Origin of the sequence: Flavobacterium eburneipallidum (assembly GCF_027111355.2) — a bacterium.
In the GTDB taxonomy this organism is placed as follows: Bacteria; Bacteroidota; Bacteroidia; order Flavobacteriales; family Flavobacteriaceae; genus Flavobacterium; species Flavobacterium eburneipallidum.
The window spans coordinates 922,743-1,038,085 of sequence record NZ_CP114291.2; the positions used below are offsets into that span (position 1 = coordinate 922,743).

The window sequence follows — 115,343 nt, forward strand, 5'->3', positions numbered from 1 at the left end:
CCTCCGACGCCAACAAAGATTTGAATGGCGATGGTTATACCAACTTGGAAAAATATTTCAATGGTATCGATCCAACCCAAAAAACGGATTGGACAAAAGCTGAAAACAATACCGATACGTTGGCGAAGTCCAAAGGATTATTGCAGTAAAAGAAAATAGAATAAAGAGAAAAGACGTTTGAGAAAAATCTAAAATCTAAATTCTGAAATCCAAAATTAAAATGAATTTTGTTCAACTAAAAAATAGAATCTCTTTCCAAAAAGGCAAACTGGTTTTGTCAAGTTTCGCTTTGTTTTTTATGGTGGCAAATGGAACGGCGCAAAACACATTTCCAGATATTGTAAAAACCAAAGAAGGAAAACTATCTCATACTGCGGATAATCAAGGAAATCAAATTCCTGATTTTTCGTATGCCAGCTATATGGCTTCCGAAAAAGCGATTCCGAATCTGGAAAACAAAATTTTTGTCTCCAGACAAGAAGAAGATGCGACTCAAAAAATACAAAATGCGATTGATTATGTGAGTAATCTAAAACCGGACAAATCAGGTTTTCGAGGTGCCGTTCTTTTAGACAAAGGAACTTTCAAAATCAGTGGAACTTTATACATCAGAAAATCGGGTGTCGTTTTAAGAGGAAGTGGCAACACTGAAAACGGAACCATTCTTTTGGGAACAGGACTTGAAAGAGAAGCCTTGATTCGGGTTTTAGGAGTTGACGATAGAAAATACGGAGAAACTTTCGAATTCAATACCGCTTACACGCCACTTGGAACCCAAAAAATTCAATTAAAAAATGCTTCCAAATTAAAAGTCTCGGACGAAATCAGCATTAGCAGACCATTGACGGACAATTTTATTAAGGAATTGAATATGCAGGATTTTGGAGGAGAAACTTCTTGGATTGGTTGGAAAAAAGACAGTTGGGACATTGTTTGGAACAGGGTCGTGACCAAAATCAATGGTAATGAAGTAACGCTAAATGCGCCAATAACAATGGCTTTGGATGATACTTATGGAACTTCAAAAGTGACAACTTATACTTGGGAAGGAAGAATTGAGCACATCGGAATCGAAAATATTTTGATGAAATCGACTTTTAACGCATCCAATTTAAAAGACGAAGAACATCGTTGGCAAGCCATCAGCATCGAAAACACCAGAAACGCTTGGGTGAAACAAGTGAATTTCAAGCATTTTGCGGGCGGAGCCATTACATTATTGAAAACTTCGCAACAAATCACCGTTGAAGATTGTATTGCAACCGAACCAGTTTCTGAAATTGCCGCTTTCAGAAGACATACTTTTTATACAGAAGGACAGCAAACACTTTTCCAACGTTGTTATTCAGAGTTTGGATACCACGATTTTGCCGTTGGCGGTTTTGGAACTGCGGGACCAAACGTGTTTTTACAATGTGAATCGCATTTGCCTTTTGAAAATAGCGGAGCCATCGGAAGTTGGGCAACCGGAGTTTTATTTGACATTGCCAATATTGACGGTCAGGCATTAAGCTACAACAACCGAGAACAAGACGGAAGAGGAGCAGGATGGACGGCTGCAAACAGCGTAATCTGGGAATCTTCGGCTTCCAAAATAGAAAATTACAGTCCGCCAACAGCTCAAAACTGGGCTTTTGGAGTTTGGGGACAATTTGCAGGAAACGGACATTGGAAAGACGTAAACGGTCACATCAGTCCAAGAAGTTTGTTTTATGCACAGTTGGAAAACCGTTTGGGGAAACTTCCCGTGAAATCCTTTATTTATGATTTAGGTTCAGAACCATCTTCAAGTCCAACGGTGGAAGTCGCTATGGAATTAACCAAAAACTCGGCTAAAACCGCAATGACTTTGCCGGAATGGATTGCCGAAGTTTCAAAACAAAATCCAATTTCGATTAACAATTCGGGATTAAAAAATGCCAACGATTTAAAAAATAACGACCAAGATAAGGTTGCCAAAAACAGTTCTAAAGTAAAAACTGAAAACGGATTATTGACTTTCGAAGGAAAATTAATTGCCGGAAAACAAACAAATGTAGCTTGGTGGCGTGGAAGTCTTTTAGACAAAGAAGTTCAAAAATCGACTCCGCACCTTACCCGATTTGCTCCCGGAAGAACTGGAATCGGATTGACCGATAAAGTTTCGGAAACCGTGGATTATTTAAGTGCCAATAATACTGTCGCTTTAGAACATAATTACGGCTTGTGGTACGACCGCAGAATGGACGATCACGAACGTGTCCGCCGAATTGATGCCGATGTTTGGCCTCCGTTTTACGAACAGCCTTTTGCGAGAAGCGGACAGGATTTGGCTTGGGATCATTTGAGTAAATATGATTTGACCAAATTCAATGATTGGTATTGGACTCGCTTGGCACAATTTGCAAATTTGGCGGAACCCAACGGACAATTGTTGGTCAATCAACAATATCTTCAACACAATATTATTGAGGCTGGCGCGCATTGGTCCAGTTCTCCTTGGCGTTCAGCGAATAATATTAACGAAACAGGATTTCCAGAACCGCCGCCGTATGCAGGAGACAAACGTATTTTTATGGCGGAACAGTTTTATGATATTACCAATCCAACAAGAAAAAAATTACACCAAGGATTCATTCGAAAATCATTGGAAAATTTCCAAGAAAACAGCAACGTAATCCAATTGACAAGTGCCGAATATACAGGTCCACTTCATTTTATGGAATTTTGGTTGGACGAAGCACAAAAATGGAAAACGGAAACCGGTAAAAAAGGAATCATTGGTTTAAGTGCCACCAAAGATGTACAAGATGCCATCTTGAATGATGCCAAAAGAGCCAAAACCGTTGACGCCATTGATATTCGGTATTGGTATTACAAAGAAGACGGTTCTGCTTATGCACCACAAGGAGGCGTAAATTTAGCGCCAAGACAACACGCCCGAAAATTAAAAACCGGAAAAGAAACCGATGACCAAGTGTATCGTGCCGTTCGAGAATATCGCGAGAAATATCCAGAGAAAGTAGTCTTGTATTCTACCGATGGTTCATCGAGATTTGGATGGTCAGTTTTGATGGCGGGAGGTTCTTTGCCTAATATTCCAAAAATAGAATTGCCCGCTTTTTATTCCGCTTTAAGCGAAATGAAATTTGTAAACGGAACCACGTTTTCAGATCCCGTTTGGAAGCTTGAAAATAAAGGGAAAGCTTATCTTTTTTACACAAAGAATTCCCAAGATATTGCAATTGACCTTGCTGCGGATAAAGGAGATTTTGAAGTTTATGCCATTAATGCAACTACAGGAAGCATATCAAAAAACACAAACATCAGCGGAGGAAAAAAGGTTGTAATTCCAGCTTCTGACGTGAAGGAAAAAGTACTATTCGTAATAAAAAAATAATTCAAATACATTCAATAATGAATCCGAAAATTAAATATTTCAACTTGTTTCTTATAAGCTTTTTGCTTTTAGCACAAAGCGGATTTTCTCAATCCAAAAACCTACCAAAACTTAAAGTTTCCAAAAACCAACACTATTTCGTAACCGAAGACGGGAAACCATTTTTCTGGTTGGGCGATACTGGCTGGCTGACCTTCGGGAAACTGGACAGAGAAGGGGTTGTTAAATATTTGGAAGACCGAAAAGCAAAAGGATTCAATGTCGTTCAGGTAATGGTCTTGCATAATGTGAATGCCGTAAATGTCTATGGCGATCAGGCATTAATGAATGAGAATGTGGCGCATCAAATTACTTCACCGGGCAACGATCCCAATAATGCTCCCGAATACGATTACTGGGATCACGTAGATTACACCTTGGATGTAGCTCAAAAAAACGGAATCTACTTGGCAATGGTGCCAGTTTGGGGAACCAATATTAGTAGTGATAAAAGCAAAGTAACGAAAGCGGATGTTGAAAAATACGCCAAATTTTTAGCCGATCGATATAAAAAAAGAACCAATATTATCTGGCTTAACGGAGGAGATACTTACGGAAATAAATTTCAGGACATCTGGAACGCACTTGGAAGTATTTTAAAAACCAGCAACCCAGATCAATTGGTGACTTTTCACCCATTCGGAAGAACCGATTCGTCAGAGAATTTCCACAATGCATCTTGGCTGGATTTCAATATGTTCCAATCCGGTCACAGAAGATACGATCAGGATACTTTGAAAAATTCCTTTAAAGAAGACAATTTCAAGTTTGTGCATAGAGATTGGGATTTAAAACCAACCAAACCAACCCTTGACGGAGAGCCATCTTACGAAGGAATTCCCCACGGATTGCACGATACTTTACAGCCATTATGGAAAGACAGCGATGTAAGACGTTATGGGTATTGGTCGGTTTTTGCTGGCGGGGCAGGTTACACTTACGGTCACAATGCCGTAATGCAAATGTTCAGAAAAGGTGACAAACCAGCTTATGGAAACAAAATTTTATGGGATGATGCCATCAATGCACCAGGAGCCGGACAAATGGTACACATTAAAAACCTGATGTTGGAATTTCCGTATTTAGAAAGAGTTCCAGACCAAACTTTAATCGCGAATCAAGGCAAAAAATACGACTATCAGGTTGCCACCAGAGGAAATGATTATGCCCTGATTTATACTTATACGGGAAGAAAAATTACCGTTAATATGGGCAAAATTTCAGGAGATAAAGTAACGGCAAGCTGGTACAATCCAAGAAATGGCGAAAGAACAAAGATTGGAACATTTGATAACAAAGGAACCAAAGAATTCCAGCCTTCCGGCAAAAATGAAGATGGAAACGACTGGGTTTTAATCCTAACATCGAACAAGTAATCCGCAAAATCTGCTTGCAAAAAAAGAACACTATGAAAATCAAAAACATCATAATAATACTTTGCTTAATAACCGGATTAAACACCGCTTTCGCAAATGACGGCTGGTTGAATATCTTGAACGAAGGCGGAAACAACAAAGGCATAAATTGCACCGAAGCCATTCAAGGTGCTATCGAAAAAGCATCAAAAAACGGTGGAGGAACTATTTTTTTTCCAGCCGGCGAATATTTAACAGGCGCTTTAAAACTAAAAAGCAACATCACTATCCATTTAGATTCAGGAGCACTTTTAAAATTTTCAGAGAATTTCGATGACTACCTTCCGTATGTAGAAATGCGTTACGAAGGAATCGTGATGCAGTCTTTCTCCCCATTATTTTACGCCAAAGACGTAGAAAATATCACCATCAAAGGAAGAGGCATAATCGACGGACAAGGAAAAGCGTGGTGGAACGAAGTGTACCGAATCGAAACCGCCAAAGGCCCGATCCCGGAAACCAAATACCAAAAAATGTGGACCGAGCAAAACAAAGGAATCGTTTACGAGCCGTATTACAAAAGAACAATTGACAAACACTTTTTCCGTCCTTCTTTTTTTCAGGCTTACAATTGTAAAAACATTTTGATTGAAGGTGTCACGTTTAAAAACTCGCCTTTCTGGACCATAAATCCTGAATTCTGTGACAACGTAACCGTAACCGGAATCTCCATTTTCAATCCGCATTCACCAAATACAGACGGAATCAACCCTTCGTCCTGCACCAACGTTCACATTTCAAATTGCCACATCAGCGTGGGCGACGACTGTATCACTATCAAATCGGGTCGCGATGCCGACGGCCGTAAATACGGAAAAGCAACCGAAAATGTAACCATCACCAACTGTACCATGTTAAGCGGTCACGGAGGTGTCGTTATCGGAAGCGAAATGTCGGGCGGAATCAAAAAAATCACGATATCCAACTGCGTTTTCGACGGAACTGATCGTGGAATCCGTATCAAAGCCGCTCGTGGTCGTGGCGGAGTGGTCGAGGACATTCGCGTCGACAATATCGTAATGAAAAACATCAAGGAAGAAGCCATTATTTTGGATCTTTTCTATGACAAAGACAATCCCGTAGAGCCTGTTAGCGAACGCACACCGATTTTCAGAAACATCCACATCAGCAATGTTACGGGCGGAAATGTCAACAAAGCCGGATTCGTTCGCGGAATTGTTGAAATGCCAATCCAGAACATCACGTTCTCCAACATCAATATGGACGGCAAGGAAGGTTTTACCATAAACACGGCGACCGATGTAGAATTTCACGATGTAAAAGTCAATGCAACAGTCGGTTCCTCTTTCAAAATCACCGATGCTAAAAACCTGATTTTGGATAATGTAGGATCTTCAACGCCAATAAAAGGAGTTCCGGTTATCAAAATCGACAACGCTTCGAACATTATGATCAACAACAATTTTCCGTTCAACGCCACCGATATTTTCATCGAAGCCAATGGAAAAGACACCAATAATATTTTCCTAAAAAACAATGTGTTCAACAATGTGACTACAGTTGTGAAAAAAGGAAAAGACCTGGATAAAAAAGCAATTACAGAATAACGTAATTATTTTCAGGAGCAGAAAAATTAGGCATTTTTAGGAAGCATTGTCCCGCTTTCCGTTACAATCTTTTGTGCCGAACACCGGCACAAAAGGATTTCCACTGCAATCGGGGCTAAAGAGAGAGATTTTGCTTTTTTGCCCCATTAAGAGGAAACGCCTAATCCTGCAAGGTCTTTTTTTGACCTTGTAGGTATTTCATTAGACAAAATCATACCTACAAAGTTTTGGACACTTTGCAGAAAAAAATAAAAAAATGGGAACAATAAAAATAGCTGAAATTAAGTCTAATAAAAATAGTGAGTACAAAGAGTTTTTAACGATTGGACTCATTAATGACGAAGAAAATTTTAGGATTACGCCAAATGACGATTTGAATTCAAAGTTTCCTACCAATGATAAAGAAGACAGTTTTACATTGGGTGCCTATGTCGAAAATGAATTGGGAGGAGTCGTAAGTTTTACAAGAGATGGAAATGACAGAGAAAAATTAAGACACAAAGGAATTTTATTCAGAATGTATGTTTCAAATGAGTTTCGTGGCAAAGGAATTGGAAAACAACTTATAGAAGAACTTATAACAAGAGTTAAGAAAAGCAACGACATTGAACAAATTAACTTAACCGTAATTTCAAATAATGCAAACGCCAAAAAATTATATGAAAAATTCGGTTTTGTAACGTTCAGTTCTGAAAAAAATGCTATTAAATGGAAAGGAAAATATTTTTCAGAAGACCAAATGGCATTACAACTTAAATAAAAAAATCTTCAGTTTTGACTTTCTCACTTTTGGAGAAAGTCGTGGAGAAGAAAAATATAACAATGAAAAAAATATTCATCATACTAACGCTTTCATTTTTCGCTGTCAGCTATTCCCAGAAAAAAAAGGAAATTTTCCTTTTCACCTCTTTCAGGGAACCCGCTACCGAAGGTTTGTATCTGGCGTACAGTGAAGACGGTTATAACTGGAAAGGCCTTGAAGGTTCGTTCCTAAAACCCGAAATCGGTGCCAGCAAAATAATGCGTGATCCCTCCATCACAAAAGGCGCAAACGGAACCTACCATATGGTCTGGACAACCGACTGGAAAGGCGGAAACGGATTCGGATACGCCAGTTCCAAAGATTTAATTCATTGGTCAAAACAGGAATACATTCCCGTGATGAAACACGAACCCGAAGTCGTAAACGTGTGGGCACCCGAAATTTTTTACGATGATGTCAAAAAAGAATACATTATCATCTGGGCATCCACAATCCCATTCCGATTCGAAAAAGGAGTAGAAGATGAAAAAAACAACCACCGAATGTATTACGTAACCACCAAAGATTTCAAAACCTTTTCGGATACCAAATTATATTACGATCCTGGTTTCAGCGTCATCGATTGTGTGATTGTAAAAAAAGGCAAAAAGGATTATGTATTGGTTCTTAAAGACAACACCAGACCGATGCGAAATATCGAAGTAGCTTTTGGAAAATCACCTTTAGGCTCATTCGAAAAAAGATCAAAACCCTTAACCGAATATTTATCAGAAGGTCCAACGGTTGTAAAAGTCGGTAAAAACTGGTTGCTGTATTATGACAATTACGGATCAAAAAATTACAAAGCCTTGAGCACTTCCGATTTTGTAAATTTCGAAGATGTCTCATCCAAAATAACCCTTCCCGAAGGACACAAACACGGAACAATTACAACAATTTCCGAAGAAGTTCTAAAAGGATTAATAGAAAAGAAATAAATTAATGCCACAGATTTCAAAGATTAAAAGGATTAAAAAATCTGCTAAATCTGCCAAATCTGCGAGAAAAAAATAGACAAGCAAATTCAATAAAAAATCTGTGAAATCTGTGGCAAAAAAATAAAAGCAATGATTGCATTTCAAAACATAAAAACCAATATCGTAACAGCAACAACTATTTTGTTGAGCTGTGTCGCAGTCAATTCGGCGCAGGCCCAACAAGACACGATACGATATACAGGCAAAACACTTTCCAATGTCGATTACCATCACGGACAATTGAGTCCGGCAGTTGGCGTTCACGCTACACAGATTATGCGTGCCAGCCGTGAACATTCTGAAAAAGCAGATGGTTTTGGCTGGACGTACAATCACCAGTCCATGATGGCGTATTGGAACAATACCTTTTACCTGCATTATTTAAGCGACCCGTCAGGTGAACACATTCCGCCAAGTCAGACTTTTATGATGACTTCCAAAGATGGGGTAAACTGGACAAAACCAGCCGTGCTTTTTCCAATTTACCACGTTCCTGACGGCTTCAAAAAAGAAGGAGTAGAAGACGTTGCCAAAAATATTGATGCGATAATGCACCAGCGAATGGGCTTTTATGTTTCATCAGACAACAGATTACTGGCAACCGGTTATTATGGAGTTGCCTTAGACAAAAAAGACGATCCGAATGACGGAAAAGGAATTGGTCGTGTCGTGCGAGAAATTTATAAAGACGGCACATATAGTCCAATTTATTTTATTCGATACAATAAAACCGGAAATCCTTTGCCAACGACTTTTCCATTTTACACCAAAAGCAAAGACAAAAAATTCATCAAAGCCTGCGATGAGCTGATGTCAAAACCTTTACTGATGCAACAATGGGTCGAAGAAGCCGATCGTGATGATGAATTAATTCCGCTTAAAAAACAATACAAAGCCTTCAATTATTACCATTTACCAAACGGAAACGTAGTTGGTTTATGGAAATTTGCTTTGACATCTTTAAGCAAAGACAATGGTAAAACTTGGGAATACACGCCATTAAGAGCGCCCGGATTTGTAAACAGCAACGCCAAAATCTGGGGTCAAAAAACCTCTGATAATCGTTATGCAACCGTTTACAATCCGTCAGAATACCGTTGGCCATTGGCAATATCCACCAGTGATGACGGACTGAATTACAAAGATTTATTATTAGTTCACGGTGAAGTAAGTCCGATGCGTTACGGTGGTAACTATAAATCTGCAGGACCGCAATACGTTCGCGGAATCCTCGAAGGCAACGGAACTCCGCCAGACGGAAAACTGTGGGTAAGTTACAGCGTCAACAAAGAAGACATTTGGGTCGCTTCGGTACCGGTTCCCGTAACAAGTGAAGTAAAAGAAAACGCCAATGATGTTTTCAACGATTTGCCAAACGGAGAAGAATTAAAATTATGGAACACCTACGATTTGTCCTGGGCATCCACCAAAATCGAAAAGAAAACAGACGGTAAAAAATGGCTGACTTTACGAGATCAGGATTTTTTTGACTATTCCCGTGCCGAGCGTGTAATTCCGTTTGCACAAAAAATGGAAGCGACTTTCACCGTAAAACCCGAACAAAATAACCACGGATTGTTGCAGGTAGAATTCCAAAACAAACAAGGACTGCCTGCGATTCGCATCGTTTTCGATTCGGATGGAGAAATAAAAGTGAAGCACGGAGCCCGTCACGGCGGAATTGGAAAATATGAAGCCGGAAAAGAATATACAATAACAGTCAAATTGGATGTGACTTCCAGGTCATATACGTTGAAAGTGAATGACGGCAAAGAAACCAACAAAATATTCTATGCGCCAGTTGACGGAATTTCACGTATTATGTTCCGCACAGGAGATCAAAGATATTCGCCAAATGCAGATACAGAACCGGACACACCAGATTTTACAGACTTACCGGATACAGGAAAATTAATTCCGGAAGCGGTATTTAATATTCAGTCATTGGTTACGAATAAATTGTAAAAAAAATATAACCGCAAATTCCACAAATTCCCGCAAATCTTTTAACTGAAAGAAAAAGAATAATTTGTGAAAATTTGTGCAATTTGTGGTAAAAAAATAAAGCGTGAAGAATTTAAAAAACATAGTATTCCTCTTTTGTCTTCTGATATCGTTTGTTTCGAACGGACAAATTGCTGTCCAACATTTACGATGCGAAATGACAGAAAATCCATTGGCAGTAAATACTAACCAGCCAAGATTAAGCTGGCAGTTGGTTTCGAAAGAATTTTATGCCTCACAAATAGGTTATCAAATTTTGGTTTCCTCTTCGGAAGAAAATCTAAAAAAGGATAACGGCGATATCTGGAACAGCGGAAGAATAAATTCAGAGAAAAATCTTCAAATTACTTACAGCGGAACTCTGCTAAAAAGCGAAACCAAATATTTTTGGAAAGTCAAAGTCTGGAATCAAAAAGGCAAGGCATCCAATTGGAGCAAAACAGCTTCATTCAGAATGTCGCCTTTAGCATCAGATTTAAATTCAACCTGGATTGGCGCGATTACAAAAGCCGAAAGTCATTTGCCGGAAGGTAGAAATTACCATACAGCGACTTTCAACAGACAGAAAAAAGACGCTTTGATCAATGCTTCGGATTCATTGTCGCGCAGAAGTATTATGTTGCGTAAGCCTTTCGAAGTAAAAAAAGAAATAAAGGAAGCTGTGGTTTACATTTCCGGTTTGGGACATTATGAATTAACGGTTAACGGAAAGAAAATCGGTAACAGCGAGTTTGCGCCTTTATGGACAGATTACGATAAAACGGTTAATTTTAATACGTATGAATTAACTGCGGAAGAACTAAAAAAAGGCGAAAACGTAATTGGTGTTTTGTTAGGAAACGGAATGTACAACACACTTGCTGAACGCTATTCGAAATTCTATGTAAGTTTTGGTCCGCCAACTTTATTTTTCAAAATGAAAGTGATTTATAAAGACGGTTCCGAGGGAATTATAAAATCAGATGCAAGCTGGAAATACAGCAAAAGCCCAATTACGTATAACAGTATTTTTGGAGGCGAAGATTACAATGCCAATCTGGAGCAAAAAGGCTGGAGCAATAAAGATTTTAATGATTCGACCTGGAAAAAAGTAGTTGTTCAGGAAGCGCCAAAAGGAATTTTACGACCACAGACTACAACACCGATTACAATTCAAAAACAATACGAAGTTAAAGAAGCAAAAGAGCTGAAACCTAATTTTTTTGTTTTCAATATGGGACAAAATCTTTCGGGATTTACGACCATAAAAGTCCAAGGAAAAAAAGGGCAGACTGTTCGTGTTTGGGTGGGCGAAAGTTTAAATGAAGACGGAACTGTCGGACAGGGGAAAACCGGAAAACCGTATTATTACGATTACACTTTAAAAGGTGAAGGTGTTGAAGAATGGCAACCGAAATTCAGTTATTACGGTTTTCAATATGTGCAGGTTGAGAACATCAATTACAAAGAAACCAAAGATGAAAATTTGCCAACACTGGTCGATTTAAAATCTAATTTCATTTACAATTCGGCAGGAGAAGCAGGAACTTTTGAATCTTCGAATGACATTTTCAACAAGACACACTTGCTGATTAACAACGCCATCAAAAGTAATTTTCAGAGCGTTTTTACCGATTGTCCGCAGCGTGAAAAATTGGGCTGGATAGAGGAAATTCACTTGAACAGTCCAGGCTTGATGTTCAATTACAATCTGGAAAGTTACATTCCTGCCACAATGCAAAACATTTCGGATTCACAACGCGATAACGGTTTGATCCCAACCATCGTTCCCGAATATGTGGTTTTCGGTGGCGACTTTACCGATTCTCCGGAATGGGGTGTGACTGGCGTAATCCTGCCATGGATGTATTACGAATATTACGGCGACGCTTCGTTAATCGAAAAATATTATCCCGTAATGAAAAAATATGTGGATTATTTAGGAACTAAAGCCACGAACCATATCGTTTCCCACGGATTGGGCGATTGGTATGATTACGGAACACACGCAGCAGGATATTCGAAAAACAGTCCGATTGCACTTTCGGCAACTTCGCATTATTTTTATGGAGCGAGTTTGGTTGCGAAGGCAGCAAAATTGTTGAATAAGTCAGAAGATATTAAGAAGTATGAAAAGCTGACTTCGGATATCAAAAATGCTTTCAACAAAGAATTTTTCAATCCCAAAACCAAGCAATACGGAACCAGCAGTCAGTTCAGTAATGCCGTTCCCGTTTTTATGGATATCGTAGAACCGCAATATAAACAAGCCGTAATGCAGAATTTATTGGCTGACATCAAAGCAAAAGGCGACCGACTGACAACAGGTGATGTTGGAAACCGTTATTTGTTTCAGGCCTTGGCTCGAAATGGCGAAAACGAAACGATGTACAAAATGAACAACCATTACGATGCGCCGGGTTATGGATTTCAGATTAAATTTGGCCTGACAACCTTGACCGAACAATGGGATCCGCGTAAAGGAAATTCGTGGAATCACTTTATGATGGGACAAATCGAAGAATGGTTCTATCAAAGTTTAGCCGGAATTGTACCTGATGAAAAAAATCCGGGATTCAAGCATTTCTTTATTCAGCCGGAAATTGTGGGCGATATGACTTTTGTAAAAGCAACTTATAAATCGATTTACGGAAATATCGCTTCAGCCTGGGAAAAGAAAGACGGAAAATTAATCCTGAAAGTAGAAATTCCTGCCAATACATCGGCGACAATAAAATTGCCGATCGCAAAGAATTCCGAAATAAAAGTCAATGGAAAACCGATTAAAAATTTAAAATTAGGTTCAGGAAAATATACAATTGAATGCAAATTATAAGATTTAAAAATGACTACAACCGCTCCGCAAAGTCTCCGACTTTGAGGATGTATTGTAAGGTCTCCGACCTTCGTTATTGGTATTGAGGTTGTTTCCAAAGGCGGTCGGAGACCGCTGCTCACTACCTCAAAGTCGGAGACTTTGCAGAGCTAAAAAATAATAATTGAAAAAATGAATAGGATGAACATAAAAAATATAGCTTTTACTTTACTCGTTTCAATCTTTACATTGACACTTGCAAACGCACAATGCACATCGGATACGAATTTCAGAAAACCCGTTTCAGAAACGATTCAAAAAATTGGAACCATTTTTAATGTTGCCATAAATGACGACCGTGGTTTATTGAAAGGCAAAGAACTCGATTATGCCGATTGGAGAATCGAACCCGGAAATCTTGCGGTTTCACTGACCAATATTCTGGTGCCTTTCGAATTGATGTATTTCAAACAGCCCGATGGAACCTACATCATCAGAAAATATGAAAACCATAAAGTTTCAGTCGATAAAGGAAAAGAGCGTTTTGATTATCTAACGACTTTATATTCCAATGTTGCCGATTGGGAAAAGCGTAAAAGCGAAATAAAAGCCTGTATGATCACGTCATTTGGTTTGGACAAAGCACCGCCAATGCCCAAATCAAAGCCAATCTTAACGCCAAAAAGAATTTATAAAGATTACAGCGTTGAGAATATCGCGTTAGAAATTCTGCCAGGTGTTTACACTACTGGTTCGATTTACAAACCGTATCCGTTAAACAAAAAATCGGCAATTATCTTGACGCCCGACGGACATTTCGGCGACGGAAGATACAGAAAAGACGAGCAGTATCGTTGTGCGATAATGGCCAAAATGGGCGCGATTGTAGTGAGTTACGATTTATTTGCCTGGGGAGAATCCTTATTGCAATTCCCGGAAGAAACACATCGAAACAGCATTGCATCAACCGTTCAGGTGTTGAGCGGAATCCGATTATTGGATTATCTAGCGACCATAAAAAATGCCGATGTTTCGCGAGTTGGCGTTACCGGCGGTTCCGGCGGAGGTTCGCACACGATGTTTTTGGCCGCTTTAGACAATCGAATCACGGTTTCGGCTCCCGTGGTGATGGTTTCTTCGCATTTTTCGGGCGGTTGTCCGTGTGAGAGCGGTCGCGGAATCCACCTTTGCGGAAACGGAACCAACAATGCCGAAATCTCTGCAATGATGGCGCCAAAACCACAGTTGATTGTTTCCGACGGAAAAGACTGGACGCTCGCAGTTCCCGAATTGGAATTTCCTTTTATCCAAAGAACTTACGAATTGTACGGCAAAAAAAACCTTGTAGAAAATGTCCATTTTGCCAAGGAAGGTCACGATTTTGGCGTTTCAAAACGTATGGCGCTGTACCCGTTTATAGCGAAATATTTAGGTCTGGATTTGAACAAAGTAAAGAACGAAAAAGGCGAAATCGACGAGTCAACCTGTGTGATTGAACCGTATGATAAATTATATGTTTTTGGCAACAAAGTCGAAAATTTACCTAAAAATGCCCTGAAAGACATCAACAAATTATATGAAATGTTCGGAGAAAAAAATCTGAAGATTTATGAGGTTAAGAAGTAAAAAAAGTTAGACACGAATTACACGGATTGATTTTTTTGCACAATATTGTCATTCCGTAGGAATCTCACATTAGTTGCTCACATTTCGAGAGATTCCTTCGGAATGACAAAAGAGGGCTATTGAGATTCGTGATATTTTCAAAACAAATGAATTCGTGTAAATTCGTGAAATTCGTGTCAAAAAAATAATTAGAGTCTTGGCTCAAAAAAATAAATAAATTATGAATTTAAGAAATAAAATTACAGTCCTCTGTTTCGGAATTGTTTCCTTCGCTACAACGGCGCAAACCAACACCGAACTAAAATTGTGGTACGACAAACCCGCAACCATCTGGAACGAAGCTTTGCCTTTGGGTAACGGCCGATTGGGAGCAATGGTTTTTGGAGATCCCGCAGTGGAGCGTTTGCAGTTAAACGAAGAAACCATTTGGGCAGGTTCGCCAAACAGTAATGTACATACGAAGTCTATTGAAGCATTACCAAAAGTAAGACAGCTCGTTTTCGAAGGAAAATTTGATGAAGCACAGGATTTGGCAACCCGTGATATTATGTCGCAAACCAACGATGGAATGCCGTATCAGACTTTCGGAAGCGCTTATATTTCGTTTCTGGGCCATCAAAAATACACCAATTATTACCGTGATTTGGATATCGAAAACGCTACGGCAAAAGTAAAATACACCGTAAATGGAGTAGAATTTACCAGAGAAATTTTGACATCTTTTTCAGATCAGGTGATTGTTGTAAAATTATCGGCAAGTCAGCCGGGACAGATTACGGCAAATGTTTTTATGAACAGCCCGATTGACAAAACCGTTCCTTCGACTGAAGGAAACCAAATTATCCTTTCGGGAATTGGAACTAATTTTGAAAATGTAAAAGGGAAAGTAAAATTCCAAGGACGAATCGAAGCCAAAAATAAAGGCGGAGAAGTTTCAGCAAGCAACGGAATCCTAATCATAAACAAAGCCGATGAGGTAACGCTTTACATTTCGATAGCGACCAATTTCAAAAACTATCAGGACATTACCGAAGATGAAGTAGCGAAAAGCAAATCGTATTTGGAGAAAGCTTTACCGAAAAGTTTCGATGAAATTAAAAAAGCACACGTTGCCTATTATCAAAAATTTTTCAACAGAGTTGCTTTGGATTTAGGTTCAAACGATGCCATCAAGAAACCAACAAACGAAAGAATCCGTGATTTCAAAAATCAATTCGATCCGAAATTAGCGAGTCTGTATTTCCAATTTGGACGTTATTTATTGATTTCGAGTTCACAGCCGGGAGGTCAGCCTGCCAATTTACAGGGAATCTGGAACGATATGGTGACTCCGCCCTGGGATTCTAAATACACAACTAACATCAATGCCGAAATGAATTACTGGCCGGCAGAAGTAACGAACCTTTCGGAAATGCACGAGCCTTTTATCCAAATGGCAAAAGAATTAAGCGTTACTGGAGCAGTAACTGCAAAAACGATGTACAATGCCAACGGCTGGGTCTTGCATCACAACACAGATATTTGGCGCGTAACCGCTCCGGTAGATTCGGCTGCGTCAGGAATGTGGATGACTGGCGGTGCCTGGGTTTCGCAGGATTTGTGGGAACGTTATTTGTACACAGGCGATCTCAATTATTTAAAAGAAATTTATCCGATAATTAAAGGATCAGCAGATTTCTTTTTGGATTTTATGATTACCGATCCAAACACAGGATATTTAGTGGTGGTACCGTCAAGTTCTCCTGAAAACACACACGCAGGCGGAACCGGAAAATCGACTATTGCTTCGGGAACTACGATGGATAATCAGTTGGTTTTTGATTTGTTTTCGAATGTCATTAAAGCATCAAAACTGGTTGCTCCGGATGAAAATTATACTAGAAAATTAAGTGATGCTTTGTCCAAAATGCCTCCAATGAAAATAGGAAAACACAGTCAGTTGCAGGAATGGCAGGACGATTGGGACAACCCGAAAGACAATCACCGACACGTTTCGCATTTGTACGGCTTGTTTCCGAGTAACCAGATTTCGCCAATTAAAACACCTGAATTATTTGAAGGAGCCAAACAATCCTTAATTTACAGAACAGATGAATCGACAGGCTGGTCAATGGGCTGGAAAGTGAATTTATGGGCCAGATTATTAGACGGAAATCACGCCTACAAACTGATTCAGGATCAATTGCATTTGGTAACCGCCGACCAAAGAAAAGGTGGTGGAACCTACCCGAATATGCTCGATGCGCACCAGCCGTTTCAAATTGACGGTAACTTTGGCTGTACTGCCGGAATCGCCGAAATGCTGATGCAGAGTCAGGAAGATGCGATTCATTTATTGCCTGCTTTGCCAACGGTCTGGAAAGACGGAAGCATTAAAGGTTTGGTAACCCGAGGCGGATTTGTAATTGATATGACCTGGAAAAATAATAAAGTTTCAACTTTAAAAGTGTACTCAAAATTAGGAGGAAACTGCCGATTGAAATTGGAAAACACCTTAAAAGCAGATAAAGGAATTGCACTTAAAAAAGCAAAAGGTAAAAACCCGAATCCGTTGTTTTATGATGTTGAAGTAAAAAAACCGATTATTTCAAAAGAAGCAAAATTGCCTAAAGTGCAATTACCGAAGTACAATGAATATGATGTGGAGATGAAAGCGGGGCAGACTTATAGTTTTTCGGCGAATTGATAGTTTAATTATTATACGATGATATTGAATGAACTGAATATTTAATAATTAAAAATGTGAATTAATGGATATATTAAGAGCTTGTTTTTATGCATATAATAGAAAAGTTAATCATTTTGCACAATGTGTTATTTTGATTAATAAAGATGTTTTTAATGTGTCTAAAATTTATAATATTTCAGTTACTCAAGACTATTTTATATGTTCTGAAATAAAGATTGATAAATTAATAGATAAATTATGTGAAAAAGAGACGGGTGATTTTTTAGATGCATATCATCTTGCTAAAAATCAAGGTTTTTCATTTTCAGCTTTTCCTGATGGAGGTAATTTAAATATGAGTTTAATTCAGATACCACGTTTTGGAGAAGTAGATTTTGAAAGAATTATTAATTCAATAGGAGGGAGTAAAATTCCTGAAACAGAAAAAAGAACTCCTGACTTTTACATTAATGATATACTTTTAGAATTGAAAGATTTACAAGAAGATAGCCTTGAAAATAAAGATAGACAAAAAAGTATTGCAAAACTTTTTAAAGATAGAGTTGACTATGCTATTAACATTGATCCTTTGCTTGATTTTGGAGATTTGACATTTGACATTTGATTACCATCGTCTTGTAAAAAACACAATTAAAAATCAATTCAAATCTGCTAGCGATCAAATCAAACAATATAAAAAATTGAATCCTAATTTTAAAAATGCTGGAATTATTATTCTTAACACAGGATTTGAAAGTCTTCCTAATGAATTATTAAAAAAAATGGTTGCTGATATTTTGAATAATGAAACTAAAACAATTGAGTTTGCTTTTCTTTTTTCACAAAAAATGCAAACAAATGGTTGGAATATGGATTCTGTGTTTTTGAGTGAATGGGTTGGGAATGTTCCAAATGAAATTCTAAAATTAAAAGATGAAATGGATGAACTTGTGGAGATAAAAATGATAGAAATGGTGCGTGAAAATAATAGCTCAAAAACAATAGAATCACAAAAACCAATTTCTTTTGAAATAGATAATAAAGTGTTTTTTTGGAATCCTGGGCAGATGAAATTTCCTTGGAAATAAAAATGAGTATTAATTAATTTATTGACTCTAGGTTTCAAAAACCTGTCAGGTCTTAAAACGAATATTGTTTCCGCGTGAGTGATGGCAGTGGAGCTCTTTTTTTGAGAGGCTTTTTTGCCGAACAAAAAAAAGCGGGAACGTACAGCACGACCCGAAGTTTTTCACGAAGGGTCACGCCCAAATAATTAAAATAATTTGAATATGTTACACCAATTTAAATACAAAATAATGGCGATTGTGATCCTGATTTCGGCTTTGAACAGCGGTTGTAAATCGGGTGCGGGGCATTCTAAAAAAGAAACTTCGGTTGTTTTGAAAGCGGATAATTTTAAGCATTATGTAGATTATTTCAACACGATGGAAGATGAGAATATCAAACAAGCCATACCCAATGACAGTGCGTGGGCGTGGATGGAAAAGAATATTCCGTTGTTTGAATGTCCACAGCAGAATTTTGAAGAGATTTATTATTATCGTTGGTGGACGGCTCGAAAACACATCAAGAAAACGCCACTAGGTTTCGGAATAACCGAGTTTTTAGTTGATCGTTCGTATGCCGACAAATACAATTTGATTGCTTGTGCGGTGGGGCATCATATCAATGAATTTCGCTGGGTACACGATCCGCAGTACATTGAACAAGATGTTAAAATATGGTACCGTGGTAATGAAGGAAAACCGATGAACAAATTGTATAAATTCAGCAGTTGGACGGCTGATGCGTTGTACAATCGTTATTTGGTGAATAAGGATGAAAAATTCTTATTGGATATGTACCCCGATATGGTTGCGGATTATGCTGTTTGGGAAAAAGACCGTCAGCGCAAAGATGGTTTGTTTTGGCAACACGATGTAAAGGACGGAATGGAAGAATCGTTGAGTGGCGGGCGAAAAGTACAAAATGCAAGACCAACGATTAACAGTTATATGTATGGAAATGCCGTGGCGATTTCGAAAATGGCATCGATGAAAGGCGACAAAGAAGTGGAAGCTAAATTTAAAGCCAAAGCGGATGTTTTGCAACAATTGGTCGAAACCCGATTATGGAATTCCAAAGACAATTTTTTTGAGACCTTTACCGAAAAAGATACGCTGGCACAGGTTAGAGAAGCAATTGGATTTATTCCGTGGTATTTTAATCTGCCAGAAAAAGACAAAGGTTTTGAAAAAGCCTGGGAGCAGATTAAGGATGAAAAAGGGTTTTCGGCTCCTTTTGGATTGACGACTGCCGAGCGCAGAAGTCCACGTTTTAGAACCCACGGAACCGGAACCTGCGAATGGGACGGAGCGATTTGGCCTTTCGCGAGTTCGCAGACTTTGACTGCTTTGGCCAATGTTCTGAATAATTACAATCAGAATTTCGTTGCGAAAACCGATTATTTCAGGCAAATGGATTTGTATGTGCAGTCGCAATATTACCGTGGAAAGCCATACATAGGGGAATATCTTGACGAAACAACCGGTTATTGGCTGATGGGCGACAAAGAAAGAAGCCGTTATTACAATCATTCGACTTTTAACGATTTGATGATTACGGGACTGGTGGGTTTACGTCCGAGAGCGGATGAAAAGATTGAAGTAAATCCGTTGATTCCACAGGAAAAATGGGATTGGTTTTGTTTGGATAATGTGTTGTATCACGGTAATATCATTACGATTCTTTGGGATAAAACAGGGGAGAAATACAAGAAAGGAAAAGGGTTTAGAATTTTTAAAAATGGTAAGGAAATTGCGGTTTCAGAAAAATTGGAGAAATTAGTGTCGGAATAGAATTATTTGCTTGTTGTCTAGTGTTTTAAGTCGAAAATAGAGAAAAATTATGATAGAACAAATTGTAAAAGATTATAAAAAAGACTTATTTAATTCTCCATCAGAAATAAGAAAAAAGTTAGATTTTTTTAGAGATTTAAGTAAAAAAGGATTGCATAATTTTACTGAAAAAGAAATAGAAGAAATAAAAACTAACTTTATAAAGTTTATAAATATTAATATGACTTTTTGGGTTGATACTTATCCAACAAAATTATTTAGAGTTACAAATAATAAATATTTATATGGAGGTGAAAAAGTAAAATTACAAATTATCGATGATTTGCTCGGACCTCCTTTAAATGAATCATATTACGGAAGATGTAACTTACCAAATGAAAGTGTCTTTTATTCTGCTTTAGATTTTAAAACTGCAATTTGGGAAACAAAGCCAGAAGTTGGAGACTTAATAACTGTAAGTGAATGGCAAATAAAAGATGGCGAGAAATTAAATACTCATAATATATTTAATCCTAATGTTTTCAATTTATCCAAAGAAAGTAAAGATGCATATAAAGCTTGGATTGATTCGAAAAATAAAAGAGACTCGACTTTAGGAGAAATTTTTGAAGATGTAATGCTTTTTTTTACCGAAGAGTTTATGAAAGTTGTTGATAGTGACAAGAAGGAAAATTATTTATTTTCAAGTATTTTATCTTCAAGATTTTTGCAAGCTAAAAATGATGAAAATGGATTTAAAATTGAAGCAATAGTATATCCAAGTGTCAAAATGCAATATGGTTTAACAAATTTAGCAATATCAAATGATTTAGTTTTGAAAAAGTTAAACTTAAATAGCATAACTATATATGAGATTATGGAAACAAACTATGATGAGAAAAATGTTCATAATGATGATTTAATAAAAGTTTCTCCATTAATAATTAAAACAACTGATTTTGATATTATAAACAACAAAATCAATTATGATGAAGATGCCGAATTCAGACAAATGATCGAATTACATCAAAAGTATAGAGAAGATATCAATTAATATACATACAGGAAAGATTGATATTTAAGCAGATTCGCATATTCTCAAATAGTTTAAATTCATTTTATTGATCTGTGATAATCATTCAAATCTGTGGCAAAAAAATAAACTTATGAAAAAATCATTTCTATATACATTAATCCTCATTGCATCGCTCTGTTTTTCTTTGGCGCAAGCCCAAAACAAAATCAGCATCACAAATCTGCAATGCGAAATGCTGAACAATCCGGAAGGAATTGATGTGGTTCAGCCCCGTTTGAGCTGGCAGATAAAGTCGGATGTCAATGATGTAAAACAGACTGCCTATCAAATTATTGTTGCTTCGACTTTGGAAAATCTAAATGCGAACAAAGCCGATTTATGGGATAGCGGAAAAGTAACAAGCAACGAATCTGTAAATATTATTTACAACGGAAAAAAGCTGGGAGACCGACAAAATGCGTTTTGGAAAGTAACTGTTTTTACGAATAAAGGAGAAATTAAATCTACTGAAAATGCCCATTTCAGCATCGGGATTTTAACCTATGCTGACTGGAAATCGACGCGCTGGATTGGCTATGAAAAATTATCAAAAGACGATAGTATTTCCCAGTTTTCCAGATTATCTGCACGCTATTTGCGAAAATGGATTGATTTGAAAAAGCCTGTCAAAAGCGCCAAAGTCTATATTATGGGAATGGGCTTGTATGAGCTGTACATCAACGGAAATAAAATTGGTGACCAAGTTTTGGCACCCGTTCCGACGGATTATACTAAAAATGTAAAATACAATGTTTTTGATGTGACTTTGCAATTGAAAGAAGGTAAAAATATGCTGGGAACGATTTTAGGAAACGGACGATTTTTTGCAATGCGTCAGGATTATAAACCCTATAAAATTAAGTCGTTTGGAATGCCAAAAATGGCTCTGCAGTTGTTTGTAGAATATACCGATGGAACCAAAGACATCATCCGAACTGATGACACCTGGAAATTAACCACTGACGGACCAATTTTGTCCAACAACGAATACGACGGCGAAGAATACGATGCCCGAAAAGAAATGAAAGGTTGGGCTACGACCAATTTTGATGATGCAACCTGGGTAAACGCCAGATACGTTCAGGAACCGGGCGGTTTTTATGAAGCGCAAATGACGCCGAATATGAAAATAATGGGCGAGGTAAAACCAATTTCCATAAAAGCGACTCCGAAAGGAACTTATATTTTGGATATGGGTCAGAATATGGTGGGCTGGTTGCAATTGAAAGTAAAAGGAAAAAGTGGTGACCAAATCACGATGAAATTTGCCGAGTCTTTGCAAAAAGATGGTTCGCTTTACATTGCCAATTTGCGTGATGCCAAAACCACCGATGTTTATACACTAAAAGGCGAAGGCGAAGAAATCTGGGAACCCCGTTTTATATTTCACGGTTTCCGATTTGTAGAAATTTCAGGTTTTCCGACCAAACCAACATTGGATAATTTCGTTGGGAAAGTAGTTTATGACGATATTAAAACCACCGGAACTTTCGAATCTTCGGATGCGACGATGAACCAGATTTTTAAAAATGCGTGGTGGGGAATCAGCGGAAATTACAAAGGAATGCCAATCGACTGTCCACAGCGAAACGAGCGCCAGCCTTGGCTGGGAGACAGAACGACTGGTGCTTATGGCGAAAGTTTTTTATTCGACAACCAGACTTTGTATGCCAAATGGCTGGACGATATCAAATATTCGCAAACACAGGACGGAGGATTACCAGATGTGGCACCAGCTTTTTGGCGTTATTATGGCGACAATGTGACCTGGCCGGGAACCTACATTACGGTGGGCGATATGTTATACCAACAATTTGGCGATGCAGAAGTCATCAAAAAACAATATCCGTCTATGAAAAAATGGATGGTGTATATGGAAGAAAATTATCTTCAAAATGATTTAATGGACAAGGACAAATACGGTGATTGGTGCGTTCCGCCGGAATCATTAGAGTTGATTCGTTCCAAAGATCCTGCCCGTTTAACAGATGGACAATTGTTGTCGAGTGCGTTTTATTATCAGCTTTTGAGCATAATGAAAAAGTTTGCCGTAATCGCAAAAGCCGATGCTGATATTGCTCATTATGATGATTTGACAACAAGAATCAAAAAAGCATTCAATGCCAAATTTTTAAATACCGAAAAAAACTTCTACGCCAATAATACTGTAACGGCAAACGTATTGCCTTTGGCTTTCGGGATGGTTCCTGAAAATCTAATAGACAAGGTTTTTCAAAATATGGTTCACGAAGTTGAGGTTACTAAAAATGGTCATATCAGCACAGGCGTAATCGGAACACAATTTTTGATGCGAACGCTTACGAACTTCGGAAGAGGGGATTTGGCTTTCAAACTGGCTTCCAACAAAACCTATCCAAGTTGGGGTTATATGGTGGAAAACGGAGCCACCACCATTTGGGAATTATGGAATGGAAACACCGCCGATCCCACAATGAATTCGCAAAATCACGTGATGCTTTTGGGCGATTTACTGATTTGGTACTACGAAAATATGGCGGGAATCAAGAGCAATCCCGAAACTCCGGGTTTCAAACAAATCATTATGAAACCTGATTTCAATGCGGGACTGACTTTTGTAAATGCCTCTTACGAATCGGTTTATGGTTTGATTAAAAGTGACTGGAAGAAAAACAAAACCAATTTAGTTTGGAAAATTACCATTCCTGCTAATTCATCTGCACTCGTTTATTTGCCAACAGCGAATGCTTCGGATGTAAAAGTAAACAAGGAAAAAGTATCGAAAAACCATAAAATTGAAAATAATAAATTGGTACTTGAATTGCCTTCAGGAACCTATGAATTGAATGTAAATAATATAAAATAACAATAATGAGAATTTTAAAGACAACTAGCCTTTTACTTTTAACCGTACTACTTTTGGGAAGCTGTAAATCGGCTTTGGAGAAAAAGACCTGGAAAGAAGGAATCTTGGTAGATCAATTTGTATATGATAAAGCACCTTATCCGTCTTGCCACTCCATAACAATTGTGGAAGCGACGAACGGAGATTTAGTTTCGGCCTGGTTTGGAGGATCACACGAAAGACATCCGGATGTTTGTATTTATTCGGCAATAAAACCAAAGGGAAGTGATAAATGGGGCGAAGCAACTAAAGTAGCAGATGGCGTGATGAAAGACGGAACAAGATTTCCGACCTGGAATCCAGTTTTATACCAAATTCCGGATGGCGATTTGATGTTGTTTTACAAAATAGGGCCAAAACCATCCGAGTGGTGGGGCGTTTACAGAACTTCTTCTGATGGAGGAAAAACCTGGTCTGACAAGATTGATATGCCGAGTAAAGATTTCTTGGGCCCCATCAAAAACAAACCAGTATTGTTGAGCAACGGAACATTGTTGCTTCCGTCAAGTACCGAAGGAAATGGCTGGCATTTGCGTATGGAATCCACTCCGGACTTTGGAAAAACCTGGGTTATGGGCGACACGATTTCAAGAGGAAAACAAAAAATCAATGCCATTCAGCCCAGTATTCTGTTCCACAAAGACGGACGTATTCAAGCCATTGGAAGAACGAGAAACAGGGCTATTTTCAGCACTTTTTCGAAAGACAACGGAAAAACCTGGTCGGATGTGGAACTAATTGGTTTGCCAAACAACAACTCCGGAACCGATGCGGTAACATTGAAAAACGGAAAACACTTATTGGTTTACAACCACGTTTTGCCTCCGGGAACAGAAGCCAAAGGACCAAGAACACCATTGAATGTTTCCATTTCCGACGATGGAATCAATTGGAATGCAGCATTAGTTTTGGAAGATTCAAAAATCAGTCAGTATTCGTATCCATCGATGATTCAAAGTAAGGACGGAATGGTGCACATCGTTTACACTTGGAGAAGAGAAAAACTGAAATATGTAAAAATCGATCCAAGAAAATTAGTGGCTCTTCCAATTAAAAACGGAATCTGGCCTGGACAAGAAAATGTTGAAGTGAAAGCCGTTAAAGCGGAAGAAGAGTAAATAGTTTAAACCATATAAGTCATATAAGTTTCATTTAAGCTTTTTCTAAATAAGCTAACTTATATGTTTCTTATATGTCTTATATGGTAAAAAAAATAATTATGAAGAATAATATAAGTTTCATTAAAGCTACTGTGGTAGTTCTGACAATTGTTTTGGCAGGAACATTCAATAGCGAAGTTTCAGCTCAATCATCAAAAAAGCAAAAATACAAAGTAGCCGTTTGCGACTGGATGATTTTAAAAAGACAAAAACTCGGTGCTTTTGGTTTGGCAAGCGAAATAAAAGCAGACGGAATCGAATTGGATATGGGCGGTTTGGGAAACAGACCGACATTCGACAGTAAATTAGGCGACCCGGTCGAAAGACAAAAGTTTCTGGATAAATCCAAAGAATTGAATGTAGGAATCAGTTCAATCGCAATGTCCGGATTTTATGCACAGTCTTTTGCCAAAAGAGAATCCATAGCATTGATGATTGAAGATTGCGTAAAGGCAATGAAAAATATGAAGGTCAAAGTGGCTTATCTTCCATTAGGTACAGAAAGCGATTTGACAAAAAATCCTGAACTGCGTCCAATCATTATTGAAAGATTAAAATGGGCAGGAAAACAAGTCGGTAAAATTGGTGGTGTCATTGCCATCGAAACTTCATTAAGTGCCATCGAAGAGAAAAAACTATTGGAAGAGATAGGATGTAAGCACATCAAAAGCTCTTTCAATTTTGCGAATGCCGTCGATAACGGAAGAGATATCGCAACCGAATTGAAGATTTTAGGCAAAAAACATTTGGCGCAAATTCACGCTTCCACAACAGATAGCGTTTGGTTGGAAAACGATAAAAATGTAGATATGCCAAAAATCAAAAAAACACTGGACGAAATGAAATGGAGCGGATGGCTGATCGTAGAACGTTCCCGTGATGTAACGCAGGTTCATAACGTAAAAGCCAATTACGGAGCCAACGTTGCTTATTTAAAACGCATTTTTCAGAATTAAAATCATTTTAGCCACAGATTAAATGGATTTTTTAAAATCTGTGAAAATCTTTTTAATCTGTGGCAAAAACCAAGATTATAATTTGTGCTAATTTGCGCAATTTGTGGTCAAAAAATAAAAAAACAATGAAATATTTAAGCTTACTTTTTTTAGGACTATACGTAACTTTTGCATCAGCGCAAAACATCACCATCGTTCGTGATGCCAATGCACCAAGGGCGAAATACGGAGCCGAAAAACTATCGGAAACCGCAACAACAAAAGGATTCAAAGTGGTTTTTGCAGACAAAGCCCCTAAAAAATCAAAAGACAAAGTAATCGTAATTGGCGAAAAAGGAACCGATTTTTGGACACAAAATGCCAAAACCGCCAAAATCGACGACAGCAAATTAACCAAGAAAGAAGGTTTCCAAATCCGCACACAAAAAAACTTTATTTATATTGAAGGAACCGATGCAACCGGAGCCTTGTATGGCGCCATGGAATTGGTTGACCGAATCAAAAATTCAGGCGAAATTCCGTCAGAAATCAATGTCGAGGACAGTCCCGAAATGGTCTTGAGGGGTTCTTGTATCGGGGTTCAAAAACCGGTATATCTTCCGGGCAGGGACGTTTACGAATACCCATACACGCCCGAATCTTTTCCCTGGTTTTACGACAAAAAGCTGTGGACTAAATACTTGGACATGATGGTTGATAACCGCATGAATTCCCTGTATTTGTGGAACGGACATCCGTTTGCTTCTTTGGTAAAACTGAAAGATTATCCGTTTGCATTGGAAGTAAGCGAAGAGGATTTCAAAAAGAACGAAGAAATTTATAATTATCTCACTGTTGAAGCCAATAAAAGAGGAATCTGGGTCATCCAAATGTTTTACAACATCATTGTTTCCAAGCCATTTGCGGAGCATTACAACATCAAAACACAGGATCGTTCTCGTCCGATAACGCCCGAAATTGCCGATTATACCAAAAAATCAATCACTGCTTTCATCGAAAAATATCCAAACGTGGGATTGTTGGTGTGTTTGGGAGAAGCCATCAATACCATCGATGACGATGTGGAATGGTTCAATAAAACCATTATTCCAGGTGTTCAACAAGGCATGAAAAATTTGAAGATTACCAATGAACCGCCAATTATTGTGCGTGCTCACGATACCGATGCGCCTTTGGTAATGGAAAAAGCGCTTCCGTTGTATAAAAATCTATACACGATGCACAAGTACAATGGCGAGTCCTTGACGACTTACACGCCACGCGGCCCTTGGGGAGAAATTCACAAAAAGTTGAGTTCCTTGAATTCGGTGCACATTTCAAACGTGCATATTTTGGCAAATTTGGAGCCTTTCCGTTACGGATCTCCTGATTTTATCCAAAAAACGGTTCAGGCTATGCACACTGCCCACGGTGCCAATGCACTTCATTTGTATCCACAGGCATCGTATTGGGACTGGCCTTACACGGCCGATAAAACCAAAACAGGCGAACGATTGCTTGAAATGGATCGCGACTGGATTTGGTACAAAGCTTGGGCAAGATATGCTTGGGACAGCAAAAGAGACCGAAATGAAGAAATTAAATATTGGGATAAAGATTTGGCCACTAAATACGGGACTGATTTAGAAGCAGCCAATAATATTCAAAAAGCTTACGACGAAGCCGGAGAAATTGCCCCAAAAACCTTGAGACGTTTCGGAATCACCGAAGGAAATCGTCAGACTTTATTATTAGGAATGTTCGAAAGTCAATTAGTCAATCCAGCCAAATGGAGAGTTTACCCGGGATTCCACGAATCTTGCGGGCCAGTGGGCGAGTTGCTTTTGGAGTACGCCAAAAAAGAATGGAACAAAGAACCACACGTTGGGGAATTGCCAACGCAAATCATTGCAGAGATCACGCAACACGGAAAATTAGCGGTTGAAGCCATCGACAAAGCCGAGTCAAAAGTGACCAAAGACAAAGAAGAATTCCTGCGTCTGAAAAACGATATGCACGCTTATAAAGCCTTCGCCGATTTCTTTTCGGAGAAAGTGAAAGCTGCAATTTTGGTATTGCGTTACAGCTATTCCAACGAAATTGCCGACTTGGATAAAGCCCTACCGCATCTGGAAGAGAGCATCAAACATTACGAATTATTGGTGAATCTAACCAAAGACCATTATTTGTATGCCAACAGTATGCAGACCGCACAACGCCGAATCCCGATTGGCGGAGACGACGGAAACAACAAAACCTGGGCAGAATTATTGCCCCATTACGAAAGAGAATTGGCTAATTTCAAGCGAAATCTGGATCTTTTAAAATCATCCAAAGATGGTAAAATCGTAACCAAAGAAGGCAAGCCGTGGAAAACTGCCGAGGTAACTTTGTTAAGTGAAAGCAAAGGAACTTACGCTGTCAAAAACGGAACAAAAGTGTACGGAACACCAATTTCAGAACTGGTAAAAGTAGCTCCTGAACTGCAAAACCTAAAAGGAATCACATTCGATGAAACCGCTCAAAACGAAAACGGGACACACCTGAAATTCAAAAATACCAAAGCCGTAAAATTGGTGGTAGGTTATTTCAATTCCGATCAGAAAAGATTTTTATTCCCACCAAGTCTGGAGACAGATGCAGCCGGAAATGCCCACGGTCAGGCCGAAGTAATCCTGGCAAGTGCAATGAATTTGAAGGAATTGCCAAGAATCAACATTCACACCTACACTTTCCAGCCGGGAGAAAATAAACTGGATTTAGGTAAAGGGAGAGTATTGATTTTAGGATTTATTGATGCGAACCAAACCGTTACGACTCGCGATGTCGGTTACATTGATGCCAATGAAAAAGGGGCGGTGGATTGGTTGTTTTATTAAAATAAAATTCGGTTTTCTCAACCCAGTCAGGGTCCAAAACCCTGACTGGGTTAAAATGTTAATATGAAAAAAATAATTTACATACTATTTTTTATAACTGCTTTTTCGTGGTCGCAAACCCAGGAAAAAGCAACATCCTTTCGTAAAGAAGTTTCGCTGAACTCCTCTTGGGAAACCATTGTTTTGGACAAACTTCCGGAACAGGAAGAAACCTTTGTGCAAAATCCAAAAGTAAATTCCCAGTGGCAAAAAGTAAATGTACCCCACAATTGGGATCAGTATTACGGATTCCGAAGAACGAAACACGGTAATTTACACGGAACTGCTTGGTATCACAAAACATTAAAAGTTGACAAAAAAGATATTTCAAAAAGACTTTTTCTCTTTTTCGAAGGTGTAAGTTCTTATGCTACGGTTTGGGTAAACGGCAAAAAAGTTGGCGAACACAAAGGCGGAAGAACCACTTTTACAGTCGATATTACAAAAGCAGTTTCTTTCGAAAAAGTAAACAATATAATTGTCAAAGCCTCGCATCCATCCTTCATTGCCGATTTGCCTTGGGTTTGTGGAGGCTGTTCCGGAGAATGGGGATTTTCAGAAGGCTCCCAACCAATGGGTATTTTCAGACCCGTAACTTTGGTCGTTACTGATGAAGTTCGGATAGAACCTTTCGGTGTTCACATTTGGAATGACAAATCAACTTCCAAAGAAAAAGCGATTCTGAACATTACTACCGAAATTAAAAACTACGGAACTTCAAATAGAAACGTTACTATCGAAAACACCCTTTTTGATACAAACGGGAAAAAAGTTGTTAGCGTAAAAACTGATGTCAAAAACACTTCAGGAGAAACTAAAGAAATTGCACAAACACTTCCCGAAATTGCAAACCCAAAATTGTGGTTACCTGCCAATCCGTATTTGTACCAATTGGTTACCACAATTTCTGAAAACGGGAAAAAAATAGACGAACTAAAAAGACCCTACGGAATCCGTTGGGTTAGCTGGCCAGTGAGCAGAGACGGAAAAGACAATCGTTTTTACATTAACGATGAGCCTTTGTTTGTCAATGGAACCTGCGAATATGAACATTTGATTGGGAACAGCCATTCGTTTTCTGATGAGCAAATTCATTCCAGAATTGAACAAATAAAAGCAGGCGGTTTCAATGCTTTCCGTGAAGCGCACCAGCCTCATAATTTAAAATATCAGGAAGAGTTGGATCAAAACGGAATCCTGTTTTGGAGTCAGTTTTCAGCTCATATTTGGTACGACACACCCGAATTCAAGGAAAATTTTAAAACCTTGTTACGAGAATGGATCAAGGAACGTCGAAACAATGCGTCAGTCGTAATGTGGGGATTGCAAAATGAAAGCACCATCCCGAAGGAATTTGCGGAAGAATGTACCCAAATCATCCGCGAAATGGATCCAATGTCGGCTTCACAACGCATCGTTACAACTTGTAACGGAGGCGAAGGAACCGATTGGAATGTCGTACAAAACTGGTCGGGAACCTACGGTGGCGATCCTTTCAACTACGATGTCGAAATGAGTACGCAATTGCTAAACGGAGAATACGGCGCCTGGCGTTCACACGACCTGCACACCGAAGGCGAATTTGACCAAAAAGGAATTTTGAGCGAAAACCGCTTCTCCCAATTAATGGAAATCAAAGTCCGAGAAGCCGAATCGGTAAAAGATAAAATCGCAGGACAATTCAATTGGCTTTTTGCTTCGCACGAAAATCCGGGACGCGTGCAAAATGGAGAAGGATTTAGGGATATAGACAAAGTCGGACCCGTAAATTACAAAGGACTTTTTAGCATCTGGGGAGAACCTCTGGATGCGTATTATATGTACCGCGCCAATTATGTTTCGAACAAAATCAATCCAATGGTGTACATCGTATCGCACACCTGGCCGAATCGTTGGGATGCTCCAGGAATTAAAAACGGAATCGATGTGTACTCCAATTGTGATGAGGTAGAATTGTTCAATGACATCAATAAAGCATCGCTCGGAAAACTAAAAAATCCAGGATTGGGACAGCATTTTCAATGGAATAATGTCAATATTCAATATAACGTTTTGTATGCCGTAGGATATGTAAACGGAAAAGCAGTTGCCAAAGATTATATTGTATTGAACAGTTTGCCAAAAGCGCCTAATTTCAATGCTTTAGAAACGAAAAAAGAAACGATTTTACAGCCTCAAAAAGGATATAATTATATTTACAGAGTCAATTGTGGTGGTGCAGCTATAACAGATTCTTTATGGAATACTTGGGAAGCAGATGTCCACAAAAGCGGAGAAAACACCTGGGGTTCATTATCGTGGACAGATAATTTCAAGCAATTGCCTGATTTTTATGCCAGTCAAAGAAGTACTTTTGACCCAATTTCAGGAACAAAAGACTGGAAATTGTTTCAAAGTTTCAGATACGGAATCGATAAATTACGTTACGAATTCCCAGCTCCGGACGGAGAATATCTGGTAGAATTGTATTTCACAGAGCCTTGGTACGGAACCGGTGGCGGACTGGATTGCAAAGGCTGGCGTTTGTTTGATGTAGCCATCAATGAGAATGTGGTTCTGAAAGATTTGGATATCTGGAGTGAAGTCGGACACGATTCGGCGCTAAAGAAAACCTTCTTCGTAAAAAGCAAAAACGGAAAAATTATTATCTCTTTCCCAAATGTAAAAGCAAGTCAGGCAATTATTTCGGCTATTGCAATTGCAACCAAAGATAAAATGGTAAAAGGAGCTTTGGCTTCGCCAAAAAATATTCAGAATGTTGAGAGTAATTCAGAAACTAAAATCGGTTCTTGGTTGGATATCAATTCCAAACAATATTCAGATTCTAAAGTTGTTTTTACGCAATTACCTGCTGAAGTTTATGGTGCAGATTATTTGCAGATTTCATCTAAAGCTAAATCTTCGGAAGCTTTCATAGTCAAAGAAGATTCGGAAATTTATCTACTTAACATGTCAAAAGATTCTGTTTCAGGGTATAAAAGAATGACAGAAATTGCCAGAAATTCAGATAAAGTTGAATTTTCGGTTTTCCATAAAAAAGTAAAAAAAGGAGAAAAAGTTGGTTTTGAAAATAGCACAATTGCTGTCGTTCCAACTTACGATATGGGAGAAAAAGACGATTCAAGACCCGTTGTTCTTTTGGAAGCAGAAACCGCCAAAACCACTGGAGCCGGAATCGAAAAAGGAAACTTCAAAAAAGCCGATTATATCGAATTTAAGGAGAAAACAAAAAACAGCATTCAGTTTGAAGTTAAACCGGGTGTTGCAGGAATTTACCTGATGCGTTTCCGATTTATGAACCGAAACGAAACACCTTTGAAAGTCAAATTTAAAATGGAAGACGCCTACGGAATCCTGATGCGAAATGACACGATTGAATTTCCTTCGGCAACAGAAAAATGGAAAATTTTGAATACAACTTCTGGAGGATACATTAACGCAGGAACCTATAAAATCACAATAGAATCAGACGATATAAAAGGATTGTTGTTGGATAATTTCGAGTTTCAATAAAAATTAAAACATATAAGTTCAGTTTGTCAAAGTTTCAGATAAAAACTTATATGACTTATATGGTTCAAAAAAAATAATTACAATGGTAAAAAAGATAGGAATTGTATTGGTATTACTGCTTTCGACGGCTTGTTTCGCCCAAGCCAAAAAAGCCAGAATTGTTGAAGATTTCAATAAAAACTGGAACTTCAAACTAGGAGATTATCCAAAGGCGATCAACGCGAATTTCAACACCGTCGATTGGAGAACTTTGCAGCTGCCTCACGATTGGAGTATTGAAGGAGTTTTCGATAAAGACAGTAAAACAAAACAGGCACAGGGATTTTTACCGGCTGGAAAAGGCTGGTATCGCAAAACATTTACCGTTCCTGCGAATTGGAAAAACAAAGTCGTTTCGGTTGAATTTGATGGCGTTTTCAAAAACAGCGAAGTATTCATCAACGGCCATTCTTTGGGAATGAGACCTAACGGATATATTTCTTTCGCTTATGAATTATCACAATATTTGAATTTCGGTAAACAGAACATCATCGCAGTAAAAGTTGATAACGATGCACAGCCCAATTCAAGATGGTACACTGGATCAGGAATTTACAGAAACGTGCGATTGGTGGCCAGCGAAAAACTGCATGTGGCGAAATGGGGAACTTATGTAACCACGCCTGAAGTTTCGAAAGACAAAGCAACCATTCATCTGGAAGTCGATATCGATAATGAGAATGCTTCCGAAAAAGAATTCAAACTTGTGACTTCTATCGTCAATGCTGAAAATGTTGAAGTTGCGAATAACACTTCCATAGAAAAAATCGCAGCCAAAACATCGGCAAAAAAGATTCACAATCTGGCTTTGAATCAGCCAAAATTATGGAATACCGAAAATCCGTATTTGTACAAAGTCATAACCAAAATTTATGAGAAATCGAAACTAATCGACAATTACGAAACTCCGCTTGGTTTCCGCTATTTTAATTTCGATTCTGAAAAAGGATTTTCGTTAAACGGTGTTCCAACGAAAATATTAGGAGTTTGCCTGCATCACGATAACGGTGCTTTGGGAGCGGTAGAAAACATTCACGCTCTTCGCAGAAAACTGACGTTACTCAAAGAAATGGGAACCAATGCTATCCGTATGGCGCACAATCCGCACTCATTGGAAATGATGAAGCTGTGTGACGAAATGGGTTTCATTGTTCAGGATGAGTTTACCGATGTGTGGAAAAAGAAAAAAGTGACCAACGATTACCACAAAGACTGGGATGCGTGGCACAAACAGGACTTGGAAGATTTTATCAAACGCGACCGCAACTATCCATCGGTGATGATGTGGAGCATCGGAAACGAAATACGTGAACAATTTGACAGCACCGGAATTGCGATTACCAGAGAACTGGCTCAAATTGTAAAATCGCTCGACAAGACCCGTCCCGTTACTTCGGCTTTAACCGAAAATGTAATCGAGAAAAATTTTATTTACCAGTCGGGTGCTTTGGATTTATTGGGATTCAATTACAAACACGAAGATTATAAAGATTTTCCAGTCAAATTTAAAGGGCAGAAAATAATAGCTTCCGAAAGTGTTTCGGCACTCGAAACCCGTGGTCATTATGATTTTCCTGACGGAATTAAAGCGTGGCCGACTAAACACGGCGCTCCGTTTGACGGCAATGCAGACTGGACGGTTTCGGCTTACGATCAGGTGAAATCCTATTGGGGTGCTACCCATGAAGAAAACTGGAAAACCATCAAAAAACAGGATTTCATGGCGGGAACTTTTATCTGGACAGGAGTCGATTATATTGGCGAACCCGATCCGTATCCGTATCCGGCGAGAAGTTCGTATTTCGGAATCATCGATTTAGCCGGACTTCCAAAAGATGTCTATTATATGTACCAAAGTGAATGGACGACTAACCCCGTGTTGCATCTTTTCCCGCACTGGAACTGGCAAAAAGATCAGGAAGTCGATGTTTGGGCATATTACAACAATGCCGATGAGGTTGAATTATTCCTCAACGGAAAATCATTGGGCAAAAAAGCCAAACAAAATGACGATCTGCACATTTCCTGGCGCGTAAAATTCGAACCGGGAACCTTGAAAGCAGTTTCAAGAAAGGACGGAAAAGTAGTTTTGGAAAAGGAAATTCACACCGCAGGAACTGCTTCTAAAATAGATTTAAAAAGCGATAAAACAACCATTAAAAATGATACTTACGATTTGGTTTACGTAACCGTTTCTATTGTTGATAAAGACGGAAATCTTCTGCCAAATGCTAATGACCTGATTAATTTTGAAGTTAGTGGAGGCGGAAAATTGGTCGGTGTTGACAATGGTTATCAGGCGAATCTTGATTCTTTTAAAGCGAATTCCTGTAAATTGTTTAATGGAAAATGTATTGCGATTATTCAATCCAATGGGAAGAAAGAAAATATTAAATTAACCGCTTCAACAGGAAACGGAATTGCTGCGGCAACGATGGACATAAAAGTAGAATAGATAAACAATATTTTAAAGATAGAATAATGGAAAGAGTTTTTGCAGAATATCTTATAGAAACCCCTTATGATGTAGAACAGGCTTCGGCGGTTTTGGCGGGGGAGCAGTCCTCGGGGACATTTGTGTCGGTGCCGGGCGAAACCGAAGAATTGAAAAAACGTTTTGCAGCACGTGTCGAGGATATTCAATTATTGGATTTGGCAGATGAACCATCCATTCCGGGAGGAAGTATTCCAGGAAAGAAATACCAGAAAGCAAGAGTAAAAGTAAGTTGGTCAATAGAAAACTTTGGTTATAATCTGCCAGTTTTAATCAGCACTTTACAGGGGAATTTATACGAAATCACGCAGTTTACGGGTTTGAAGTTAATGGATTTTGAACTTCCTGATTCTTTCGCAACTCATTTCAAGGGACCAAAATTCGGAATCAAAGGCTCCAAATTATCCTGTGGCGTGACCGATAGACCAATGATTGGAACGATTATCAAACCAAGTATTGGGATGAGTGTGGAGGAAACCAGTGTTTTGGTCAAAACGTTGATTGATGCCGGAATCGATTTTATCAAAGATGACGAATTGATGGGGTCTGCTGCTAATTCGCCCTTTGATGAAAGGGTAAAAGCGATTATGAAAGTGATTCGTGACAACGAACAAAAAACAGGTAAAAAGGTAATGTATGCGTTCAATATCAGTGATGAAATTGACGAAATGCAACGAAAATACGATTTGATTAAAAAGGAAAAAGGAAGCTGTGCGATGATCAGCATTAACAGTGTGGGACTTTCCGGAACAAAGAAAATCTGTGATCAGGGCGAACTCGTGATTCACGGACACAGAAACGGCTGGGGAATGCTGAACCGACATCCGTTGTTGGGAATTGAATTTCCGGCTTATCAAAAAATTCAACGTCTGGCAGGAGTCGATCAACTGCACGTTAACGGAATCCAGAATAAATTTTGGGAATCGGATGATTCGGTGGTAACCTCGATAAAATCCTGTTTGAAACCCTTTTTAGGCGGATACAAAATATTACCTGTAGTGTCTTCGGGGCAATGGGGCGGACAAGCCGTAGAAACCTACCGAAGAACCCAAACCACCGATTTGCTGTATATGGCAGGTGGCGGAATTTTGGCACATCCAATGGGCCCAAAAGCCGGAGTAAATGCATTACAGCAAGCCTGGACAGGAGCCGTTGACGGTTTGTCTGTGGAAGAAACGGCTTTGAAATATCCGGAATTTGCCGAGTCGGTAAAGAAATTTTCGAAATAATGAAGAACGATAAATTGCTATTGGCCTATTATGGCGACGACTTCACAGGCTCTACGGATGCCCTGGAATTCCTGACGCTGGCCGGAGTGAAAACCGTTCTCTTTCTTCGAAAACCGGAACAAAAAGACCTGGATCGCTTTCCGGGAATTCAGGCCATAGGTCTGGCCGGAAAAAGCCGATCGATGTCACCGTTGGAAATGGAAGTGGAACTTTTTCCCGCTTTCGAAAACCTGAAAAGTTTTGCCCCAAATCACTTTCATTATAAAGTCTGTTCCACTTTCGATTCGGCTCCACATGTAGGGAATATCGGAAAAGCAATCAAAATCGGGATTGAAGTTTTCAATCAAAAAACAGTATTGGTGTCGCCGTCAGCACCACATTTAGGAAGATTTTGCGTTTTCGGAAATCTGTTTGCCCGAATGGGAACGATCGGAAACGGTGAAATTTATCGGATCGATCGCCATCCATCCATGAGCAAACATCCTGTTACACCCGCTTTGGAAGGCGATTTGACTTTGCATCTGGCAAAACAAACGGAGAAATCCATCAATCTTGTCAATTTAACAACAATCGAAAAAGGCACATCAGCAGTTCTCGAAGCGGTAGAAAGCAACAATGCCGAAATTCTGTTTTTTGACGGTTTCAATTTGGAACATCTCAAAACCATCGGAAGTGTTTTTAACCAATTGGCAACTGACAAAACATTGTTTTCAGTAGGTTCATCCGGAATCGAAATGGCTTTGGGATTGAATTGGAAAAACGAAAAAATCATAGGAAACGAAATTGAATTTGAATCACCGGGAGAAGTTTCGCCCATACTCGTTTTATCGGGAAGCTGTTCTCCGGTAACTTCCGGTCAAATTGAATATGCCCTCGAAAATGGATTTCTGGAAATTCCATTAGAAAGCAAAGCTGTTGATATTCAAAATCAGGATGAAATTATAAAAAATACCGTTGTTCAGATTGTTCAAAATTTCAATCAGGGCAAAAGCACGATTCTGCATACGAGTACAGGTCCAAATGACCCGCGCATTGCCGAAACGGAATTGTTTTTTAAATCAAAAAGAATTACTGAAAACGAAATTCAAAAACAATGCAGTTCGATTTATGGAAGCGTTTTGGGACAAATAACGAATGAGGTGTTAAAAGCAGTTCCGTTAAAAAGAATCCTCTTTGCAGGCGGCGATACATCGAGTTATGCCGCTTCCGAGCTGGATATTCTGGCGTTGGAAATGATTGCACCTATTGCACCCGGAGCACCGCTTTGCAAAGCAGTTTCGGACAACGAATGGGTCAACGGAATAGAAATGAATTTTAAAGGCGGACAGGTAGGTACTGCCGATTATTTTATAAAAGTATTAAAAGGAGAAAAATTATGAGCACAAAAGTTTTAGGTTTCGTACATACATCGGCAACATTGGTTCCGTTGTTTCAACAGTTGACAAACGAGTTTTTAAGTGGAGTGGAAACCTTCAATATAGTTGATGACAGCTTGATAAAAGACGTCATTAAAAAAGGAAAATTAATGCCCAATACAGCGGCCAGAGTGGTGAGTCACGTTCAGGCTGCCGAAGCTGCGGGAGCTGATGTGATTTTGGTTACTTGTTCGTCCATTGGTGTAGCGATTGAAACTGCTGCGACTTTGAGTACTGTTCCTGTCATTCGAGTAGATCAAGCGATGGCGGATGAAGCGGTGCAAATCAGCAACAAAATTGGTGTTATTGCCACTTTGCCAACGACTTTGGAACCAACCAGCGATTTGGTGAGAAGAAGAGCGGAGTTGGCAGGCAAAAATGTAACGATTACTTCCAAATTATGCGAAGGCGCTTTCGAAGCTTTGATGAGCGGAGATGCAGCCAAACACGACGAAATGGTTGCCAAAGCCTTGAAAGAATTAATGAAAGAAGTAGATGTCATTGTTTTGGCGCAGGCTTCAATGGCAAGGGTAGTCGATGGCTTGAGTGCCGATGAAAAACTGGTGCCAATCTTGGCAAGTCCGGCCATTGCCATGAAAAAACTGGCGGAACTATATTTTTAAATTGATTTTATACTATTACTAACCAACCAAATTAACCAACCCTTTTTATGCGTAAATATTTTCTTTGGCTTGCTTTGGCCTTTTTCTTGATAACCAGTTTTGGACTTTTTCAACAAATGGATTCCCTTTGGAAAACAACACTCATTTTAGCTTTTGCTAGTTTGTCTGTTGGGATTGGACATCTAAAATTATTAAGCGGGTATCAATATACCTTTTGGATTATCACTGCGGTTTGCGCCGGATTGCTGTATCCGGAATTCTTCCTGCACGTGGGAAGTTTCGATATGCGGAATAAATGGCTTATTCTAATCATTATTCAAATGGTGATGTTCGGAATGGGAACCCAAATGAGTATCGAAGATTTTACGGGTATTCGAAAATCGGGTAGAGGAGTCCTTATTGGTTTGCTGGGACATTTTACAATTATGCCGATTATGGGTTTTTTGATTGCCAAAACTTTTGGTTTTGAACCTGAAATTGCCGCGGGAATTATCCTGATTGGTTCTTGCAGCAGCGGATTGGCGTCGAATGTGATGACGTATATTGCCAAAGGAAATTTGGTTTTGTCCGTTACCGTGACGGCTATGTCCACTTTAATGGCGCCAATTATGACTCCGTTTTTGATGAAAATATTTGCGGGCACAATGGTTGAGGTTCATTTTTTGAATATGATGATGGAAATCATTAAAATCGTTCTTGTGCCTTTAGCTGCGGCAATGGTTCACGATATTTTGAAAAACTATGGAACTTTGGCAAAAAAGAGAATTTATATTTTGACAATCCTTTCAGCAATTTGGCTCGCTGTTGTTGTTTTCTTCGGAGATTCATTTGCAGTTGCCGAAGACAGTGTAGCTTCGCCTATTTTAGAAATTATCAATTTCAGTTGTGGTGCTTTTATCGTGGGGACATTGTATCATTTGTTGTATAAAGTATATCCAAAAATAGATGCGATTATGCCTTATTTTTCGATGTTCGGAATTATTTATTTTACGTTGGTAACCACAGCTGCTGGAAGAGATAATTTAATTCAGATTGGGTTTTTGTTATTTTTGGCTTCGGTTTTGCACAATGGAGCAGGATACTTTTTTGGCTATTGGTTGAGTAGATTAAGCGGATTGGATAAAAAAAGCAGTCAGACCATCGCTTTTGAAGTGGGTCTTCAAAATGGTGGAATGGCATCTGGATTGGCAGGTTCTATGGGAAAACTCGCAACTTTAGGTTTAGCTTCGGCTGTATTTAGTCCGTGGATGAATGTTTCTGGTTCTTTATTGGCAAATTATTGGAGAAAGAAGGGTAATGAGGAAGAGGTTTCTTGATTTTATGTGATTATAAAAATTCAAACCCCGCTTAAATTGATTTAAGCGGGGTTTTGGTTTTTTGGTTAAATTGGTTTTTTGGTTAATTTTTAATAATCTTCTGGGTAAAGGAACCCTTATCGGTAGTTACTTTAACCAAATAACTTCCGTTGGATAAGTTGCTCACATCAATAGCTTCCGAAACATTAGAGATTGTTTTTACCAAAGCTCCTGTTAGGTTATAAATAGTAACTGTATTTATTTTTTGATCAGAAGAAGAAAAATACAATTGGTTGGTAGCCGGATTTGGATACAAAGTCAATTTTGGACTTTGGATGTTGTTTTCTATACCTAAAGTGGCATAAGCGGTTTTCATATAAAATAAATTATCCGCATTTTTCTTGGCAATTGTATGACTTCCAGCTGCAAGTGATAATGTAATTATACCATTCGTAGCTGTACGATCGATTCCATCAACTTTGGCAGAACCATCTAATTCAACAAAAACAAGTGTCAAAGTACTTGGTTGTGTTGTTGTGTAAGTGATGGTTGTGGCAGTTTCCATTTTCAAGCATTGTGTTAAGGTCAAGCCTTCGTAGTTTACTGTTCCTTTTGTGGTCGAAAGATTTCCTATAATAGTGTAGAATGTACTGTTTTTTCCATCACTGGTAAAGTTGTGAATTTGATCTCCAGCAGTAGCTGTTGAAATCGAAATTGTCCCTGAACCTGTGGCTGATGTTCCAGTTCCAACAGTTGTAATCGTGTAAGTTCCAGCAGCGGTTGGTGTACCTGTGATAGTAATTGTTTTTGCTCCAGAATCTTTAGTTGAAGTAATTCCAGCTGGTAATCCTGTGGCATTGGCATCTGTAGCATCACCTCCCCAAGTAAATACAATCGCTCCGATGGCAGTTCCAGTTGTTACCGTTTGGTTTTTGTTAGTAGGAGAAGAAAGGGTGTGTGTGCTTGCAGCTGTAACTGTTATTGTTCCCGTTCCAGAAGCTGGTGTTCCCGTTCCGCTAGTGGTTACAGTATAAGTTCCGTTAGCTGTTGGTGTACCTGTAATGGTAATGGTTTTATTTGTTGTGTTTTTAGTTGAACTTAATCCAGCTGGTAAGTCCGTTACATTGGCATCTGTAGCATCGCCTCCCCAAGTAAAAACTGTAGCAGCAATAGCATTACCAGCAGAAACGGTTTGGTTATTATTGTTAGGAATGGTTAATATTTGGTTGCTTACAGGCGCAGTTTCTCCTTGGATGGCTACTAATTTTGTCGTGTAAGAAGTAAGTGCAGACATCATAGCTGAATTTACAGCAGATGAGGTGTCGTCTGTAGCATTGTTGAAAGTAAATTTTAAATCGCCGCCTTGTATGCGTCCCGAATATAACATCACATTATCTTTGGCTACCGCTGGGCTATCAGGGGTATAAGCATACATTATTGCCGAATTGGTATCGAAATTATTATAGGTTTTTGCTCCTTGTTTTGACGTAATGCTAGCGCTGATAGTTTCGTTTCTCGTAGCAACTTCAATAGCATCAAATTCAATTGGATTGGTAGTAGCATTATAAGGAACATAACGCATTTGTCCGATCATAACATTATTGAATGCTTTGATGGTTCCTCCATCTTCTCCAGAAAAAGTACCTTCGGCTCCACCAAATACATCCGTTCCTTGCATAGAAGTAAGCATTGGGTATTTACAATTACGGAAGAAATTACTTTCCATAAATACCGATGAACCTTCTGTAGATCCTGCTCCGTATTTAGAATTTCCATCATAATAATTATTGTAAACGTGAGCCGAATAAAAACGTACACGTGGATGACGAGAATCCGAATGATCGTACCAGTTATGGTGATATGTGATATATAAACCAGTAGTAGTGTTTTCGCTTAATCCCAAAAGATTACATTTTCCAGAATCCCAAAAATGGTTATAAGAGAAGGTAATATAAGTCGATTTTTTGGCATCCATCGCTCCGTCACCTTTGGCTTGGTCGGCATCTCCACCTGCACTTCCGTAAAATAAATCGCAATTGTGAATCCAAGTATAGTCGTTGTCTTGTTGTAAACCAATGTTATCACCTTCACTGGCATTGGTTAACATTAACCCAAGATTACGAATTTCTACATTAGAAGAAGTTTTAAGACGAATTCCAAATCCATTGGCAACAGCATCATCGCCAATACCTTCTAATGTAATATAACTGGCGGCATTTTGATCGTTTTCAATAACAATATCTCCACCTTCTAGAACAGCTGGATCAGTAATATTTCCTATGAATCGAATAATAAACGGACGCAAATCTTTTCCTTTTTTGATACCGTATAATATATTTTGAAGTCCTACACACGGATTTGTAGTAGCCCCAGTGATAGTAGCCGAAATAGTATTTTTAGTATTTTGACTAATATAAAGAATTACAGCTCCCGTTTTAGGTGTTCCATCCGCTTTGTAAGCTCCAGGAACACGTCCGTTAGCAAAACCAAAACCCCAACGATCGTGTGCTAAAACAGTTAAGCTAGAGGTTGTACTTCCTGTGCCTTCCACATTTGCAGTTACTGGTTTTACAGTAAGTGTGTAAGAACCTGCTGCAAGACCAGGAACGTCAGCACGAAAATAAGTGCCATAGTTGCGAATTAACTGGGTGTCTATTTTCTTGTTGGTTTCTCCACCACCAGTATAATATACATTGTAACTATCAGCACCTGCAACTGGAGCCCATTGCACAAAAGCCGATTCTAGCCATCCTGATGTTTTGCTGTTGTCGATAACTTGTGACCATATATTTGCTGAAGCAAATAGTAGAGCCACGTAGAGTAAAATTTTTTTCATAATTGTGTTTTTTGGTTTGGTTAGCTTGGTGGTTTATTCTGCGTAATCGATTACGCTAATTTAGAATTATTTTGCTGTATTTAAGGTAAATTTATAAATAAATTACATGATGTGTTTTTTATTTATAAAAAAAAACGATAAAATGAAATTTTGTTTTTTCTATTTAAGATTTTGCAAAATCTAGCTAAGGATAGAGGATGTAAACGATTTTTTTATTTGAATCGGTAATATTCTGCAATAAGTGAGGTTCATATTGCCCTAAATTTATTTTGAGTTTAGTTTTTGAATTTTATATAATTAAAAATAAATTCTTACTTTTTTACAAAAATTTTCTGTTCGTTATTATAAATTAGAGATTACATTTATAACAGATAACAAAAACAAAGCCTTACTAATAGAAAATAGTTGCGTTAAAAAGTTATAGTTGCACATACAACCCTGTACTTAACATCATAGTATTAATACCAATATTTGGTTTTTTTAAACCAGCGTTAGAGATATGTCTTATTCCATATCTCAAATCAAAGGAGAAATTAGAACTAATTTTTTGTGTAATTCCAACAGTAGCATTGTCTGAAAAGGTAAGCCCTTTTGCTGCTCTATAAGGTATTAATTCAGAAATATAATGAGGTCCGATACTTAATAATAGATATGTTTTGGTACTTTTAGTTATTGCATAGTTGTAACTAACGCCAAAGTTGACTCCTTGTTCTTTTAGCTCTATCCAATCCCGATTGTCCTCAAAATCTTTGTATTTTGCATGATTGATTTGTGGTGCTACCATAAATTCCCAAGATGTTTTTTCTTTCTCTCTCCATTTATAAAAATAATTGATCTGATGGGAAGTGATACTATAGGCTATAGGGGTTCCTAAATCAAGAAATTTTCTCGTATCACCTATGCTGAGGACATAACCTATTCTATGCTTTTTGCTATTTTGGAAGGTGTTTTGTGCTGTAGAGCAAGTTGAATTAATGATAAAAAATACTAAAATCAAGTATTTCATAGAATTGTTTTTTACGAAATTGTTTGTAATATTAAGTAATTATAATAAAATAACCCAGATTCTTAATGAGGATTCTGGGTTAATAGTAAGATTTTAGATTGTAAAAGATTGATAGTTTCTTTAATTGATTTATCTATCCATAAAAATAGTACAGTCTAACTGTTTTATTTATTGGATTATAAGCTCTTTTTTACTTTGTGACCAACTAAACCAAAATAAAGAATGATTAAGAAACATACCAACGGAATGATATAACCAGCCTGAATATCATCGTGTTTCATGTCGATTAAAGTTCCCATGGCATAAGGAAGAATAGCTCCACCTACAATTGACATTACCAACCAAGAAGAACCTGTTTCAGTATTTGATTTTAAACCAACTAATCCTAAAGAGAAAATAGTTGGAAACATAATCGACATAAAAAATCCGATACCTCCAAGCGCATAAATAATAGAAATTCCAGATCCATAAATCGCAACTAAACAAAGGAAAACACTAATAACACAATAGATAGAAAGTAAGACATAATCTTTAACGAATTTCAAAAAGAAAGTCCCGCTAAAACGACCTACCATAAACAAAAAGCCGTAAATACCAAGATAGTAAGCAGCTGTTTTTTCATCCAATCCTGCTTCTTTTTGAGCAATTCGAACAAAAAAACTAGTAACACAAACTTGTGCACCTACATAAAAAAATTGTGCGACTACTGCCCAACTTAAGTGAGAAAATTTCAGAACAGAGAAAAAACCAGGTTTCACTTCATTTTCAGTTTCTGGCTGTTTCATTGATGGCAAATGCATGAAATAAAATATAATGGCTACCAAAACCAAAATAGTTCCTAAAATAATGTAAGGCAATTTTACTGCCGATGCTTCTTCCAGAAAATAAGCTACTTTTGTAGCTTCTGACATGGCCACCATTTGTTCTGGAGTGTAGTTAATGCCCGAAAGAATAAAAGCACCTCCCAAAAAAGGAGCTAAAGTTACCGCCAAACCATTAAACGATGCCGCCAAATTCAATCGTGTGGAAGACGATTCTGGTGGACCTAAAATTGCTGCGTATGGATTGGCACTTGTTTCAAGGATAGTTAATCCACAACCAATAACAAATAAAGCAAATAAGAAAAGTTCAAAATTGGTGCTATTTGCAGCTGGTACAAAAAGAAATGCTCCTGCGGCAAAAACCAATAAACCCGTAATAATGCTGTTTTTATAACCTATTTTTTTGATAATCATTCCCGCTGGAATTGCCATTACAAAATAAGCAAAAAATATAGCCGTATCAATCAAAGTAGATTGGCTGTTGTTGAGCTGACAGGCTTTTTTTAAATGTGGAATCAAAATACCGTCTAGCCCGTGAGCCATTCCCCAAAGGAAAAATAAACTGGTAATTAAAATAAAAGGCAAAAGGTATTTTTTTCCTGATCCCTGTTCGCCAGACGCTTCGTTTGGATTGTCAATTTGGTTAGTTACTTGCATAATTGTATAGGTGGTTTTAAGGTTATTTCTTTTTTACTAATAATAAATGGTCGCATACCAAAACCACTTCACCTCTTTGGTTAATGATTTCTACATGCTCCGTAACAGTGCCCATTTCGGGTCTTTTGGCTTCTCCTTTTTCAGAAATGGTAATTTCAGAATGGATGGTGTCACCAATGTGAACTGGTTTTACAAATCGCATTCGGTCATAACCTTTCGAAAAAGCTTCAGGATTAATTTCAGATGCCGTCAAGCCAATGCCAATGCTGAAAATCATCGTTCCGTGAGCAATTCTTTGTCCAAAAGGCTGCGTTTTGCACCATTCTTCATCCATGTGATGCGGAAAAAAATCGCCTGTGTGTCCTGCATGAACCACAAAATCGGTTTCGGTAATTGTTCTACCTAAAGTTACTCGTTTTTCATTGAGTTGGTAATCTTCAAAAAAGGTTGATTTAAAATACATATTTTTATTTTATTTTGTTATTGGTTCGTCAGTTCGAGTGTTTTATTAAAAAATGCGATAGCTGTTTTTAATAAAATGTATCGAGAACCATCTATTATTAAAGGCTTCTCGATACAATTTTGAACCGTAAAGCTGTCGCATTACGATTCAAAATCACTCGAAGTGACGAATCGTATTATTATAATTCATCTATTGAAACACCTCCATTTTGGTTGCTAATATAGCAAGCTTCCACGACTTTCATCGTATCTAATACATCTTTAACGCTTGCTAATAATTTATTATCAGAACCTTCTTTGAAACGCATTAAGTTGGACATCGTTCCAATAAAAGCTTCTGGAAACCAAGAGCCTTCGAGGTTTATTTTTTCCCATTCATAAGTACCTTGTTCATTTGCTAAAGCTACTTCAAATTCATCTGGCATTCCATCAGGATAATTCATCAATAACCCCATTTTGGCTTTAATAGCCCCTTTGGTTCCTTCCCATTTGATGTAACTTTCTTCGTGTTTGGGTCCAAAATGATGATCGTGATTCGTGTTGATAACCACACGCATTGCTTCGCCATAATTCAAAATTATTGAAGAACGACAAGAGGATAATTTCTTCAACGGATGATGACTCGTTTTGGCATAAACTCCTTTTGGATTTCCTAAAAACGAACGAATACAATCAATATAATGCACACTGTGAAAAAGAATTTCCAATCGTGGATGTTCTTTGATCAGCGGAAATAATTCCCAAGGTGTATTTACAGTGACTTTAATTTCCAAATCATACAAATCGCCAATAATTCCTTGGTTAATTAGATAGCGTGATGCACTTACAAAAGAAGCAAAACGCAACTGAAAATTAATGGCTGCGACCAAATTTTTTCGTTCGCAAACCGCAACAATTTCTCTGGCTTGCGCCAAATCGTTTCCCATTGGTTTTTGTATCAAAACAGCCGAACCGTCAGGCAATTGTTCCAAGATTTCGATGTATTGATCAGGCAAAACTGTAATGTCATAAACAGCATTCGACGGAGCGTTTTTAACTGCTTCGGCTACATTTTCAAAAACATTTGGAATACCAAATTGTTTGGCCATATCCTCTGCTTTTGAAAGTGTTCTATTGGTAATTCCAAAAACACTGAAACCAGCCATTTTATATGCTGGCAAATGGGCATCTTTCACGATGCCACTTGCTCCAATGATGATAATTGGTTGTTCCGTTTTGGGTAATAAAGGTTTATAAGGAATATTCATTTTTTGATATTTTAAGGTTGTAATCTTTGTCAAAGTTCAAAAACTTTGACAAAGATACTCATGTAATTATTAGGCTATTTTTCGAATATTATTTTGAGTTTTTTCTAATAATTCTTCGGAAGAAATATCACTTTCTATCGCTTTCAAAACCATTTGGTCAATCAGTTCGGCTACTTTGGGCCAAATAGGTGTTTGTGGCAAGGTCAACGCTGTTTCGTGTAATAGTTCTAATTTATGATAAAACGGAATGGTTTTATTGATTTCAGGATCATTCCAAGTCGATTTTCGGCAACCAATTCCGCCTTCGTTGGTCAACAATTTATCACTTTCTGGAGTTGTTGCAAAGCGTAGAAAATCATAAGCTAGTTTTTGATGCTTACTTCCTGTACCAATGGTGTACAACCAATATACATTCAACGAAGCGGTTTTATGATTTTCATTGGATGGCAATTCCGCAATATCAACTTTTCCTTTTACTTTCGATTCTTCAATCACTTCACACATCGAGGCAAATCCAAACCAATTGATTGCCATTGCGGCTTCTCCTTTGGCGAAAGCCATTCCAGCTTCAACTGAACCAAATTTTCTTGATTGAGGATGAACCGCTTTTGTATTATTAACTATATTTCTATAAAAATCCAAAGCTTCAATTGCTGCTGGTGTATTAATATCAATTTTGTTTTGAGCATTTAATAAAGAACCGCTTCGTGTCCACAATTGCAAACAGAAATCAAAAACCATATTATGCCCATCAGGATAATTCGCAAAAACACAGCCAAATAAATTTTCTTCGTGTCTGTTGAAAAATTCGGCTATTTCAACGAATTGTTTCCAGGTTTTAGGAGGATATAATTCATAACCAAATTGCTTTTTGAAGTTTTCTTTTTCAGTTGGATTTTCAAATAAATCTTTTCTATAAATTAAACATTCTGGTCCATCGTGAAAAGGTAGTCCGTAAGTGCCGTCATTTATTTGTTGCAAATGCAGTAAAGAATTATGCCAACCTTCTGGATAATCTTGTGGTGGATTTTCGGCAATTAATGGGTTTAAATCCAGAACGGCTTTTGCATTCGCAGCGTCAAAAATCCAATCGGTGTTGAGGTGGGCAATGTCCCAGTTTCCGTTTATTAATCCTTTTTTGGTAATGGTTTCTTCATACAAATCGTGTAACTCCAACGGAATCATTTCGGCTTCCATTTTGATGTTGTTTTTTAGACAAAACATATCCCACAGCTTTTGCAGCGTACTTTCAAAAGGGTCGAATTTTCTAACAGCGATTCTTATTTTCCCCATTATTAATTTATAAATTCATTCATAATTCGCTCGTTGTCTTGTCCTAATTTTGGTGAACCTTTGGTTGATGTAAAATATTCTCCATCAATTTTTATTGGACATCTTGTGGTTTGATACGAATAGCCATCCAGCATTTCAACTTTTTGTGTAAACTCTAAAACTTTAAAACCCTCTTCGGCAAAAAGTTCTTGATAATTCAATACTTTGGCGCACCAAATATCTGCAGGTTCTAAAATATTTAACCAAAATTGGGTTTCCTGCGTTTGTAAATGTGTTGCTAAAACGTTCTTGATTTCGTCTCTTAATTCAAATTTATTTTCAGGAAATTGCAACAATTCATCACATTTTAAAAGCGAAGCCAAAACCGGAATTGATCCCATCGCCAGAGCCAAAAAGCCATTTTTAGTTTTGTAAATGCCATAAGGTGCACCCAAATAAGCATGTGCATTGTTCGATTTTGTTCGAACGGGTAATTCGCCACCGTCATTGAAATAAGTCGTAATGGTTTCAAACTGAAAATCGAAAGCTGATTCCAACATACTCACCTGAACTTTTGCACCCATATTACGAGTTGCTTTTCGGTACAAAGCGGCTAAAATTCCTTGTGCCAAATGCGCTCCAGCCAGCATATCTACAATGGATAAACCCATCGGGACGGGTCCATCTTCCTGATTGCCGCTCAACCAAGTTAAGGCAGTCAGAGATTGTAATAATAAATCTTGTCCTGGTAAATCTTTTAATTCGGATTTGGTTCCGTAGCCAGATATTTCGGCATAGATGATATTGGGATTGATTTCTTTTACGTCATCATAACTCAAACCTACTCTCTCCATCACTCCAGGTCTGAAATTGTGCATGACCACATCGGCTTTTGCCAATAGTTTTTTTAATTTTTCGAGTTCTGATGCTTGTTTAAAATCAATAGCAAAAGATTCTTTGTTTCGGTTAATAGTATGAAAAACAGAAGATTCTCCGTTCATTATCAAATCGGAAGTATAAAGAGTTCGGCAAATATCGCCTGTTCCCGGTTTCTCAATTTTTATGACACGAGCACCCAAATCCGCCAAGCGTAAACTCGCCGAAGGCCCCGAAAGAAACTGGCTAAAATCTACTATTAAATAATCTTCTAATGGTTTCATCTACAAAAATTGTTCATGTATTTTTAAATTATCTTCTCCCACTTTTGGTGCTGCTTTTGTGCTAGTTAAAATTTCTCCATCCAATTGAATGGGGCTTCTGGTAGTTACTAATGTTTCTCCAGCTGAATTTTTTACGGTTTGTTTCAGTTGTAACTCTTCTACAAAAGGTTGATGGTCTAATTCTGCGTAATTCAAGACTTTTCCGCACCAAATGCCTTCTTTTTGAAGCAAATCCAACCAATAATCAGCCGTTTGAGTGAGTAGTTTTTCTGCTAAAATTGCTCTAATTTCATCTCTTTGAGAAAACCATAAATGTTTATCGGCGTAGTTTTTTAAATCAATTCCTAGAATAGTTCCAATGAAAAGTAAATCCCCCATGGCTAAAGAAATATAGCCGTTTTGAGTTGGATAAACCCCATAAGGAGCACTCAAAAATGCGTGCGCACTTCCTTTGGTATCGCCACGCTGGGGCAATTGTCCGCCATCATTTAAGAAAGAAGTTACCGCTTCAAACTGTACATCTAAAACCGATTCTAATAAAGTAACTTCGACTAAAACACCTTTTCCAGTTTTGGCTCTTTTTAGTAAAGCAGTCAAAATTCCCTGAACAAAATGATTGCCACACATTAAATCGGCAACTGCCAATCCAAAAGGTACGGGTTCTTGACTTTTTCGACCACTCAACCAGCTTAATCCAGAAAGGGATTGCAACAATAAATCCTGTCCAGGTTTATTAGCCCAAGGGCCTTTATCTCCGTAACCCGTAATGGTTCCGTATATTATTTTTGGGTTTATTTTTAAAGTATCTTCATAAGTTAAACCAATTTTATCCATCACACCTGGACGGAAATTATGGGTCATAATATCCGCTTTTTCGATTAGTTTTTTAACTAAAACCAAATCATCAGGATTTTTTAAATCGGCAGCAAAAGATTCTTTATTTCTGTTTATGGTATGAAAAAGCAAACTGCTATCGTCCACAAAAAGATCTTTGATACTCAACTGACGACACGCTTCGCCTTTTATTGGGCGTTCAATTTTGATAACTCTAGCTCCTAAATCGGCTAGTTTTAAACCCGCCGAAGGGCCTGCCAAAAACTGACAAAATTCTAAAACGACTAATCCTTCAAGTGGTTTCATTTGGCTTGTAGGTTTAAAGACTTGGTATAAAGTGCGTTCATTTCTGCCAAAACGGATGCTTCATTTCCGCCATTCATTAAGTAATCACGAACTAAATCACCAGCATGATCTTGGAAATACATGTGTCCGGAATATCTTGGACGTAAAAAAGCTCTTTCTAAAGAGGGTAAAGTATTCTTGAAATAATCGTGAGTAATACTATTGATTCTATCGCTTTTCCAAGCTTGCAGATGACCTGGTTGTCCACCATTGTCAGAAAAAATATTTTGTTGTACTTGTGATGAACCTGTAAATTCAGCATATTGAATCGCTTCGGGAATGTGTTGGCTAAATGAAGAAACCGCCAAACCCGTTCCACCCAAAGAGCTAATCATTAGGTTATTATTCAATTTCACTAAATCATAAAAGTGTAGCAAATTTTTGCTGTAGCCAATTCTAGAATAATTGGAATATCCGTAAGCGAAAGGGCAGTAGGCAATTGCATCCGAATTGACCATCGCCTCATAAACCTGAATTGGATTTCTGTTGAAGTTGGCAGGATCAATTAATTGTGCTAATTCTCGGAACATTTGGAGTGCTTTTGTTCCTGTTTCCAAAGAAATCACTTTTTCTTGAGATTGAAACGGTGCTTCGCCCAGACTGCAACAGTACATGTAAAAACTCATTAATACATCAACAGGAATTCCTGCAAAAGCGACTAATCCTTTTTTGGCTAGTGCCAATAAATCGTCATACGTTTGCGGAACTTTCAATCCTTGTTTTTCTAAAATATCCAATCTTGCAGCTGCAACTGGAGTCGCTGCATCTATTGGCAATGCCCATAATTTATCGCTAAAAACGTAACTTCCGTACGATTTACCAACGGTGTTTATTTCCTGATCTTTTATATATTCAGCAGAAAGATAATCGGATAATGGCAAAATGGCTTTAGTATCGGCACCAAAACCTGTCCACGGATGATCGATAACCAAAAGGTCAAATCTTTTGGCTAAATCTTCGATGGAAGCATCTGCGAATTCTTGTAAACTTCTTTTCTCCCAGCTAATTTCGATATTGGGGTTCAGTTCTGTAAAACGTTGAGATGTAGCCACCATGGGCAATAAACCTCTGGTGTGATTCCACGTAATCCCTTTCAGTTTTTTCATTTTATTTTCTTGTAATTAGTAGTAATGCTAAACACAGCTTAAATGTTTAAGCTAACTACAAATATAAAAATAAGAATGGATTACGCAATCGATATAAGTGTTAATACAACACTTTTTTTGAGGGGTGGTTTTGCACTACATATTGTTTACAAATTCGGTAAACTTGAAATAGTAATTTTCAATACTATTAGTAGTTGTCTTCTATTTTTAATTTAGCAGCTTCTATAGCTTTTTCCATATCTTCTACTTTTTTTGACTTTAAGTCTACTTCTATTTTTATTTTATTTAATTTGTTTTCAAGTTTAGCTATTTCCTTATTATATTTTTTGATTTGAGAATGATTAGTATTGTTGTTTTCAAGATTCTTTAGATTTTCTTTTTCTGTTTTTAAATCGGCTTCTTTTTCCCATGCTTTTCTTGCTAGTTTTATTAGCTTCCGTTCTTCATTGGCTAATTTAGCTTGTGCATTTTCTATGCGATTTCTATAAAGAGGTTTTATAGTGGGTGGTTCTGGAAGTTTTGGTGGTTGATTTCCCCACGGATTAAATATAGGGTTTTGTATTTTTGATGGATCAAAATTTTGAGCTTTCACAAAAAGAGGTAATATTAATATTGTGATTAGAATTAAGCGTGTTCTCATAGTTTTGTTTTGGTCTCAAAAATATACTTATATTTCAAAAAATATATAAAAATATTTTGATTAATTTTTAAAATTCGTGATTGTGATAACGAGATTATAGGGATGAGTTACTGTTAAATTGACACAAGTTTTATGGTAATTGTGTTCTATAAATCAGTAGTGTGTTTTTCTTTATTCAATAAATATTTTGCAAACAAAAAACCCTCACATTGCTGCAAGGGTTCTAATAATCTAAAATCTAAATTCAGAAATCTGGAATAAATCTAGTATCTGTAATATTCTGGTTTGTATGGACCTTGAACTTCAACACCAATATAAGCTGCCTGATCCTCACGTAAAACTTCCAATTCAACTCCTAATTTAGCCAAGTGCAAAGCAGCCACTTTTTCATCTAAATGTTTAGGTAACATATAAACGTCATTTTTGTAAGCAGCGCTGTTTTTCCACAATTCGATTTGTGCTAAAGTTTGGTTAGTAAATGAGTTACTCATTACAAAACTTGGATGACCTGTAGCACAACCAAGGTTTACCAAACGGCCTTCAGCCAAAATGATGATGTCATTTCCGTTGATATTATATTTGTCAACTTGAGGTTTGATTTCGATTTTTGATGCACCGTGGTTTTTATTCAACCAAGCCATATCAATTTCGTTATCAAAGTGTCCGATGTTACAAACAACCGTTTTGTCTTTCATTTGTTCGAAATGAGATCCAAGAACGATGTCTTTATTTCCTGTAGTTGTAATGATGATATCAGCAGTAGCAATAACCGTGTTTAATTTCTTTACTTCATAACCGTCCATTGCAGCTTGTAAAGCACAAATTGGATCGATTTCAGTAACGGTTACGATAGAACCAGCACCTCTAAAAGAAGCTGCAGTTCCTTTTCCAACATCACCGTATCCACAAACGATAACTCTTTTTCCAGCCAACATTAAGTCAGTTGCACGACGTACAGCATCTACAGCAGATTCTTTACAACCGTATTTGTTGTCAAATTTAGATTTAGTAACAGAGTCATTAATGTTGATAGCAGGCATTGGTAACGTCCCAGCTTTTACTCTTTCGTATAATCTGTGAACTCCAGTTGTAGTTTCTTCAGAAAGACCTTTGATTCCAGGAACCAATTCAGGGAAACGGTCAATAACCATATTAGTTAAATCTCCACCATCATCCAAAATCATGTTCAATGGTTTTCTGTCTTCACCAAAGAATAAAGTTTGCTCAATACACCAGTCAAAAGACTCTTCGTCAAGACCTTTCCAAGCGTAAACAGAGATTCCAGCAGCAGCAATTGCAGCAGCAGCCTGATCTTGAGTTGAGAAAATGTTACAAGAAGACCAAGTAACTTCTGCACCAAGAGCAATTAAAGTTTCGATCAAAACTGCGGTTTGGATGGTCATGTGCAGACATCCAGCAATACGAGCACCTTTCAATGGTTGTTCGTCTTTATATTCAGCACGAAGCGCCATTAAACCTGGCATTTCAGCTTCCGCCAATTCAATTTCTTTTCTTCCCCAAGCCGCTAGAGAAATGTCTTTTACTTTGAAAGCCACATAAGGCGTAGTCGTTGTACTCATTTATAGTATATTTGTAGTTCTAAAATTTTTTGCAAATTTACACAATAACTTATTATTTAAAAAGCATTCGCAACTATTTGTGAAATGTTTAATGTTCTAGTCGTAAGTATTTTGGATTGTAGATTAGCGATTTAGGATTTTTGATTTAAGAAAAACCAAACAAAAATGGAATTTTTTGAATACAGTTGAAGCCCAAATCTGAAATCTAAAGTCTAAAGCCAGAAATCTAAAATAAAAATGCCTTTATATAAAACCATAAAATTCAATTCTACAACCCGAATCCTAGTTTGGGAAATAACCGAATCTTTCGAAGAATTATTGGGGAAAGTAGTTTTGAAAGAAAAAACCCGGCTTCGATTAAACGGTATGAAATCGGAAATTCACCAACGCGCTTTTTTGAGTGTACGAATGCTGATTCAAGAAATAGGTTTTACCGATCAGGATTTGCATTATGACGAATTTGGGAAGCCGTATTTCGATTGTCATAACTATATTTCGATAACCCATTCCCATAATTTTGCAGCCATTATTATCAGCGACAAAACGGTTGGAATTGATATGGAATTACAACGGGATAAAATCATTCGAATTGCCGATAAATTTGTAAACGAAAAAGAGTTAAATCGTTTGCAGCGCTTCGATTCCCAAGATTATATCAAAAAATTAACTGTGAAATGGGGAGCCAAAGAAGCTATTTTCAAAATCCGAAACGAAAAAGGAATCAGTTTCAAAGATCATATTCAGGTAAAACCATTCGAAATTGGAGAAAAAGAAACAGTAGCCTTTCTTGAAATAGAAAATACCAAACAAGAATTTGCTATTTATTTTGAAGAGATAGAAAACTTTACTTTGGTTTATGCCTTTGAAAAATAGGATGATGACCCCAAAATTATAGCATTAGAAAGCTCCAGATTTTTAATATAACATTCCGAAAAGCCACAACGGGATTGTATTTTCTACCCCAAAAGCAATTTGGTCCTGAACTACAAAAGCATTTTTCAAGCCTAGAATTTGCGATTGATCTTTGTTTTTTCCACCTATTTCAAAAGTATATTTTTCGTTTACTACAAAATCGGCTCGCTCCGGATAACTAATTCGATGTTGCTGTTGCAATTGATTCAAAAAAAAGGTTTCTCTAATATTTCCAACATTTGGGTTTTCGTTACCCAAGGCATAAATAAAATTGGTGTTTTCTAAATATATTTTCTCTGGCTTTTGCAAAGAACTTACGCCAAACTGATCTTTATAAACCAAATTCAAAATCCCTGCATCCGAAAGATATACCAAAGTATCCATTACTGTTTTTCGCGTTACTTGAATCTTGTTGGCTAATGCTGTAACATTGGGTTTAAACGGAACGGATTGACTTATGATATATAATAATTGTTTAATTTTGAACAGCATAGATACTTCGGTTTTGCGTAATAAAGGCAACTCGATTTCTAAAATCATATTGATAATTTCTTGCAATTGCTTGTAGTAAAAAATTGAGTTCTCTTCATAAAACGGATAATAGCCTACTTGTAAATATTCCTCAAAAAAAGCCAATGGCTTGAAAGTAGTGTTCATGTTTATAGCAATTTGGGTATGATTTTCTAATATTTCATCTAATTGGAGTGCTGGAAAATCTATTTGATGTCTAAATTTTAAATACTCCCGAAACGACAATCCCTGCAACTCAAAAACCAAAGCACGTCGACTCAAATCGGCACGAGCATTTAAAATTTCTAGCAAAGACGAGCCTGTAAAAGAGACTTTTAATTGAGGATAATTATCATAAATATTCTTCAATTCTATAGACCAGTTGGGATATTTATGCACTTCATCAACAAACAAATGCGCGCCACCTTTATTGACAAAATCTTCCACCACATCGCCCAATACATGTTCTGTAAAATACAAATCATCTAACGAAACATATAAGGCTTTGTTCGAAACACCGTATTGTTTCTTGATGTATTGCAGAAAGAGTGTGGTTTTGCCCACGCCTCTTCCGCCTTTTACACCAAGCAAACGCTGATCCCAAGGAAGTTTGTTTAATAAATACCGCTCAAAACCCAATTCGGTTTGTGTAAGTAAGTTGATGTGCTTTTTGATAAGTGAATCCATAATAATGTGTTTTTTAAAATACAAATATATATAAAATTGTATTTTAAAAAACACATTATTAGTTATATTTGTGTTTTAAAAAGTGCATTTTATTTAGTGATTTTGTTTGCTTTGAAGAGATAGAAAACTTTACTTTGGTTTATGCTTTCGAAAAATAAATTAATCTGCATGAATCTGTGAAATCCGTTTCATCCGTGGCTAAAAATATGACAAATATCTATAAACATATTCTACAATCGAAAGTCGAAAACCAAAAACTCCTTGCGATTCTTCTCGACCCTGATAAAATCGATTTGAATACAATCGAAACTTTAATCGAAAAAATAAATCAATCTCCTGCTACACATATTTTTATTGGCGGAAGTACTGTCGAAAATAATATTTTAGACCAATTGATAATTCGACTTAAAGAAAATATCGATTTACCTCTAGTTTTATTCCCTGGAAATCCATCTCAAATTTCTGCTCATGCCGATGGAATTTTGTTCCTATCGCTTATTTCAGGAAGAAATCCAGATTATTTAATAGATCATCAAGTCAATGCAGTGTCCATTCTCAATCAAATGGATTTAGAAGTCATTTCAACTGGCTATATTTTAATCGAAAGTGGCACTCAAACCGCTGTAGAACGAGTGAGTCAAACCAAACCATTGGACAGAAATAATATCAATTATGTGGTTCATACTGCTCAAGCGGGCGAAATGTTGGGCAACAAGCTCATTTATCTCGAAGCTGGAAGTGGAGCTAAACAAGCAGTTCCGTTAGAAATGATAAAAAAAGTAGCAAATAATATTGAAATCCCTTTAATTGTTGGCGGTGGAATTATAGATTTGTATGGAATTCAAAAAGCGTATGATGCAGGTGCCGATTTGGTAGTCATTGGAACAGCTTTTGAAAACGATGTTAATTTTTTTAATACTTCAATTTAATGATAGAGTTTTTTCTTGACGCTTATAAAAATGCTTCAACAACCCAAATTGTTTTAGAATTTATTGTCTTTGTGTTTGGTATTTTGAGTGTTTGGTTTGCCAAAAAAGAAAATATTTGGGTCTATCCTACAGGTTTATTAGCGACAATAATTACCACTTATTTGTTATATGTTGCGGGTTATTTAGGTGATATGTTGGTCAATGGGTATTTTGCCATAATGAGTGTTTATGGCTGGTATTACTGGGTTAAAAACGGAAATCAAACCGACGAATTTCCTATATCAAGAACCAATACCAAAGAAAAAATAATTGGAGTTGCCTTATTTTTTCTTACCATGGTGGTAGTTTTCGGGATTTATACTATTTTTGATTACAAAATTAAAGTTGACAATTATATTGATATCATTTCGTCGGGTATTTTCTTTACAGGAATGTGGTATATGGCCAAGAAAAAAATCGAGAATTGGACACTTTGGATTTTGGGTGATTTAATTGTTACCCCTTTGTATGCTTATCGAGGATTAGGGATGTTGTCCTTACAATATTTAATATTTACAATTTTAGCTGTATCAGCCTATTTAGAATGGAAAAAAATCTTAAACAAAAGCAATCTACAGTAATTAGAGTTGCTCTTTTTGGACCTGAATCTACCGGAAAAACTACATTGGCAAAACAACTTGCAGAACATTTTAATACCACTTGGACTCCAGAATTCGCCAGAGATTATCTTCAAGAAAAATGGGATAGAACAGGCAAAATTTGTGATGTTAACGATATGTTGCCTATAGCTTACGGACAAAATGAATTGGAAAACAACAGCCTTGATTCGGCAAATAAATTCCTTTTCTGTGATACCAATTTGATGGTTACCAAAGTGTTTTCGCAAGTGTATTACAATTTTTGTGATCCAATTTTAGAAAAAGCGGCTCGCAAGCACAAATACGATTTGATTTTTTTAACTGATATTGATGTGCCTTGGGAAAAGGACGATTTGAGAGACAAACCTGAACAAAGAGAAGCTGTTTTTAAGGCATTCAAACAAGAATTAATTGATACTAATAAACCTTTTATAACGCTATCTGGAGACCAAGAAACACGACTTCAGAGAGCGATTGCTATTGTCAAAGATCTTGAAAAAGCTATTCAAATAAAGATGGCTCCTTTGGATTTTGTTCAAATCCAAGAACACGGCGTTTCTTTGGATAATATTCAGAAACAATTGAATATTTTTAAAAATGGAATTGCTAAAACGGTTCTTGTAGAACCTGCAACGGTTTCTAACGGGATTTTAAAATTTTCAGATGATGACTTCAAGCAAAAAGCCGATTTTTTTGATGCTAATAAAGCCAATTTGAAATTAACTAAGTTTGTTCCTGCTTCAGGAGCAGCCAGTAGAATGTTTAAATTCTTGAATGAATTCTTGAATGATTTTGATATTGAAAACGAAAGTATCAACGGATATATCAATCGAAAAAGAGATTTAGATTTATCCATTTTTATCGTTGGTTTAGAAAAATTTCCTTTCTATAAAGCGGTTGACAAGCAATTAAAAGAAATTTATCCTGATTTTAAATTATTAGAAAGAGATTATAAAACGTATTACTTCATAAAAACATTACTTTCTTCGGATTATTTTGATTTTGCCAATAAGCCCAAAGGAGTTCTTTCGTTTCATAAATACAAAACACATATTGCTACAGCTGTAGAGGAACATTTGCACGAATGTGTGAGTTATGCTAATTCTAATGGAAGTTCTAATTTGCAATTTACGGTATCAGAATCCCATCAAACTCAATTTGAAAGTATTGTAGAGGCGGTAAAACCAAAAGTCGAGGAGCAATCAGGAACAACGATTGATATTAGCTATTCTTTTCAAAATAAAAGCACCGATACCATTGCGGTTGATATGAAAAACAAAGCTTTTAGAGATAAAAACGACAAATTATTTTTCAGACCTGGAGGTCATGGTGCATTAATCGAAAATTTGAATGATTTAGATGCAGATATTGTTTTTATAAAGAATATTGACAATGTAATTCAGAATAATTTAGAAGCTATTTCTTTGTACAAAAAAGCGTTAGCTGGCGTTTTGATTGAATTACAACAACAAGTTTTTCAGTATTTGAACCAAATAGATAATAGTACTGAAGAGGGATTGGAGGAAATTGTTGAATTTGCCAAAAATAAATTGAACATAGTGCTTATCGATGGCTTTTCGAAATATACCTTAAAAAATAAAATTAGTCATCTAAAAGGAATTTTAGACAAACCAATTCGTGCTTGCGGAATGGTTAAAAATGAAGGAGAACCTGGTGGAGGACCATTTTGGGTTCAAGAGCCAAAAGGAGCTATTTCTTTGCAAATTGTAGAATCTTCACAAGTAGATACCGAAAACGCTAAACAAAATAAAATTCTAGCTAGCGCAACCCATTTCAATCCGGTAGATTTAGTTTGTGGGATTCGAAATTATAAAAACGAAAAATTTGATTTGACACAATTCGTGGATCATAATAGTGGTTTTATTGTCGAAAAAAATCAAAACGGGCGACCATTAAAAAGTTATGAATTACCAGGTTTATGGAATGGAGCGATGGCAAAATGGATTACCATTTTTGTAGAAGTGCCATTGATTACCTTCAATCCAGTGAAGACCATTAACGATTTATTGAAGCCTGCTCATCAGCTTAAAAAATAGTGGAAACTGATAAAATCATATCCGAATTACAGTTCAAAGCCGTTCGCAGTAGCGGAGCTGGTGGTCAAAACGTGAACAAAGTTTCCTCGAAAGTAGTTTTGTCATTCGATTTGAAAAATTCTCAAGCTTTGTCTGACGAGGAAAAACTATTGTTAGAAAATAAAATTGGAAATCGCTTAACCACAGAACAAATACTAATTTTAAATTGTGATGAAGATCGAAGCCAACTTAAAAACAAATCTATTGTTACCAAACGTTTTTTGGATATAATAGCAGCAGGACTCGTGATTCCAAAAATTAGAAAAGCTACTAAAATTCCTAAATCGGTTATTCGAAAAAGAATCAAAGACAAAAAGAATATTTCGGAAATTAAACAATCCCGCAGAAAACCAGATTTTTAAATTTATACGAATTCATAATTCATAATTCATAATTTATAATTAATTTTGCGCTGTCTCAAAGGGGTGCTCTAAATAACGAGCTGAGATTATACCCAACGAACCTGAGCAGGTAATGCTGCTAAGGGAAAAGATTGAAGATGAAGTGCACGTCATTCTGAAAATCGGAACAAATCATTTTTTTTAATTTAACAAAAGAATAATTCCCCCTTTTATTCGTAAACCATTTACGGATGAACACTTTTTATCAATTACAAATTACAAATTACAAATTACGAAAATCATCTAGCATTTTCAATTTTAGGCATTTTAATTTTTTTTTATTGCCTTTTGCCTTCCTTTTGCCTTTTCTCTCTATTGCTCAAGAAAAAACAAAAGACACCACCAAGGTCAACCAACTCGATGAGGTTCTAGTTTCGGCAGTTCGGGTTACTTCAAAAACGCCAGTATCTTTTTCTAACTTGAGTAAAGAGGAATTAGCCCCACGCAATCTAGGTCAGGACATTCCAACTTTAATGAATTATTTGCCGTCTGTTGTAACTACTTCGGATGCTGGAAATGGAATCGGTTATTCAGGAATTCGGGTGCGTGGAAGCGATGCCACTAGAGTCAATGTGACCATCAACGGTATTCCGTACAACGATTCTGAAAGTCAAGGTACATTTTGGGTTAATATGCCTGACTTTGCTTCTTCTTTGCAAAGTATTCAGTTGCAACGAGGTGTAGGAACTTCTACTAATGGATCGGGTGCTTTTGGAGCCAGTTTGAACATGCTAACCGATACCTATTCCAAGAAAAGTTCGGGCGAAATTTCAAGCTCAATCGGGAGTTTTAATACTAACAAAAACACTGTAAAATTCAGTACTGGTCTAATGAACGATCATTTTGAAATAGCAGGACGTTTATCGACTCTAAAATCTGATGGCTATATCGACAGGGCTAGTTCAGACATGAAATCTTATTTTTTACAAGGAACCTATGTTGCAAAAAACACCTTAATTAAAGCTTTGGCTTTTGGAGGTACACAAAAAACGTATCAGGCCTGGAACGGAATTGATGCTATAACATTAGCAGATGATAGAACGGCTAATTCAGCAGGAATGTTTACTGACGAAGCTGGAAATCCTCGTTTTTATGACAATGAAACCGATAATTACAATCAAGATCATTATCAATTGCATTGGAACGAAAAAGTATCCGATAATTGGAGCACCAATTTAGCTTTTCATTACACCAAAGGAAAAGGGTTTTATGAGAATTATAAAGAAGATGCGGATATGACGGATTATAATTTGCAAGCCGTTGGAGCTATAACTACAACCGATTTGATTCGTCAAAAATGGTTGGATAATGATTTTTATGGAACGACATTTTCTGCCAATTACAAAAATGGAAAACTAGATTTTATTTTTGGAGGAGGCTTTAATAAATACGAAGGCGACCATTTTGGTAAAGTAATTTGGGCAAGATATGCTTCGCAAACGGAGTTAGGAGATCATTATTACGACGATTTTTCAACCAAAACGGATGGGAATGTTTTTGCCAAAGCCAATTATCAATTGTTGGAAAATTTAAGTTTGTTTGGTGATTTGCAATACCGAAATGTAACCTACAAAGCCAATAGCTGGGAAACAGGTTTGGTTGACGATAATTTCAATTTTTTCAATCCAAAGGCTGGACTTACTTTTGATATTAATCCAAATAATGCTTTGTATTTTTCGTATGCCAGAGCCAATCGTGAACCGAATAGAACCGATTATGAAGGAGGAAATGTAAAGCCTGAAAAATTGAATGATTTTGAATTAGGTTGGAGATACAAATCAGCTAAATTCCAAGTAAATTCGAACTTGTATTATATGAAATACAAAGATCAATTGGTTTTAACAGGTGGATTGAATGATGTAGGAAGTCCAATTCGTACCAATAGTGGCGATAGTTATAGATTAGGATTAGAATTGGATGCTACATGGAAGATATCAGAACAATGGTTTTTACAGCCAAATATTACATTAAGTCAAAACAAAAATAAAGATTTTTATTTTGCTAGAGACGGAGTTTTGCAAAACCTAGGGGAAACCAATATTGCTTTTTCGCCTAATGTAATTGCAGGAAATCGTTTGACCTTTATGCCAATCAAAAATTTGCAGTTGTCATTGCTGTCTAAATTTGTTGGCGAGCAATTTATGGGAAATATAGATTCAGAAGTTTCAAAGTTAAAAGACTACTTTGTAAACGATTTGAATGTTTCGTATGAAATTAAACCCAATAAAATTTTCAAATCTATTGTGATAACAGCATTATTCAATAATATTTTTGATTTGAAATATGAAAGCAATGGGTATTTTTATACGTATGATGACGATTATTCTAATCCTCCAGCTATTACAACTGTTGAAGGGGCGGGTTATTATCCACAAGCAGGAACTAACTTTTTAGCAGGACTTACGCTTAAATTTTAAATTCATTCTTACTTAAAACGAAAAATCCTGATGTTTTGAAGCATCAGGATTTTTTTTGTTTTTAATTATAAATTCGTAGCATTGTTCCGCTTTGTTCCACTCGATATTGTTTCATCGGGTATTGTTTGCCAGTACTTTGTCCAGTAAAAAGACTGTATTCTGCATTGTCACAAGGACAAATAACTTTTATGTCACCTTTAGTTAAAGTCATTTTAGAGCAAGAAGTCAAAGCCTGATTCGGACAAGCAGCATCAAAAGCAACATAACCAGTTCCAGTATTAAAAATAATTATTCCACGAAGACCTTGGCTTTCATAAAAAAAAGAACCAGTAGTATAGGTAAGATCAGCATAGGCAGGCAAGCTCAAATTGATGTTAAGACTAAAACTGTAATTAGGCAAGTAAGGATTATTGTTATTGACTTTATCTGCAGTACAGCCAAAAAGCAAGGGAATTACAAGCAAAAGTAAGAAGTGTTTTTTCATTATTGAAAATAGGTTAAAAAAAATTATTGTGACAAATTTAATTTATTTAGCATTCGAATAGATATGTTTAACGTATATTTATAGAATAAATGAAAATAATACTATCTTTGTGGAAAGAAATCCCGTCCTGATGGGATTTTTTCTATTTTATATAAACAACGAAGTTATGAGTGCAGTATCCTATTACACAGCAGAAGGATTAAAAAAATTAAGAGAAGAATTAGACTATCTAAAAAGTGTGATGCGCCCAAAGGCATCCGCAGATATAGCAGAAGCAAGAGATAAAGGCGATTTGTCTGAAAATGCCGAGTACGACGCAGCCAAAGAAGCCCAAGGAATGTTGGAAATGAGAATTGCCAAACTGGAAGAAATACATTCTAACGCCAGATTGATTGACGAAACCCATTTAGATGTTTCTAAAGTATTAGTTTTATCCAATGTAAAAATTAAGAATCAAGCTAATGGAATGGAATTGAAATACACCCTTGTTGCTGAAAGTGAAGCCGATCTTAAAACAGGTAAGATTTCTGTAACCTCACCAATTGGTAGAGGTTTACTAGGGAAATCTGTTGGCGAAGTGGCTGAAATTACCGTGCCAAATGGTGTCTTGAAATTTGAAATATTAGAAATTTCTAGAGATTAATTTTTTTGAAGAGTTAGAAAAATTGTTTAAAGGTTTAAGTTGTTTAAGAATTTAAACCTTTAAACAATTTTAAACAAAATAATGAACGCATTAAAATGACCATTTTTACCAAAATAATAAACGGAGAAATTCCTTGCTACAAAATAGCTGAGGACGAAAATTTCTTTGCTTTTTTGGATATTAATCCTAATACCAAAGGACATACTTTATGTATTCCGAAACAGGAAACAGACCAATTATTCGATTTGGACGATGAGGTTTATTTAGGCTTAATGCAGTTTTCCAAAAAAATAGCAGCTGCTATCCAAAAAACCGTTCCTTGCAATAGAGTAGGCTTGACCGTTGTTGGTCTCGAAGTGCCTCATGCTCATGTTCATTTGATTCCTCTCAACGAAATGGACGATATGCGTTTTCTGAAAAAAGTTTCTATGGAAAAAGAAGAATTTGAAGCTTTGGCCAAAAGTATTCAAGCTAATTTGTAATAAAAAAGAAGTCCTGAAATTTCATTTATACTCCTCTTTTTTATTCAATTTTCTTAAAACTCACTTGCATTGTTGTTCCTTTTCCAATTTCGGAATGCAAGACTTTAATTTTTCCTTTGTGGTATTCTTCGACAATCCTTTTGGTTAAAGAAAGTCCTAATCCCCAGCCTCTTTTTTTGGTCGTAAATCCAGGTTCAAAAACGGTTTTGAACTCGTTTTTTGGAATTCCTTTTCCAGAATCAGAAATATTTATTTTTACCAAATCGCCTTCTTGGGTAATTTCCAAATCCAAATTTCCTTTACCTTTCATGGCATCAATGGCATTTTTTACGAGATTTTCAATAGTCCAACTGTGTAAAGTGGGGTTCATCAAAACCGTAATTGGAACATTTGGTGCACGAAAAGAAAATGTTACCTGTTTAGAAAATCGAGATTGTAGATAGTCATACGATTGTTGGGTTTCTTCAATAATATCTTTGTTTTCCAGTTTGGGTTCCGAACCTATTTTCGAAAAGCGTTCCGTGATGGTTTGTAGTCGCTCAATATCTTTTTCAATTTCCACAATAGTACTTTCGTCCACATCATCGGCTTTTAGGATTTCGACCCAACCAATTAACGAAGAAAGAGGTGTCCCAATTTGATGTGCTGTTTCCTTTGCCATTCCTGCCCAAAGTTTGTTTTGAGTCGCCATTTTAGTACTTCTATAAAAATTATATACCAAGCCAGCAAATAGTACAATGATGAGTACCAGAGCAATGGGGTAATACTTTAATTTGTTGAGCAAAGCCGAGTTGCCGTAATATAATTTCTGAAATTTTCCGGGAACATATTCAATTACGATGGGTTCATTTTCATTTTTTAAACCTGATAAAAAGGAATTCGCTCTTTTATTGTCGGTAGTAATTTCTTCGTCAATATTTACTGTGTTGATAATGCTATCGTTCTCGGTCAGTATTATTGGAATGGTGGTGTTGTTTTTAAAAATCTCCAGCGGAAGTTCCAAATCGGTATTTTCTCCTGCATTGATTAATGTTTTTTGCGCATTGGCCCAAAGATTCATTTTCAGTCGTTCTTCTTGTTTGAAAATTTGGAAAAAAGTATAAGTGTTCCAAAGAATTAAGGAAATAATAAAAAAAGAAATAAAAACGATAATCCAACGGCTGGTGTTTCTACTTTTAGAAAACTGCATACTATTACTTTTTGAGGCATAAATATAACGAAATAATTCGATTCTTATTTTCTAGACTTGGTTTAGACTTTGAAAATTATGATTTTTAGTGAATTGAAAAACTTTTAGAATAGGATGATTTTTGATGAATTTGACTCTATTAATTGTTTGTCTGCTAATGAAGAAAATGATATATTTGTAAACCAAAATTTTCTGAAAAGGAAGTTTTTGTTTTTATTAAGTGTGCTTATTATCAATAAAATAGAAACAGAATAACAACAATATAAATAAATTAAATTAAGATGGAAGTTACAGGAAAAATTAAAATGATTGATCAAACCAAAGAAGTTGGTTCGGCAGGTTTCAAAAAAAGAGATATTGTTGTAACAACAGATGAACAATATCCACAGCATATTTTAGTTCAGTTTGTTCAAGACAAATGTGAATTATTGAATAATTATCAAGTAGGAGAAGCCGTAAAAATTGATATTAATTTAAGAGGTCGAGAATGGACTAATAATCAAGGTGAAGTTGTTTATTTCAATACCATCCAAGGTTGGAGAATTGCAAAATTACAAGCTGAAGCTCCAGTTCAACAAGCGCCACCACCAATGCCTGCAGCTGCTGCATTTCCACCAGCAACAAGTATTAACGAAGAAGAACCAGACGATTTGCCATTCTAAATAAAACAAAAAAGCCTTGAGAAATCAAGGTTTTTTTTGGTCTTTGTCCAAATTAATTTAGTTGAATCAAGGCTCCCATTCCTATCTGACTTCCAATTTGGGGATAAACAAAAGCCGTTGTTTTTTTCTTTTTTCCTATTGATAATGATTTGAAAGGTTGCCAATACGAAACAATCAATCCAGAAGCCAATCCTATTCCCGCACCAGCAAGAACATCGGAGGTATAATGCTTGTTATTAGCAATTCGGAGAATTCCAGTAGCTGTTGCAAACAAAAAACCACTACTTGCATACCATAGATTAGAATCTTTATACTCGTAGTATAGTAGCGACGCATTGGTGAAAGCCACTGTAGTATGTCCAGATGGAAAACTTAAATTGTCCGATTGATCGGGTCTTTGTTCCTTAAAACTGCGTTTCAAAATTTCAGTTACAGATACTGCCATGACATTGGCAATAAAAATATTGATAGTTTGGTGCTGAAAATCATTTTTCGGTTTTAATCCCATTTTTTTACCAAAATAAATTTGTGCAACAGGGACAAACGGTAGTATATCATCCGCATTGGTGTGAAAATTTTTTCCAAAAGTTGAATTGGTTTTGGATTGCAAATCGTCATTAAGAGCCGAATTTAAAATTAATGTTCCAGCTGTTACCAGAGCAACTGGAGCTATAAATTGTTTGAATTTAATAGTGTCTTGTTTTTTAAATAATGCAATCGAATCTTTGGATTGAGCATTTCCGAAGAAAACCATTGTAAAAAAAAATAGTGTTGAGAGTTTGATCTTCACAGTTTTTAGAAAAGTTTTAGGTGTGAAACAAAAGTATAAATTAGCCTTTTCAAATTTATACTTTTGTTTTAAAACTGTGAGTATTTTATCTAAAGAATTATTCTTGATTGAGATTGTTGTTATTTTACTTTAATAACCACTTTTCCTTTTGAACGACCAGTTTCAACGTATGACAATGCTTCGTTAGTTTGCTCAAACGGAAATATTTTATCAACAACAGGCTTGATAATCCCTGCTTCTATTAGTTTTGTTATTTCGTTCAATTGAGTTCCTTCGGCTCTCATAAACAAAAATTTAAAAGATATGTTTTGCTTTTTTGCTTTACTTCTTGCGCTATAACTTAACAGTTTAATGACCATTTTCAAAGCCCAAGGTAAACCTAATTTTGCTGCAAATTCAGGTGTTGGTGGCCCTACTAGAGAGATTAATTGCCCACCAGATTTTAGAACTCGTAATGATTTTTCAAGAATTTTTGAATCTCGATTACTATGTAATACCAAATCGTAATCTTTCAATTTGGTTTCAAAATCTTCGGTTTTATAGTCGATAATTAAGTCGGCTCCAAGGCTTTTTACCAAATCAATATTTCTTGAACTGGTAGTTGTGGCAACAAAAGCACCTAAATGTTTGGCTAATTGAATGGCAAATGTACCCACGCCACCCGAACCTGCTTGAATAAAAACTTTTTGTCCTTTTTTTACCTTACCTATTTCAATAAGAGCTTGCCAAGAAGTTAAACCAACTAAAGGAATGGAACTAGCTTCTTCCATCGAAAGGTTTTTGGGTTTCAAAGCTACATCTTTCTCATGAACTGAAATGTATTCAGCAAATGTACCAATGCGATGATCAGATACACGAGAATATACTTCATCACCTACCTTGAATTTACTAACTTTTGATCCTACTTTTTTGATAATTCCAGCCATATCATGCCCGTTGACAAATGGTGGCTTGTAAGGTAAAAACAATTTGAATTCACCATTTCTAATAAGTGAATCCAACAAATTGATACCTGCAGAATGAATTTCTACCAATACATCATTTTCATTTACTGTTGGTTCTATCCAGTCTGTTAGTTGTAATTTTTCTTTTTTGCTGTATTTTTTTACGATGAATGCTTTCATGGTTTTTAAAATTGATTTAATTTTTTAAGCACATTTTTTTCTAATATTCCATAGGCAAAGTGTTGCAAGTTAATTAATGCAGAGGTGCCTTTGCCAATAATATTCCTGAATTTAGGTTTTTCTGTTTGTACTACCTCAAGCACTTTTTTTGCTACCATTGCAGGGTCTTCTGCTTTATCTGCCAAGTCATTTGAAAATCCTTGAATTTTTTTTCTCAATGTATTATAATCTTCAATTTTGTTTGTAGGTGATGAAGAATTATCTAAAATGCTGGTTTTGAAAGCGGCTGGTTCAATCATGGCAACCTTAATATTGAATCCATTTAATTCATAACGCAATGCCTTAAAATATCCTTCAAGTGCATGTTTAGAAGCCGCATAATAAGCTGTATTTGCAAAGGCTACCAAACCAATAATAGACCCAACAGTTATTACTTTACCCGATTTTTGTTTTCTAAAATGAGGTAGTATTGTATTGGTAACTTTTATCGTACCCCAAAAATTAGTTTCTAATTGTTGTCTTCCCAATTCAATCGGGGTTTCTTCTGCAATTCCCGAGACCAAAAATCCTGCATTATTGATAAGAATATCCAATTGGTTTACTTCCTTAAAAACTCTATCGGGCAGACTCTTTATAGAGTCTTCAGAATCTAAATCCAAAGATATTAGTTTGAAAGGTAATTTTGACGCATACTTTTCTGGATTTCTACTTGTACCAATTACATTATAACCTTGTTTGTGTAACTCATTTGCAATCAGTAAACCAAACCCCGAAGACGCTCCTGTTACTAAAATATTTTGCTTCATTTTATTTGTATTAAAGAATTAATTTATACATTTGCTTGCATATTGCAAGTGCAAATATATAAATTACTTTCAAAACGCAAGTGATTTTTAAAATAATTTTTATGAAAGAAGTAAAAAAAAGATCAGATTGTCCTATTAGCTGTACATTAGACGTGTTTGGCGATAAGTGGTCTTTCTTGATTATAAGGGATTTAATGTTTGCTAAAGAATGTACTTATGGCGATTTTTTAAAATCTGCAGAAGGAATTGCTACTAATATTTTGGCTTCTAGATTGGTTACTTTAGAAGAAAATAAAGTAATTCAAAAATTAGAACATCCCAACAGTAAGGCAAAAGTATTGTATAAATTAACTAGAAAAGGAATTGATTTGTTACCTGTGTTAATTGAAATGCACCTCTGGTTTGAAAAATATGGTACTATTCCAGACGACAAAAAAGAGATGTTTGAAATGGTGAAGAAAGACAAAGTTGGCTTTATAGAAAATATGACAAAGGTACTAGAGAATTAGTCACTGTTTTGTAGGTCGCAATTTTACTAAACCACAATTTTACAAAAGGTTATCATTGGTTTTTTTGTAATTTTCTTATTTATTATGTTGTAAATTAGCCTTGCCAAAGCTGTCTTTTGGTCTAAATTTATGTATGTTTTATCCAAAGAATTATTTTTCCCACCTGTTTCCAATGCTAATTCTGATGGAATTTTAGCCATTGGTGGGGATTTGTCTTCAGAACGATTATTATTGGCTTACAAAAGTGGTATATTTCCTTGGTTCGAAGATGGAGAACCTATTATTTGGTGGTCACCTAATCCTAGAATGGTTTTGTTTCTGGATGAATTGGTGGTTTCTAAAAGTATGCGAAACATCTTGAATCGAAATATTTTCACAGTTACTTTTAATCAAAATTTCAGGGCAGTAATTTCGAATTGTCAAAAGATAAAACGCAGCGGACAAAACGGAACATGGATTACTAATGATATGATTGAAGCTTATTGCAAATTGAACGAATTGGGAATTGCAAAATCGGTTGAGGTTTGGCAAAATGAGGAATTGGTTGGCGGTTTATATGGTATTGATTTGGGTTATATTTTTTGCGGAGAAAGTATGTTTTCTAAAGTTTCGAATGCCTCAAAAGTGGCTTTTATAGCTTTGGTCAATCAATTAAAATCGAACAATTATAAACTTTTGGATTGTCAGGTGTATAATGAGCATCTCGAAAGTTTGGGCTGTCGTGAAATTGATAGAACTGATTTTATTGAAATTCTAAAAAATAACCATTATTCATTTTAGCATCTTTGTCAAAGTTTTGAACTTTGACAAAGATTATTACTCATCATAAGCAAATAATTATGAATTACGTTGTAACTGAATTATATATTTACCCCATCAAAAGTTTAGCGAGAATAACCGTTAAAAGTGCGAAAGCGGAAGAAATGGGTTTCGAAAATGACAGAAGATGGATGTTGATTGACGAAAATAATGAATTTATTACCCAACGTGAACATCGAGAATTAAGTCAGTTTTATCCTGAAATAAAAGAAGGTAAAATATCCATTTCACATTATGATACAACCCACGAATTCTTTATCGATGAAAGTTTAAATGAACCTATTTCTTCAAAAGTTTGGGACGATGAAATTAAAGTAGTAGAAGTCAATAAGGAAACATCCAAATGGTTTAGTGAACAACTTGGTTTTAGTTGTAAACTAGTTAAAATCATCAATAAAGGAGATAGAAAGCATAGTAGTTCTCGATTGAATCAAACCTTGAATGTGAGTCTGGCTGATGGTTATCCGTATTTGTTAATTGGTTCTAAAAGTTTGGATTTTTTAAACGAAAAATTAGAAGAAAGAATAACTATTCAACGATTCAGACCTAATATTGTTATTCATACTGAACTTCCTCATGAGGAAGATTATTTTGAATTTTTTCAGATTGGAGATGTGAAATTTCAAAACGCTAAACCCTGTGGTAGATGCGTAATGGTCAATAACAATCCAAAGACAGGTATGCTGCTAAAAGAGCCTTTAAAGACATTGAGCACCTATCGAACATCAAATAATAATGTGTATTTTGGTACCAATATATTGTCTTTAAGTGAAGGATTAATTAACGTTGGCGACAAATTATGCTTTAAATAATTACTTGTCAATTTTTGTCCAACAATCTTCCACATGATCGTTGACCATTCCTGTAGCTTGCATGTGGGCATAAACTACTGTTGAGCCTACAAATTTAAAGCCTCGTTTTTTTAAATCTTTACTGATTTTGTCTGAAAGTGGAGTGGTGGCGGTTACTTCTCTTAATGATTTACGTTTATTGTCGATGGGTTTTTATATGAATTGCTAGAAACTAAAATTAGTTTCTAATAATAATTTTTCTATTCGTAAAAGTATTGAGTTGTGTATGTTTCTAAACCACCATTTCCATCGGAATAGCTGTATTTGTTTTCTTTTAAATAAGAATTTGTACTATACTTCGTTTCGTAAGTAGTATATATATTTGGGTATAGAACAATAGTTGAGCCTTTGCTACTTTCAGATAAAGTTGTTGTCTTTATGACATTGTTTGATGATGAAACATCGCTATTAGAACTAATTTTATTTAAACCTAAAATGTTTTTAAATGGATTTTTATTGTTGTCATATTCATATAGATAGGTGTATTTATATGTAATTGTATTATAGGAAAGGCTGTTTTTGACTTCTTTTACCAAATTTCCATTTGCGTAAGTTAGGATTCTGTTTTCTGGTAATTTTGTTTCTATTCCAGTAACAGAATCAATACTATAATTCTGTTCAGTAATGGTTCCATTTGTATTATCGCTATATATAGTTTTTGATTTATATGTGGTTATAACTCCTGTTATTTTGTCTATGGAATTTTTTGTTGTTATAATGTTTTTGACTTTCCCATTATCATAGATGTATTCATCTACGTTAATAATAATGTTTCCTTTGAATAATATTTTTTTGGTAATCAAATCATCTGTATAGGTATAAACATATTTGTAGTTGTCAAGACTATTATTTTCCTCTAAAATTTTATTTTCATTATAGGATAAAATTAATTCGTAAGTATTAGTTCCTTCGGTCTTAATGATTTTTTTCGGTAAAATTGTTGATTCTTGATTTTGTGAGTTTTCATTGTCTTTGGTACAAGATGCAAACATTAAAAACAAAATGCTTAAAAGTGTGATTGTTCTTTTCATATCTGGGATTTTTTTGCAAAAGTAAGTTTTTTATTTACAAAATAAACTCACAAAAAATAATTTTAATTAGGAAGAGCAGTCAGTAAACTCAATGCTAATTATTAAAGACTTTTTGTCCAACAATCTTCCACATGATCATTAACCATTCCTGTGGCTTGCATGTGGGCATAAACTACTGTTGAGCCTACAAATTTAAAGCCTCGTTTTTTTAAATCTTTGCTAATTTTGTCTGAAAGTGGAGTGGTGGCGGTTACTTCTCTTAAAGATTTTCGTTTATTATCGATGGGTTTTCCATCAACAAAGCCCCAGATATATTTGCTGAAACTACCGAATTCTTCCTGAATTTTGATGAAATTTTGAGCATTGCTCACAGCAGAATATACTTTGAGTTTGTTTCGAATGATACCAGCGTCCAAAAGTAATTCCTGAATTTTATCTTCGGAATAATTAGCTATTTTTTTATAATCGAAATGGTCAAAAGCCTGACGGAAATTTTCTCTTTTCTTGAGAATGGTAATCCAGCTTAATCCGGCTTGAAAGGTTTCTAAAAGTAAAAATTCGAATAATTTTTGATCTTCATAAACAGGAACACCCCATTCTTGATCGTGGTATTCTTTGTATAAATCGCTCGACAAGCACCAGCTGCATCTTGTTTTTTCTTCCATGATTTTTCTTCTCTTTTAAAAAAGGATATCCAAAAGTAGAGTTTTATTTTGAGATTAGAGTTTTTTAAAAGAGAAGAATAAATTATTTTAAGCTGTTGTTTAAGTCGATGTTATTAGGTAGTCTTCCAATGTTTTGAAGTTTTATACTGGCTAATTTTTGAGCAATAGTAATACTTTCGGTAATGTTTTTGTTGTTGAGTTTGGCATATAAAAACCCTGTCCAAAAGGCATCTCCTGCACCAGTGGTGTCTTTTATTTCTCTAATCGGAATAGCTTCTTGAAAAAACAATCCATGGTTAGCATCCGATAATTTTACACCATCTTTTCCTTTGGTTAAACAAATGGTAGAAACGCCCAAATTGTGAAAATAATCGAAAATAAAAGCCTCGGTTTTGGTTTCGCCAAACAATCGAAAACAGTCGTCCTCGCTTACTTTTACTAGCGGATCATTCGATAAATAATCTTTTAAAACCGAAATGGCTTCTTCGCGATCGGGCCAAATTCTTTCTGAAAAATTAATATCAATACTAGTTTGCAAGCCAAGTTTTTTTGCTTTTTTAGCACTTTCCAAAATGGTGGTGCGAGCCGGATTTTTACTTAATGCAAAACAGGTAGTATGAAAAATTTTCGCTTTTTCTAATAATCCATCTGGGATTTGGCTAGGAATAATTTGGCAATCCGCTTCTCTGTACGGAATAAAATCAGGTGTTCCCGTAGATTTTGACACAAAAATTACCGATGTGGGTTCAGCATCTGATTGTCTCACTTGCGAAGTAATTACCTTATACTTATTAAGTTTTTTAAGGATATATTTCCCTAAACCTTCTTGACCACAAGTCGCCACCAAGGCTGATTTTAATCCCAATCGTGCTGCATTTACGGCAACATTTGTTGGAGAGCCACCCAAATAACGGTGGTAATCTTTGGTTTTTTTTACCGAAGCATTAACCTCGTGACCAATAAAGTCAATCAGGACTTCGCCAACGCATAGTATGTCTATTGTTTTTTCCATTTTATACTAAAAACTTAAAATTGGTATGTATGTTTTGATGTAACATCACTGTTGCTGCGCCACTCCAAGCGCAAAACGGAACTCCATTTGGTGCTGTTGTTTCGCTGTTGAAATTTTCGTAGAAACTGTAATTTTCTACCGAATTGGCTTCGTTTATGGCATTTAATATAGTTAAAGCCTCGTTGTTTTTGCCTTTGGAAAGCAATGCCAAACCGAAGAAACCATTAACCATCGACCAACTTCCGCCATTGTGAAATTCGTTTGGAAAATTTCTAAATTCGTATTTGCAATTGTTTTTGAGCAGGTTCCAGTCTAAATCTTGTTCTTGAATGGGAGGCCAAAAAGCAGGAATTAATTGCAAGGGTCTTTCTTTCGAAAGTTGAATTGAATGCTCTAAAATGCTATTCTGAAAATTTGAATTTCCAATATTCAACATCAATGCCAGGGAATTAGCAAAAGCATCGAATTGTGTTTTATAGCCTGCTGGTGAAAACGAACAAGGCATAAAATCTTGAATATTAGCTTCGTTATAGGCTCTTTCGTGGTATTTTTCTCCGATGGAATTGGGAGTGAAATTAATCTCGATTTGTTCGGTTATTTTTTCAATTTTGGAAGCAATAGAATCGTTTTTTGCAAAATGATTGTAACTTTTTAATGCCCAAATTCTAAGCAATTGATCGTACAAAACATAGCCATCTGTAATGTATTCGTCCGCCCAATTTCCTGAAAGAGGAACGTATAATAAATGCTTGTTATTGAATTCCCAAGCTTCCAGAAGAGATAAACATTTTTGAATATTGTCTTCGTATTTTTTTAGGAAAGTGGCATCTTTTTTATAAAAAGCATATTGACAAATTCCGATAATGAACCAAGTTACAGCATCGACTCTACCTGCTAATCCGCCATAACTTACTTCGATGGTATCGCCATTGTTCATTACATTAGAAGGAATTGTTCCGTTATGATGTTGGTTTTTAGCAAGAGTTTCTAGTGTTTTTTCGAAAGTGAGAATCAAATCTGCATCGCCAGAAGCCAAAGCTGCCAATCCGCAAATTACGCCATCACGAGCCCAAACTCTTTGGTAATTCGAAATGTTTTGTGCGCTGGCCAAAAAACCTTCTGGCGAACTACTTTTTCGGAGTAATTCGATTGCTTTTGTATAATTGATGTCACGAATCATAAGGCTGTTTTAGTGTTTTTTGCTTTAATTAATAAGGTACTCGTTGCGCCAAGCAGTAATAATGCTCCTGCAAAAGTGATGGCTAAACGGGGGTCATTATTCAAAAAATATTTTAATATAAATCCAAAAGATAAGTTTTGAATAATCATTGGAATCACAATCATCATATTGATAATGCCCATATAAACTCCGTAACGTTCCTTGGGAATGTTGGTAACAACCATTAAATATGGAATTCCCATCATGCTCGCCCAAGCAATTCCGTAACCAATAATTACAGCAAAGAATAAATACTGATTTTGTATCATTGGAAAAAATAGAAAGGAAATGGCACCAAATAAAAGGCAAACAAAATGAACCATTTTAGGACTGTGTTTTTTGGCTAATTTGGCCAGATAAAAAGCAATCGAAAAGGTAACGATGAAACCAAATGCCCCAATCAAACCCATCCATTCTACTGCTTTTTCGTAGCCTTCTTTATTAGTTGGGGTAACATTCCAAACCGATAAAGCAATACTTTTAGAATTATTTTGCCAAAAACACATTAAAGCATACCATTGAAATAAATAGACTAAAAAGAGTTGCCACATTACTTTTGGCATTTCTAAAACGGCTTTGTAAATGTCAATAAAAGGCGAGAATACATTTAAAGGTTCTGATTTTATTCTTTCTATTTCTTCTGGTGTAGGTGGAATTTCTTCTGTTTTTTTCATGCTCCACCAAATGGATGTTACCGATAATACTGCTCCCAGAAAAAACGAGGCATAAATCCAATTGGGTAGTTCACCAGTATATCCCACAAATACTATTGGAAAAAGAAAAAGTGAAATATAGGACAAAAATTGACCAAAACCAGTGAAAAAACTTTGCGCCTGAAAACCTATGGGTTGCTGCTCTTCATTGAGTGTGTCGGCTATAAAGGCACGATACGGTTCCATAGCAGTATTGTTGCCCACGTCTAATATCCAAAGCAAACCAGCAGCCATCCATAACGAACTACTAAACGGAAAAAGAAACAAAGCAATACTGCAAATAATTGCACCTATGAAAAAATAAGGCTTTCTGCGTCCCCATTTTGGATGCCAAGTTTTGTCACTCATAGCTCCAATTATTGGCTGAATTAATAATCCAGTCAATGGACCTGCTAAATTTAATATCGGAATTTGATCTGGACTGGCGTGTAGAAAATCATAAATAGGATTGACTGCACTTTGTTGCAAACCAAAACTATATTGAATGCCAAAAAAACCGACATTCATATTGATAATTTGCCAAAAATTAAGTTTAGGTTTCGAGAAGGTCATATTTGTGATTTTTAAATTTTAAAAACAATTCCTGCACTATAAAAGTACAGGAATTGGCAACCAACTAACATCATGAAACATATTTTTAAAATCTGTAAGACAAAGCCATTGATACTGATCTTCCTGGCATTGGTCTTGCTCTTACGTAGTTTACGGTATTGTCTGTAATATTTCCTTCTTCTGATTCTGTTATAGCCAAAGTGTCTAATAGGTTGTTTCCAGAAAGGTTTAATGATAATCCTTTGGCAACTTCTACCTCTACAAATCCGTTTACGATTACAAATCCATTCATTACCAATTGATTTGAATCTTGTGCATACGCTTTCGTTTGCCCAATGAAACTTAATCCAAGCGTGTTTTTCTTTCCTGAAAAGTTATAGGTTGGCATCAAATTGTACATCAATTTAGGTTGTCTTCTTGGTTCATTTCCATTATTGTCTCCTGATGTAATTTCAGCTTTTGTATAGGTCATAGCTCCTTTCAAATTGAAATTATCATTTACATTATAAGACGATTCTATTTCTAGACCATAGGATTTGTAATTGTTTTTGATAATGCTGTTTGAAGTAGCTTCAAAACCACCCTCTTCGTCTGTTTTAGAGTGGAAAGCCGTTGCATAAGCATATCCTTTTGGGAATTTAAGTTTGTAACCCAATTCGGCTTGAGTCAAAAAGTCCAAAGAGTTGATTTTGTCTCCATCCAAATAATCCAATCCTGAAAATAAGATACGATCTGCTTTTGCAGCAGCACCTTTACTATATCTAGCAAAAAGAGATTGTTTTGCAGTCAATAAATAATTGGCTCCTAAAGTATAAGAAACATAGTCATAGTCATAGTTAACAGCAGTTTCATTGGCTGTGTTTACAGCAAAAACATTTTGTTCTGGTGCTGAAATGGTTCCGTTGTTGTTGATGTCAAAAGCTCTTGATGTTCCACCAGCAAATGATCCCGAAACTTTTCCTAGATCATAACGCAAACCACCTTCAAAAGACAAATTGTCTGTAGCATCAAGTGTTACGTTTACATAAGGCGCAGAAACATTGTATTGGGTGTCATAATTTCTAGCTAAATTTCCCCAAGCTGGTGTTCCGTAAGCATACAAACCATTGTCGCTTAATAAAGTTCCTGTAGCATTAGTTACATTGATTAAACGAGGATTGTTGTCTGATACTTCTTGTAGATAAGAGTTCCACAACCATGACATAGAAATGTTTTGAATCGATTTGAAATACCCTGCAGTAACGCCTATTTTATCAAATTTTTTCGTCACTCTTAAATCATTCATGAAGTTATTCAAATCGTTTAATTTGGTATCGAACATGTGAATTCTGGACACTAATCCATTTGGATTATTAAATGGAGTTCCTGAATTAGCAAAAGTCAAAGTAGAACCCGCTCCGAATGAAGCTGCAATTGCTGATGCTGAACCAATTTCTGCTGGAAACGGTGCGATAAATCCGCCACTATTAGAAGAAAAACGACCATTTTCAGTTATTTTCCAACCGCCTTCTAAATCAAAAGATGCACTGGCTCCAATCGATTTTGAAACAGGATTCATTCCATCGGCAACAATTCCTCTTCTTAATTGGCCATCAGTACCAAGACCAACATTGTGGTTTAAATAAATAGATTGCATGGCTCCAGTTGTAGCGTCATAACCAGCAACGCTTCCCCAATTTGGATTGCTGTTTGTACCAGTAACTTTTACTGGCATTGGCATATAAGCCGCAGCTCTGTCGTTTAAGAATTTGGCAAAAACGGTTATTTTTCCGTTTTCAAATTCTTTAGTAAGGTTGAATTTTACTTGTCCACCGTTGTTTGATGTAGAACCCGTTTCTCTTACACCTTCACCAGCTCTGTAAAATCCACCTGCATGAAAATAAAGTCCGTCACCAATTTTTGTTCCGTAATCAACATCGGTTCTGAAGTTGTTGTAATCCAAACCAAAAGTAGTTCGTATCATTCCGCCCTCGGTTTTACCAGTTTTGCTGATAAAGTTGATGATTCCACCAGGAGAATTAGAAGATAGCGTAGAAGCTGATCCACCACGAATAGCTTCTATCCGAGCAACATTTCCGTCAAATCTTGTAAAAATATCCGCTGTTGCAAATGCGATATCACCGAATAAAAGTACTGGAAGTCCATCTTCTTGAATTTGTAAATATTTAGATCCTCCTGATGAAATAGGCACACCACGAACCGAAATGTTTGAATTTCCTTCTCCTCCTGATGATTCGGAACGAATTCCAGGAATCGAACGGAAAATCTCTGCAGTAGATCGTGGAGCTGATTGATCAATTTGTTTCACATCCATAGTAGTGATGGATACACTTGATTTTATTTTGGCTCTTGGGTTTGCAACACCAGTAATAACAACATCTTCTAATTTTGTCGTTTTAGTACTGTCAATTGCAGAAGTAGTTTCGTTTTGTGAAAAACCCAAATTACATAGTAACAAGGCTGCTATCAATCCTGAATTTTTCATGGATGAGTTGATTTTTTTCATGGTTTAAAATTGTTTGATTAATAAATAGTTTGGTTTTTTTTTATCAAAACTACTTTTAATAGTGTTAAATTTAAGCATATTTTAGCCGAAAACGTTTTCGAAAGTACCGAAAACGTTTTCGATTTTTAATTCGTATTTTTTTCTCATATTTGTTAGATGAAAGAGACCACTTTAAAAGAAATTGCAGAAACTTTAGGGATATCCATTACTACGGTTTCTAAAGCATTAAAAAACTATTCAGACGTTAGTGAAAAAACGAGAAAAGCAGTTCTTACTCTTGCTGAAGAGCTTAATTATACGCCCAATAGTTTTGCAGTAAATTTGCGAACCAAGGAATCTAAAACCATTGGGCTGATTATTCCTGAAGTGGTTCATCATTTTTTCTCTAATGTTATTAATGGAATTATTGCTGAAGCTGAAAAAAATGGATACCTCGTAATTATTCTGCAATCGAATGAGTCTTTGGAATTAGAAAAAAAACAAGTGGCTCTTTTGATTAATAAAAGAGTGGACGGAATTATTATGTCACTTTCCAACGAATCGAACAATGATTTTCATATCAAAGAAATTCTTCGAAAAGAAATTCCTTTTGTTCAGTTTGACAAAATTTCGAAATTAATTCCAAGTTCCAAAGTGATTATCAATGATCAAAAAGCGGCGATGGAGGCGGTTCAGCATTTAATTGACAAAGGTTGCAGAAAAATTGCACACATTCGTGGACCTGAAAATCCTCAAAATGCGATAGATCGTTTTATTGGATATAAAAAAGCATTGGAAAAAAACGGAATTCCGTATGATTCTAAATTGGTTTATACTTGTAAAAATGTCACTTTTGAAGAAGGATTGGAGTTTGCTAAACAAATTGTAGAAGAACATCCTGATGTTGATGGTCTTTTTGTTATCACGGATTTGGTTGCCGTTGGTGTTTTGGCTTATTTCAACGAAAAAAAGATACAAGTGCCCAATCAAATTGCGGTTATTGGTTTTAGTAATTGGTTTATGTCACAAGTTATCACCCCTAAATTAAGTACGGTAGATCAGCCGAGTTATGAAATGGGAGTTGCATCTTTTGACTTATTATTAGATGAAATGATTTGTCGAAAAGAGGGAAAAGTATTCAATCCTAGAACCATTGAATTGGCAACCAGTATTATCGAAAGAGATTCTAGTTTGAAAGAAAATTGATTTCAAACATAAATTAGGGCATTCGCTTTTACAACCGAAGAAATTCTAAATAAAAAACACCGCTGATTCGCTGATTTTTAAATTAGTGCAATGAAACAGTTCTGATTTATTTTTAAAATCTGCGAATCTGCGGTAATTTTTTAAAAGCGAATGCCCAAAACAAAAATCCCATCTCGAATAATCAAGATGGGATTTTTTATTGTTATGAAATCTAAACTTTAAATTCAGAAATCTAAAATGGTATTAACCTAAAGTAACTCTTTTGAAACCAGTGATTTCAACATTGAATCCTTTAACATAGTCACCTACTTTTTTACTATCGTCTTTGATAAAGTTTTGATCTAGTAAGGCTTTTTCTTGGTCTAAAGTAGTATTGTCAGAGATGAAACGTAGAATTTTTCCAGGAATAATTTTGTCCCAAATTTGTTCTGGTTTACCTTCAGCTTTCAATTCAGCTTTAGCATCTTCTTCGGCTTGTTTTAATACTTCTTCAGTTAATTGAGAGAAAGAAATGTATTTAGGAACATTTTTCAATGTTTTTCCTAAACGTTTTGCTTCTTCATTTTCTTTTTCGATGATAGCAATACGAGCAGCAAGTTCAGACTCAACAAAAGCTGGATCAAAATCTTTGTAAGATAATGTATCAGCTCCCATAGAAGCAACTTGCATAGAAACATCTTTAGTTAAAACGTCAGCGTTAGGAATTGCAGCAGAAATTGCAGTTAATGCAGCAATTTTGTTTACGTGAACATAAGATCCAACGAAAGCTCCCTCTAAAATTTCGAAACCACCGATTTCGATTTTTTCTCCAATAACTCCAGTTTGCTCAATTAATTTTTCAGCAACAGTAATTCCGTTGAAATCTGATGCTAAAAATTCTTCTTTAGAAGAGAAGTTAATCGCTCTTTCTACTAATTCTTTAGCTAAAGTTACGAAAGCTTCGTTTTTACCTACGAAATCTGTTTCACAGTTTAAAGTAATGATAGCTCCTTTAGTTTTGTCTGCATTAATGAAAGAAACAGCAGCTCCTTCAGATGACTCACGATCAGAACGATTAGCAGCCACTTTTTGTCCTTTTTCTCTAAGGTTTTGTATTGCTTTATCAAAATCTCCATCAGCTTCAACTAAAGCTTTTTTACAGTCCATCATTCCGGCACCTGTAGTTTGTCTTAATTTATTTACGTCTGCAGCAGTAATTGTTGCCATAATATAATTTGTTTAATGTTATAAAAGTAAAAATTCCAATTTTCAAATTCCCAATTCCAATTTTAATAAATTACTAACTTGATGTTATTAATCTTTTATGGAATTTGGAATTTGAACTTTGGAATTTATATATTAATTTATTCTTCAGTTGCAGCAGGAGCACTTGCTTCAACAGCAGGAGCAGCTTCAACAGCTACTTCTTCAGTTGCTTCAGCAGGAGCATCTACTTCTTTATCAGAAGTTCTGTTAGCTAATCCGTCAATGACAGCAGCAGTTACTAAAGTTAAGATTTTCTCAATTGATTTTGAAGCATCATCATTTGCAGGGATAACATAATCTACTTCACGTGGATCAGAATTGGTATCAACCATTGCGAAAACTGGAATGTTTAATTTTTGAGCTTCTTTAATTGCGATGTGTTCTGCTTTAATATCTACTACGAACAATGCTGCAGGAAGTCTAGACATATCTGCAATTGAACCTAGGTTTTTCTCTAATTTAGCACGAAGACGATCTACTTGCAAACGTTCTTTTTTAGAAAGAGTCATGAATGTTCCGTCTTTCTTCATTTTATCAATAGTAGCCATTTTTTTAACAGCTTTACGGATAGTTACGAAGTTAGTCAACATTCCACCAGGCCATCTTTCAGTGATGTATGGCATGTTTGCAGCAGCAGCTTTTTCAGCTACGATGTCTTTAGCTTGTTTTTTGGTAGCTACAAATAATATTTTTCTACCTGATGCAGCGATTTTTTTCAAAGCTTCGTTAGCTTCTTCAATTTTAGCTGCAGTTTTATATAGATTGATAATGTGAATACCATTACGCTCCATATAAATGTAAGGAGCCATGTTTGGATCCCATTTTCTAGTCATGTGTCCGAAGTGAACACCTGCTTCTAGTAATTCTTTTACTTCTACTTTGTTTGACATTTTTTCTTTAGTTTACGTTCTGTTGATTAGCAATGTTCCTTATTGGCTTTAAGCTTTAAGCTTTATGCTCTAGGCTTCATTTAGATGCTAAACTAATTTCCCACCTCGATGGGACAACAACAACATTGTTTTTAATTTCAATAAATAAACGAAGTCTTGTACGTATTGCACAAGACAGGCAATATTAACGTTTAGAGAATTGGAATCTCTTACGAGCTTTCTTCTGACCGAATTTCTTACGTTCAACCATTCTTGGATCTCTTGTTAATAAACCTTCTGGTTTCAAAATCCCTCTGTTTTCAGCATTTACTTCACACATAACACGTGCTAATGCCATTCTTACAGCTTCTGCTTGACCAGTTGAACCACCTCCGTAAACGTTTACTTTTACGTCAAAGTTACTTGCATTTTCTGTCATAGATAATGGTTGTAAAACTTTGTACTGTAAAGTTGCAGTTGGAAAGTAAGTTGCGAATTCTTTTTTGTTTACAGTGATTACTCCTGTTCCTTCCGAAACATAAACACGTGCAACAGCGGTTTTTCTTCTACCGATTTTGTGAATAACTCCCATTACTTAAGATCGTTAAGGTTAACTGTTTTAGGTTTTTGAGCGCCTTGTTTGTGCTCAGATCCTACAACAACATTTAAATTTCTGAAAAGTTCAGCTCCTAATTTGTTTTTAGGTAACATTCCTTTTACTGCTTTTTCTACTAATAATGCAGGATTTTTAGATTGCAATACTTTAGCAGTCAAAGTTCTTTGTCCTCCTGGGTAACCTGTGTGACGCATGTAAATTTTGTCATCCATTTTTTTACCAGTAAGGTTAATTTTTTCTGAGTTGATAACGATTACGTTATCTCCACAGTCCACGTGTGGTGTATAACTTGGCTTGTACTTACCTCTTAAAATCATAGCGACTTTTGAAGCAAGACGACCTAAGTTATGACCATCAGCATCTACAACAATCCACTCTTTTGTTACGGTGGCTTTGCTAGCTGATTCTGTCTTGTAGCTTAATGCGTTCATAATATTTTTTTAATTAAACATTCCATTCCCAATAAAGGGAGTGCAAAAGTACAATTAATTTTTTGAAATACAAATACCTTAAAAGAATATTTTGTCTTCCTTTTTAGACTGATAATCAAAAGGATATTTGAAGTTGATTCTTTTGTAGTGTATTGATTTGAACTTAATTTTTGTCTTTGTATGTTTGTATTGCCTAATTTTCAAAAAAAAAATGTAATTTTCCCTCTTTAAAACAAAACAATAGTTTTTTTAAAGTACTTTTTACAACAATGATTTCATTGTAATTAGAGATTTTATTGATGATACAAAGACCCTAAATTAAATATGAAAGCTAAAGCAACTCTTAAACAAATAGCAAAAGAACTCAACGTTTCTGTTTCAACAGTTTCAAAAGCACTTAACGATAGTCCAGAAATTAGTGAACAAACCAAGACTAGAATTAAGGAGTATGCCAAGCTCAAAAACTACAAACCCAATATTATAGGTCTGAATCTAAAAAATAGAAAAACCAAAACTATTGGTGTTATTATTCCTAATATTCTAAATTCTTTTTTTGCCAAAGTATTTAGTGGCATCGAAAAAGTTGCCGATCAAAAAGGATACAATGTAATCATGTGTATTTCTAACGAATCTTTAGAGAAAGAAAAACACACCATGGATATGTTGAGTAATGGTACCATTGATGGTTTTATCTTATCCATTTCGGAAGAAGCTCAAAAGTTACAAGAATACAACCATTTCAAAGAGGTCATAAACGAAGGAACGCCTATAGTTATGTTTGATCGAATTTCTGACGAAGTAGTTTGTGACAAAGTAGTAGTCGATGATTTTGATTCGGCATTGAATGCAACACAGCATCTTATTAATACGGGTTGCAAAAATATTGCTTTGTTCTCTTCTGTAGATAATATCAGTGTCGGGAAATTGAGAGCTGACGGTTATTTGCAAGCCTTAAAAAACAATAATATTCCCATAAATGCAAACATAATTATTAGGACCGATTCTGAAGATGATTTAAAAGAAAAAATAGACAAGGTTTTTGATACGAATACAATCGACGGAATTTTTGCTTTAGACGAAAATGACTCCGTTGCCGCCTTGCGAATCGGACTTAAAAAAGGCTATAAAGTTCCCGAAGAATTATCTATTATTGGTTTTGCCGATGGAATTCTCGCTTCTCGAAGATTGTCTCCAAGTTTGTCCACTTTAAGTCAATATGGAGTTGAAATTGGCGAAGTAGCTGCTAATGTATTAATCAACAGATTAGAATCAAAAGAAGAAAATCTGCCTTATGAAACTACCGTTATCAAAACACAATTGAGAGAGCGGGAATCGACTAGGAAGTTGTAGTTTTTTTGATGGAGGTATTAAAAGAAACTGTAAACTACAACCAAAAGAATTATTAATAAGAGAATTGGTCTATACTTTCTTTGAACTTCAGCTTTATATAAAAAACCGTCTTTTTTATATTCCCAAGAAAATAGAAACATAAAAACTTCAGACCAAGTAATAAATAAATGATGGGGTCTTAAGCAAAAGAATTCAAATCGGCTATTAGCTTTTATTAGAGATTCAAATTCTACCTGTCGTTTTTCGATATATTTTGCTTGGTCAATTTGTTTTGTGTCAATTTTTCTATAGTAAAGTTCATCCATTGCTAATTTCAATGCCCTTTCATTCCATTTTTTTGGAGCACCAGTAATTTCTAACAATTCTTCTGTTGTTCTAGATTTAATGGGAGGCTTAAAATCGTCAATCATTTAAAATCTTTTTTGTTTTTTTTAATCTGCCTACTGCTACTGAACACTGATTACTTTTTTTAATGCGCTTCCAACCAGTTTTTCCCCAAACCAATTTCCACATCCAGCGGAACATCCATTTTAAAGGCATTTTCCATTTCGTGTTTAATCATTGGCTGAATTTTTTCTAATTCACTGTTATGTACATCAAACACAAGCTCATCGTGTACTTGCAACAACATTTTTGATTTCCAGTTTTCAGATGTTAGTTTTTTGTGAATATTAATCATCGCAATTTTGATAATATCAGCGGCAGAACCTTGAATTGGAGCATTTACAGCATTTCGTTCGGCACCACTTTTTACCATCATATTAGCAGAATTAATATCTTTCAAATAACGTCTTCTTCCTAAAACCGTTTGTACATAACCGTGTTCTCTGGCAAAATCAACTTGATTACTCATGTATGATTTCAGTTTTGGATAAGTTGCATAATAAGCGTCAATTAATTCAGCACTTTCTTTTCGAGAAAGCGAAGTTTGATTCGATAATCCAAAAGCAGAAACGCCATAGATAATTCCAAAATTCACGGTTTTGGCATTGCTACGCTGTTCTTTGGTTACTTCTTCCAATGGAACGTTGAATACTTTTGCAGCGGTACTTCTGTGAATGTCTTCGTTGTTTTGAAAGGCTTTAATCATATTTTCTTCGCCAGATAAAGCAGCGATAATACGTAATTCTATTTGCGAATAATCCGCAGAAACTAAAGTGTAGTTTTCGTCACGGGCTATGAATGCTTTTCTTATCAATCGTCCTCTTTCGGTACGAATCGGAATGTTTTGCAAGTTCGGATTATTGGAACTCAAACGCCCTGTTGCGGCAACAGTCTGCATATAATCGGTGTGAACTCTGCCTGTTTTTTTATCGACCTGATTTGGTAATGCATCAATATAAGTACTTTGTAATTTCACCATTTGACGCCATTCGAGAATATCACGAACAATTTCGTTGTCGTTTGCCAAATAGGATAAAACCTCTTCGCCAGTCGCATATTGACCCGTTTTGGTTTTCTTTTGTTTGGCTCCGCCGATTTTTAATTTGTCAAATAATATGTCTCCCAATTGTTTTGGAGAAGCCAAATTGAATTTCTCGCCAGCGGTTTCATAGATTTTTTGTTCCAATTCAGAACTTTCTTTTGCCATTTCAACCGACATTTCTTTCAGGAAAGGAACGTCCAGATTTATTCCTTCCAATTCCATGGCTGCCAAAACAGGAATCAATGGAATTTCGATTTCGTCAAACAATTTTTTGGTTTCGGCTTTGTCTAAAATTGGGCTGAAATTTTGTTTTAATTGGTATGTAATATCGGCATCTTCGGCAGCGTATTCTTTGATATCTTCCAAAGCCACGTCGCGCATTGATTTTTGGTTTTTACCTTTTTTACCAATTAAATCTTCAATAGATTTTGGCGAATATTTCAAGTAAGTTTCACTCAAAACATCCATATTGTGACGCATATCTGGGTTAATCAAATAATGCGCAATCATAGTGTCAAATAATTTTCCTTTGATTTGAACGCCATAATGCGACAGAATTTTCAAATCATATTTAATGTTTTGACCAATTTTTTCGATAGCTTCATTTTCGAAAAATGGTTTGAATTTGTCCACCAAAACTTGTGCTTCTTCTTGACTTTCGGGAAACGGAACGTAAAATGCTTTTCCTTTTTCGAAAGAAAATGACATTCCAACCAATTCTGCATTCAAGGCGTCAATTCCTGTGGTTTCAGTGTCAAAACAAACCGAAGTTTGATTCATCAAGTTTTGCAATAGCAATTTTACGGCAAAATCTCCCTGAATAATTTGGTAAAAATGTTCGGTATTTTCTAATGTTGCATAGAATGAACTCGATTTTTCTTCGCCACTTTCTTCGTCCGAAAAACCAAATAAATCAAATTGATCTTCATTCGATTTTTTGGCAGGTGCTTTTTTTGTTGCTTCTGCTGTTTCTGAAGTTTCTTCAACAGCAGCGGGATTGTATAATTTGTCAAACTGCGCTTTCATTTGACGGAATTCCAATTCTTGAAATAACTCGTCTGTTTTTTCAACATCGGGTTTTGAAAGTTCAAAAGCTGACGCATTGAAAGTCACGGGACAATCGAGTAGGATAGTGGCTAATTTTTTGGACAAAATTCCCAATTCGGCATTGGCTTCGATTTTATCTTTTATTGCACCTTTTAATTGATGTGTATTCGCCAATAGATTTTCCATTGAGCCGTATTCTTTCAAAAATTTCTTCGCTGTTTTTTCACCAACACCTGGCAATCCTGGGATATTATCAGCAGCATCGCCCATCATCCCTAAATAATCAATGACTTGTTCAGGTCGCTCTATTTCAAATTTTTCTAAAACTTCTGGAATGCCCCAAATTTCTATATCATTGCCCATTCTAGCGGGTTTGTACATAAAAATATTTTCGGAAACCAATTGCGCAAAATCCTTATCAGGCGTTACCATATAGACTTGAAAGTTTTCTTTTTCGGCTTGTTTGGCCAAAGTTCCAATCAAATCATCGGCTTCAAAACCGGGAACTTCAATAATCGGAATGTGCATTGCTTTCAATAATTCCTGAATATAAGGAACGGCAATTTTGATAGCTTCGGGAGTTTCGTCACGGTGTGCTTTGTATTCCTGATACATTTCATAACGATACGTACTTCCGCCTTTGTCGAAAGCTACGGCCAAATGATCGGGTTTGTCTCGCTTGATAACATCCATCAAGGCATTCATAAATCCCATTATAGCTGAAGTATCCATTCCTTTGGAATTGATTCTTGGGTTTTTGATAAAAGCAAAATATCCACGGAATATTAAAGCGTAAGCATCGAGCAGGTAAAGGCGTTTTTGTGACATTGAAATAAATTTTGAGGTGTAAAAATAGAGAACTAATTTGGGATTTTTTTTAAAAGTTATAATTTCATTTTTTAAATTATTATATTTGAATTGAATTTAAGAAAATCAATATGGAATTCATTGAAATTAATCCTAAAATAATGCTTGGAAAGCCTGTTATCAAAGGCACAAGGATTACTGTTGAGCATATTATTTCAATGTTGGCTCAAGGAATTTCTATTGATGAAATCTTGCAAGAATATAAAGGGTTGACAAAGCAAGAGATTTTGGCTTGTTTGCAATATGCCGAAAATATTCTTGAAAAAACGACTACTTTCGACTTGGATAAAATCGCTTCTTAAATGCGGTTTTTAGTTGATGAATGTACAGGAACTTCTGTAGTCGAATGGCTTAAAAATGAAAACCACGAAGTTTTTTCGGTTTTTGAACAATGGCGAGGCGCTTCTGACGATGCTATTTTAGAAAAATGTTATCAAGAAAACTATATCCTTATTACTTCTGATAAAGATTTTGGCGAAATGGTTTTTAGAAATCAAAAAGTTCATAATGGAATTATTTTGGTACGTTGTAATCCTAATAATTTTGTTAAGCGAATAGAAGTTTTGGCTAAACTTTTAAAAAATTATCCTGATAAACTTGAAAATAATTTTGTCGTTGTTAGCAATGAAAGTGTTAGAATCGTTGAGGTTGATTAAACAAATCTTCATTTCGTGAACTAAATTTCCGCTTTCATAAACTTTTCGATTATTGGTTGATTCTAGAATCTTTATTTTACTGAAAAATCAAGTTGTATGTCAGTAATTATTAAAAATTTGAATTACAAAATAATACTATTAGTCTTCATAGTATTGGTAATAATCGGATTGAATTTGTATAATTTATTTTGTTTGTAAAACTATACCAAAGGAATATTCACCGCCACTTTTGTCCCCACAATAACATCGTTTTCAAGAATGTCTGAATAGATAATTAGCTCTTGCAATTGCAAACTATCATTCAAGAGTTCCAAACGTTGCTGGATGGATTTTGTAGAAAATGAGTTGTGTTTTTCGAGGTTTCCTGCTTTAATTTCTGCCGATTTTTGGCGACCAATTCCGTTGTCGATGATGGTGCAAATTAAATAGTCTTCGCTTGAACTTAAATCGAAATTAATGGCAATTGTTTTCAAGCCACTTTTGTGCATCAGTCCGTGTTTGATACTGTTTTCTACAAAGGGTTGGATGAGCATTGGAGGAATTTCGTGGTAGTCTTCGTCTATATTGCCAAGCAAATTTATTTCATATTCAAAATTGGTTTTGAAGCGCATTTTTTCGAGTTCGAGGTATTTGTTTAGAATATCTATTTCGGTCGAAAGTAGAATTTGTTTCTTGCCTGATACGCTTAATATTTGGCGAGTGAGATAAGTAAAATTGCCCATTTGCTCGTTGGCAATGGTTTTGTCTCCATACATAAACTGGTCTTGAATACCGCTCAAGGCATTGAATATAAAGTGAGGATTCATCTGGCTTTTCAGGGCTTTGAGTTCGCTTTCGGTGGCTTTTTTCTCGGCTTGGATGGTTTTTTCGGCTTGGAGAAGTTGCGATTTCAGGAGTTCGTTTTGTTTTTTGATTTTGTATTTATTGAATAAAAAATACGAAATTATCAATAGGGATACGATTAGAATTCCAAGTGCTAAAGCTATTGTTTTTTGTCTTTCTGATTCTAAAGTTATAATCTTTTTTTGTTGGGATAATGCTTTTATTTGAGCTTCTTTTTTTTCGGTTTCGTATTTGAATGAAGCTTTAAGCATTGCATTTTTGTTTTCATCTTTGTTCAAGATTTTATCAATTCTAGTGTTTTCTTCGAGGTATTTTAAGGCTAAATTTTTTTGATTTATTTTTTTATAATGTCGGTATAATGATTCAGAAGAAACGAGTTGTGACTTTAGGTCTTTTGAAGTTATTGCTGCCTGATTCATTTTTTTTAAATAGTAGAAAGCTTTCTCATTGTTGTTAAATGTTTTTTCTATTTGATACAGAATAGAATAATTGAGAGAAAGTTGACTGTAGTTTTTCGCTTTTATATTATAAACAATAGCCTCCTCTGCAAATGTTTTTGCTTTTTTGAATGATTTATTGTTTAAGTATATTCTGCCTATGTTGTGTAAGGTGTTCGCAATTGAGTTGAGGCTATTAATTTGTTTAAATATAACTAGACTTTTGGAGTAGTAAAAAAGCCCAGATTTAAAATCTTTCATTTCAATACAGACAAAACCTAAATCATTGTACAAACTTCCAATGTTTCTTTTGTCTTCATCTTTTAAAGCATAAGGAATTGCTTTGAATATATAAAATTTTGACTTTTCATATTCTTTTTCTAATGCAAGTGAGTTTCCTATATTTCGATAAACATAGCCTAAAAGCTTATTGTTTTTCTTTTTTTCTTTTTCTAATTCTTTTAAAACGTCTAACTGAATTTGTATTGCTTTTTTGTTATTGCCTTTTGTTTCTTCAAAATAGGATGTACTTAATAAAGAAGCTTGGTGAGAAGCTCTATAATAATCTAGTATTTTTGGGTGTAAATTTTTTAGTTTTTTTCTTTTATTACAAATCTCTATTATTTGATTATTCCATTTTTCTGCCAATTCCATATTGTTTTCTAACTCAATTTTTTTTCCCAAATTATCAATAGCTAAAGTATCATTCGGATTGCTTAATTGAGAAAATAATAATTGGTGAATGAACAATAAGGTTGTAATTACAAGTTTTCTCATACACTTATTTTACCAATATATTCATCAAAATCGTTCTTTTTTTCTCTAGCAATTGGAATGATTTTGCTGTTTTCAAATTGCAAAGTCGCTCCTTCTTTTTTGCTGTATTTTTTGATTTGCTGAATGTTGACCAAGTATGAGCGATGCACTCTAAAAAATCGGGAATCGGATGAAAGCAACTCGTGAAATTCTTTGATTTTTTTGCAAACCATATATTTTTCTTTGTTGGTAATAACGTGAGTGTAGGAACCATCAGCTTCAAAATACAGGATTTCTTCTACTTTTATAAAAAGTAAACCATCCGAAAGCGGTAAGGCAATTTTTTGGAGTTGATTTACCGTAAGGTTTTCTCTTAAAACATTGATGTGTTTCAGGATTTGGTTTTGACCACGGGTTTTTATGGCTTTCTCAACAGCGGCTTGAATCTTACTGATACTTACGGGTTTTAATAAATAATCGATAGCTGATACCTCAAAGGCATTGAGCGCATACTCTGAATAAGCGGTACAAAATATGGTTTCGAAGCTTGGAGTTTCAAAATATTCGAAAAGAGCAAATCCGTTTTCATTGGGCATTTCTATGTCCAGAAAGACCAGATCAATTTGGTGTTTATTAATCAGTTTTACGGCTTCTTTTACGTTTTCGGCTTCGGCAATAATTTCGATGCCTTTGCAGTGTTCTTTTATGGTATTTGACAATAAGGAGCGTGCGTGCGATTCGTCATCAACTATAATGGCTTTCATAAGTAATTAGGTTTCTATTTTCAAAAGTAGGATTTATTTTTTAAATTATTTCTACATGATTTTACCGATTATGAAGTCAAAACTACTGCTTATGACAAGCAGCATGGCAATGATTGTCATAAGAAGAGACATTGTAAAAAAACGCATCCATTTATAAAGCCATATCTACCGTTTATGAATTCAGATAGTTTAAAGGTAGGTTGCGTTTATAGTTTTGTAGGGAATTTAAAAAAAATCTCAATTATGAAAAAAATTACACAATTTTTAGTTTTGCTTTTTGTGGTAACATTAAACGCACAAACACCAATTTATCAATTTAATTTTAACGGGAATTTAAACAATTCTGGAACAGGAACAGTAACCACAGGTTTTGTTCCTTCTGGAGCTGTTTTTTATGGAGCTGGAAGAAATGGAGTCGCTAATAACGCATTTAATTCTTCAACCGAACTCACTGGAGCTATTTTGCCTAATTTACCCACTGGTAACTCTGCAAGAACCCTAAATGTTTGGGTAAAATTTGGTTCTACTAATAATACACACTATCTAATGGGATGGGGGAGTGGAACTACAGCAAATGGTGGTTTTACAATGTATCAATCTACTGCGACTCAATCTTTCTTTGGAACAGGAGGTGCCGGAAATTGGGCAGCTGTGAATAACACTATTAACACTACAAGTTGGTATATGTATACGTATGTTTATGATGGAACAACATTAAAACACTATATCAACGGTGTGCAACAAAGTGCTATTACAAGAAATATAAACACAGTTGCTGGTAATAACGGTTTACGATTAAGTCTATGTAGATTTTTAGACGATACTTCAGCTAGACTGGGTGATTATTTAATTGATGACGCTAGTATTTATGATGTTGCTTTGACTTCAGCTCAAATTACATCACTTTATACGTCAACTTCTGCGCCAGCAATTACCAGTGTAGCGGCTTCAAACGTAACATTCAATGCGGCAACAATTAATTTTAATTTGAATGCTTTTGGTTCGGCAACAACTTATGTAGTTGAATATACTACAGATGTTCTTGGGACATGGCAAACTCAAAGTGGTGGCACAACTTCAGTAAATGCTGCAACACCATTTCAGGTTCAATTATCAAACTTAACACCTAATAAAACTTATTTTGTTCGATTAAAAGCGACTAATGCAACGGGTCAAATCACTACATCTCCAGAGATACAGTTTAATATTCCTACTCCAATTGTTTTGACCAATGTAAATGATAGTAACGTTACGGCAACAACGACACAAATTAATTACACCTTAAATACAAATGGGTATAATGCTGTTGTTGAAATTCGTTATCAAGCAGGAACATTTTTTGATACTGACAATCCGTTTACAACAAGAGTTATAACAACTGGGGTAAACAATACTACGGCAACTAATTACAATTATACGCTAACTGGATTAGCGCCAAATACAACCTATTCTTATCAATTTGGGGCTGTAACTCAAAATGCTGGAGGTGTCGAAACTGGTGAAAATGCTGCTTTTACAACAACAGTCCCATTGGGTTTGAATGACAATAAACAACGTCTAAATTTTTCGATGTATCCTAATCCAGCTAGTTCTTCTCTAAATATTGATATGGCTGCCGAATTAAAATCACTAGAAATCTATTCTTTGTTAGGTCAAAAAATGCTTTCATCAACTCAAAAACAAATCAATATATCAAATTTAGCTTCTGGGATTTATATGGTAAGAGTTGTAGATCAAAATGGAGCTATTGCCACACAAAAACTAGTAAAAGAATAAGTTTGAGATTAAATCGTGTCATTTTTACAAAAAGCGAAATCCTTAATTGGGTTTCGTTTTTTGTTTTAAACCAAAGGAATATGCGCCACCACTTTTGTACCCACAACACTATCGTTTTCTAGAAGGTCTGAATAGACGATAAGTTCCTGCAGTTGCAAATTGTCATTCAATAATTCCAATCGTTGCTGGATGGATTTAGTCGAAAAGGAGTTGTGTTTTTCGAGGTTTCCTGCTTTAATTTCTGCCGATTTTTGGCGACCAATTCCGTTGTCGATGATGGTGCAAATTAAATAGTCTTCGCTTGAACTTAAATCGAAATCAATTGCGATTGTTTTCAAGCCATTTTTGTGCATCAGTCCGTGTTTGATGCTGTTTTCTACAAAGGGTTGCAGCAACATTGGAGGCAATTTCATATAATCTTCATCAATAGTTTCAGATGTGGTTATCGAGTATTCAAAGTCTTTGGCAAAACGCATTTTTTCGAGTTCCAAATATTTGGTCAAAATGTCAATTTCGGTAGCAATGGTAATTTGTTTTTTGCCTGAAACTTCTAGAATTTGTCGGGTTAAATAGGTAAAATTACTCAACTGTTCGTTGCCTTTGAGTTTGTCGCCGTACATAAATTGCTCCTGAATACTGTTGAGCGCATTGAAGATAAAATGCGGATTCATTTGGCTCTTCAAGGCTTTGAGTTCGCTATCGGTGGCTTTCTTTTCGGCTTCCAATCGTTTTTGGTTCTCGATAAGTTGGGTTTGCAAAAGTTCGTTTTTCTTTTTTTCTTTAAATCTCGAAAACAAGAAATAAGCAATTAGGGCTAAAGCCAAAAACGAAATTACAATACTATTAATCAGGATGCTTTTTTTGTTGGATTCCAGTTCAGAGATTTTCTTTTTTTGGTTCAACTCTTTGATTGTGGCTTCTTTTTTTTCGGTTTCGTATTGGTAAGTAGCTTTTAACGCAATGTCTTTGCTTTCATCAAAATATATTTTCTCACCTATATCAGAAGCTATTTTTTTGAAATTGAAAGCGTTTTTATAGTCGTTATTTTTAGAATAAATATCGCTTAAAATTTCGGCTGCATCTTTTTGATCAGATTTATAATTGGTTTTTTTGGTTAAATTGTAACCTAATAAACCATATTCTTTTGCTTTATCAAGTTTGTTTAATTTATAGAATGAAGTTGCAATTTTGATTGCGGTTTTTGAAATAAAAGTATCACTATTCAGTTTTTTATATATTTCATAAGCTTTAATATAGTTATTGTTTGCTTTTAAGAAATTTTGTTTTTCGAAATTGATATCTCCATAATTTTTAAAGGAACCAGCAATAAGATCAACATTATTTAATTTTGATGCAATTTCAAAAGCTTGATTGTTGAATTGTAGAGCGGTATTTAATTCTTTTCTTTTAATATTTGCTGATGCTAAACTATTTAATACTAAAATTAAACGTTCATTATTGTTAGTCTTTTTATCAATTTGCAAGCATTTTTCATAATAAGAAGTACTGGATTTGAAGTCATTTTGATTGTCAAAAATTCTTCCTAATGCAAAATAGGTTCGCTCCAAACCATCTAAATCATTCATTTTTTCAAATAACGGTAAGGCTTCAAGATTGTATTTTATGGCAAGTGCATTGTTTCCTAAATTATTGTAAACAAAACCCAAGTCGGTCAGAATGTATGCAAGATTATTTTTGTCTTTAGATAGTTTAGCGTAATAATAAGCTTTTTGCATATAAACTAAAGTGCTGTCTAATTTTCCTAAATAGTCAAATGCAGTTCCAATATTTTGAAGAGCTACAGCACTAGCGTAATCGTAATTTATTTTAGTAGTAATTTGTAATGATTTTCTATAGAATTGAATTGCTTTTTCAAACTTTTCGTCATAAACATAAAATGCGCCTTCATTGTTAAAAGCATTGCTTAAGTATTTTGTATAAGTTTTCTTTAAAACCGGATTGGTTTCTGATATGCTTTTTTCGTTAGCTATTTTTTTTAATTCTTGATTGTATTTTATCCAAATATTTTGGTCGTTTTCGGCTTCAATTACTTCGTTTAACAAAAAACATCTCGTTGTGTCTTGTTGAGTGTGATTTTTAAGTTTAGTAATTAATTCATTTGGTTTTTGAGCATAAAAAGAAGCACTTATTAAAAAGGAAAATAAAAGAATTATTTTTTTAAAATTCATATTACAAAATATTATTCATTTGCATAAATTCTTCAAACTCTTCTTTCTTTTCTCTGGAAATGGGCAATAAAATTTTATCATCATAAGTAATAGACAAGCCGTCTTTTTTGCTGTATTTTTTAATCAAAGTAATATTGACAAAATAGGAGCGATGAATCCTAAAAAAACGATTGTCCGAAGAAAGTAAATCTTCAAAATGTTTGATTTTTTTTACCGCCAAATCTTTTCCGTTTTTGTGGTAAATGGTGGTGTAAGAACCGTCGGCTTCAAAATAGAAGATGTCATCCAAATCCATAAAAACAATACCATCACCAATATGAATGCCTATTTTTTTGATTTTGTTTTCGGCTAAATTCTCTTTTAAAACAGCAATAGTATTGGGTTGTGCATTCCGATTTCGTTTTTCAACCACTTTTTCAATCGCTTCTTTGAGTTTGGCAATGCCAATGGGTTTTAAGATATAATCTACCGCCGAAACTTCGAAGGCTTTGATGGCATATTGCGAATAAGCGGTGCAAAAAATGGTTTCGAATGTGGGTTTGTTGAAATAATCGAATAGCGAAAAGCCATTTTCGTTGGGCATTTCTACATCCAAAAAAACCAAATCAATTTCGTTTTTGTTGATGATTTTTACAGCCGATTTTACATCTTCTGCCTCGGCAATGAGTTCGATTTCTGGGCAATAGTCTTCGATAAAATGGCGCAATAAGGATCTTGCATTTAGTTCATCGTCAACAATTAGTGCTTTTATTTTTTTCATTCGTTGGTTTTGGTTCAACAATAATAGGAATTTTTTTAATTGAAAAACCGCTCCATCAGAAATTAATCTTTGGAACGGATTTTCTTTAAAAAACTATTTGAGTGCTATTCAATAATCAGTTTTTGAGTTGAAACAGTATTATTTGAATCTTCAATGCGAACCAAATAAACGCCTTTTGATACATTAGAAATGTTTATGTTTTTGCTAGTTGCAGTCAATATTTTTTGTCCAAGTAAGGAATAAATTTCAACCGTTTTTACTTCATTTTCCATTTCGATAGTGAAATTATCTGAAGTTGGATTTGGGTAGATGGTTGCTTTTGATGTTTTAGTTTGGAAGTTTGGAGTATTTAAAATAGAATTGTTCGTATATAAATTACTTACTTCTGATGCGGAAATAGCTCTGTTGTAGATTTTTAAATCATCAATGTATATTTCAACTTCTTTACCAAGGATAAAAATTCCCGAAAGCGTGTTCCAACTAGCTTTGTTTCCTGAAGCGACTTGCACACCATTGCGATAAATTCGAGCTGTTGCGCCGTCAAAAGTGGTTACAACATGCACCCAATTTGCTCCGCTAGCTACCTGATTGGTTGCCACTAAATCATTGGCGTAACCAAAGTTGACTAAATGTGCTCCTTGGTTAGACAAACCATAAACGCTGTTGGCGGCAAGTGATCCGTATCTAAAGACATAATTATCTGTCGATACTGTGGGTTGCAATATCCAAACCGATACTGTTCTTGCTGCGTTTCCTATAGGTAAATTTGCGATTGTAGCTGTAGCACCATTGTTGTTTCCGCTGGCAATTCTCAATGCTTTTGCAGGATTTCCAAATCGATCGTAATCAAATGTAAGACCAGAGCCAGCAAAAGGAGTATTACCATAAATATTATTGTATGAATTGTCAAAATTATATTCGGCTATTGCTGTAGATGGATTTATTTGTGTAAAACTTCTAATAGCCGATGTGGTTGAACCCGCACTATTAGTAGCTACAATTTGATAGTAATAAGTAGTTCCTGAATTTAATCCTGTGATAACTCCGGATGTAGCGGTGTCAAGACCTCCCGATGCCGTACCAGCTGTTATTTGATTTGTTAATGCTGTAGAACCAGTTCCGTAATTAATGACTGAAGTTGTTGGTAAATCTTTGGCATTTAAAGTATAATTAATGGTCGAAGATGTGGCACTAGAAGCATTTTCACTAATTGAAGAAATTATTGGCGATGCTGCAATTGAATTATTAGTATATAAAGCACTAATCTCTGTCGAAGATAGCGCACGATTGTAGATTTTTAAATCATCATAATATGCAATTACAGAGTTGGTTCCTTGCATTGTTTGTCCTAATCTGAAAACAGAGTTTGTAGTATTCCAGCTAACTTTTGTTGCAGATGCAGTTAGAGTGCCATTGATATAAATAGTCGCAACATCAGCATCGGTGTAAGTGACCACAAAGTGTGTCCAAGAGGTTGGGTTGGTTTTGTATGGCGTATGTACTAAATCATTTCCGTATCCAAAAAAGTTAAGGTCGTCTTTAGTAGTAATGGTTGGTTTAACACCTCCTGATGAGGTGGTTGTTGTAAATTGTCCCAATCCGTAGGCTGAATTGGTTGCTGCTGATCCATAGCTAAAATAATAATTGCTTGCGAGTGTGTTGTTGCAACTAATCCAAAACGAAATTGTTCTGGCTTGATTGCCAATTGGTAAATTAGGGATGGTTGCATTGGTTCCGTTTGGTAATGTGCCAAAAGGAGCATTTGGTATTGCGTTAAGGGCAAGAGCTCCGTTTGCATTTCCATGCCTGTCTGTGGTAAACGCAATATTACTTCCAGTAGCAAATGGATTGTTTCCGTTTACATCGGCATAACTAGAATTGTTAAAATTATATTCGGCAACAGCCTGTGCATTAGCTTTTGTTCCGATGAAGGTGATTGCAATAAAAAGTAATAGTCTTTTCATAATAAGTGGTTTTAAAAATTTTATTCAAAAATCATTAAAACAGTTTTGAGATTGATTTTTTATCCATGAAACCATAAAAATATTTCATGAACAGTTGATTTAACCTATTTTTTCATCTCGTTATGATTTGAAATAATCGTTTTAAAATCATTTGGATGTAGGTTCTTTTCTTGGTCATTTTTATTTTTTTTTATTTTTTATATATTTTATTCAAAAATCACTGTTGTAGATTGAATAAAAAACTAAAATTTCATCAAAGACACATTTTCTTTCACGAACGGTATTTTTTTAGGGTATTCGCTTTTGAAACCGAAGAAATTTAAATAAAAAAAGCACCGCTGATTCGCAGATTTTCAAAACATAAATTAGATAAAATTAACGCTGATTTTTGAATTAGTGCAATGAAGCAGTTCTGATTTATTTTTAAAATCTGCGAATCTGCGGTAATTTTTTAAAAGCGAATGCCCTAGCAGTTTTTTAATTAATAATCAGCGTAGTTAAATTTTTTATAATGAAATGATTTCGTGCATTCATTCTTCGTTAATTTGTTAAAAATTTATAGCAAAATGATGTTGCGTTTACTTCTGTTTTTATTAGTTGTTGTTATTATCGAATTTTATTCGTTTCAGGCAATCAAAACTTTAACTAATGTTCGATGGGTTTTAATCGGATACCAATTGGTTTCCCTAGGAATGATTGTTTTTATAGCCTATCAATTTTTTACTTTTGATAGGAGTCATGGTCAAACCAAAATGTCAATGTTAGCCTTTGGTATTTTGTTGATAACGCTTTTACCAAAATTACTCTTGACTTCGGTATTACTTTTAGAAGATGTTTACCGACTTTTTTCAGGCACAATTTCTCATTTTGTTGCCAAAAATGAAACCAGTAGTTTTTTACCCGAAAGAAGAAAATTCATTAGTCAAATTGCATTAGGATTAGCAGCAATTCCTTTTAGTTCTTTGATTTACGGAATCACTTTTGGGAAATACAATTATAAAGTGATTAAGCAACAGGTTTTTTTTCCGGATTTGCCCGATGCTTTTGATGGTTTTACGATAACTCACATTTCGGATGTACATAGTGGTAGTTTTGATGATCCTGAAAAAATAAATTACGCTATTGATTTAATAAACGAACAAAATTCAGATTTGTTCCTGTTTACAGGTGATATTGTCAATACACACGCCACAGAAATGCACCCTTGGATTGAAACATTCAACAAAATTAAGAAACACAATTATGGTAAATTCTCCGTTTTAGGAAATCATGATTATGGAGAATATGTAGATTGGTCGTCTAATGAAGCAAAAGATAAAAATTTTGCGGATATTAAAGATTTGCATCGTCAAATAGACTTTAAGTTATTATTGAATGAAAATATTAAAATAAAAAAAGGAACAGATGAAATTGCTGTTGTTGGTGTTGAAAACTGGGGAGTGAAGTTTAAAAAAGTTGGCGATTTGAATAAAGCAACTCAAGGATTATCCAAAGAAGATTTTAAAGTTTTGATGAGTCACGATCCAAGTCATTGGGATGCAGAGGTCAATAAACATGCTAAAGATTTTCATTTAACGCTTTCTGGTCACACCCACGGATTGCAGTTTGGTATTGAAATTCCTGGTTTTTTCAAGTGGAGTCCAGCGCAATATGTTTATGATCAATGGGCAGGTTTGTATGAAAAAGCAGGAAAGTATATTTATGTTAACAGAGGATTTGGTTTTCATGCTTATCCAGGTCGAGTAGGAATTATGCCTGAAATTACGGTTATCGAACTAAAAAAAGGTAGAAACATGGCATAATTCGTTTAAAATGCTACATTTGTAAAATATTTATCTCTTTTCAATAGATTTAGAAAATTAAATTCGTTGGTTTTATGTCAAAATTTGGAGAACTTATAAACACTCAACTCCCTGTGTTGATTGATTTTTACACAGATTGGAACGAATCATCTGTATCGATGCATCCTGTAATTAGAGATGTTGCTGCCGCTCTTGGCGATAAGGCAAAGGTGATAAAAATTGATGTGGATAAAAATCAAGAATTAGCCGAGGCTCTTCGCATTAAAGGCTTGCCTACTCTTATGATTTACAAAGAAGGACAAATGATTTGGAGACAATCTGGTGAATTAGATGCTAATACAATTATCGGTTTAGTTCAAGAACAGTTCTAGTCTAGTTTTTCGAAAAGAAATCCTTTTTCAGCCCAATATTTTAATGCTTTAGGTAAAGTATATTCCAAATTTGGAAATGCTTTTATACTGTCGTGGAATACAATTATACTTCCAGCTGTTGTGTTTTTTAATACATTTTCCAAACATTTTTCTGGACTAATCGTCGTGTCAAAATCGGCACTCAAAACATCCCACATAATTATTTTATAGCCTAATTGTCGTAATTTTTTAGATTGCGATGGTTTTATTTTGCCGTAAGGCGGTCTAAAAAGTTGGCAGTATTCAGTATTCAGTTTGCAGTCTGCGTTCTGACCACTGACCACTGACCACTGATTACTATTTTCTATATATTCTTTAGTTGAAGTTTTCCATCCGTTCAAATGATTGAAAGTATGATTGCCGATAGAATGTCCCTCTTTGATTACTTTCTTGAATATTTCGGGATGTTTTTCAATGTTGTGTCCAATGCAAAAAAAAGTGGCTTTGGCATTGTATTTTTCTAATTCTTCAAGAACCCATTCCGTAATCTGTGGAGTAGGACCATCATCAAATGTTAGGTAGATTTTATTTTCAATATTGGGTAAATCCCAAATATAATTTGAGAATATTTTCTTGATGAGGTTGTTTGTTTTTATCCAGTAGAAACTCATGATTTCAGTTTTTGATTAAAATAAAAATGTAGCGGCATTTTTCAACAGCGCTACATTTTTTCTTTTTCTAATTTCTAAAATATACTTATTCTTTGTCTCTACCAAAGTGTTCGAAAATCTTGATATAAGTATTGAACGGAGCTCTGTTTTTGTTGTAAAACGCAATATCGCCACTTTCTTTCATCACTTGTAACAAACTTCTATAACGTTCAATGTCGGTAATGATATCGATAGCAACGTCGTTTTGGTCAGCAAGAGAAAGTTTTCCGAAATAATTAAGGTTCTCTTGGTACTTCTTGGTTAATTTTTCCAATAACTCTTGTGCTTTTGCTTTTTCGCCTATTTTGTAATAGCCTTTGGCAAAAGGTTCTACCATTGAATAATAGCCAAATTTTTCTAAAGGCATTTTTGTTAATGCTAGGTTGATTACATTTTTAGCTTTGTCTGTTTTTCCTTCTGCAATTAATTGATCCATTAATCGGGCTAGAATTGAGCGATACGAAATGCTGTTTTTTCTGGTTTCTGGGTCGTGATAAATGTCTCCATCGCTATTGCCCCAATCCCATTTCATTACAATAGGATACATTTTGTCAGTATCAATTCCTCCCATATCCATTGGGCTGGTATCTTTATCTACTTTTGTTTTTATAGGAACTAATTTATAGACCATTCCTTCTAATTGAAGGTAGTTTTTCATCCATAAATAATCTTCGTCATCAAATGCACCAGGGCTAAAATAAATCGGTCTTTTCCAGTTATTATTAGCAACAAGGTCCAGCATCATCAATCGGTTTTTGTACAAAGCACTTCCTTTGATGTCAATGTCTATGTAAGGTACAATAGAGTCGTTAAACTTTGGAGCTACAACTTTGTTTTGAATTATAGCATTCTTGTCTATTGGAATTCTGATTTTATTGGTTGGGAAAAAATGAATGGTTTGTCCATTTTGCATTTCAACCGTCGATTGTGGGTTTTTGATAAAATTGATAAAATCTTTAATGTCCCAACGACTTTCTGTTTTGGATATATGGGCTACATAATCTAATTTGTCACCCACATATTCGTTATGCTCAAATGATATAGGTAAAGCATTAGATTCGTATGTTTTGGTTTTCATTTGGTCGATATACCAGTCGGTCATAAACAAGCTAGTGTTTACGATTTTTACATCGGTTCTAATGTGTTCAATTTCTTGAGCGTACCAAAGCGGGAAAGTATCATTATCACCAATGGTGAATAAAATAGCATTTGGGTCGCACGAATTCAAATAAGCTTTTGCTAATGCTGTTGCGGTATATTTACCAGAACGGTCGTGATCATCCCAGTTTTGACAAGCCATAAGGACAGGAACAGCTAATAATGTAGCTCCAATTACTAGGGGTCCGGCTATTTTTGGTGCTAGATATTTCTGGAAACTTTCGTAAAGTGCATATACTCCAAAACCAATCCAGATAGCAAACACATAGAATGAGCCTACCAAGGCATAATCTCTTTCACGAGGCTCGAAAGGTCTTTCGTTGAGGTAAATTTTCAAAGCAATTCCTAAAAATAAGAAAAGGATAAATAGAACATAAAAACTTTTTTTGTCTTTGCTAGCATGAAACATTAATCCGATTAGTCCTAAAATAAGGGGTAAAAAGAAATAGACATTTCGTCCTTTGTTGTTTAAAACATCAGCTGGCAAGTCTTGTTGTGGACCTAAATGCAATTCGTCGATAAATGGAATCCCACTCAACCAGTTTCCGTCTTGGTAATCATAACGACCTTGGACATCGTTTTGACGTCCAACAAAATTCCACATCAAATAACGGAAATACATATAGCCAAATTGGTATTCAACCATGAATTTCAAGTTGTCAATAGTTTTTGGTTTTTCAACAATTAAGTAATCGCTGTAACTTCTTAAGAATTTTGCATACCCCTCGCTGTCAATTTCTTTTTGGGCATAGGCCTGTCTGAATTCAGCTATTGTTTTTTCTATTTCATTTTTAAGTTGAGCAACGGCTTTGTTGTAATCTTCTTCAGAGAGTTGGCTAGGGTCGATTCCGTATTTTTGTAAATCATCTTCAAAAGGGTAATCATGATTTAATCTAAACTCTGGAGGGTTTGTAAAAATGATATAATTGTCAATGTTTTCGCTACTCCACAGTCTTGGTAAAATAGTTTTTTGACTGTCATCGCTATTTTGTACAGCATTTTTATAATTATTTACAATAACATATTTTCCTGTTTTGTAATCTCTTTCATAATTGGGAGCCTTGTCTAGGTAAGGAGTATTTTTGTCTAAACCTGCAAAAGCTTCTGTATATTGTGGACCATAGAATAAAGGGTTTGATCCGTATTGTTCTCTGTTGTAATAAGCTAAAACTTCTCGTGCATCCGAAGGTTTGTTTTCGTTAATAACAGTATTAGCGTTGGCACGAATCGGTAACATTATCCAGGTAGAAAAACCAATTAAGATAAACAGAATGCACAATATTAAGGTGTTGTAGTGAACGAATCCTTTGCTTCGAGTATATTTTAAACCAAAATAAAAGAAAGCAATTAGCAATAATACTACGAAAATTGTCCCAGAGTTAAAAGGCAATCCTAAACTATTTACCATAAAAACTTCGGTTTTACCAAAGAAAGCCATGGTTAAAGGAAGTAATAATTTGAAAATGAATAATAATACCGCTACAACAACAACATTGGCAATAATGAAGTTTTTTACAGTAACTGTCTTGTAATGCTTGAAATAATAAAGAAACCCTACTGCAGGAATGGCTAATAATGCCATGAAGTGAACACCAAACGAAAGACCAACTACTAATGAAATAATTAGTAGCCAACGATTACCTCTTGGTGAATCCATATCTTGTTCCCAACGTAAACCCAACCAAAAAAGTAAGGAGATAAGTAAAGAAGCCATAGCATATACTTCTGCTTCTACGGCGCTGGCCCAAAAACTGTCCGAAAAAGTATAAGCTAAAGCGCCAACAAAAGAACTTCCTAGGATTACAATCGAATTATTTTGGTTCAGTTCAGAAACTCTTGAAATTATATTCTTTAGGATTATTGACGACGACCAGAACATGAATAACACCGTAAAGGCACTCGAAAAAACAGACATCATATTGACCATCAAGGCAACTTGAGTATTATCTATGGCAAACATGGCGAAAAAAGCTCCTATCATTTGAAACAAAGGTGCTCCTGGAGGATGACCTACTTCTAATTTTGCAGAAGTAGCAATGTATTCGCCACAATCCCAAAAACTCATTGTGGGTTCAACTGTTAGCGTGTAGGTTATTAAAGCGATTGCAAATACACACCAACCACTAATCGTATTCCATTTATTAAAATTAAATGCTGCCATATTTAGGTACTAAATTTTAGTTTTATTTTCGAAACACAAAGAAAATGTTTTTTTGCGGATTGTCACGAGCATTAACAAAAATTTCCAAAAAACAATTTGTTTTCTTAAGTGTATTGTTTATGAATAGATTAGCTTTTGTTATGGCCAAAATCAAAATTTTTTTTGATAAAAGTGACTTAAAAATTTGTACAAACTAAAATTTGTTTTAAATTTGCACTCGCTTAACAGCAACGGAATTGGTCTATGGTGTAATGGTAACACAACTGTTTTTGGTGCAGTCTTTCTAGGTTCGAGTCCTAGTAGACCAACAAAAAACCTCTCAATCACTTGAGAGGTTTTTTTTATGCGATATTGCGAACTGTTAGATTCTGAAAGTGATTACCGGTTTTGAAGCATGATTTACAAGTTCTTCTCCGATGCTTCCGTTAAAAAAATGAGCTAATCCAGTTCTGCCATGTGTGCAAATCCCAATGATATCAGCATTTACACTGTTGGAAAAATTGATAATTCCATTCTCTATATTGGTATCGTTATAAATGTGTGACGAATAGTTTTTTAATTCAAATTTTTCAACAAAATTGCGCATGATTTTTTCGGCGTTGTGTGTGGTTTTGAAGCTATTGGGAGTAGAAATCATTACTAAAAATAGTTTTGAATTGAATAGTTTTACATATTCAATTACTTTTTCGAATGGTTTGTGTGTTTCTTTAGAAAAATCAGAAGCAAACACAAAGTTTTCGGTTTTAAAATTTTCAATTTCCTTTTTAATTACTAAAACGGGTATTTTCGAATGGCGAACTACTTTTTCTGCATTAGATCCTACTAAAAGTTCGTCAAATCCAGAAGTTCCGTGTGATCCCATGATGATTAAATCTACTTTGTTTTTTATAGAGGCGTCAATAATGCCTTCGTAAACTTTTTTAAATTCAATAGCTTCGGATACTTCTATTCCTTTTAAATATTCGGCATCCATCAGTTTTTCTAAATTCTCTATAGCTTTGTCTTTATAAAGCATGATTTCTGGTATGCTTTTACCACCGCCAACAGCATCACTTCCTTGATGTGGAAGTTCTAGCATGTGTAATAAAATGATTTCGCTGTTATGATTTTTAGCAATTTGTGCGGCAATCTTTAAAGCTTCTTCGGAATATTTAGAAAAGTCAGTGGGTATTAAAATCCGTTTCATAATTAAAAGTGTTTAAATTATTTAGAAAAAAAGGATGTTAAAAAAGTGAATATTAAATTTACAAAAAAATAATAAAAAAACAATCATTTTTGATTTATAAAAAAAACACTATATTTGCACAGTTATTTATTAAAATACTAGATAATGAGGCACGCAATGCGTGCCTCTTTTTATAAAAATTATGACATTTAAGGATAAAGTTAACGATTTACTAACTCAAGTTTTACAAGACAAACCCTCTATTTTTCTTATTGATTTGACTATTACGGATAGTTTTAAAATAATTGTAAATATCGATGGTGACAACGGAGTAGCTTTGCAAGATTGCATTGATGTTAGTCGGGGAATTGAAAACAATTTAGATAGAGAAGAGCAAGATTTTTCTTTAGAAGTAGCGTCAGTAGGAGTGGGTTCGCCATTAAAATTAGTTCGCCAATACAAGAAAAATGTTGGTAGAACACTAATTGTAAAGTTAGAAACTCAAACAATTGAAGCAGAATTGATTGAAGCTAATGATAATTTTATAATTTTGTCATGGCAAGCTAGAGAGCCAAAAAAAGTTGGGAAAGGAAAGGAAACAGTGCAAAAAACACTAGAGATACCTTACGGAGATATAAAAGAAGCAATTGTTACAGTAATATTTTAATTAAAGAGTTAGCATGGAAAATTTAGCATTAATCGATTCATTTTCAGAGTTTAAAGATGATAAACTTATTGATCGTGTAACGCTTATGGCGATATTAGAAGATGTATTCAGAAATGCATTGAAGAAAAAGTTTGGATCAGATGATAATTTCGATATTATTATTAACCCTGATAAAGGGGATATGGAAATCTGGCAAAGAAGAGTGATTGTTGCTGATGATGATTTAGATTTAGATCATTTGGAAATTACATTAACAGAAGCAAGAAAAATTGAGCCTGATTTCGAAATTGGAGAAGAAGTTTCAGAAGAAGTAAAATTGATAGATTTAGGAAGAAGAGCTATTTTGGCTTTGCGTCAAAACCTTATTTCTAAAATCCATGAACACGATAATACTAATCTTTACAAACAATTTAAAGATTTAATAGGAGATATTTATACTGCCGAAGTGCATCACGTTCGTCCTAGAGTAGTTATTTTAGTAGATGATGAAGGAAATGAAATTGTTTTGCCAAAAGAGAAACAAATACCATCTGATTTTTTTAGAAAAGGAGATAACGTTCGTGGAATTATTGAAAGCGTTGAATTGAAAGGAAATAAACCTCAAATTATTATGTCTAGAACTTCTGAAAAGTTCCTAGAAAAATTATTTGAACAAGAAATTCCAGAAGTTTTTGACGGATTAATCATGGTGAAAAATGTAGTGAGAATTCCTGGCGAAAAAGCAAAAGTAGCTGTTGATTCTTATGATGATAGAATCGATCCTGTTGGAGCTTGTGTGGGGATGAAAGGTTCTCGTATTCACGGTATTGTTCGTGAATTAGGGAACGAAAACATCGATGTTATCAATTACACTAGCAACATTCAACTATATATTACGAGAGCATTAAGTCCAGCAAAAGTTTCTTCGATTAAAATTAATGAAGATACAAAAAGAGCGGAAGTTTTCTTGAAATTAGAAGAAGTTTCTAAAGCAATTGGTCGTGGTGGACATAATATCAAGTTAGCTGGTCAATTGACAGGTTATGAATTGGATGTAATCCGTGAAGGAGATGTGGCTGGAACTGTTGCTGATGAAGATGATGTTGAATTAACAGAGTTTTCAGATGAAATTGAAGAATGGGTAATCGAAGAATTTGCAAAAATTGGATTAGATACTGCAAAAAGTATCTTAAAACAAGATGTAGAGGATTTGGTTAGAAGAACAGATCTTGAAGAGGAAACAATTTTAGATGTAATGAGAATATTAAAAGAAGAATTCGATAGTTAGTCAATTCTAAAAATAAATAAATAAACTTTCAACCTTATTTTTCCTCTCCCAATTGAGAGTTAGTGTGAGGAAGAAAAACAAAAAAATCATTTTATTTCTCTTTAAAAGTATTCAGGGAAATTAGAATGTGAAAATAAGGTAATATTAAAAAGGTTTTATGTCTGAAGAGAAAATTATTAGAATAAACAAGGTTTTAAGGGAATTGAATATTTCTTTAGAAAGAGCTGTGGATTATCTAAAAGATAAAGGGATTGTGGTTGAATCCAATCCTAACACAAAAATTTCTAACGATGTGTACAATGTCTTGTGCGGTCAGTTTGCAGGCGATAGAGGGAATAAAGAAGCTTCTAAAGAAGTAGGAGAAGAGAAAAGAAAAGAGAAAGAAAATTTACGCCTCGAACGTGAAAAAGAAATAGAAGAAAAACGCAAACAAGACGAAGAAAGATTAAGAAGTCAAGAAGTTATTAAGGCAAGAGCTAGTGTAACTGGTCCAACATTAGTTGGTAATATTGATCTTAATCCCAAAAAATCAGTAGTAGTTTCTCCTCCAGTAGCTGTTGAAAAAAAGGAAATCCCTCCAGTGGATAATATTCAACAAGAAAAACCAGCTCAACAAGAACCAATAAAGCAAGAAATTGTTGCAGAGAAAAAAGCAGTTGAGCCTCTTGCTGAAAAGGTAAAGACTCAAGAAGAAGCTGTTATTGCTAGCCCAAAAGCAGATGCTCCTAAAGTGGAAACAGCTCCAGTAATTGATGCTCCACCAGTTGAAGAATCAATCACAACACAATATCAAAAATTATCGGGAGCAACTTTAACAGGTCAAGTAATTGATTTATCTCAATTTAATAAACCTAAAAAGAAAAAAGAAGACCCAAAAATTACGCCTAACAAACCAGGTACTCCAGGAGCAGCTGCAAATGCAGCTAATAATGCTAATAAAAATAAGCGTAAAAGAATTGCTCCAAAACCAGGTGCGCCAAGACCGCCTGCAACACCAGGAGTTCCAGGCGCTCCAAATCCAAATAAGATTACTCCAAATGCTGGAGGTGGAGGTTTTAATGCAAACAGAGGGGCTAGGCCAGGCTTCGTAAAAGGAGCTAGACCAGCAATCACTGCCAAAGTTGAGCCAACAGAAGAAGAAGTTAAAAATCAAATTAGAGAGACTTTAGAGAAACTACAAGGAAAAGGTGGTAAATCGAAAGCGGCTAAATATAGAAGAGATAAAAGAGATACGCACCGTCAGAAATCGGATGATGAGCAAAGAGCATTAGATGAAGGTAGTAAAACTATTAAAGTTACAGAATTTGTAACTGTTGGTGAAATTGCTATCATGATGGATGTGCCAATTACAAAAGTGATTGGAACTTGTATGTCACTTGGTATCATGGTTACTCAAAATCAGCGTTTAGATGCTGAAACACTAACAATTGTTGCTGATGAATTTGGATATGAAGTTGAGTTTATTACTGTTGACATTGAAGAAGCAATTCAGGTTGTAGAAGATAAAGAAGAAGATCTTGTTTTTAGAGCACCGATTGTAACGGTAATGGGTCACGTCGATCACGGTAAAACCTCTTTGCTAGATTATATTCGTAAAGAAAATGTTATCGCTGGAGAGTCTGGGGGAATTACACAGCATATTGGTGCCTACGGAGTAACATTGGATAACGGACAAAAAATAGCTTTCCTTGATACACCGGGTCACGAAGCCTTTACGGCGATGCGTGCTCGTGGAGCTCAAGTAACTGATATCGCTATTATTGTAGTTGCGGCGGATGATGATATCATGCCACAAACCAAAGAAGCTATTTCTCATGCGCAGGCTGCGGGAGTTCCAATCATATTTGCTATCAATAAAATTGATAAACCAAATGCGAACGTAGAGAGAATTAAAGAGCGTTTAGCGGGTATGAATTTATTGGTTGAAGATTGGGGAGGAAAAATTCAATCGCATGATATTTCTGCAAAAATAGGAACAGGTGTCAAAGAGTTATTAGAAAAAGTTTTATTAGAAGCTGAAATATTAGACTTAAAAGCTAATCCAAATAAAGCCGCTCAAGGAACTGTTGTAGAAGCATTTTTGGATAAAGGAAAAGGATACGTTTCTACCATATTAGTACAACACGGAACCCTTAAAGTGGGAGATTATATGTTAGCTGGAAAACATCATGGAAAAATTAAAGCCATGCATGATGAAAGAGGTCATATTGTAAAAGAAGCAGGACCTTCAACTCCAGTGTCAGTTTTAGGATTGGACGGAGCAGCAACTGCGGGTGATAAGTTCAACGTTTTTGAAGACGAAAAAGAAGCCAAACAAATAGCTGCTAAACGTTCTCAATTGATGCGTGAACAATCTGTTCGTACACAACGTCATATAACATTAGATGAAATTGGACGTAGAATTGCATTGGGTCAATTTAAAGAATTGAACATTATCCTTAAAGGAGATGTGGATGGTTCTGTTGAAGCCTTGTCTGATTCGTTCTCTAAATTATCTACCGAAGAAATTCAAATCAATATTATTCATAAAGGTGTTGGGGCCATTACTGAAACTGACGTCATGTTGGCTTCTGCTTCAGATGCAATCATCATCGGATTTAATGTTCGTCCTGCTGGAAATGCAAGACAATTAGCTGATAAAGAAGAAATCGATATCCGTTACTATTCTATCATTTACGCCGCTATCGACGACTTGAAAGATGCGATGGAAGGAATGTTAGCGCCAGAAATGAAAGAAGAAGTTCTTGGTACTGCTGAAATTAGAGAATTATTCAAAATCTCTAAAGTGGGAACTATTGCTGGATGTATGGTTATGGATGGTAAAATTGCCAGAAACGCTAAAATCAGAATTATCCGTGATGGAGTTGTGGTTCATGAAGGTGAGCTAATAGCCTTGAAACGTTTCAAAGATGATGTGAAAGAAGTGGCTAAAGGGTACGATTGTGGTATTCAAATAAAAGGATACAACGACATCGAAGAAAGAGACGTTATCGAAGCTTTCCACGAAGTGGCCATCAAAAAGAAATTGAAATAAAATTTCGATATAATTATTTAAGAAATCCCGATCAATCGGGATTTTTTTGTTTTAGATGCGGGCTAATTATTTTTCTAGGATGATTGATGTTTTATTAGATTTGTTTGGTTGCGGAGTTGGTTGGATTGAAAATTTTTGGAACTAGGTTTGTTTATATAATATTAAAGTAGTTGAACCTTACAAAAAATTTCAGTCAAAAGACTAATTTAAGAAGCAATCTATTTATCTTTAAATGAATTCATGAAAAACAAATTAAATGTTTAAAATAGAAAACCCAAAATATAAAAGTGCTTTTTTAACAATGCTGTTTTACGTAGTATTATGGTTTTTGATTGTTATCAGATATGTAATATATCCATCGGGAACAGTTCTAATGGTTTTAGAAACAATAGCTCCAATAATTTTACCATTACTAAGTTTGATTTTTTTGATGATAAATATTTGGAAATATTATAACAGAAATAAAACAAATATAATTTCGATTATAATTCATTCTTTAGTAGTTTTATTATATCTAATTTTTATGATAAAAATTTTTATAAGAAATCTGATAGTTCAGGTGTAATAATTCTTTTTTGTGGATAGTACAGAATTACATTCTATTGTTCGCAAACTAATTCAAATGAAATATATCATAAACAAAAAAAGCAACTCAATTCGAGTTGCTTTTTTTGTAAAATCTAGAATGAACCTACTTACTTGGCTTTATCAAAAGCACATTTTTGTATCTGTTTTTTATGTTTGCCAAATTTCGTTCTGCTTCAATACGAGTTTTGAAATTTCCAACCCATACTTTATAATTGGGTGTGTTAAAAACAATAGTAGCATCAATGTCTTTGAATTCTTGTTTGAATTCACTTAATGTTTTTTTGGCAATTTCGCTTCCGCCACTAAAAATTTGGATTTTGTAAGAGTCGTTTACTGTAAGAGAAGTATTTATTTTTCTCTTTTCGTTTAATAGTTGCTCAAACTTTGGGTCTTCAACAACCGAAATATTTTGCTCTTGAGCTTGAGTCTTAAATGTTAAAATTGTTAGGGTTAGGATAGTGAAATAGATTTTGTTCAAAGCTAGAATTCTCATACTGTGATTGTTTTTATGCAAAAATACTATTTAATGTTTAAAACCATAGAAGGAATATTATTTAGAACAAATATAAATTATATTTAAGACTATTTTAAGGTTTTGAGAATAGTTCTTAAATCGTATTTTTGTGCGAGTTTTAAAATAAAGCATTAGTTGCATCTAAAACGTTTTAGAAAAAACAATGCCAATTTTAGTAGATAATCTATAATTATATGAAAAAGGTGGGTAACCATAATTCGATTTCAAGGAAATTATATTTAAGTTTAGCTTTTATGTTGACCTTATCTCTAACTTCTTATGCGCAAGAAACAGCTCCTGCTGTTGCAACTCCCGTAGATGCAACTGCAACTCCTGCTGCTACATCAGGTGGTGATCCTGTAAAAGGGAAAGAGATTTTTAATACAAATTGCGCTGCATGTCATAAATTAGATGCAAAATCAACAGGGCCGGCTCTTAGGGGTGTTGGTGCAAAGTATGATAAAGCTTGGATTTACAAGTGGGTTCATAATAGTGGGGATCTAATCAAATCTGGTGATGCTAAAGCAGTAAAAGTTTTTGAAGAAAACAACAAGGTGCCAATGACTGCTTTTCCACAGTTGTCAGAGTCTGATATTGATAATATCATTGCTTACACAATGGAGGAAAAAGCTGCAGCTCCTGTTGCTGTTGCCGGTGAGAAATTGCCAGGTACTACTAGTGAAGAAGGTGGTATTTCTAACAATGTAATTTTGGGAGCACTATCTTTAGTGATGTTGATTTTAATCGTAATGTTGTTTTTGGTAAACAATATTTTGAAAAAGGTTGCGGCAGCTAATGGAATAGAGGTAGTTGCAAAAGAAAAGGCATTGCCGATTTGGAAAGCTTTTGTAAGGAATCAATTTTTGGTTTTGATAACTTCAATATTTTTATTGTTGGCAAGTGGTTATTTTGTTTATGGCTACTTTATGCAGGTTGGTGTTGATCAGGAGTATGCCCCTATTCAGCCAATTCATTATTCTCACAGAATTCACGCAGGCAGTAATGGGATTAATTGTAATTACTGTCACTCTGCTGCTAGGGTTAGTAAAAGTGCTGGAATTCCTTCGCTTAATGTTTGTATGAATTGTCACAAGAGTATTTCTGAAGTCTCTGATACTACTGCAACTGCAGAATATTCAAAAGCTTTTTATGATGGTGAAATTGCAAAATTGTACAAAGCTGTGGGTTGGGATCCAGCTACTCAAAAATATTCTGGAAAACCACAGGCGGTAAAATGGGTTCGTATTCACAACTTGCAAAGTTTTGTTTACTTCAACCACTCGCAACACGTAACTGTTGCAGGTGTTGAATGTCAAACTTGTCATGGTCCAGTTCAAACTTATGAGATTCAAAAACAATTTGCTCCATTGACTATGAAGTGGTGTATCGATTGTCATAGAAAAACAGAGGTTAAAATGGAAGGAAACGACTATTATGCCAAAATTCACGAACAACTTTCTAAAAAATACGGTGTAGAGAAATTGACTGCAGCGCAAATGGGTGGTTTAGAATGCGGTAAATGCCACTATTAATCGAATTATTAAGAAGCTAATATTTATATAGAATATGTCATCAAACAAAAAATACTGGAAAAGTGTTGAAGAGCTAGACGGAAGTAGTTCTATTGTTGAGGCGCTTAAAAATAACGAATTTGTTGAAGAAATTCCAACTGATGAATTTTTAGGGAATAATGATGCGTTAGCATCTTCGTCAACTTCACGTCGTGATTTTTTAAAGTACGTTGGATTTAGTACTGCCGCAGCTACGCTTGCAGCTTGTGAGGGTCCGGTGCACATGTCGATACCTTATGTGGTACAGCCAGAACAAATTATTCCTGGTGTTGCAGATTATTATGCAACTACAGTTTTTGACGGTTTTGATTTTGCTAATCTTTTAGTGAAAACACGCGAAGGTCGTCCTATTAAAATAGATAACAATACTATTGCAGGAGCTAAATTTTCTGCTAATGCTAGAATTCATGCTTCTATATTATCATTGTATGATAGTATGCGTTTGAAAGAGCCTAAAATTGCAGGTAAAAAAGCAAGTTGGGTTGAAGTAGATTCAAAATTGAAGTCTAGTATTGCTGATGCAAAAGCAAAAGGAGGTCAAGTTGTTCTTTTGACTAATACTTTAGCAAGTCCATCTACTGAAAAGTTGATTGCTGAATTTATTTCAAAAAATCCAAACGCCAAACATGTTATATACGATGCTGTGTCAGAATCAGAAGCTTTAGATGCTTTTGAAGCAGTTTATGGTGAAAGAGCTTTGGTTGATTATGACTTTTCAAAAGTAACATCGATTGTTTCTGTTGGGGCAGATTTCTTGGGAGATTGGCAAGGTGGAAGTTATGATGTAGGTTATGTTAAAGGAAGAATCCCTCAAGGATCTCATGCAAATAAAAAAATGTCCCGTCATATTCAGTTTGAAGCGAACATGACTTTATCTGGTGCTTCTGCTGATAGGCGTGTTGCGATGTCAACCGCTAATCAAAAACAAGCATTAGTTCATATCTATAATGTAGTTGTTGGAGCATCTGTTCCAGTAGCTTTAGAAGGAAAGTATAAAGATGAAGTTGCTAAAGCTGCTCAACAATTAAAAGCAGCTGGAAGTAATGGAGTTTTGGTTTCAGGTATTCAAGATAAAAATGCTCAATTATTGGTTTTAGCCATTAATCAAGCGTTGTCAAGTGCAGCATTTACAACTGTTGGAACAAGACAAATTAGAAAAGGATCTGATCAAAAAGTAGCTCAATTAATTAATGATATGAAAGCAGGAAGCGTTCATACTTTGATTATGAGTGGTGTGAATCCAGTTTATTCATTACCAAATTCTAAAGATTTTGAAGATGGATTGAAAAAAGTAACTCTTTCGGCTTCATTCTCTACAAAAGAAGATGAAACTGCTTCAAAAACTACTATTGCTGCTGCAGCGCCTCACTATTTAGAATCTTGGGGAGACGTAAGCATTACAAAAGGTACTTACAGTTTGACTCAACCAACTATCCGTCCTTTATTTGATACTAAACAATTTCAAGATGTCTTATTGTCTTTAAATGGAATTGTTGGTAATTTCTATAATTATTTAAAAGCAAGTTCAGCATCAATTATTACTGGTTCTAGTTGGAATAAAGTATTACATGATGGTGTTTTTGTTGGAGATATATCTTCAGCTTCTGCAGGTTCAGCAGATTATACTGTTGCTGCCAATGCTTTGGCTAAATCAAAACCAGCGCAAGGACTTGAGTTAGTTTTATATACTAAAACTGGTTTGGGTGATGGTCAATTGGCAAACAATCCATGGTTGCAAGAGTTTCCAGATCCAATCACGAGAGTTTCTTGGGATAATTATATAACTATTTCTGCTGCTGATGCAAAGAAGTATGAATTATCAAATGAAATTGTTGCTGATGGTGGTTTAGACGGAAGTTATGCTACTATTACTACTGCTGATGGAGTTAAATTAGAAAATGTACCTGTAATTGTTCAACCTGGACAAGCTGTTGGTACTATAGGTTTAGCTTTAGGTTATGGGAAAAAAGCTGCTATAAAAGAAGAAATGCAAGTAGGTGTTAATGCTTACTCGTTATATAAAGGTTTTAATAATGTGCAATCTGTTACATTAACAAAGGCTGAAGGAACGCATCAATTTGCTTGTGTTCAAGGGCAAAAAACATTGATGGGTCGTGGTGATATTATTAAAGAAACTTCATTAGTAGATTTTAATAAAGAAGATGCTGAGTTTTGGAATCCTCAACCAAAAGTTTCATTGGATCATAAAGAAGTAAATGCTACAACAGTAGATTTATGGGATTCTTTTGATCGTACAAGTGGGCATCATTTTAATCTTTCGATTGATTTGAATGCTTGTACTGGTTGTGGTGCTTGTGTTATAGCTTGTCATGCTGAAAATAACGTTCCTGTTGTAGGTAAATCAGAGGTAAGAAGAAGCCGTGATATGCATTGGTTGCGTATTGATAGGTATTATTCTTCTGAAGAAACTTTTGAGGGAGATAACAAACGAAAAGAAAATATTGCAGGTTTGTCTAGTTCGCTTTCTACATTTAATGAAATGGAAGTAGCTTCAGAAAATCCTCAAGTGGCTTTCCAACCTGTAATGTGTCAACACTGTAATCACGCACCTTGCGAAACAGTTTGTCCAGTTGCTGCAACTTCTCATAGCCGTCAAGGTCAAAATAATATGGCGTATAATAGATGTGTTGGTACTCGTTACTGTGCTAACAACTGTCCTTACAAAGTACGTCGTTTCAACTGGTTCCTGTACAACAAGAATAGCGAATTTGATTTCCACATGAATGATGATTTAGGTCGTATGGTGTTGAATCCAGATGTAAGTGTACGTTCTCGTGGGGTTATGGAAAAATGTTCTATGTGTATTCAAATGACGCAAGCAACTATTTTGAAAGCTAAAAACGAAGGTAGAG

At 35.5% G+C, this 115,343-nt stretch carries 86 protein-coding genes, 1 tRNA gene and 1 pseudogene (2 of these 88 cut by a window edge); 49 read left to right on the forward strand and 39 right to left on the reverse strand.

Features of this window, described 5'->3' with window-relative positions; translation table 11 throughout:
• From OZP15_RS03855 to OZP15_RS03970, 24 genes are all read left to right on the forward strand, one after another.
• Positions 1–149, forward strand: partial view of a polysaccharide lyase gene (locus OZP15_RS03855; protein ID WP_281337059.1) — the 3' portion only. 1,558 nt of this gene lie to the left of the window's left edge; the window shows 149 of its 1,707 coding nt (coding positions 1,559–1,707); its start codon lies beyond the left edge, outside the window; it ends in the stop codon at positions 147–149.
• Positions 150–220: 71 nt separating this feature from the next.
• On the forward strand, positions 221–3,379 hold the full coding sequence (locus OZP15_RS03860; protein WP_281337060.1) for a DUF6298 domain-containing protein: 3,159 nt from the start codon (positions 221–223) through the stop codon (positions 3,377–3,379).
• A 17-nt stretch (positions 3,380–3,396) separates the two neighbouring features.
• Positions 3,397–4,794: a glycoside hydrolase family 140 protein gene (locus OZP15_RS03865; RefSeq protein ID WP_269227177.1), complete on the forward strand. Its 1,398-nt coding sequence runs from the start codon at positions 3,397–3,399 to the stop codon at positions 4,792–4,794.
• A gap of 32 nt (positions 4,795–4,826) precedes the next feature.
• Positions 4,827–6,401: a glycoside hydrolase family 28 protein gene (locus tag OZP15_RS03870; RefSeq protein ID WP_281337061.1), complete on the forward strand. Its 1,575-nt coding sequence runs from the start codon at positions 4,827–4,829 to the stop codon at positions 6,399–6,401.
• A gap of 256 nt (positions 6,402–6,657) precedes the next feature.
• The gene (locus tag OZP15_RS03875) at positions 6,658–7,161 is read left to right on the forward strand and encodes a GNAT family N-acetyltransferase (protein WP_180907552.1); all 504 of its coding nucleotides are present in this window, start codon (positions 6,658–6,660) and stop codon (positions 7,159–7,161) included.
• 62 nt (positions 7,162–7,223) lie between these two features.
• Positions 7,224–8,141, forward strand: a complete 918-nt coding sequence (locus OZP15_RS03880; protein WP_281337062.1) for a glycoside hydrolase family 43 protein — start codon at positions 7,224–7,226, stop codon at positions 8,139–8,141.
• Positions 8,142–8,270: 129 nt separating this feature from the next.
• On the forward strand, positions 8,271–10,145 hold the full coding sequence (locus OZP15_RS03885) for a six-hairpin glycosidase (protein ID WP_281337063.1): 1,875 nt from the start codon (positions 8,271–8,273) through the stop codon (positions 10,143–10,145).
• Positions 10,146–10,248: 103 nt separating this feature from the next.
• Positions 10,249–12,999: a glycoside hydrolase family 78 protein gene (locus tag OZP15_RS03890; RefSeq protein WP_489886132.1), complete on the forward strand. Its 2,751-nt coding sequence runs from the start codon at positions 10,249–10,251 to the stop codon at positions 12,997–12,999.
• Between the two features lie 180 nt (positions 13,000–13,179).
• On the forward strand, positions 13,180–14,604 hold the full coding sequence (locus tag OZP15_RS03895) for an acetylxylan esterase (protein ID WP_281337065.1): 1,425 nt from the start codon (positions 13,180–13,182) through the stop codon (positions 14,602–14,604).
• A 220-nt stretch (positions 14,605–14,824) separates the two neighbouring features.
• A complete protein-coding gene (locus OZP15_RS03900; RefSeq protein ID WP_281337066.1) occupies positions 14,825–17,290 on the forward strand; it encodes a glycoside hydrolase family 95 protein in 2,466 nt (821 codons plus the stop codon).
• 64 nt (positions 17,291–17,354) lie between these two features.
• Positions 17,355–17,897, forward strand: a complete 543-nt coding sequence (locus OZP15_RS03905) for a hypothetical protein (RefSeq protein WP_269227190.1) — start codon at positions 17,355–17,357, stop codon at positions 17,895–17,897.
• 76 nt (positions 17,898–17,973) lie between these two features.
• Entirely contained in the window at positions 17,974–18,360 is a 387-nt protein-coding gene (locus tag OZP15_RS03910; RefSeq protein ID WP_281337067.1) for a hypothetical protein, read from the forward strand.
• A 201-nt stretch (positions 18,361–18,561) separates the two neighbouring features.
• Positions 18,562–20,130 carry an MGH1-like glycoside hydrolase domain-containing protein gene (locus OZP15_RS03915; RefSeq protein ID WP_269227192.1) on the forward strand — a complete coding sequence of 523 codons (1,569 nt, stop codon included), beginning with the start codon at positions 18,562–18,564 and terminating at the stop codon, positions 20,128–20,130.
• A gap of 49 nt (positions 20,131–20,179) precedes the next feature.
• Positions 20,180–21,163, forward strand: a complete 984-nt coding sequence (locus OZP15_RS03920) for a hypothetical protein (RefSeq protein ID WP_281337068.1) — start codon at positions 20,180–20,182, stop codon at positions 21,161–21,163.
• A 112-nt stretch (positions 21,164–21,275) separates the two neighbouring features.
• Entirely contained in the window at positions 21,276–24,029 is a 2,754-nt protein-coding gene (locus tag OZP15_RS03925) for a glycoside hydrolase family 78 protein (protein WP_269227195.1), read from the forward strand.
• Positions 24,030–24,034: 5 nt separating this feature from the next.
• Positions 24,035–25,186, forward strand: coding sequence for a sialidase family protein (locus OZP15_RS03930; protein WP_281337069.1), 1,152 nt, complete (start codon positions 24,035–24,037; stop codon positions 25,184–25,186).
• Between the two features lie 101 nt (positions 25,187–25,287).
• Positions 25,288–26,184 carry a sugar phosphate isomerase/epimerase family protein gene (locus OZP15_RS03935; RefSeq protein ID WP_281337070.1) on the forward strand — a complete coding sequence of 299 codons (897 nt, stop codon included), beginning with the start codon at positions 25,288–25,290 and terminating at the stop codon, positions 26,182–26,184.
• Positions 26,185–26,309: 125 nt separating this feature from the next.
• Positions 26,310–29,042, forward strand: coding sequence for an alpha-d-galacturonidase (locus OZP15_RS03940; protein ID WP_281337071.1), 2,733 nt, complete (start codon positions 26,310–26,312; stop codon positions 29,040–29,042).
• A gap of 63 nt (positions 29,043–29,105) precedes the next feature.
• Entirely contained in the window at positions 29,106–32,594 is a 3,489-nt protein-coding gene (locus OZP15_RS03945) for a malectin domain-containing carbohydrate-binding protein (protein WP_281337072.1), read from the forward strand.
• Positions 32,595–32,676: 82 nt separating this feature from the next.
• Positions 32,677–35,088: a glycoside hydrolase family 2 TIM barrel-domain containing protein gene (locus OZP15_RS03950; protein WP_281337073.1), complete on the forward strand. Its 2,412-nt coding sequence runs from the start codon at positions 32,677–32,679 to the stop codon at positions 35,086–35,088.
• Between the two features lie 26 nt (positions 35,089–35,114).
• Positions 35,115–36,356 carry a ribulose-bisphosphate carboxylase large subunit family protein gene (locus OZP15_RS03955; RefSeq protein ID WP_281337074.1) on the forward strand — a complete coding sequence of 414 codons (1,242 nt, stop codon included), beginning with the start codon at positions 35,115–35,117 and terminating at the stop codon, positions 36,354–36,356.
• Positions 36,356–37,735, forward strand: coding sequence for a four-carbon acid sugar kinase family protein (locus tag OZP15_RS03960; RefSeq protein ID WP_269227205.1), 1,380 nt, complete (start codon positions 36,356–36,358; stop codon positions 37,733–37,735). Before OZP15_RS03955 ends, OZP15_RS03960 begins: the two co-directional genes overlap by 1 nt.
• Positions 37,732–38,394, forward strand: coding sequence for an aspartate/glutamate racemase family protein (locus OZP15_RS03965; protein WP_281337075.1), 663 nt, complete (start codon positions 37,732–37,734; stop codon positions 38,392–38,394). The genes OZP15_RS03960 and OZP15_RS03965 overlap by 4 nt, the downstream gene beginning before the upstream one ends.
• Positions 38,395–38,441: 47 nt before the next feature.
• Positions 38,442–39,710 carry a bile acid:sodium symporter family protein gene (locus tag OZP15_RS03970; RefSeq protein WP_281337076.1) on the forward strand — a complete coding sequence of 423 codons (1,269 nt, stop codon included), beginning with the start codon at positions 38,442–38,444 and terminating at the stop codon, positions 39,708–39,710.
• Between the two features lie 82 nt (positions 39,711–39,792).
• On the opposite strand, the gene OZP15_RS03975 is transcribed toward OZP15_RS03970, so the two are convergent.
• The 11 genes from OZP15_RS03975 to ahcY all read right to left on the reverse strand — a co-directional run bounded on the left by OZP15_RS03975 (position 39,793) and on the right by ahcY (position 53,655).
• Positions 39,793–42,525: a pectate lyase family protein gene (locus OZP15_RS03975; RefSeq protein WP_281337077.1), complete on the reverse strand. Its 2,733-nt coding sequence runs from the start codon at positions 42,523–42,525 to the stop codon at positions 39,793–39,795.
• 418 nt (positions 42,526–42,943) lie between these two features.
• Positions 42,944–43,531 carry an acyloxyacyl hydrolase gene (locus OZP15_RS03980; protein WP_281337078.1) on the reverse strand — a complete coding sequence of 196 codons (588 nt, stop codon included), beginning with the start codon at positions 43,529–43,531 and terminating at the stop codon, positions 42,944–42,946.
• 176 nt (positions 43,532–43,707) lie between these two features.
• Entirely contained in the window at positions 43,708–45,009 is a 1,302-nt protein-coding gene (gene fucP, locus OZP15_RS03985) for an L-fucose:H+ symporter permease (protein WP_281337079.1), read from the reverse strand.
• Positions 45,010–45,031: 22 nt separating this feature from the next.
• Complete coding sequence (locus tag OZP15_RS03990; protein ID WP_281337080.1) at positions 45,032–45,472, reverse strand: MaoC/PaaZ C-terminal domain-containing protein; 441 nt, start codon at positions 45,470–45,472, stop codon at positions 45,032–45,034.
• A 178-nt stretch (positions 45,473–45,650) separates the two neighbouring features.
• On the reverse strand, positions 45,651–46,718 hold the full coding sequence (locus tag OZP15_RS03995; RefSeq protein ID WP_269227212.1) for a Gfo/Idh/MocA family protein: 1,068 nt from the start codon (positions 46,716–46,718) through the stop codon (positions 45,651–45,653).
• Positions 46,719–46,787: 69 nt separating this feature from the next.
• On the reverse strand, positions 46,788–48,011 hold the full coding sequence (locus OZP15_RS04000; RefSeq protein ID WP_281337081.1) for an ABC transporter substrate-binding protein: 1,224 nt from the start codon (positions 48,009–48,011) through the stop codon (positions 46,788–46,790).
• 2 nt (positions 48,012–48,013) lie between these two features.
• Entirely contained in the window at positions 48,014–49,150 is a 1,137-nt protein-coding gene (locus tag OZP15_RS04005) for a CaiB/BaiF CoA transferase family protein (RefSeq protein ID WP_281337082.1), read from the reverse strand.
• The gene (locus OZP15_RS04010) at positions 49,151–50,290 is read right to left on the reverse strand and encodes a CaiB/BaiF CoA transferase family protein (RefSeq protein ID WP_281337083.1); all 1,140 of its coding nucleotides are present in this window, start codon (positions 50,288–50,290) and stop codon (positions 49,151–49,153) included.
• Positions 50,287–51,435, reverse strand: coding sequence for an ABC transporter substrate-binding protein (locus OZP15_RS04015; RefSeq protein WP_269227214.1), 1,149 nt, complete (start codon positions 51,433–51,435; stop codon positions 50,287–50,289). Before OZP15_RS04015 ends, OZP15_RS04010 begins: the two co-directional genes overlap by 4 nt.
• 187 nt (positions 51,436–51,622) lie before the next feature.
• Positions 51,623–52,075, reverse strand: a complete 453-nt coding sequence (locus OZP15_RS04020) for a hypothetical protein (RefSeq protein ID WP_269227215.1) — start codon at positions 52,073–52,075, stop codon at positions 51,623–51,625.
• Positions 52,076–52,338: 263 nt separating this feature from the next.
• Positions 52,339–53,655, reverse strand: coding sequence for an adenosylhomocysteinase (gene ahcY, locus OZP15_RS04025; protein ID WP_281337084.1), 1,317 nt, complete (start codon positions 53,653–53,655; stop codon positions 52,339–52,341).
• Positions 53,656–53,892: 237 nt separating this feature from the next.
• On the opposite strand from ahcY, the gene OZP15_RS04030 reads away from it, so the two are divergent.
• Positions 53,893–54,528, forward strand: a complete 636-nt coding sequence (locus OZP15_RS04030; RefSeq protein ID WP_269227216.1) for a 4'-phosphopantetheinyl transferase family protein — start codon at positions 53,893–53,895, stop codon at positions 54,526–54,528.
• A 42-nt stretch (positions 54,529–54,570) separates the two neighbouring features.
• Here the strand turns inward: OZP15_RS04030 and OZP15_RS04035 are convergent, their stop codons facing one another.
• Positions 54,571–55,764: an AAA family ATPase gene (locus tag OZP15_RS04035; protein ID WP_281337085.1), complete on the reverse strand. Its 1,194-nt coding sequence runs from the start codon at positions 55,762–55,764 to the stop codon at positions 54,571–54,573.
• 206 nt (positions 55,765–55,970) lie between these two features.
• On the opposite strand from OZP15_RS04035, the gene OZP15_RS04040 reads away from it, so the two are divergent.
• From OZP15_RS04040 to OZP15_RS04060, 5 genes are all read left to right on the forward strand, one after another.
• The gene (locus tag OZP15_RS04040) at positions 55,971–56,693 is read left to right on the forward strand and encodes a phosphoglycerol geranylgeranyltransferase (protein WP_269227219.1); all 723 of its coding nucleotides are present in this window, start codon (positions 55,971–55,973) and stop codon (positions 56,691–56,693) included.
• Entirely contained in the window at positions 56,693–57,313 is a 621-nt protein-coding gene (gene pnuC / locus OZP15_RS04045; RefSeq protein ID WP_281337086.1) for a nicotinamide riboside transporter PnuC, read from the forward strand. The genes OZP15_RS04040 and pnuC overlap by 1 nt, the downstream gene beginning before the upstream one ends.
• Complete coding sequence (locus OZP15_RS04050) at positions 57,277–59,388, forward strand: DUF4301 family protein (RefSeq protein ID WP_269227221.1); 2,112 nt, start codon at positions 57,277–57,279, stop codon at positions 59,386–59,388. The genes pnuC and OZP15_RS04050 overlap by 37 nt, the downstream gene beginning before the upstream one ends.
• Positions 59,388–59,789 (forward strand): alternative ribosome rescue aminoacyl-tRNA hydrolase ArfB, encoded by a 402-nt coding sequence (arfB, locus tag OZP15_RS04055; RefSeq protein ID WP_269227222.1) that lies wholly within the window; start codon positions 59,388–59,390, stop codon positions 59,787–59,789. Before OZP15_RS04050 ends, arfB begins: the two co-directional genes overlap by 1 nt.
• 230 nt (positions 59,790–60,019) lie before the next feature.
• Complete coding sequence (locus OZP15_RS04060) at positions 60,020–62,245, forward strand: TonB-dependent receptor (protein ID WP_281337087.1); 2,226 nt, start codon at positions 60,020–60,022, stop codon at positions 62,243–62,245.
• 61 nt (positions 62,246–62,306) lie between these two features.
• Here OZP15_RS04060 and OZP15_RS04065 read toward each other — a convergent pair whose 3' ends face one another.
• Entirely contained in the window at positions 62,307–62,729 is a 423-nt protein-coding gene (locus OZP15_RS04065) for a Rieske (2Fe-2S) protein (RefSeq protein WP_281337088.1), read from the reverse strand.
• A 166-nt stretch (positions 62,730–62,895) separates the two neighbouring features.
• On the opposite strand from OZP15_RS04065, the gene greA reads away from it, so the two are divergent.
• Complete coding sequence (gene greA, locus OZP15_RS04070; RefSeq protein ID WP_269227224.1) at positions 62,896–63,372, forward strand: transcription elongation factor GreA; 477 nt, start codon at positions 62,896–62,898, stop codon at positions 63,370–63,372.
• A gap of 95 nt (positions 63,373–63,467) precedes the next feature.
• Entirely contained in the window at positions 63,468–63,854 is a 387-nt protein-coding gene (locus OZP15_RS04075) for an HIT family protein (RefSeq protein WP_269227225.1), read from the forward strand.
• Positions 63,855–63,894: 40 nt separating this feature from the next.
• Here the strand turns inward: OZP15_RS04075 and OZP15_RS04080 are convergent, their stop codons facing one another.
• The gene (locus tag OZP15_RS04080) at positions 63,895–65,043 is read right to left on the reverse strand and encodes a sensor histidine kinase (RefSeq protein ID WP_281337089.1); all 1,149 of its coding nucleotides are present in this window, start codon (positions 65,041–65,043) and stop codon (positions 63,895–63,897) included.
• Between the two features lie 281 nt (positions 65,044–65,324).
• Between OZP15_RS04080 and OZP15_RS04085 the strand changes: the two genes are divergently transcribed.
• Complete coding sequence (locus OZP15_RS04085) at positions 65,325–65,705, forward strand: DUF3127 domain-containing protein (RefSeq protein ID WP_281337090.1); 381 nt, start codon at positions 65,325–65,327, stop codon at positions 65,703–65,705.
• 52 nt (positions 65,706–65,757) lie between these two features.
• On the opposite strand, the gene OZP15_RS04090 is transcribed toward OZP15_RS04085, so the two are convergent.
• The 3 genes from OZP15_RS04090 to OZP15_RS04100 all read right to left on the reverse strand — a co-directional run bounded on the left by OZP15_RS04090 (position 65,758) and on the right by OZP15_RS04100 (position 68,425).
• Positions 65,758–66,495, reverse strand: a complete 738-nt coding sequence (locus tag OZP15_RS04090) for a phosphatase PAP2 family protein (protein ID WP_281337091.1) — start codon at positions 66,493–66,495, stop codon at positions 65,758–65,760.
• A gap of 119 nt (positions 66,496–66,614) precedes the next feature.
• Positions 66,615–67,619: an NADP-dependent oxidoreductase gene (locus tag OZP15_RS04095; protein WP_281337092.1), complete on the reverse strand. Its 1,005-nt coding sequence runs from the start codon at positions 67,617–67,619 to the stop codon at positions 66,615–66,617.
• Positions 67,620–67,624: 5 nt separating this feature from the next.
• On the reverse strand, positions 67,625–68,425 hold the full coding sequence (locus OZP15_RS04100) for an SDR family oxidoreductase (protein ID WP_281337093.1): 801 nt from the start codon (positions 68,423–68,425) through the stop codon (positions 67,625–67,627).
• A gap of 101 nt (positions 68,426–68,526) precedes the next feature.
• Here OZP15_RS04100 and OZP15_RS04105 point away from each other — a divergent pair, with 101 nt between their 5' ends.
• The 3 genes from OZP15_RS04105 to OZP15_RS04115 all read left to right on the forward strand — a co-directional run bounded on the left by OZP15_RS04105 (position 68,527) and on the right by OZP15_RS04115 (position 70,565).
• The gene (locus tag OZP15_RS04105) at positions 68,527–68,934 is read left to right on the forward strand and encodes a winged helix-turn-helix transcriptional regulator (RefSeq protein WP_269227230.1); all 408 of its coding nucleotides are present in this window, start codon (positions 68,527–68,529) and stop codon (positions 68,932–68,934) included.
• Between the two features lie 129 nt (positions 68,935–69,063).
• On the forward strand, positions 69,064–69,714 hold the full coding sequence (aat, locus tag OZP15_RS04110) for a leucyl/phenylalanyl-tRNA--protein transferase (protein WP_269227231.1): 651 nt from the start codon (positions 69,064–69,066) through the stop codon (positions 69,712–69,714).
• Positions 69,715–69,773: 59 nt separating this feature from the next.
• Positions 69,774–70,565 carry an MOSC domain-containing protein gene (locus OZP15_RS04115; RefSeq protein WP_281337094.1) on the forward strand — a complete coding sequence of 264 codons (792 nt, stop codon included), beginning with the start codon at positions 69,774–69,776 and terminating at the stop codon, positions 70,563–70,565.
• Here the strand turns inward: OZP15_RS04115 and OZP15_RS04120 are convergent.
• The 7 genes and pseudogenes from OZP15_RS04120 to OZP15_RS04150 all read right to left on the reverse strand — a co-directional run.
• Positions 70,566–70,757: pseudogene (locus tag OZP15_RS04120) on the reverse strand (DNA-3-methyladenine glycosylase I); the annotation flags it as partial.
• 47 nt (positions 70,758–70,804) lie between these two features.
• Entirely contained in the window at positions 70,805–71,635 is an 831-nt protein-coding gene (locus tag OZP15_RS04125) for a hypothetical protein (RefSeq protein WP_269227233.1), read from the reverse strand.
• A gap of 101 nt (positions 71,636–71,736) precedes the next feature.
• Positions 71,737–72,300: a DNA-3-methyladenine glycosylase I gene (locus tag OZP15_RS04130; RefSeq protein WP_269227234.1), complete on the reverse strand. Its 564-nt coding sequence runs from the start codon at positions 72,298–72,300 to the stop codon at positions 71,737–71,739.
• A gap of 82 nt (positions 72,301–72,382) precedes the next feature.
• Positions 72,383–73,312 (reverse strand): carbohydrate kinase family protein, encoded by a 930-nt coding sequence (locus tag OZP15_RS04135; RefSeq protein ID WP_281337095.1) that lies wholly within the window; start codon positions 73,310–73,312, stop codon positions 72,383–72,385.
• Position 73,313: 1 nt separating this feature from the next.
• A complete protein-coding gene (locus OZP15_RS04140; protein WP_281337096.1) occupies positions 73,314–74,492 on the reverse strand; it encodes a glycoside hydrolase 100 family protein in 1,179 nt (392 codons plus the stop codon).
• Positions 74,489–75,796, reverse strand: coding sequence for an MFS transporter (locus OZP15_RS04145; RefSeq protein ID WP_281337097.1), 1,308 nt, complete (start codon positions 75,794–75,796; stop codon positions 74,489–74,491). Before OZP15_RS04145 ends, OZP15_RS04140 begins: the two co-directional genes overlap by 4 nt.
• Positions 75,797–75,881: 85 nt before the next feature.
• A complete protein-coding gene (locus OZP15_RS04150) occupies positions 75,882–78,302 on the reverse strand; it encodes a TonB-dependent receptor domain-containing protein (protein ID WP_281337098.1) in 2,421 nt (806 codons plus the stop codon).
• A 156-nt stretch (positions 78,303–78,458) separates the two neighbouring features.
• Here OZP15_RS04150 and OZP15_RS04155 point away from each other — a divergent pair, with 156 nt between their 5' ends.
• Positions 78,459–79,487: a LacI family DNA-binding transcriptional regulator gene (locus tag OZP15_RS04155; protein WP_281337099.1), complete on the forward strand. Its 1,029-nt coding sequence runs from the start codon at positions 78,459–78,461 to the stop codon at positions 79,485–79,487.
• A 243-nt stretch (positions 79,488–79,730) separates the two neighbouring features.
• Here OZP15_RS04155 and tsf read toward each other — a convergent pair whose 3' ends face one another.
• From tsf to rplM, 4 genes are all read right to left on the reverse strand, one after another.
• Positions 79,731–80,693: a translation elongation factor Ts gene (gene tsf, locus OZP15_RS04160; protein WP_269227240.1), complete on the reverse strand. Its 963-nt coding sequence runs from the start codon at positions 80,691–80,693 to the stop codon at positions 79,731–79,733.
• Between the two features lie 137 nt (positions 80,694–80,830).
• Positions 80,831–81,622 (reverse strand): 30S ribosomal protein S2, encoded by a 792-nt coding sequence (gene rpsB / locus OZP15_RS04165; protein ID WP_269227241.1) that lies wholly within the window; start codon positions 81,620–81,622, stop codon positions 80,831–80,833.
• Positions 81,623–81,806: 184 nt separating this feature from the next.
• Positions 81,807–82,193 carry a 30S ribosomal protein S9 gene (rpsI, locus tag OZP15_RS04170; protein WP_269227242.1) on the reverse strand — a complete coding sequence of 129 codons (387 nt, stop codon included), beginning with the start codon at positions 82,191–82,193 and terminating at the stop codon, positions 81,807–81,809.
• Positions 82,193–82,648, reverse strand: a complete 456-nt coding sequence (gene rplM / locus OZP15_RS04175) for a 50S ribosomal protein L13 (protein WP_281337100.1) — start codon at positions 82,646–82,648, stop codon at positions 82,193–82,195. Before rplM ends, rpsI begins: the two co-directional genes overlap by 1 nt.
• Before the next feature lie 324 nt (positions 82,649–82,972).
• Between rplM and OZP15_RS04180 the strand changes: the two genes are divergently transcribed.
• Complete coding sequence (locus OZP15_RS04180) at positions 82,973–83,998, forward strand: LacI family DNA-binding transcriptional regulator (protein WP_269227243.1); 1,026 nt, start codon at positions 82,973–82,975, stop codon at positions 83,996–83,998.
• 17 nt (positions 83,999–84,015) lie between these two features.
• On the opposite strand, the gene OZP15_RS04185 is transcribed toward OZP15_RS04180, so the two are convergent.
• Entirely contained in the window at positions 84,016–84,408 is a 393-nt protein-coding gene (locus OZP15_RS04185; protein WP_281337101.1) for a hypothetical protein, read from the reverse strand.
• A 59-nt stretch (positions 84,409–84,467) separates the two neighbouring features.
• Positions 84,468–87,299, reverse strand: coding sequence for a DNA polymerase I (gene polA, locus OZP15_RS04190; protein WP_281337102.1), 2,832 nt, complete (start codon positions 87,297–87,299; stop codon positions 84,468–84,470).
• 110 nt (positions 87,300–87,409) lie between these two features.
• Between polA and OZP15_RS04195 the strand changes: the two genes are divergently transcribed.
• Positions 87,410–87,640: a DUF433 domain-containing protein gene (locus OZP15_RS04195; RefSeq protein WP_269227245.1), complete on the forward strand. Its 231-nt coding sequence runs from the start codon at positions 87,410–87,412 to the stop codon at positions 87,638–87,640.
• Entirely contained in the window at positions 87,641–87,994 is a 354-nt protein-coding gene (locus OZP15_RS04200; protein ID WP_269227246.1) for a DUF5615 family PIN-like protein, read from the forward strand.
• A 200-nt stretch (positions 87,995–88,194) separates the two neighbouring features.
• On the opposite strand, the gene OZP15_RS04205 is transcribed toward OZP15_RS04200, so the two are convergent.
• Positions 88,195–90,051, reverse strand: coding sequence for a histidine kinase (locus OZP15_RS04205; protein ID WP_281337103.1), 1,857 nt, complete (start codon positions 90,049–90,051; stop codon positions 88,195–88,197).
• Complete coding sequence (locus OZP15_RS04210; protein ID WP_269227248.1) at positions 90,048–90,794, reverse strand: LytR/AlgR family response regulator transcription factor; 747 nt, start codon at positions 90,792–90,794, stop codon at positions 90,048–90,050. The genes OZP15_RS04205 and OZP15_RS04210 overlap by 4 nt, the downstream gene beginning before the upstream one ends.
• A 243-nt stretch (positions 90,795–91,037) precedes the next feature.
• On the opposite strand from OZP15_RS04210, the gene OZP15_RS04215 reads away from it, so the two are divergent.
• Complete coding sequence (locus tag OZP15_RS04215; RefSeq protein ID WP_281337104.1) at positions 91,038–92,570, forward strand: T9SS type A sorting domain-containing protein; 1,533 nt, start codon at positions 91,038–91,040, stop codon at positions 92,568–92,570.
• Between the two features lie 65 nt (positions 92,571–92,635).
• Here the strand turns inward: OZP15_RS04215 and OZP15_RS04220 are convergent, their stop codons facing one another.
• The 3 genes from OZP15_RS04220 to OZP15_RS04230 all read right to left on the reverse strand — a co-directional run bounded on the left by OZP15_RS04220 (position 92,636) and on the right by OZP15_RS04230 (position 97,483).
• Positions 92,636–94,633, reverse strand: a complete 1,998-nt coding sequence (locus OZP15_RS04220) for a tetratricopeptide repeat-containing sensor histidine kinase (RefSeq protein WP_281337105.1) — start codon at positions 94,631–94,633, stop codon at positions 92,636–92,638.
• Between the two features lie 127 nt (positions 94,634–94,760).
• Positions 94,761–95,519, reverse strand: coding sequence for a LytR/AlgR family response regulator transcription factor (locus OZP15_RS04225; protein WP_281337106.1), 759 nt, complete (start codon positions 95,517–95,519; stop codon positions 94,761–94,763).
• A 104-nt stretch (positions 95,520–95,623) separates the two neighbouring features.
• A complete protein-coding gene (locus OZP15_RS04230; RefSeq protein WP_281337107.1) occupies positions 95,624–97,483 on the reverse strand; it encodes a LamG-like jellyroll fold domain-containing protein in 1,860 nt (619 codons plus the stop codon).
• Positions 97,484–98,049: 566 nt separating this feature from the next.
• Here OZP15_RS04230 and OZP15_RS04235 point away from each other — a divergent pair.
• On the forward strand, positions 98,050–99,285 hold the full coding sequence (locus tag OZP15_RS04235; RefSeq protein WP_281337108.1) for a metallophosphoesterase: 1,236 nt from the start codon (positions 98,050–98,052) through the stop codon (positions 99,283–99,285).
• 74 nt (positions 99,286–99,359) lie between these two features.
• Positions 99,360–99,656: a thioredoxin family protein gene (locus tag OZP15_RS04240; protein WP_269227257.1), complete on the forward strand. Its 297-nt coding sequence runs from the start codon at positions 99,360–99,362 to the stop codon at positions 99,654–99,656.
• Here OZP15_RS04240 and OZP15_RS04245 read toward each other — a convergent pair.
• Both OZP15_RS04245 and OZP15_RS04250 read right to left on the reverse strand, forming a co-directional pair.
• The gene (locus OZP15_RS04245; RefSeq protein ID WP_269227258.1) at positions 99,653–100,306 is read right to left on the reverse strand and encodes a polysaccharide deacetylase family protein; all 654 of its coding nucleotides are present in this window, start codon (positions 100,304–100,306) and stop codon (positions 99,653–99,655) included. The genes OZP15_RS04240 and OZP15_RS04245 overlap by 4 nt on opposite strands.
• A gap of 85 nt (positions 100,307–100,391) precedes the next feature.
• Positions 100,392–103,664, reverse strand: a complete 3,273-nt coding sequence (locus tag OZP15_RS04250; RefSeq protein WP_281337109.1) for a glycosyltransferase family 117 protein — start codon at positions 103,662–103,664, stop codon at positions 100,392–100,394.
• Between the two features lie 237 nt (positions 103,665–103,901).
• Here OZP15_RS04250 and OZP15_RS04255 point away from each other — a divergent pair.
• A tRNA-Gln gene (locus tag OZP15_RS04255) sits at positions 103,902–103,972 on the forward strand.
• 53 nt (positions 103,973–104,025) lie between these two features.
• Here OZP15_RS04255 and OZP15_RS04260 read toward each other — a convergent pair.
• Positions 104,026–104,850 (reverse strand): universal stress protein, encoded by an 825-nt coding sequence (locus OZP15_RS04260; RefSeq protein WP_269227259.1) that lies wholly within the window; start codon positions 104,848–104,850, stop codon positions 104,026–104,028.
• Between the two features lie 181 nt (positions 104,851–105,031).
• Here OZP15_RS04260 and rimP point away from each other — a divergent pair, with 181 nt between their 5' ends.
• The 3 genes from rimP (at position 105,032) to infB (ending at position 109,797) form a co-directional block, all read left to right on the forward strand.
• Positions 105,032–105,496 carry a ribosome assembly cofactor RimP gene (gene rimP / locus OZP15_RS04265; RefSeq protein ID WP_281337110.1) on the forward strand — a complete coding sequence of 155 codons (465 nt, stop codon included), beginning with the start codon at positions 105,032–105,034 and terminating at the stop codon, positions 105,494–105,496.
• Positions 105,497–105,509: 13 nt separating this feature from the next.
• Entirely contained in the window at positions 105,510–106,763 is a 1,254-nt protein-coding gene (gene nusA / locus OZP15_RS04270; protein WP_269227260.1) for a transcription termination factor NusA, read from the forward strand.
• 157 nt (positions 106,764–106,920) lie between these two features.
• Entirely contained in the window at positions 106,921–109,797 is a 2,877-nt protein-coding gene (gene infB / locus OZP15_RS04275; protein WP_281337111.1) for a translation initiation factor IF-2, read from the forward strand.
• A 691-nt stretch (positions 109,798–110,488) separates the two neighbouring features.
• Here the strand turns inward: infB and OZP15_RS04280 are convergent.
• Positions 110,489–110,878 carry an SPOR domain-containing protein gene (locus tag OZP15_RS04280; protein WP_269227261.1) on the reverse strand — a complete coding sequence of 130 codons (390 nt, stop codon included), beginning with the start codon at positions 110,876–110,878 and terminating at the stop codon, positions 110,489–110,491.
• A gap of 215 nt (positions 110,879–111,093) precedes the next feature.
• Between OZP15_RS04280 and OZP15_RS04285 the strand changes: the two genes are divergently transcribed.
• Both OZP15_RS04285 and OZP15_RS04290 read left to right on the forward strand, forming a co-directional pair.
• The gene (locus tag OZP15_RS04285; RefSeq protein WP_281337112.1) at positions 111,094–112,431 is read left to right on the forward strand and encodes a c-type cytochrome; all 1,338 of its coding nucleotides are present in this window, start codon (positions 111,094–111,096) and stop codon (positions 112,429–112,431) included.
• A 34-nt stretch (positions 112,432–112,465) separates the two neighbouring features.
• On the forward strand, positions 112,466–115,343 hold the 5' portion of the coding sequence (locus OZP15_RS04290; RefSeq protein WP_281337113.1) for a TAT-variant-translocated molybdopterin oxidoreductase. Its footprint extends 191 nt past the window's final position; only the first 2,878 of its 3,069 coding nucleotides appear in the window; the start codon lies at positions 112,466–112,468; the stop codon falls past the right edge of the window.

Coding starts and splice junctions, on each gene's coding strand:
- OZP15_RS03860 (WP_281337060.1), top strand. CDS start 221: ATGAATTTTGTTCAACTAAAAAATAGAATCTCTTTCCAAAAAGGCAAA.
- OZP15_RS03865 (WP_269227177.1), top strand. CDS start 3,397: ATGAATCCGAAAATTAAATATTTCAACTTGTTTCTTATAAGCTTTTTG.
- OZP15_RS03870 (WP_281337061.1), top strand. CDS start 4,827: ATGAAAATCAAAAACATCATAATAATACTTTGCTTAATAACCGGATTA.
- OZP15_RS03875 (WP_180907552.1), top strand. CDS start 6,658: ATGGGAACAATAAAAATAGCTGAAATTAAGTCTAATAAAAATAGTGAG.
- OZP15_RS03880 (WP_281337062.1), top strand. CDS start 7,224: ATGAAAAAAATATTCATCATACTAACGCTTTCATTTTTCGCTGTCAGC.
- OZP15_RS03885 (WP_281337063.1), top strand. CDS start 8,271: ATGATTGCATTTCAAAACATAAAAACCAATATCGTAACAGCAACAACT.
- OZP15_RS03895 (WP_281337065.1), top strand. CDS start 13,180: ATGAACATAAAAAATATAGCTTTTACTTTACTCGTTTCAATCTTTACA.
- OZP15_RS03900 (WP_281337066.1), top strand. CDS start 14,825: ATGAATTTAAGAAATAAAATTACAGTCCTCTGTTTCGGAATTGTTTCC.
- OZP15_RS03905 (WP_269227190.1), top strand. CDS start 17,355: ATGGATATATTAAGAGCTTGTTTTTATGCATATAATAGAAAAGTTAAT.
- OZP15_RS03915 (WP_269227192.1), top strand. CDS start 18,562: ATGTTACACCAATTTAAATACAAAATAATGGCGATTGTGATCCTGATT.
- OZP15_RS03920 (WP_281337068.1), top strand. CDS start 20,180: ATGATAGAACAAATTGTAAAAGATTATAAAAAAGACTTATTTAATTCT.
- OZP15_RS03925 (WP_269227195.1), top strand. CDS start 21,276: ATGAAAAAATCATTTCTATATACATTAATCCTCATTGCATCGCTCTGT.
- OZP15_RS03930 (WP_281337069.1), top strand. CDS start 24,035: ATGAGAATTTTAAAGACAACTAGCCTTTTACTTTTAACCGTACTACTT.
- OZP15_RS03935 (WP_281337070.1), top strand. CDS start 25,288: ATGAAGAATAATATAAGTTTCATTAAAGCTACTGTGGTAGTTCTGACA.
- OZP15_RS03940 (WP_281337071.1), top strand. CDS start 26,310: ATGAAATATTTAAGCTTACTTTTTTTAGGACTATACGTAACTTTTGCA.
- OZP15_RS03945 (WP_281337072.1), top strand. CDS start 29,106: ATGAAAAAAATAATTTACATACTATTTTTTATAACTGCTTTTTCGTGG.
- OZP15_RS03950 (WP_281337073.1), top strand. CDS start 32,677: ATGGTAAAAAAGATAGGAATTGTATTGGTATTACTGCTTTCGACGGCT.
- OZP15_RS03955 (WP_281337074.1), top strand. CDS start 35,115: ATGGAAAGAGTTTTTGCAGAATATCTTATAGAAACCCCTTATGATGTA.
- OZP15_RS03960 (WP_269227205.1), top strand. CDS start 36,356: ATGAAGAACGATAAATTGCTATTGGCCTATTATGGCGACGACTTCACA.
- OZP15_RS03965 (WP_281337075.1), top strand. CDS start 37,732: ATGAGCACAAAAGTTTTAGGTTTCGTACATACATCGGCAACATTGGTT.
- OZP15_RS03970 (WP_281337076.1), top strand. CDS start 38,442: ATGCGTAAATATTTTCTTTGGCTTGCTTTGGCCTTTTTCTTGATAACC.
- OZP15_RS03975 (WP_281337077.1), bottom strand. CDS start 42,525: ATGAAAAAAATTTTACTCTACGTGGCTCTACTATTTGCTTCAGCAAAT.
- OZP15_RS03980 (WP_281337078.1), bottom strand. CDS start 43,531: ATGAAATACTTGATTTTAGTATTTTTTATCATTAATTCAACTTGCTCT.
- fucP (WP_281337079.1), bottom strand. CDS start 45,009: ATGCAAGTAACTAACCAAATTGACAATCCAAACGAAGCGTCTGGCGAA.
- OZP15_RS03990 (WP_281337080.1), bottom strand. CDS start 45,472: ATGTATTTTAAATCAACCTTTTTTGAAGATTACCAACTCAATGAAAAA.
- OZP15_RS03995 (WP_269227212.1), bottom strand. CDS start 46,718: ATGAATATTCCTTATAAACCTTTATTACCCAAAACGGAACAACCAATT.
- OZP15_RS04000 (WP_281337081.1), bottom strand. CDS start 48,011: ATGGGGAAAATAAGAATCGCTGTTAGAAAATTCGACCCTTTTGAAAGT.
- OZP15_RS04005 (WP_281337082.1), bottom strand. CDS start 49,150: ATGAAACCATTAGAAGATTATTTAATAGTAGATTTTAGCCAGTTTCTT.
- OZP15_RS04010 (WP_281337083.1), bottom strand. CDS start 50,290: ATGAAACCACTTGAAGGATTAGTCGTTTTAGAATTTTGTCAGTTTTTG.
- OZP15_RS04015 (WP_269227214.1), bottom strand. CDS start 51,435: ATGAAAAAACTGAAAGGGATTACGTGGAATCACACCAGAGGTTTATTG.
- OZP15_RS04020 (WP_269227215.1), bottom strand. CDS start 52,075: ATGAGAACACGCTTAATTCTAATCACAATATTAATATTACCTCTTTTT.
- ahcY (WP_281337084.1), bottom strand. CDS start 53,655: ATGAGTACAACGACTACGCCTTATGTGGCTTTCAAAGTAAAAGACATT.
- OZP15_RS04030 (WP_269227216.1), top strand. CDS start 53,893: ATGCCTTTATATAAAACCATAAAATTCAATTCTACAACCCGAATCCTA.
- OZP15_RS04035 (WP_281337085.1), bottom strand. CDS start 55,764: ATGGATTCACTTATCAAAAAGCACATCAACTTACTTACACAAACCGAA.
- OZP15_RS04040 (WP_269227219.1), top strand. CDS start 55,971: ATGACAAATATCTATAAACATATTCTACAATCGAAAGTCGAAAACCAA.
- pnuC (WP_281337086.1), top strand. CDS start 56,693: ATGATAGAGTTTTTTCTTGACGCTTATAAAAATGCTTCAACAACCCAA.
- OZP15_RS04050 (WP_269227221.1), top strand. CDS start 57,277: ATGGAAAAAAATCTTAAACAAAAGCAATCTACAGTAATTAGAGTTGCT.
- OZP15_RS04060 (WP_281337087.1), top strand. CDS start 60,020: ATGAACACTTTTTATCAATTACAAATTACAAATTACAAATTACGAAAA.
- OZP15_RS04065 (WP_281337088.1), bottom strand. CDS start 62,729: ATGAAAAAACACTTCTTACTTTTGCTTGTAATTCCCTTGCTTTTTGGC.
- greA (WP_269227224.1), top strand. CDS start 62,896: ATGAGTGCAGTATCCTATTACACAGCAGAAGGATTAAAAAAATTAAGA.
- OZP15_RS04075 (WP_269227225.1), top strand. CDS start 63,468: ATGACCATTTTTACCAAAATAATAAACGGAGAAATTCCTTGCTACAAA.
- OZP15_RS04080 (WP_281337089.1), bottom strand. CDS start 65,043: ATGCAGTTTTCTAAAAGTAGAAACACCAGCCGTTGGATTATCGTTTTT.
- OZP15_RS04085 (WP_281337090.1), top strand. CDS start 65,325: ATGGAAGTTACAGGAAAAATTAAAATGATTGATCAAACCAAAGAAGTT.
- OZP15_RS04095 (WP_281337092.1), bottom strand. CDS start 67,619: ATGAAAGCATTCATCGTAAAAAAATACAGCAAAAAAGAAAAATTACAA.
- OZP15_RS04100 (WP_281337093.1), bottom strand. CDS start 68,425: ATGAAGCAAAATATTTTAGTAACAGGAGCGTCTTCGGGGTTTGGTTTA.
- OZP15_RS04105 (WP_269227230.1), top strand. CDS start 68,527: ATGAAAGAAGTAAAAAAAAGATCAGATTGTCCTATTAGCTGTACATTA.
- aat (WP_269227231.1), top strand. CDS start 69,064: ATGTATGTTTTATCCAAAGAATTATTTTTCCCACCTGTTTCCAATGCT.
- OZP15_RS04115 (WP_281337094.1), top strand. CDS start 69,774: ATGAATTACGTTGTAACTGAATTATATATTTACCCCATCAAAAGTTTA.
- OZP15_RS04125 (WP_269227233.1), bottom strand. CDS start 71,635: ATGAAAAGAACAATCACACTTTTAAGCATTTTGTTTTTAATGTTTGCA.
- OZP15_RS04130 (WP_269227234.1), bottom strand. CDS start 72,300: ATGGAAGAAAAAACAAGATGCAGCTGGTGCTTGTCGAGCGATTTATAC.
- OZP15_RS04135 (WP_281337095.1), bottom strand. CDS start 73,312: ATGGAAAAAACAATAGACATACTATGCGTTGGCGAAGTCCTGATTGAC.
- OZP15_RS04140 (WP_281337096.1), bottom strand. CDS start 74,492: ATGATTCGTGACATCAATTATACAAAAGCAATCGAATTACTCCGAAAA.
- OZP15_RS04145 (WP_281337097.1), bottom strand. CDS start 75,796: ATGACCTTCTCGAAACCTAAACTTAATTTTTGGCAAATTATCAATATG.
- OZP15_RS04150 (WP_281337098.1), bottom strand. CDS start 78,302: ATGAAAAAAATCAACTCATCCATGAAAAATTCAGGATTGATAGCAGCC.
- OZP15_RS04155 (WP_281337099.1), top strand. CDS start 78,459: ATGAAAGAGACCACTTTAAAAGAAATTGCAGAAACTTTAGGGATATCC.
- tsf (WP_269227240.1), bottom strand. CDS start 80,693: ATGGCAACAATTACTGCTGCAGACGTAAATAAATTAAGACAAACTACA.
- rpsB (WP_269227241.1), bottom strand. CDS start 81,622: ATGTCAAACAAAGTAGAAGTAAAAGAATTACTAGAAGCAGGTGTTCAC.
- rpsI (WP_269227242.1), bottom strand. CDS start 82,193: ATGGGAGTTATTCACAAAATCGGTAGAAGAAAAACCGCTGTTGCACGT.
- rplM (WP_281337100.1), bottom strand. CDS start 82,648: ATGAACGCATTAAGCTACAAGACAGAATCAGCTAGCAAAGCCACCGTA.
- OZP15_RS04180 (WP_269227243.1), top strand. CDS start 82,973: ATGAAAGCTAAAGCAACTCTTAAACAAATAGCAAAAGAACTCAACGTT.
- OZP15_RS04185 (WP_281337101.1), bottom strand. CDS start 84,408: ATGATTGACGATTTTAAGCCTCCCATTAAATCTAGAACAACAGAAGAA.
- polA (WP_281337102.1), bottom strand. CDS start 87,299: ATGTCACAAAAACGCCTTTACCTGCTCGATGCTTACGCTTTAATATTC.
- OZP15_RS04195 (WP_269227245.1), top strand. CDS start 87,410: ATGGAATTCATTGAAATTAATCCTAAAATAATGCTTGGAAAGCCTGTT.
- OZP15_RS04200 (WP_269227246.1), top strand. CDS start 87,641: ATGCGGTTTTTAGTTGATGAATGTACAGGAACTTCTGTAGTCGAATGG.
- OZP15_RS04205 (WP_281337103.1), bottom strand. CDS start 90,051: ATGAGAAAACTTGTAATTACAACCTTATTGTTCATTCACCAATTATTA.
- OZP15_RS04210 (WP_269227248.1), bottom strand. CDS start 90,794: ATGAAAGCCATTATAGTTGATGACGAATCGCACGCACGCTCCTTATTG.
- OZP15_RS04215 (WP_281337104.1), top strand. CDS start 91,038: ATGAAAAAAATTACACAATTTTTAGTTTTGCTTTTTGTGGTAACATTA.
- OZP15_RS04225 (WP_281337106.1), bottom strand. CDS start 95,519: ATGAAAAAAATAAAAGCACTAATTGTTGACGATGAACTAAATGCAAGA.
- OZP15_RS04230 (WP_281337107.1), bottom strand. CDS start 97,483: ATGAAAAGACTATTACTTTTTATTGCAATCACCTTCATCGGAACAAAA.
- OZP15_RS04235 (WP_281337108.1), top strand. CDS start 98,050: ATGATGTTGCGTTTACTTCTGTTTTTATTAGTTGTTGTTATTATCGAA.
- OZP15_RS04240 (WP_269227257.1), top strand. CDS start 99,360: ATGTCAAAATTTGGAGAACTTATAAACACTCAACTCCCTGTGTTGATT.
- OZP15_RS04245 (WP_269227258.1), bottom strand. CDS start 100,306: ATGAGTTTCTACTGGATAAAAACAAACAACCTCATCAAGAAAATATTC.
- OZP15_RS04250 (WP_281337109.1), bottom strand. CDS start 103,664: ATGGCAGCATTTAATTTTAATAAATGGAATACGATTAGTGGTTGGTGT.
- OZP15_RS04260 (WP_269227259.1), bottom strand. CDS start 104,850: ATGAAACGGATTTTAATACCCACTGACTTTTCTAAATATTCCGAAGAA.
- rimP (WP_281337110.1), top strand. CDS start 105,032: ATGACATTTAAGGATAAAGTTAACGATTTACTAACTCAAGTTTTACAA.
- nusA (WP_269227260.1), top strand. CDS start 105,510: ATGGAAAATTTAGCATTAATCGATTCATTTTCAGAGTTTAAAGATGAT.
- infB (WP_281337111.1), top strand. CDS start 106,921: ATGTCTGAAGAGAAAATTATTAGAATAAACAAGGTTTTAAGGGAATTG.
- OZP15_RS04280 (WP_269227261.1), bottom strand. CDS start 110,878: ATGAGAATTCTAGCTTTGAACAAAATCTATTTCACTATCCTAACCCTA.
- OZP15_RS04285 (WP_281337112.1), top strand. CDS start 111,094: ATGAAAAAGGTGGGTAACCATAATTCGATTTCAAGGAAATTATATTTA.